Genomic DNA, 84,331 nt, shown 5'->3' with positions numbered 1-84,331 from the left:
CAACAAATTCAATTATTCGATCTGATTTGGTCGCAAGCTTCAGATATTCGGTAGTTACTTTTCCCAATCAAATTCATGCCCAAAATGTCCGTAACGAGCAGTTTCTTCGTAGATGGGACGTTTCAGGTTAAGGGCATTTATAATACCGTTTGGCGTTAGATCGTAACCTGTAATAGCTTCGTGCTCTCCATCAATAATAACCGTTGCTTCTAGCGGTTCAGCTACGCCAATCGCATAGGCTAAACGCGTAAATACTTCTTTAGCATTTCGTTTTTTCAAATAATCGACCGCGACTTTACGCGCCATATACGCCGCACTTCGGTCAACCTTGCTTGGGTCTTTGCCGCTAAACGCGCCACCGCCAAGTGAAATACGCGGACCGTAGCTATCTACTGCTAATTTACGTCCAGTTAATCCAGCATCAGCTTCAAATCCACCAATATTCCAGTCGCCGCTTGGATTAACATGAATACGCACGTCTTCGCTAACGGTATAATCCGCTAACCACTCGTCAACCGCCGCACGTAATTTATCCCCAGGAGCGTGCTGGAAACTTGCGACAACCCCGACAATCGTTTCTCCATCCGTTGTAATCTGCGTTTTACCATCATGTGGCCAGCGTTCGTATAAAAACTGGTTCAAGCGTCGCGACAAAACAACTTCAAATGGCAAAAGTTCGGACGTTTCGTTTGTAGCATAGCCAATCATAATTCCTTGGTCGCCTGCACCGCCCGTATCGACCCCTGCGGCTATCTCGGGACTCTGCGCGGCAATATGCTCAATCACTTCAACATTGCCCGCTAAACGCTTTACAATTGCGGATACGTCAACGTTTTTTGCTTTTGAGGTTACTTCGCCGGTCACGAAAATCTTACCGTGACCACCCGCGACATCCACCGCCACGCGCGCCTTGGGATCCTGGGCTAAATGCGCGTCCAAAATCGCGTCAGATATCTGATCAGCAATCTTGTCAGGATGTCCGGGCGACACGCTTTCGGCGGTTCGGTAAAATTTGGTTGTAGTTGCAGACATAAAAATACTCCTTTATCTGTCCTTATTGAGGCCCAGGAAAGGAGTATCATCTATAAAAGACGCATATCTTTCCTGAAATCTCAGGCTGGAATTGGCACCTTGTGCAATTGCACTGGTTGCCGGCGAGTCATAGGGCCAGTCCCTCGTCGCGCTCTTGATATTAGTTGAACTATTTTAGTGTAACATAATAAATATTATGCTGCATTTGCATGAAAGACAGGATTCGCTGCTATATCTGGCAGATTACTCGGCAAAATAGCTGCTACCCGTCCTAGGCTGACAATTATGTGTGGTGCTACTGTAGAATCAACCACTCCTAACTCCGTGCGTTCGTCTAAGACTACACTTGGGGTCAAGAATGATTCACTGTCTGAAAGAACAAGATTAAGCGCACGACTACCAAACTTATCTTCCGATTCAGCTATCATCTGCCACCCGTTCAGAGACGAAGCATGCTCCTCATGATCCAGTCTAAGAAACTGGTATTTTCTGCCTTTGCTATTTATAACCGACACAATATCACCAGCAGCGACATCACTTAAATCAAGTGTTTCGTATGACCCATCATCACGCGTATAAGTGCGGCCATTAATTTCGCGTCCATTTAAAATAATGCCACCCGTGCTTGCGAATTCTGCCATACCTATCCTTCGAGACCTTGGGATTTTCGCAGCATGACGTCATAGCCATCAGTTACTTGCTGGCTACGCGTAATGCCAAATTGCTCTAAAACGCCCCAAAGCTCATTGGTCACTTTATCGATATCCGCATCTTCGGCTGTTAGCTTTTCGGCCTCGACAAAATCACCCAGATCATTGACGCTATCAACGCAAATCTCGATTTCACCAATCTGCGCCTTTTGGCGTGTTTTTGTTGAGTCAGAATATGGCGTAAAACCAATGTGTTCAATAATTTTTGCAAGTTCTTGCTCATCAGCAATCTCTGTTTCATGTTCAATGCTATCTAGCTGACTCGTCACCGATTTTTTAAGCGTAAAGATTTGTTTAGTCGAGTCACCTTTGGTCTCCGTTCGGATGCGAAGCCAAGGCTTTGACTGGCCGTCTCCCCCAAATGCCCCTTCGATACCAAAAACCTGATCTCGCTGGGTAACGGCATCGCTAAGGGTAATATCCTGTTTCTTTAAAATACCTATGAGCGCGTTCTTACCCGCTACTCGCGCCTTGATCTCTATTTCTCTCATATGAATTCTTTTCGTCGTTCCCGGGCTTTGTTTGCCCATTCGTCGGCAAGTTCGTTACCTTCGTCATTATTGTGCCCGCGTACCCATGTAAGTGTCGCTTTGCTTTGTCGATATAGTGGGCAGACCTCCTGAACGATGTCGAGGTTTTTAATTTCGCCACCTTTCTTTTTCCAGTCATTTTTCTCCCAAGCCACTGACCATTTCGTAATAACGTTAATCCAAAATTCACTGTCAGTGAAGATTTGGCACTCTTCGCCGTCTGCGTCTTTTAGCGCTGAGACAATTGCTTTGCCTTCCATGCGGATATTGGTCGTATCACCCGCTTCACTACCTAAAATATGCGGCTGCAATTCTTTGATCACTGAAAAGCCACCGGGACCAGGGTTTGGGCTGGCGCTCCCGTCTGTGTAATATGTAATCATATGTTTCCTTTTATTTATCGATATTCAGGATTAGAAAAACCAAAGTGTTCGCCTTTTTTCCATTGATCAGGCAAATTGCCGTACGCTGGAATGCCGCCGTTATCTTTTAGCATCTGCGCCGTATGCATTAGATTATAGCTCATAAACGTCACGTTGCGGTTAGTAAAGTCGTTTTCAGGCCCGCCGGAATCCTTATCGAGGTAACTTGGCCCAGGCCCGACCTCTCCTATCCAACCCGCGTCAGCCTGTGGTGGAATAGTAAACCCAATATGTTGCAGGCTATACAGGACATTCATAGCACAGTGTTTCAGCCCGTCTTCGTTACCCGTAATAATACATCCGCCAGCTTTGCCGTAATTCGCCCATTGGCCTTTTTCGTTCGTTTCAGCAGAATTCGCATATAAGCGTTCAATGATTTTTTTAGTCTGGGAACTGTTGTCGCCTAGCCAGATTGGACCGGCAATCACCACGATATTCGCCGCTCGCACTTTTTTATAAATTTCAGGCCATTCATCAGTAGCCCAGCCATGTTCGCGCATATCAGGCTGAACGCCAGTTGCGATATCATGATCAATAGTGCGAATAACTTCAGTATTCACCCCATGTTTTTCCATTAGCAGCCGGCTTGCCTCTAATAACCCTTCTGTATTACTTACTTCGGGCGACTTTTTTAGCGTGCCGTTAAAAAATACCGCTTTAAGTCCACTAAAATTTGTATTCACCATAATTCCCCCTTATGACATAATCTCTATTCCACTATACGTCATTCGCGAAGACTATAAAAACCGTTAACGATCGGAGTCAGTACCAAGTTCGAGTAGCGTATCGATCGTTTCCTGGCGCGTCAGATGGTCGGTCTCGAGCTTGTTATTTTTGGCAATAATATGACCCTGTATCAGGCTCTTGATAAAGAGGGCGTCGCCTCGCCATAGGTAATTCACGTAAAAGTGGTCGACAGTACTCATAACACGGCTCGCGATGGTAATTGAACCGAATATTGGCCCCACCGCGCATGATACGTTCAATAAGTCTTCGATCTGAAAGCTGATAACGTTTGAGGTCCAGAAGAAATCGCGTTTTATAATGCTTATTTTTGTGCGGTCCACGATGACGCTGTCCGGGAACAGTGTCATAGGAAAAACCGTTCTGGTGCTTGCAAGCACTTGGTGGGATTTTTTCACCGCTTTCTTGAGCCGATCGGCATCATCCAACTCTTTTTGTTTTTTATCCCTTGCAAGCATTAGTTGTGGAATAGTACCAATCAGCCGTTCGGCTGACGGTAACGGTATGTCTTGGGTTAAGATATTGCGAACAGCCTGGGATGCGGTGGTTGCCCCACGGCCAAGTTTTTTACTTTTATCCACGAGCATTTCATAAGTTGAGGGGCGGACAGAGGGCACAGGGTCGGACGGAGTAGTATTTCGCCTTACTTCTTCGTCATCCATAGCGTGTCGTATCCTCCACTAGATACTTTCATTATACCTATTTAGCGTCAGTAAAACAATATGTAACGCTATTCCGTGACTTCTATACCATTCCAAAACGCCACGTAATCCGTGAAATCTTTCTTCACCCGCTCAATTGAACCGTCCATTGGCTCTGGAAAGTACCACGCGCCAAATTCATTTTTCTTACCATCCACGGTAACGTCGTAATAATAGGTATGCCCCCGCCAAGGACATTCAGTCCGGTGGTCACTATCTGAAAAATACTCCCTGCGTATACTTTCGGGCGGAAAATACCAGTTCCCTTCAATACGGATGAGATCTTCTTTAGGTGCTTCGGCGATGGTCGTGTTGTTCCAGATTGCTTTCATAAGCATAATTATACCTTAGCCTGTAAGAAATCCGGGACCGGGTCGCCGAATTTAATCTTGGCAATTCGCCCAACGGTGTCACCCGGATCGATATGAGGATACTGCGCCCGATAGGCGATCGTTACGCCTCCAAATACCGCGTCATTCCAATCAAAGCCTAGCTTTCCAGCGACATCTTTTAGTTCGGCTTCGCTCTCCCCTTCAATTTCAATATAGGGATTTAGCCATGGCCACTCGTCCAATACCACCTCTACAGCTCGGAGTTTCCAGGTCTCGCGTTTGGATTCTTGAAAGGAAATATGTGGTAAACCTGCAGCGCTTAGCAGCGCGACGGTATCTTTAAAATCACTGACGATAATCTCGATTTCTTTCGCCCCATCAACCGATAAAGAATCGAATTGCTTGTACGTTAGCGTAACTTTATCGCCCTCATCTCGAACGCGTACATACGATTTTTTCCGTAGCAGCTCTGGCGTTTCAATAGTCACCCTCTTCATCAAACGCATCGGCTGCTCGCATTCTCCACCAAGTTCTCGCAACTTTGCACGAACTTGATCAAAATCAACATTTAGGAATTTTACTTCAATTTCAGATTTCATATGTACCTCGTTTACGAATTATATTGTTCGAGTTTGATAACGTGCGTCTCTCCGTTTGGCTCAAGCTCTATTAGTTCACAGTTGCCAAAATGGAATTTTTTGAGTGTCTCTTCCCATCCCGTACCAGACACGGCTGCATATAACATCTTCCCGAGATCACCGTGGCAGACAACCAATGCTTTTCCAGCAGGTTGTTGCGTGCGTATTTCCTCTATGGCTTTTGATGCACGTACTATTAAATCTGGAAAAGTCTCGGCATCTTTGGGGTCGAGAAAGTAGGAAATCATCTCCGTCTTTAAGATGCGAGGGGCGCACATTTCTTCAATCTTATCGATGGGTTGGCCTGTCATAACACCAAAATCCCTTTCAATAAGTTCGTCTATGATGACTGGATCTTTTTTGATACCTAAAATTTCACTGACTATTTGTGCTGTTTCTAACGCGCGAGAAAGCGGAGAGCTATATATCGCATCAAACTTTAGTCCCGTAGCCAGTATCCCTTCACCTAACTCGCGTGCTTGTTGTCTGCCAATATCCGTCAGGGGTAAATCCCGATGCCCGTTCAAAATTCCGTTGGCATTGTCTTCGTTCTGGCCGTGTCGTGCTACAAATATCTCGGCTGTCGTTTTAAATCGTTCTGACATACTTCCCCAGCTTAGCTTTCTCTGTTACAATCTATTTAATATGATAGCACGACGAATTGCGGTAAGAGGTATTATCTTTAAAGATGGCAAATTACTTTGCCAGCAGTTGAAGCCAGGAAAAGATGGTAAAAGCCGTGACTTTTGGTGTACGCCAGGCGGCGGTCTTGATCCCAACGAAGGTTTGACAGATGGCCTGCGCCGCGAAATGACCGAAGAGACTGGCGTGATGCCCGATATAGGTAACCTTTTATTTATTCAACAGCTTATTGATGGCAGTGAAGAACACCTTGAGTTTTTCTTTCACATTAAAAATGCCGACGACTATACAGCCGTTGATCTTGCAAAGACAACTCATGGCGAATTAGAGATTGAGAATATGAACTTTATTGATCCGGCGAAGGAAAACGTTCTGCCTGCTTTTCTACAAACTATCGACATTAACGATGCTATCGAAAACCAAAAACCCGTCGAAATTATCAGCTATCTCTAGCGCTGTTGCTTGATCAAATTCCAGCCTATTGATCCAAGAGGTCGCCTACCGAAATTCGCTTCTGTTCAGTCGTATCACGTTCACGAACTGTAATCGTGTCATTTTCTAGCGTGTCAAAATCAATCACAACACAGTACGGCGTCCCGATTTCGTCTTGGCGACGGTAGCGTTTACCGATATTGCCGTTGTCGTCCCACATTACTTTTCCGTGTTTGGCTTTGAGCGCTTTATACACTTCACGGGCTTTTGCGACAAGTTCAGGCTTGTTTTTAAGGAGTGGTGAAACTGCATATTTTACAGGCGCCAGGTGTTCTGGAAGTTTCAGGAAGGTTCGCTTTTCACCGTTTACTTCGTCTTCGGTATAAGCAGCAGACAGAACTGCCATAAGTGCGCGCTCGACACCAAATGAAGGCTCAATCACGTGCGGAATGAGCTTTTCATTCGTCCCTTTGACGTTATATTCCATGCTTTTACCACTGTTGTCGTGAATATTTTTGAGATCAAAGTCAGTACGGTACGCTAGACCTAGCAATTCTTCACGGCCGATTGGAAAATCAAATTCAAAATCGATCGTTCGTTTTGAATAGTGAGCGCGATCTTCGTCTGGGACTTCTAGTTCGTGAACAGACTCGGTTGGCAGACCAAGTGCTTCGGTCCATTTCCACACTTGCTGACGCCAGTGTTCAAAAGATTCTTCCCATTTGGTTGGATCAACAAAGTACTCAATCTCCATTTGTTCAAACTCACGCGAACGGAAAATAAAGTCGCGAGGGCTAATTTCGTTACGAAAAGCCTTGCCTTGCTGCGCTAAGCCAAAGGGTAAATCAGGATAAAAGCTATCGAGCACATTCTTGTAGTTCGTGAATATTCCCTGTGCCGTTTCAGGACGAAGATAACTGACCGACTTCTCATCCACAACAGGTCCAACGTGCGTTTTAAACATCATGTTGAATGTACGGGATTCGCTCAGCGGGTTGCCATCAGGACTTTTGATACCATTTTCCTTAATCGCAGCGTCCATTTGCTCCATCGTCATGCCAGTCGGATCAATACCTTTGTCTTTGAGGATGTGGTCAGTACGGTAACGGCGTTTATTTAGCGTATCTTCGACTAAAGGGTCGACGAACGTATCAACATGACCACTCGCCTGCCATACTCTTTGGTTCATTAAAATCGCCGCATCAACGCCATACATGTCGTCGCGCTCGTCGACGAACATCGTCCACCAAAGATTCATAATATTGCGCTTTAGCGCTACGCCTAGTGGGCCGTAGTCCCAAGTACCGCTAAGTCCGCCATATACTTCAGAGCCTTGATAAATAAACCCGCGACGTTTCGCGAGTGAAACAATGTCTTCTAATTTCGTATCTTTTGCCATAATTATCTTTATTATAACAGATTGTAGACATTGCGAAACCATTTTTTTTATGATATAATATAAAAGATCCATTCGTCTATTCTCTTGGAGAAAAATATGTTGGATTCGCACTTGGAAAAAGGTGATGCACTACGGGAACAGGCTCTACGGTCTGCCCTAGAACGGCACGACGTACACGAGATCCCAGGCAAGCTCGAAGAGGTCCGGAAGCTACATGCCAACGACCCTGTGCGGCTTGTGAGGCTGCAAACGGTCACTGGCCGTGTGCAGTATGCCGAAGGCTCATATGACGAAGCAGTTCGAGCCTTCATTATGGCCGACTTCTACGTGCGTCTTTTGGCTAAGCCGCACCCTCGACTGGCAGTCCAAAACACGCTTTACTGGCTCAAGGCGTGCCTGATGCAGGCTGAAGATCTACCCATGATTGCCCGTCTCATCAGGGATCTCCGTGAAAGCAAGAATCATCTCACTCATGGAGAACGTTTCACAGTCGCCCTGTTGGAAGCGTTCGGTCGGCCGGGCTGTCGTCTGATCGACTGGCTGACCTACACCGACGGCAACCGATTCACGACGTGGATTGGCCGCATTGGCCCGACCCCATGATGGTCATCACCCTCCAACCCGCCCGCCCTGGTATCCCCAGGGCGGGTGTTCGACTTTTAGACACTTTAAATTGCAGCGTGTTGACGCGCCACCTGCAAACATTCAGGTAGAATTTGCTCTATCCCCCCAACTTGCGCTAAAGCCTGAATTGGCTTCACGCTCATTAGGCGCAAAAACTTAATATGGTCGGCAGTTAATTCGCCTCTCGTACTAGCGCGTAGACCTTTTTCACTGACATCATACATATAGGATTTATCGGCAGCTAGCGGCTGGCCATCGACGTCATTAAACAGACTCAGCTCATATCCAAGCAATCCCGCATACCTTAAGTAAAACCATGTCTGGATGAGCGGTCTTGGAATAGTTAAAACATCTAATGCCATCAAGACTTCACTTAGCACATCGTACCATTCCGGGCCATCTACCATTTCACTCGCACTGCTAGTTAATCTAACGGCTTCATAGCCAAATTGCATCGTGTCATAATCTTCTAGAATATGTCTGTAAAACTGGATTAAGCGTGCTGACGTTAGTATCCCTAATTCCCCCCTGCCCCGGGTAATAACGATGTCACTGACAGCAAATAGTTCGATTCCACCGGCAAGTTTGCTTTTTTCCCGACGAACGCCCCTGGCCATGACGCTTTTTTTGCCGTCAGGAGTTAGAAGCTGCAAAATCCGATCGGCTTCGCCATAATTTGTCCGGCGCAGCACAATTGCTCGTGTGCGCACCCCGCTCACGATAAGACCTTTTTAACTGCGGCCACCAAGTCCGTCGGTTTCATCGTTGTCTTGTCTAGCACGCGCGCCACGCCATAAGCCTCTAGGTCCTCTGCGGCAATATCGTCAGCACTATTCGTACATAGAATAATAGGGATAACCGCTAGGTCGCTATGAGATTGCAGTTCATGCAATAAGGTAAACGCATTTGGTCCTGATAAAAATACGTCTAAAATAATCGCGTCGGGACGTTTCGTATCGACGTTATCAATTGCGGCAAGCGCATGCGGAACATGCTCCGCTCGAAACCCTGCCTCGTGCAGTGTCCGGACGTGCTGTTCAGCCATCCATTCGTCATCTTCGACAACAAGGATCATAGGTGTTTTTGTCATAATAAACTCAACTGCGTCGATGCGTTTAAATCAACGTAGAACGTTGCACCGTCGCGATGCCTTGTCGCACCAATCTTTCCATGCATAGCTGCGGCAAATTGCCCCGCCACATATAACCCGAGCCCGCTACTGCCAGGCCGGGCGTGAAGTGTTTGCGCCCCAGTGCCGAGCTGCGCCTGTAATCGTTCCCAGATATCAACAGGTATCGCAGGGCCGTAATCGCGTACCGCTAGGCGTATTTTCGAACCATTTTCGCAGCTATTTGCCCGTAGCTCAACAGGGACGGTAGAATCAGCATAATGAAGCGCATTATCACCAAAACCGAGCATAATTCGCCGTAAAAGATCACGATTTGCCACAACTAGATGTGACCGGTGATGGCTCGCGACTCTAATTTCACGTCCCTTAGCTGCATATAGCGGTAACAGTTCGTGCACCACGTCTTCGCAAATTTGCTGGGGATTAAGCGGCTCGACATCAAACAAACTATCCTCTAAACGCGACGAACGTGACAGATCAGTCGTTAGTCGTAGCGCTCGTTCGCTCGTCAGGACTATCTGTCGTAGCATTCGCTGTTTGTCGATGTCACTCAGGCCATCGGCCTCAAGCGCAAGGGATAATTGACGAACTAGGGCGAGTGGCGCTTTTAGCTCGTGTGCTGCCGCAACAACAAAAGACAGGTCACCAAAAAGCGACCCGTCCTGTTTGATTTCACTCTCCCCTATGCGCCCCTTCATACTATATATAGTGTATCAGGTTTGGGGATTCAGTCCCAAGCGTTAGCCGTTAAATTTTATCGTTTTGATAATATTTTCAAAGTCAGGCTTGAATGTGTCAGCGTCAGTACGAAGGGTAATCGTTTTATCGCGAATCTTGTAGATCACGGCAGAGCCACGAATATTTTTAGTAAAGCTGCCGTCAATGCGCGTGCCATTTTGGCCATTCGCACTTGTTGCACTACTTTTTAGATCACCTTTTTTAACAAGAGCATCGTAAGACCCTACAACTTGACCATAGTCCCTCTCTTCGACCAACACACGAAGCGCATATTGCTGCGTAGCGCTTACGGGAGGCACGGTCACAGGATTAAGGTAGGCTTCGTAAGTTCCTTTGCCTTTCGTCACGTCCTGAGCGATATACGCGCTCCAGGTTTTTGGATATATAAATGTCAAACGTCCGTAGTCATCAGGTCCAACAAACTCCCGGTTGGGTTCTTTTTCACGTTCGGCGAATTTTGCTTCATCACTATCGGCTTGCTCTTTTTTAGCTTCGGCTACTGCAAGGTCGACCTTACCGTCAACATTTGTTTTTTGCTCGTTATAGTTTACATATGCCCAGATAGCCGCCGATCCCGCCCCTAGAACAAGAATTGTTAGCCCAATGATAGCGATAAGAGAACCGCTTACTCCACCAAATTCATTTTTATGTTTATATGTCGTCATGGCGTTATTATACTTGTGCTTCCGGGGTGTGTAAAGGGTCAAACCTATACAGGTAGTGCGCGCCTATTTTTTTAACCGGCGTTTGGTGCGGAACTTCAAATGCATAGCTAATAAACATCAGGGGCTTCCCTAGCCGTTTTGACTCACGAGCAACTTTATTTGCCATTTTCGTAATGTCTCTCGACTCGCCAAACGTGTACACGACCGTCGTCGCATTTGGTAGTTTTGCCGACCAAAAATCAGCCAGGTGAATTTTCACATTAGGCTGATTCCTGGAAAACCATCGTGAAATCAGCACCAAAAGAGGATTTAATTCGTATCCCACCGCACTCGCGCCCCTAATTGCCGCTTGCCGTAGCACAACACCATCGCCAGACCCAATATCGACGACCAGATCATGCTTGCCGATTGGATAAAGTTCATCAAAGGCCCGCTTAATATCCCCTTTCTTGCTAGGAACATACGGTGCGCCGCGAAAAACCACAAACCCAAATAGGATGACGATGGCAGCGACGAGCCAAAACCACCACATTACGACGCTTTATCGAACTTTTCTTTAACGGTTTGAATATTATTTTTAAGCGCTTGGAGATCGGTTTCAATTTCCGCTGCTAGTTTTTCTGCTTCCGTAAATTTTTCGAGCGCTAATTCAAGTTCAAAATCTTCGCCGTCAAACCACGCGACCAATTCGTTTAGTTTCGCTGTTTTTTCTGCAATCGTAGGATTATTTTTTGCTGACATGTTGGACCTCCGCTGTGATTAGTATATCTTTTTTTTCAATTTCGATGCTTTTACCTACTGCTATGTCGCCTCGGACCAGCGCGTACCCTCTAGCCAGTACCTTTTGGGGGTCGAATTCGCTAATGACCCGTCGTAGCTGGGCAAGCTGATCGCTACGCTGGTTAAGATGGCGTTCGATTAGGGTTAGTGCGTAGTCAAGATTGGCATAAAGTTCACCTTTTCGAGCCTCAATCGCCTGTTCGGTGCGAGGTAAGAGAGACTGGAGCTGGTTTCTGACGCGACGTATAATTTCAGACTTGTCCGGTACTAGTATTTGCGCGGCATTACTTGGTGTGGCCGCTCGAACGTCAGCAGCGAGATCAGCCAGGCTTTCATCAATTTCATGTCCAACACCGACAAGTGTCGGGATACGGCTAGCGGCAATTTCGCGTACCAGCAGTTCGTCGTTAAACGCGCTCAGATCATCCGCGCTACCACCTCCACGGATTAGCACTATGACTTCGGGTAGAATTTCGCGGGAATTAAAGTATTTTAGTGCGCGGATCATTTGATCGGGTGCGTCGCTTCCCTGTACTTGCACGTGCGCGACGTCAACGTCCAGCCCACCCCAACGGTCGCCTAAAATCTTTATAAAGTCAGCATACCCCGCCGCCTGGGTGCTACTGATAACCGCGACATGTTGGGGCAGTGCAGGTAGGAACCGCTTTCGTTCCGGCGCAAATAGCCCTTCTTTATCCAGTTTTGCGCGTAGTAGTTCGAAACTCTTTTTCAAACTCCCCTCGCCGCTTGGCCGGAGCGCTTTTACCGTCAGGCTGAATTTGCCCCACTGGGTCAGTTTTGGCGTTGCCGTCACGATCACTTTCATGCCGTCTTCGATTGGCACGCGTAGTTGCCATACGGTCATAAAGCAGCCGACGCTTCCACCAGCGTCTTTTATATCAAAGAAAACATATTTTCCCTGATTAACTTTAAAACTAGCTACTTCGCCCTCGACTTCAACACTCGGATACGCGTATTCGAGTGTTTGGTTCGTTAGCGCGATAAAGTCGCTAACGCTAAAGTGTAGGGGGTTTGCTTTTTCCATACTTGATAATCGCATGTTGATAAAATAGATATCCTAGCCCAATAGTCCCAAGCAGAACAAATACACGGGTTAGTACGATACCTGCAATTGCCGCACCCTGCGAAATACCTGCCAGCGCAAGGAACGCTACCATGAGCGCCTCATACGCGCCTGCGCCACCCGGCGTCACGACAAAGAATGCTGCCGATGTCGCCACTCCGTACGCGATCAAAATCGGCGCTGGGTTAACCGGCTCGCCCAGAGCCCAGAACGTAATCATAAATAGCGAGACATCAGCGAGCGTATAGACCACACCCCACATAAGCGGCTTGGCAAGAACCCGCTTATCCCGCATCAATGCATCATAGTCGTGCTGCAGTTCGGTGAAGAATACTTCGACTTTCTCATATATCAAAACGCTTTTTACGCGTCCGAATGTTACCTTTTTGACCAAGCGGTTAGCAGTCTTCGTAAGCCAACGTGCAAATACCACCATACGCCGATGGCTGCTTAGTAAAAACGCCCCTACGACTATTGCGCCTATCATAAGTCCCGCGAGGGCCGAGCTTACCAAAATAATCCATCGGTTGATATTGCCGTCAATCGTCACGACAATAACCGCTATGATTAACAGCGCGATAAATGCCACGAAGCCCATAGCGAAACGAACCATTTGTGCCATGATCGCGCGACCTGGCGACACCCCCAAGTGACCTAGCCGCCAGCCCATATATGAAATACCGCTCACGCCACCGCTTGGCAGAATATGGTTTACGAAGTTCATTTCAAGCGACATGCGAGCAAGTGCAAGCGGCGAGGCTTTTTCGATTGACTTCTTAGCTCGAAGATACGAAAACATCATTTCACCCGAAGCAAAATAGACCAGTAGCTGCCCCGGTATCAAAAGTAAAAGAATCCAAATATTGACTTGTTCCAAAAGCCGCCACGCATGAGCGAGTTCGTGACGTGCAAAAAAAATAATCACCCCGATGAGAATGAACGTCACAACACTCAACCATGCACGAAAAGACATAAGACTAGTATATACTACAAGTATGTATATTGCGATTTTGGGACGACAGCCAGCCCTCAGTATGGCTGAGCTTGAACATTTATATGGCGGCGAGAAAACCCGCTGGTTTTCTGATCAATCCGCGACTGTCGCAACTGACTCGCTTTCCGTCAGCCGTTTAGGCGGAACACAAAAAACCGGGCACGTTGTCATCGAACTAACGCATGCCGACTGGCGCGATGTGAGCACAAAAATTATTCAAACATATTCAAAGGAATGGGCAAGCTTTGACGGCAAGATTACGTTAGGGATTAGCGCGTACGGATTTGATGTGACGCCAGCAGAAGTGCAAAAAACAGGTATCGTCCTAAAACAAAAGCTCAAAAAGAGTGAAGGTGGCAGTCTACGCCTTATCCCTAACCCTGACGTCGCCCTAAACACCGCTACGTCACACCACAATAAACTAGGCTTATCCGCTAATAAAGTTGAGTTACTTGTCGTACGGGCACGTAACGGCCGTGTTCTTGTCGCCGAAAGCACAGGTGCTCAAAACATCACCGCCCTCGCCCTCCGCGATCAAGGCCGTCCTAAACGCGACGCATTCGTTGGTATGTTGCCACCAAAACTCGCGCAAATTATGATCAACCTTGCAGTTCCCGTATCCGAGGAGGCTGACCAACCACAAAAACGTGTTCTCGATCCATTCTGCGGCACGGGCGTCGTGTTGCAAGAAGCAGCTCTTACGGGCTACGCGGTCTACGGTACGGACCTAGCGGAAAAAATGATCGATTATTCACAGACAAACCTAAAATGGCTTGCCGATACGCACAATGTCCATATTGACGCTCAGCTTGAGGCTGGCGACGCGATGACTGCGAAATGGAAGCCGCCTATTGATGCGGTAGTATGTGAAGGCTACCTTGGCCAGCCCTTTAGCGCTCCGCCTTCTCCTAGCAAACGTGACGAGGTGCGTAAAAACTGTAACTACATTATGTCAGGCTTCTTAAAAAACATCGCGGGACAACTTGAGTCAGGTACGCCGCTTTGCGTTGCAATTCCAGCCTGGAAAGACACAAATGGTACATTTACTCACCTGCCTCTTATCGGTGATCTTGAAAAGCTCGGGTACACACGGTATGAGTTTAAAAATATTACCAACAACGACCTTCTTTACTACCGTGAAGACCAAGTCGTAGCGCGTGAATTACTTGTCCTTGTTAAGTCTTGACGAAATACCCCATTTCGCGTACAATAAAACAGATTGATTTTAGAAATTGTAAGGAGTTAGTCCATGTCACACGTTAAAGCAGGTGGTTCAAGTAAGAACATCCACAACAACGCCGGCCGTCGCCTAGGCGTTAAGCGCTTTGGTGGCCAAAAAGTTAGTACGGGTGAAATCCTCGTACGTCAAACAGGTAGCAGCAAAGTTGCTGGTCCTGGTACTTTCGTTAGCAAAAACTTCACCATTCACGCCGCAGTTGATGGCGTCGTGAAGTTCGCTAAGGTTAAAAAAGGCCACTTTACAGGTAAAACTGTTCCTCGTACGCAAGTTAGCGTTGAATAGGTTTATTCTCTAATAAAAATAAGACTGCTTTTTGCAGTCTTATTTTATATACTTTAGTTTTAGTCGCCCATATTAGTTTATGCGCCTTCCATGGAAGACCCCCTCCTATAGACTAGCTTTTCATCCCCAGATGAAATTTGACACGTTCGACAACGTCCCCAATAACAACTTGCGATTTAACAAGATAATCGTCAACGCCTAGCGCTTCGGCACGTTCTTTGTCTTTAGGCTGGCTAAGTGCAGTTAGCATAATCACGCGGATATTGGTCGTATCTGGCGTATTACGCAAGATATCTAACACGTCAAACCCGCTGATCTTTGGCATCATTGCATCAAGTAAAATAAGGTCAGGCTTAAATGCAACCGCAGCTGACAATGCGTCTTCCCCGTTATTTACCTCTTTAATTTCAAAGCCTTCTAGCTCTAGTCGCGATTTATAAACCGCTGCTAGCGCCGTATCATCTTCTACAAGTAAAATCTTTTTCTTTGCGTTGTCGTCCATAACTTCCTCCATAGTACTATAGTGTTGCCCAAAAGCACAAGCTCCTACTTCTCGAGGTAGGCTTTTGCCGCGTCAAGTTGCGGATCTTTACCTGTATTCGTATCAGCTAAGGACATCTCTACCTTTTGATTCGGCTGGATGCCCTCTTTGGTAATATTTTTACCATTCGGCGTATACCAACGCGCAACCGTTACCTTTAGTTTTGTCCCATTCGCAAGGTCAATCACCTTCTGGACAGTTCCCTTGCCAAACGTCTTTTCGCCAATAAGCGTTGCGGTTTTGTAATCCTGAAGCGCTCCTGCAACGATTTCGCTGGCACTCGCGCTTCCGCCGTTTACCAGAATAACCGTTGGAATGCCTGCTAGAATAGAGTCTCCGCCTGATTTAAGCTCTTCAACAACCTTATCGCCTGTCCGTTCGGATACGACCGTCTTGTTGTCCAGCCATAGGCCTGCAACGTCCTGCGCAGCCGTAACATAACCACCACCATTGTCACGAAGGTCCAGGATCACGCTTTTCACGTTCTGCTGCTTGAAGTTCTGAGCTGCCGTGCGAGCCAAACTGCTTGTCTCGCTGTCAAAACGGCTAATGTCCAGAATACCCACGCCATTCTGAATGCTTGCCTGCACGCTTGGATTCGTTACCGTCGCACGAGTAACCGTAAAGTTTTTCGCTTCAGTCCCCCGCTGTACGTCTATTTTAACCGTTGTCCCCACTTCACCCCTAATTTGTTCGGCTGTGCGATCGGACGGCCAATTCTTGGTAGATTGGTCATTAATACCTACAATTACATCACCCGCCTTTAGACCTATCTTTTCGGCAGGATTATCAGGGAGTACTCGAATAATTGTCGGCTGGTCACTACGGACACCGATTTCAGCACCAATTCCTCCGCCAATCTTGCCAGATAAATCATCGTCAAAGGCCTGGGCCTCTTTTGCGTCCATAAACACCGTGTATCGGTCACCTGCCGACGCCACTAGCCCGCGACTAGCACCATCAATCAGCGCGTTCATATCAAGTGAGCCGTCAAAATTCGCTTTTAGATCTTGGTACGTTTTTTGTACCGGAGCTAGATTCAGCGTTCCCGTTTCGACTTTAATGCCCAATAAAGGTGCCGCGACTGCGAAAAGTTCGTTACTACGAGTCCCCGCAACAAACCCAATCACCACGGTAATAGCGATCGTTAAAAAATAAAGATTCCGCGAAATACCATTCGAAGGCCGGTTTGACACCGCCATAGACTGCCCATTTTCTGCCACGTGCTTTTCCCCTATCTAGATTATAAAAACAACTCTTATGATTATAGCGTACCCAGCTTGGAGTACGCTATAGATTCTTGCTCTTTTAAATTTATTACTTGCTAAATCGAAGGAACTGAGTAGCGCTTGTAATCTGGAGATCCATCGTGCTATACCCTGGAACATCACCGTATACGGCAAAGTTATACTGGCTGACACGAACCCAGCCGTTGTGGTAGTTTTCTTCAACGATACCAACGTGTCCTACGCCCGGAACGGCCATGTACGCGACATCACCGTACTGCGCGTCTTGTGGATTGCCCACCACGCTACCGAAGTTACCGTTTGTCGCTGTAGAAATCCATTGGTTCGCGTTGCCTCGGCCGCCACCAAATGCCTTGTATGGAATGCGGTAGCCGTGATTTTCCAACCAGTCAGCCGTGTAGTGTACGCACTCACCCGTAAGGCCTAGTCCCCAAGGATCATCTACATATGAATCCATCCCGTATTGACAATAGTCATATCCACCGCCACAACGCGTATTACCAGACCAATTTCGGTAATTAATAGCATATCCTGTTGGGCTAGAGGTACTGCCTGGCCTAATCGCCGCAAAGGCAATCCGCTGCTGTTCACGTAGGTAAGCAACCTGGCTTTGACGGTCGCTTGAAAGTTTATTGTAGGCAGCTTCTTGACCTTGTGTAGCTGCGAGAACCGCTTGACGTTCCGACTCTTTGTCGGCAAGTGCTTTATGCTGCGCCTTTTGGTCTTCAAGTACGCGTGCTACTTCTATTTTTTGCGATTCTAGTTTCTTCTTTAAGACTTTGATCTCTTCAATGGTCTTAGATACTGTGTCGCGAATTGATGAGCGGTATGATTGTTTGTCGACGTAATCACCAATATTACTGCTGCTTGCAAGCATTTCAAGCGGTGAAATTTTATCATCAACGTATAGGCTGGCGATAGTGTCGCCTAATACTTCCCGGTTCTCAGCGATTTTTTGTTCATTATCGCTAATATCCCTTACGAGTTTATCGTATGTCGCTTGGCTTAAGTCGACACGTGCCTGGATTTGAGACATGTCATTAGTAATGCTCGCCAGTTCTGTCTGGAGCGACTTCGCTTGATTACTCAGCTTGTTTGCTTCGGCCTGATATTGGCCAATCTCACCCTGCAATGCGTTAATTTTATCCTGGTAAGGATCAGCCTTTGCAATTTGCGTCATTTGAAACGTGGTTGTGACCGCTAATATGAAGGCAGCCGCTACCAAGATAATCCTGGTAGTAACAGAGGTAGAAACTGGTGTGGTGGACCGATGTTTCATTAGTTTCGATAATAGCACAAGCACAATAAGCTGTCAATGCTCCTTATGTTAAATTTTTAGGTATTTTCGGGTTGCAAGGAGCGAGGAAATGACGCCGATTACCGCCCCTAGAAGCACCATAGCAAGTAGCACAAATGCGATGTAGGTTGTCATAAAGTCAATCGTAGGCTGTACGGCAACTTCGTAACTTAACAGTCCTTTTGCGGAACTATATAGAATTATTGCGCCAAAGATAGTGGCGAGGATAGCTGCAATGAACCCGTAAACAACCGCCTCTACAACAAATGGTCCGCGGATAAAGCTGCGGTCAGCACCGATCAATTTCATCATTTGGATTTCTTCTTTGCGGTTAAAGATCGCCATGCGAATCGTATTAAACACAATCATCGACGATATAAATACGAATACTATACTAGCGCCCAGCCCCACTTTCTCGGCGAAGCCTACCCAACGACCAATATTCTGGATAGCCGATCGACGCTCTCCCGCAAACGAAGGTTTATTACTTGGATCTTGGTTCTTCTTAAACGTGTCGCTTGTTTTTACGAAGGTATCGAGTTCCGACGTATTATTAATATCGGTCAAACTCACACGGAACGTTCCCGGGAATTTGTTCGTCGCTTCGTTCAGGGCGTCAAGCGCACTTGGTTCGGTTTTGTTTTTCTTGGCAAACTCTTCACGTGCTTCTTGCGGAGAAACATACCTGACATTCGTGACCGTACTTAGTTTACGCAGATCATCACCAATCTTTTGTACGTCTTTGTCAGATACGTCTGTTTTGACGTAAATTGACATGTCGACTTTACTACGGATCTCGCCCACCGTATCAAGAAGCACGTTTCTGGCAGCGACAGTCATAAAAATAACGAGGAGCGTAATCGTCATCACTGCCGTTGCGGCAATCGTTAGCCATGCGTTACGGCTAAAGTTATTAACACCGTAGCGGCACATTCGCATGAACGTAATCCACTGGCGGCGTTTGCGTTTTTGCTGTGCAAACGCTTTTGCATCTAGTTTTCGTTTACTCATTACTGCCTGTAACTCCCCTGTGCTTGGTCGCCCGTCACTTTACCGTGTTCAAGCGTCACGACCCGACGCTTTAATTTGTTCACAATTTCAACGTTATGAGTTGTTAGCAGCACTGTCGTGCCGTATTTATTAATCTTTTCAAGTAAACGTACGATATCCCAGCTGTGCTTTGGGTCGAGATTACCTGTTGGCTCGTCGGCAATAAGAATTTTTGGCTGGCGAACAACCGCACGCGCAATTGCCACGCGTTGACGTTCACCACCAGACAACTGGTGCGGGAAGTTTTTTTCTTTGCCAGTTAATCCTACAAGTTCAATCACTTTTGGCACCGTATTCTTAATTTCACGGTTGGTCATACCGGCAATTTCTAGCGCAAAGGCAATGTTTTCAAATACGTTACGCTGAGGTAGCAATTTAAAATCCTGGAAAACGACGCCAATTTTGCGACGCAGTAATGGAATATGTTTGTCTTTTAATGTGTCGTAATCAATACCGCCGACAACGATTTTACCGCTAGTTGGTTTTTCTTCGCGGGTTAGTAATTTAAGCAATGTTGATTTACCCGCACCACTCGTTCCGACGAGAATAACGAACTCGTTTGGCTCCACATGCAAACTCACCCGATTTATTGCAGGTTTAGTATCACGACCATATGTTTTGGTTACTCTGTCTAAAAGAATCATTCCTATACTTATTGTAGCATAAGCAGTGAGCCTGGCTACCCCTCCAAATGCGCTTCCAGATAGGCATTAATAAAACCGTCAATTTTGCCGCCGAGGACCGCAGTCGCGTCGCGTTCTTCGTATTTTGTACGAGTATCTTTGACCATCGTATAGGGATGTAAGACATAATTTCGGATCTGGCTTCCCCAATTAGCCGACTCGCCTGCCTGGAGGTCTGTAATATTTTCAACATGCTGCTCCATTTGAAGGGCTGCTAATTTTGAGCGCAAAATCTTAAGAGCTGTTTCTTTGTTTTGCAGCTGGCTGCGTTCGTTTTGAATTGCAACGACGATACCAGTTGGAATATGCGTCACGCGCACGGCACTATCGGTTGTATTTACCGATTGCCCCCCGTGTCCGCCTGCACGGTAGACGTCAATTTTTAGGTCTTTGTCGTTTAGAACGACCTCGTCTGGCGTATCGATCTGTGGCAGTACTTCGACAAGCGCGAAACTAGTTTGACGTAGGTTATCACTGTTGAACGGGCTTAGGCGTACTAACCGGTGTACTCCATTTTCGCTTCTGAGTGTTCCGTAGACATACGGTCCGGTAACTTCAATGACACTACTCTTAATCCCCGCCTCGTCAGCGGCCGAGCGTTCAACGATAGTTGTTGCGAAGTTATTTTTCTCGGCCCAACGTAAATACATGCGTTCTAGCATTTCGGTAAAATCTTGCGCGTCCGTGCCGCCTACTCCACTACTCAAACGGATAATGGCGCTATGGTCGTCGTACTCACCGTTAAATAACAGCACTTTTTTACGTGATTCAAATTCTTTTTCAAGCGCCGTTATCTGGCCTTCAAATTCAGCGGTCAGGCTATCATCGCCCAGCTCCATCAGTTCGGTCATATCGCTTGCCTGACTTTTGAGTGTTTGCCATGGTTCGACCATAGATTGAAGTGCGGCAAGTTGTTTGCTTTTATCAGTCGCGTAGGTTGGGTTATTCCAAATCTCAGATGACGCAAGCTCAGTCTCTAGCTCTTTGATCTGCTCCGCTTTTTCATCTATTTTTAGTTGCGTAAATGCTATATCTATAGATTTTGAGAGCTGCTGTAGGCGTTTTAGAAGTGGTTGCATTATAATGCCTCGACAGCTGCAATGAACTGGTCTCCGCGATCGCTATAACTTTTGAACATGCCGAAACTTGCGCATGCCGGACTAAGAATCACGACGTCACCTTCTTGTGATTGGTCGCGGGCAGCTTTTACGATTTGATTCATCGTCACACCAGACCCTAGATTGACCGTTGGCACATTCGTGAGTGAAAATTCCTGCTCAATTTTATTTGCCTCATCGCCAATTAAAATCGCGCATCGGACGTTATTACCATCCGCTGCTTTTGCAACTTCTTCGAACGTTGCGCCCTTGCTTGAGCCGCCTAAAATCACTACTTTTGGCTGCTCGAATGCTTTTATAGCTGCAACGGCACTACCTGGAGTAGTAGCAATACTGTCGTCGTAATACAGCCGTCCTTCGAGTTCACGAACGAATTTGAGACGATGATCTAAGCCATGAAAAGCACGAAGTCCACGCTCGACTGCATCACGATCAGCCCCAAATCCAGACATTGCCGCATTAATCGCAGCACATGCATTATCAATATTATGTTTTCCTGGAAGCTGCAAAGCATCAAGTGGGCATATGACACAATTATCCTCTACGAAATCACCCTCTTCAACATACACCGACATATCGTCAGTCGGGTCATTGTATGGATGAGCGTTCGGATATTCATTCATGTCAGCTATCTGACGTGAAAATTTGTTAGTTGGATGATAAAAACAAATATCTTTTGCTGTTTGATATCTGCGAATATTTGATTTTGCAGCAATATATTCCTCAAAGTCAGCGTGAATATCTAAATGGTCGGGCTCGATCATTAGTACGACAGCGACAGCAGGGCTTTTTTCAAGATCCCATAGCTGGAAACTACTTAATTCATATACGATAATATCTTCGGGCTTGACCTTATCAAGCACGTCAAGCGCTGGCACGCCAATGTTGCCAATTAAATGAACGGTCTGGTCGGCTTCTCGTAGAATATTCGCAATTAAACTACATGTTGTCCCTTTGCCCTTGCTTCCTGTGACACCGATGATCGTGCCTGAGCATTTAGCGAAAAACTCATTCGTTGCCGACCAAACTTTACCGTTCGTTTTGATCTTATCAGGTGCAAGGCTGGCTGTACGCACGACCAAATCAAAATCTGAAAGTTTTTCAAACGCGCTTTCACCCAAAATCGTTGGAACACCGCTCGGCAGATCGTCTATACTTTCGCGCTCATCAACAATCGTTACGTCGCCCTGACTAGCAAAATACGCGTAGTTGGACTTTCCCTCAAGTCCGTAGCCGGCAATCGCAATCTTCATATAGCTATTTTACCTCTTTTCAAACAGAGAGGCTAATTTGTCGTTAAGTTCTACCAGTTCGCTCTTTTCGCCGCTGCTGACACCGGCAAGTACCCACGCATCACTCGTAATGAATTCGCGTGCGGTATCGATAATACATTCTCGTGTTGTTTGCCGGATAGATTCAGGCACTTTCTCGTAATCTTTAACGACACCGTCAGCGAAATAACGGCCAATATAAAAGTTGCTGATTTGCGCTACTGTTTGCGCGCCCATTTGGTAACGGCCAAGTGCATAAGATTTTGCCGCTTCAAGTTCTTGTTCGGTAATTTTTCCGTCCATGACAAACTTCATCTCGCGAACGATAATATCGAATAACGCGTCGGCCGTATCGAGGTTCACTTGTCCCCCAAAGTCCCAACTGCTGTCGTGGAATCCTACGGACGTGTCCGAGAAGACACCGTATGCGAGACCTTTTTTACGTGCAGCACCATAAATTCTCGAGTGCATCGTTCCGGTCAAAATCTGATCAAGGCAGTTCATTGATTCGGCTTCTTCGTCGGTTAATTCACGTGGCATTGTCATCGAAAGGCCGAATGTCAGGTTAGAAGCTTCTTTGCGACGGATAAGCGTTGGGTTACCGCTTGTTAGATCGTCTTTTGGCACCGCAAAGCGTTCGCCTTTTGGTAATTCCCAATCTTCTAGCTGGCGTTTGATCTCACTCTTTCGTCCCTGTAATTTACCGGCAATGACAAAACACATATTTTCTGCCGTATGCGTGCGTTTATGATGTTCGCGGATATCAGATAATTTTACGTTTGGAATCGTCTGTAGGCGCTGCCAAAACGTATAGACATCTTCGCCAAGAAGCTGCTGAATTTTTGGCCATAGCACACGGTTATGATTATTAAGGTAGCCCGTAAGTTCGCTTTTAACATTGCCTTTCTCAGCTTCTAGTTCCTCTGCGTTAAATTTTGGCTGGCAGATTGCCACGCGTTGCAGCGCAAAAATACGTTCCCACTCAAAATCAGCACAGTCGGCAACATACACCATAGAAAGGTCACTCGTATAGGCATTGTGATACGCGCCGTTTTTCGTAAATTCGGCCTCGTATTCGTGTTCCGATTTGAACTGAGCGTTAGCCCCGAATGCCATATGCTCCATCACGTGAGCCGTTTCGTAGATGTCCTTGTTGCGAACATAGCGGTTTCCAGCACGGAACTGGAACTGAAAACTCATCACGGTTGCGCCTGGGATATCAATTAAAAGACCTCGTGCGCCATTGCTCAACTTCACTTCTTCAATACTGTGCTTCAAAACCCTCTCCTACTCGCCACTCTGATAAAAATACTACCGTCTATTGTGACACTTTTTTGAAGGGATTACTACCTCTTAACATGCCGGTTTAGATAAAATAAATATTGACATAATTAGTAACATATGATATATTTCACGTCAATGCAGCAATGCAGACTCATCATTCGAGAAGAAAGTGCAGGGTGTTCAACATGGCCTTCGTCTATTACAACGTTCCGCCCAGCCAGACGCCCCGAGTGGGCAGCATCCGGTGGGCACCTGTCCTCTGGTCGACGATCGCGGTAGTGGCGGTTGCCACCGCGCTGCTCGTCCGGTACTACCCGAACTAGCCCTTCGGCGCTCTACGATGAAAAACCCGGTTTCTCGCCGCGCAATTTGCGCCGAGAAACCGGGTTTTCAACTTTCAGAGTAACTTTTTATTTACGGTTTTTCTTACGGTTTTGACGCTGAGATTTCTTTTTCTTACGAGCGTCATTTTTTTGTTTGCTTACTTCAGCAGCTGTTTTAGCTTTTTTAGTACCGAAGTCTTTGTCGCGATTCTGTTCGCCGCCAGTAACTTCGTTAACGCCCCGCTCGATTGCATTAGCAGCAAGTCGGGTTAGTTCGGTTTCGTGCTCTTCGTCTTCTTCGGCAATGGCATCATGTTTATGGACATGCGTCACAGCACGAAGTACTTCGTCGCGAAGTGTCATTTGCAAACTATCAAATAGTTTCTGCGATTCAGAACGATATTCAACCAGAGGGTCACGCTGACCAACGCTGCGCCAGTGAATTCCCTCGCGAAGGTGCTGCATATTTTCAAGGTGCTGCATCCAGAGCGTGTCCAAAACCTGCAGGTAAATGTCACGTTCGACTTTACGAACAATATCTTCACCTAGTTCTTTTTCTTTACCTTTGTAAAATGTGGCTGCTTCTTTTTGTGCTAATTCAAATCGAAGCTTGTCTTTTTTCTCTTCACCGATTGCTTTGATTTTCTTGTCGCTAATTGGGAAAACAATCTCGAATTCTTCGACAAAATTCTTGTTATTTTTAGCTGGAACAGTTGTAAGTTCACGAAGCTTGTCATCCATCAAACGCTGGATTTCCGACTTGATATCTTGGCCTTCCAAGATCTTGCGGCGCATCATATAGACAACACGACGGTGTCGGTTGATCACGTTGTCGTACTGGACAACATTTTTACGCGTGTCGTAGTTGTAGCCTTCGATACGTTTTTGAGCTGATTCGAGCGTTTTTGAAACAGCTTTGTTTTGTATAGGCTGGTCTTCATCGACGCCTAAACGTTCCATTAGGCTAGCGATTCGCTCGCCTTGGAAAATACGCATCAGGTCATCTTCGGTCGATACGTAGAACTGCGTTTCACCAGGGTCACCCTGACGTCCGCCGCGTCCACGCAGCTGGTTGTCGATACGGCGGGATTCGTGTCGTTCTGACCCGATAACCACCAGACCGCCTAGTCCTACGACATCCTTGCCAAGCTTAATGTCGGTACCACGACCGGCAATGTTGGTTGCAAGTGTAATCGCGCCCTTTTCACCCGCTTTTTCAATAATCGCGGCTTCGCGTTCGTTATTTTTCGCGTTGAGGATTTCGTACGGAACTTTTTCTTTGTCTAACCAACTAGCAATCAGTTCGTTCTTTGAAATCGATGCCGAACCAACCAGAACTGGTCGTCCTACTTTGTGGTATTCCTTGATCGCGTCGGCAACAGCCTTCAGCTTGCCCTTTTCCGTTTTAAAGATCAGGTCTTCGTGGTCGATACGCTGAATTGGACGGTTCGATGGAATCTGAATGACATCCAAACTATAGATTTGCTGGAACTCTTCGGCTTCAGTAAACGCCGTACCTGTCATACCGGAAAGTTTTGCATATAGGCGGAAATAGTTCTGGAACGATACGGTTGCAAGCGTCATGCTTTCTTGCAACACTGGTACTTTTTCTTTGGCTTCGATTGCCTGGTGAAGTCCTTCGTTATAGCGACGTCCTTGCATCAAACGGCCGGTATGTTCGTCCACAATGACCACTTCACCATCGTTAGTTACGACATAATCTTTGTCACGCTTGAACAATGTTTGCGCGCGAAGTGCTTGGTCCATATGATAGACAGATCGTACATATTCTGGGGTGTATAAGTTTTTTACTCCGAGTAGTTTTTGCACTTTTTCGACGCCTTCGTCGGTCAGTGCAACGCTACGGCGCTTTTCGTCTAAAACGTAGTCATCCGGGACTAATTTCGCAGCAATCTTAGCGAATTGCAGATAACTTTCTGGGTTTTCAGCAGCAGGTGCGCTAATAATAAGCGGTGTCCTGGCTTCGTCAATCAAAATTGAGTCAACCTCGTCCACGATCGCAAAGTGAAGGTCGCGCTGGCGCAACAGGTCAACTTCGTTTGCCATGTTGTCGCGAAGGTAGTCAAACCCGAATTCATTGTTCGTACCGTAGGTAATATCAGCGGCGTAGGCTTCTTTACGAGTGACAGGACGCAGTTTACGCATACGCGGGTCATCGTGATCCTCGTTGTTGTAGTCCTTGTCGTAAAGAAAAGATGCGTCGTTGATAATAACACCCGTCGACATGCCCAGGAAGTCGAAGAGCTCTCCGTTCCAGCCAGCGTCACGTTGCGCTAGGTAATCGTTTACCGTGACTAAGTGCACGCCTTTTTCTTCAAGTGCATTCAGGTAGGTTGGAAGCGTTGCGACCAGCGTCTTACCTTCACCTGTTTTCATTTCAGCAACGTTGCCTTCATGAAGCGCCATACCACCAATAAGCTGCACGTCGAAATGACGCATGCCAAGTACGCGGTCGCTAGACTCACGAACCAATGCAAAAGCATCAGGTAATAGCTGGTCTAGCGTTTCACCTGCCGCTAACCGTTTTTTTAGTTCGGCCGTCTGCTTTTTGAGATCGGTCTTGCTCATCGCCTTGTATTTATCGGTGAGTGCATTAATCGCACCAACCTTTTTTTGCAACGCTTTTAATATCCGTGTTTGCGGATCACCAAAAATCTTCGTTAGTGCCTTCTGTCTTGTGACCATCGTTATAAACCCCTCACGTCTGAAATTTCTGTCAAATACTACCTTGTATTATACGCTGTTTGGGTTTGATATAAAAGTAGTTACAAGAGGTGTTTTCTGCTAGCTAATTACTTTCGCGGGCGTAACTTCGTTTAAAACGGCTCAACATCCCGCGGCGTCCAACATGAGGCACTGTTGCTTCTTTGTATTTATGTAATTGCGCGACAATTTTAGCCTCGACGATATCAATCGCCGCAAGTACATTGACTGTTGAATCTTTGGCGGTCAACATTTTATCTGGCACGTGTAGAATAACTTCAGCTTCGTATTTGTTGCCGTGGTCGCGGTTTACTTCGCGTAGTTTTACCTCTGCTGTTACGCTTTTTCTCGCGTGTTTGGGCAGATAACGATCGAGCCTGCCTATCTTTTTGGTGACGTATTTCTTTGTCGTACTGTCAAGGTCGAATTTGACACCAGTGATATCGATTGCTTCAATCATGCTACCCTCCTATAAGGTTAGGTCTTGTACAACTTATTATAGCGCGAATTAGATTATTGCGCGACCGCCCATGTACGGGCGAAGGACTTCTGGGACGGCTAATTTACCGTCATCCGTCTGGTTGTGTTCCATGATTGCTACAAGCGAACGAGCTAACGACACTGCCGTTCCATTGAGCGTATGCATCATCTCAACCTTGCCCTCCTTGCGACGAACACGAATATTTAAACTGCGCGCCTGAAAATCCGTACAGTTAGAACAGCTCGTCAGCTCGCGGAATGCTCCGTCTACGATTGACCAATACTCAAGGTCGTATTTCTTTGCGGCAGGCGCACCAAGGTCGCCACTTGCGATGTTAATAATATGGTACGGAACACCAAGTGTCTGCCAAAGCTCTTCTTCGATCGCAAGAATCCGTTCGTGCATTTCAGTACTTTGCTCGGGTGTCGTAAACGCATACATTTCAAGCTTATTAAACTGATGCACGCGGAAAAGACCGCGACTGTGTTTGCCGTATGTTCCCGCCTCTTTACGGTAGCAAGGACTCAGTCCCACATATAAAAGTGGTAATTTGTCTTCATCAATAATTTCATCGGCGTGGTATCCAGTTAAAGGCGCCTCGGACGTTCCAATGAGTGTCAGGTCCTCACCCTCGATAAAGTACTCATTGCTCTCAATGCTGCTTTTTGGAGCGAATCCAGCACCTTGTGCTATCTTTGAATTCACCATGTGGGGCACGGTCATAAAAGTAAAACCTTTTTTAGTAACAAAATCGAGTGCAAATTGCGTAATAGCGTTCTCTAAAAGCGCTAGATCACCTTTTAGATAATAGAACTTCGCACCAGCAACTTTTGCGCCGCGTTCAAAATCAACCCAGTCACGTGACACGGCATAATCTAAGTGATCAATCGCACCAGTTTCTTGCGCTCCCCATCTTTTAACCTCAACGCTGTCTTCTTCAGCACCGATAGGCACGTCAGAAAACATCATGTTTGGTAATTGGTCCAGGCGAGACATCAGCTCAGTCTCTGCTTCTTTTAGTTTTACTTCCAAGATAGCAAGCTCTTCGCGAAGGTTTTTCCCTTCGGCAATAAGTTCATCAGATGGTTTGCCACCCTTCATTTGAGAAGCGATTTCATTTCGTCTTTCACGCAGTTCATCTGCTTGTTTTTGCAGTTCACGCTTACTGGAATCCCACTTCAAAAGCTCGTCAACACTGACGTTATAGCCTTTATTTTTAGCATTGGTCTGCACTTCATCGGCGTGCTCACGGACAAAACGGATATCTAACATAGTCCTATTGTAACAAAAACCGCCCCTAAAGGCGGTAGTTTTTGCTGAGAAGTCCTTCTATTCCGTACGAAGAGCTTCAATCGGGTCAAGTTTAGCTGCTCGGCGAGCTGGTAGATAGCCCGCAGTAATCGCAATAATGATCAAAACAAGGATAAGCAAGGCAATTGGCAGTGGCTGAAATACCAATATATGGCTATCGTCTGCAAGACTAAGCTGCTTGGTAATCCAAGGGTTCAAAAGCGTACCGAGAATCACCGCTAGACCCGAGCCAAGAACACCACCCAGGAAGCCAATCCATGCTGCTTCATACCGGAACAGCCGGGCTATGTCACGTCGGCGCGTGCCTAAGGCTTTCATCAGGCCAATCTGCTGCGTACGTTCAAGCACACTGATGTACATGGTGTTGATAATCCCAAACACGCTCGCAAACAGCGCTAGGACACCAAAGCCGATGACGATGCCCTGTAGGATATTAACAATCGTAAATAGAAATGCCTGTAGGTCCTTTGCGGTTTGCGTAGGATAGCCTTCCTTTTCAAGTTGGGCTTTGACGTCCTCGGGTGTCTTGCCATCTTTCACAAGCGCCGATGCCGCCATGTATTTTTGGTAGCTGGCAGTACCCTTAGTCACGTATTCCGATAATTCACGGGCTTGGCCGTCTGAAACCATAAGCGCGCCACCGGTTACGAATGCTAGCGAAGATTGCTTGGCTAATGCCCGTACCGTATACGTTACGTCTTTAGTCTCGCCCTGTGCCAACTTTGCCAGGCCCGCAGGACCTTCCGTGGCAATAATCTGGTTTATTTCGGCTTCGGTCGGTTGAGCTGCCGGTTTTGCAACCGTTAACGTTACTTTTTTGCCGATTAGGGCTTCTTTACTTGCCGCGACTTTATTCTTAACTAGGATGTCGGCGAATGCCTCTGGCATAACAATATCACCGTCTCCGATCTGTGTCCCGAGAGCAGGCAAATTACCAGCAGCTGTCTCGCTACGGATTGTTGAATCGTACATTTGCACCAAACTTGTATACTTTTTCGCATCGCCTTCAACGCCAAAGTAGCGGATGGTTGGTTGGTAGGCCGGTTGTACGTCTTTAAGGTCAGGATTTTCACGAATCTTGTCGATATCTTTTTGGGTTAGCTGCTTGAACGTCTGCCCTTGCGTACTCGTTGTCAGATCAGGGTCGTACTCACGCAACGCACTCTGGCCGCTATCTTGACCAACGACAGCCTTATCTTTAACGATAAGCAGCGCTTGAGGATTAATATTTGATCCGATTAGCTTGTCGGCGTATTGACGCGAGCCTTCTCCGGCCGCAAGTGAAAGCGTCAACGTAAATGCGCCTACGGCAATCGCCATACTCGTAAGTAGCGTACGGACTTTGGCATGTCGCAAACTACGACCTGCGCGGCGGGCAATATCACTCGTTTTCATAACTGTACCTTTCTTGAAGTAACGTTCTTTAGATCAGCAGCGTGACCTTTTTTCTCAATAGATTGGACTTTCCCGTCTTTGATGTGGATTTTGATATCACATTTAGCTGCTAGTTCAGGGTCGTGCGTAACAATAATCAATGTCGTACCGTTTTGCTTATTGTAGTCAAAAAGCAGTTGTTCGATGATCGCGCCAGTCGTGCTATCAAGGTTACCAGTTGGTTCGTCAGCAAATAAAATCTGAGGATCGTTTACAATTGCGCGCGCAATTGCAAGACGCTGTTTTTGACCTCCGGAAAGATTCCGGGCACGGGATTTTTTCTTGTCAGTAAGCTCGACCGCGGCAAGCGCCTGGTCGACTTTAGCACGACGCTTACTTCTTGACAGGTTCGCAATCTCAAGTGGCAAGCTAACATTATCAAAACAACTTTCATTAGCCTGCACGAAAAACGACTGGAAAATAAAGCTCATTTTGGTGGCTCGGAATTTGTCGATCTGTTTGGTCTTTAGTTTTAAGATATCTTCACCGTCAACTATAATTTCACCTGTTTCTGGCCGGTCAAGCCCGCTCATAACATGCATCAATGTGGATTTGCCACTACCAGACCTACCAAGGATAGCAACACTTGCTCCATCTGGAATGGAAAGGCTTACATCATCTAGCGCCGTAAACAGATTCTGTTTCTTCCCATATGTTTTCGTAACGTTTTTAACTTCGATCATTTTTTTCTCCCTCTACTAATAATCTCATACATGTTAGATCAGCGGATTCTATTGCCTGGTTCGCACCATTAACGGCTAGGCTTCCCGTGCTCCATAGACTTAGATGTGACTGCATGCCGGATGGACACGAATTCGCATGTGTCACCTCGATGCTCTGCGTTGTTCCAAAGTTGACACTCACATCACTAGCAAGCTTCACCTTTGCGCGCATAACCGTTGCGTTATCGGCCGAGACAGTCGCGTTATCGTCAGTCGTAACTTGTAGATTCTCCACCGTTCCCTCGCCTATATTGAGAGTAGCATCTTTTTTTACATTTAGCTCAAGATTAGACTGACTAAGAGGACTGTAAATGACATAGGATTGCATAGCAGCCTCAACAGACTGTAATGCTGGACCGTAGATGGTAATTTTCTGCTGAGACCCATCACATCCTGGCCAGTAGCATAGGCGGCGAACATCATTTTTCTCAACACCAATAACAAGTTTCGTACCATCCATTTTGGCCGAAACCTTTGGTATGTTTACTCCTTTTTGCGTGACAACGCGCATCTCCGCACGAGGCTCGCCCGGCTCTACGATATATTGGACGTTAAAGCTTGATGCCGATACGGAAAGTGCCGTTGCGGCTTTGATATTACCTGGCAATGCAATATTTACCTGATGGGTATTTTCCTCGACTACCTGTCGCTGCACAGTCGCGCCGTATTGGCCCAGACCAATCGCAGTTCCAAACGATACAAGACCAAGAACAATAACGACAATCGTGCTGACCCATACCCTTCGGGTTATTTTTTGCGTGAATGCAGCATATGCGCCTAGCAAGAATAGGATTCCTAGCAAAAGTCCGCTAGCTGCCGCTAAGCTAGCAGCCGCAACCAAGAACCCAGACGCTTCCTGCTGCCAGGCGTCATCAATGAATGAACTTTGGATAAGGCTGACGACAATCGCCGCAACCAGAGTAAAGCATCCCGCTGCTATAAGCGCTGCAAAAATACCTAAAATAAAGGATACTACCCGACGGCCAGTTGGCACTGAGTCGGATTTTTCTTCACTTCCTTCATTCATCTCGCGGATAGAAGCAATAGTAACCGGGCGACCCGTCATCTGCAGTTTATCTGCTGCCGTTTTAGCTGGCGGCACGACGATCCATAGCACGATGTATACCAGTAACGCAGTTCCAAACGAAGCTAGTGCGACAACGATGAATAGTAGCCTCACCCACAATGGATTAATGCCAAAGAATGCGCCTATACCGCTCATCACTCCACCAAGTACGGCATTATCAACGTCTCGGAAAAGTTTTCGCGTATTGCTTCCTACTTGTTCACTATCATTTTGACCTATAGCCATATCACCATCACCCATGAAATCTTTTGGCTCGCCTAGCTGTTGTTTTAGCGCCTTGACGTCGTCAAGGCTAATCACCCCGTTTTTATTAACGCCCCGCTCTGTCAGAATTTCAGTGATGCGTATTTCAATGTCACCAATAATTTCGGCGTCGTCGCTGTATGCTTCGAGTGTTCGAAGATAGGCTTCTAATTCTTTTTTAGCCTCGATTTCAGCGTCGTAAGGCACTTTTGCAATGTGGATTCTAGTAATTTCTTTCATAATGTATCCTTATAGTTTCTTTAGTGTCGCATTTAGCGTCGCAATTTTTTTCGTTGTATGTTCCATAACTTCGTTGCCATATTCGGTGATCTTGTAATACTTTCTAGGTGGTCCTTGCTCAGACTCTTGCCATTCATGGGTCAGCAGACCATCTTTTTGCAAACGGCTAAGCAAGGGGTAAATTGTCCCCTCTACAACGACCAGTTCCGCATCACTAAGCCGGCGGATAATATCACTGGTGTACATTGGATTACCACTGCATACTTTTAGAACGCAATAAGCCAAGAAGCCTTTTCGCAGCTGCGTGGCAAGCTGTTCGGCATACGTTTCGCTAGATTGTTCTTGTTCTGTCATAGTTCTATGTTATACAAGGTACTGTTACGTGTCAAGTATTTTGTTATGTACATACGTTTTGATAGAAAGAGAGACTGGTTTTTACCAGCCTCCACCTCCGCCGCCGCCACCGCCTCCACCAGACGACCCTCCCCCGCTCGAACCACCAGATGATGAACTCGACGAAGAACTATATGATGAATTTTGACTACTAAAGCTACTAAGCGCCAAACTGAATACAACCGCGTTAAACGCGGTATTGCCCACGTACCAATCCGGCTGGCTACTACTCGTTTCGTAATACGCACCGAGTTGCTTAGCCCATTCTTTTTCAACGTTGAAGAGCACCGCATACGGAAGTACCCGTTCGTATAATGTAACGAGTTGTTTGGTGTCATTCTTATCAACTTTGACGCCAACTTTTTCCGCCCCTTCAGGACTCTGCAGCATCTTAATACGATCTTCCTCGGCAATGGTAACGTATTCTTTTAGACCCAATAAATAATCACGAAGCGTGACACCTTTTTCGGTGCGCGGCCACAATGTATAAGCAATACTAAAAGCAATGATCGCTGCAATGATAATAAGCGGCGAAAGCGTCACGACACCTAAAGCGATTGCAATAATACCAACCAATTTAAAATCTCGCGCTTCTTTTTCTGCCCGCTCAAACAATTCATATTTGCCGCGAACGTCTTTACGTAATGCTTTGCGACTGGCAGTTAATTTTTGGCTCATAGAGGAGTTGCTTTGCAGTTTCTTCATCTCGAATCGGCTACCGATTGCCATGCTTCCACCAAACAAATCACTTAAAAGGCGGAGCTCTTCTGTACGCAGATCACTCGTATCTTTTGCTATTTCCAACTCATATTCCGCAGGTTTAAATAGTGTTTTATCCTTGGTTTGATAAATCTTTAAGTAATGCCGGACTGCTAAATCAATAATTTGCGCGGTCATGTCGGATGTCACGTTACCCAGCACCTGGGCCGACGCTAGAACACTCGCCTCGTTCGGTGGTAGATACTCAGGGATAATCGTTCCGCGGCCTTTAGCGCGGTTCATAACCCGGTGACGCTTAATCAGCATCCAAATGATCGCCCCGATGGCAATAACCGAGCCCACAACCTGTACTGCGATCCAAATAATGAAAAGTATCACCAGTATCTTTTCGCCAAGCGTTTGTTGGTATCCGGCAAATGTATGAGGTTTAAATCCAACCGCGATTGTCATATTTTCAAAGGCACGCATATCAGTTGCCTCGGCAATAAAAATAGTACCGTCTTCTTGAGGAATTTTACTAATGGTACACTGGTCCGTACTGCCAACTGTCCCTTTATAGCATCTTTGGCTGTCCGTCAGTTGTCCGGCAAGTTTTGCGCTTACATGAAGTCCCATACTCACCTTACCCATTGGCTGTTGCCACTGAGTGCCGTTTACGTCCCAGTAAAACTCGTCGTCATTCGTATTACTAAAAAACCTTGTCACGTCGCGTTGGGTATAGGTAATGACATACGTATGAACTCCGTGAACATACATGCTGGCATCACCGATCCGTAACAAAAGGTTATCGTCTGCTGTCGTTTCGGAATATGATAATTTTTTGCCGCTGCCGTCAACAACGGACAGGACTTTCAAGCTCGTAGAGTGGCCGTCGTATTTCTTAGGAAAGGCTCGTTCTAAACCATGATTCTGGTCATACGTGGGAAAAACCGCTTTGATCGTTTCGGTAGTTTTGAGGCTAGAGTGTCCTTCCTTATCCTGATCAAGCGTATATTTAGCATCAAAACTTTCAATCGTAAAATTATTTACATTTTGAGCTGCCACATCCTTGCTACTATGTACCGCCCCTAGGGCGACTAACGTGATGGTAAGCAAACCAAAAAGTAGGCGTTTCATGTCTTTACTATAACAAAAAGCGCCCCAGATGGGACGCTTATTCTGCTTAAAGATATCTTATGCCTCGCGGCGTTCGACAATAATCGTGCATTCCGTAACAAGCGCAGCAATTGCACCGACAGCAGCCAGCACCGGTGCTAGTACAATCCCCACGACCCCAATGGTTAGCGGAACTTCAATCAGCGTTTTGTTCTCTTTATCCTTAATAATGATACGCCGAACATTTCCCTCGTTAACTAATTGCTTCACCTTTGCGAGGAGATCTTCGCCCTTAACCCTGAACTCTTCTTGTGTCTGCTTTTCATTACTCATACAACCAATTATAGCACCCGCGGACTACTTCTCTTTTTCTACCCAGGCAACGAATGTATCAATATAGCCCTGAAGATTCTTGCGCCATCTTTCGTCAGTTAAGATTCCGTTTTCATCAAATAATTCAGTAGCATTGGCTACATAAATTTCAGGCTGACCCATCTGTTTTGTTTCAAGAAACGCGAGGATATGGCGCATATCAGATTGTGCAATGGCCGTTCCGACAGGTCCGACCGACGCGCCGACAACTCCAACAGGTTTGCCTGCAAACGAATTCGTGCCCCATGGACGGCTTATCCAGTCGACTGCATTCTTTAAGACACCAGGCGTACTTCGGTTATATTCCGGAGTGACAAATAATACGCCGTCAGAGGCTTCGACTATATCTTTGCCTTCTTGGGCTGAGGCAGGATAATTAGAAGCTTCGACATCTTGGTTAAACAGTGGCAGATTAATATCTACATAAGTAAACTCCGTACCTTCGGGCGCTAATTCCTCAAGATTTTTTGCTAAGTATTTATTAATCGATTCTTTTCGTAAACTTCCCACAATTACAGCAATACGCGTCATAAACGCTCCTTTCATTTCAATTATTACTATACTTAGTATAGTAATTTTAGATATGAAATGCAAGAGGAATAATATACTTTATATAGTATTTTCTAGAGCTTTACGTCAGGATACGTTTCACGGGTCGTTGGGTCAATCTCGGTACGAAGCTGCGGGAATGGAACGCCTTCACGGGCGGTAATGCCCTCAAGAATCCAGAATAACCGTTCGGCATGGCCGTAACCACATGCTGGCGGCATGCCATATTCAAGCATTTCAACAAAATCAATATCTAGCATCATCGCTTCATCGTCGCCAGCATCACGTAGTTTTTGCTGGTCAACAAAGCGGTTTAACTGATCCACGGGATCATTCAATTCGCTATATGCCTTGCAGGCTTCCGTTCCGCCAAGAAGCAGGTTGAACTGCTCGGTCAGGCGCGGGTCTTTGTCCTGTAGTTTCGCAAGCGGTTGCAAGAACGCCGGTACATCAATCAAAAATGCAGGTCCATTTAATTCAACACGGATCTTTTTCCATAATTTATCGATACACCGTCCAAGGTTATCGCTTTTTTCGAGTTCTAGATTATTTTCTTTTAATTTAGCCTGGACTTCCTCAAGCGTCGTATTGAATACGTCGATGCCAAAACGTTCTTTGATGACACCGACAAAGCTAACACGCGGCCAATCTTCCCCGTCTTTACCAAGGTCAACGGTCATACCGTTTAATAGCGTAAACTGGCGTGTTCCCCATGTTTTATCGGCAATTGCCCTGACCATATCCTGAGTCAGTTTCATTCCATCTTCCCAGTCGGCATACGCCCAGTACCATTCCATCGCAACGTGTTCTGGTAAATGTTCGTCGCTGTAATTTTCATTCCTAAAACGCGGCCCAATATCGTAGACCTTTTCAAAACCAGCGCCAAGCAGCCGCTTTAATGGAAGCTCGTGGCTAATACGCAGATAAAAATCCTGGTCCAAAGCGTCCATGTGCGTCACGAACGGATTAGCATCCGCCCCGCCTGTCGTGTGTTCCAAAACGGGCACGTTAACTTCGACGAATCCTTGTTCATTTAGATAATCCCTAGTTGCTTGCCAAAATTTTGAACGGCGGACAAATCTTGCGCGTACATCGCTGTTTACGTTCATATCAACGTAACGGCGGCGGAGGCGCTCCTCTTTGTTTGTTAGTTCGGTTGGCATTGGACGAAGGCTTTTCGTAAGCAAACGAAGCGTTTTTACCGCAACGGATATTTCGCCTGTTTTGGTTTTAATCACTTCACCGGTTGCTTCAACAAAATCACCTGTATCAAGAAGTGGCAATTCTTTAATTCCCAGAATACCCTCAGCAGCGTTAAGTTCGGATACGTCACCGTCGCGAAGGAACAACTGCACCTGGCCGGTAAAATCCTTAATAACAATAAACGCAAGTTTGCCGAACTTACGCAGTCCAACAATCCGGCCAGCAACCGTGACGGTCTGGCCTTCGAGCTTATCAAAGCCAGATACAACATCAGTCGTATTGTGAGTACGATGAGATTCACTAGGGTACGGATTAATGCCTAGCGTTTTAAGCTCATCTAATTTTCGTAGCCGCTCATCACGGTAATCTTGGAGTGTTGCCATATCTGTTACAGTATATCGTATTCCCGCCAAAAAGTCTTTGCTGTTTGAAGACTTGTATTTGTATAGCACTTATGGTATAATGCAAGCAACATTTCAAGTAAACGACAGATTATGAAAAAAGATTTCTCACCCCTCTGGCCCTCACGGCAACCTAACAATTTCTCAGAACTGGGACGCACTCTAGCCGTTCCTTCTGTAATTGTGGCTCATGACCATCTCGTAGAATCTTTGAATACGTTCAAAGCTCATACCGGTCTTCCGCACACTCAACAAGAACAACTCGAGGCTGTCATCACAAAGGACGCACAAGACCTTGTGGTTCAAATTGTGCCTCCTCAAGTCGCAGAGGTACTTACACTAGAAAACCCCCGTCCAAGTGAACCAGTTGCGCCGACTCTCAATGATACATATCTACTCGCCAACGCATTAGACACAACGGGTGATCCAAAAGTTCATGATGCGCTTGGTTATATTCTCGAATGTGAACCACCTCTTTTCAGCGATATTTTAAAGATGGCGTATGATATGTCAGAGATCACCGGAGATCCTCTTATGGTTGAGCATCACCGTCTTATGGAGCTAGAAGCTTCTGAGATGGACTTATACATACAAAACTGGGCGCTTGCCCGATATGCCAAAAAACAGGCTGAGAAGCAAAAAACTAGCTAGTTAATTGAAACGATTTCGTAAGTAGTTGAACCCTTAGGGGTTGTGATGGTAGCCGTATCACCTACTTTTTTGCCCATAAGCGCAGCACCGATTGGAGATTCGTTGCTAATTTTGCCCTCAAGCGGGTCGGCTTCTACTGGACCAACGACACTGTAAATGACCGTCTTTTTGCCAGTTTTTAGTTCAACTTTGTTGCCTAAAGATACTTTTGAAGTCTTGCCGCCGCGAATTAATTCAGCGTTAAGCAGGATGTCTTCGATTTCGGCAATGCGGCTTTCAACGAGCCCTTGCTCTTCGCGAGCACTATCGTATTCGGCATTCTCAGAAAGATCGCCAAAATCACGTGCCTCAGCAATTTTGTCGGCAATGTCACCACGACGGCCTTTAAGCTCTTGTAGTTCGGCCTCAAGTTCGGTTTTGCCTTCATCTGTAATTTGGTATAATTTCTTCATAATGTTCCTTACGTCTTAAAAATGGTGTCTCTACAGACACATCGTACGCTACATATAGTGTACTATTTCTCGCAATGATTTGCAATCAGTTCAGTTTAGCAAGCAGCTCCTCTCGTGTCAATAGAGCGCTGACCCCTGTTGTTCTAGGGGTATACTCATATTGGTTAGATTCTATCAGCCGGTCACTGACAGTTACGCGGTGTGGAATGCCCATTAGCTCACTATCTGCGAATTTAGCGCCTGGACGCTCGTCACGGTCGTCGTAGATCACTTCAATACCCTTTTTGGTCAATTCTTCGTAAAGTTCGTTAGCGTGCTTTACGGCCTCTTCTCCGCCGATACGAACCAAGTATACTTTGGCAGGTGCAATATTCTCTGGCCAGACAATACCCTTGTCGTCGGCAAATTTTTCAACAACCACCCCCATTAGGCGAGTAATGCCAATTCCATACGATCCTAGATAGACAAATTGCTTCTTGCCTTCGCTATTCGTGAACGTAAAGTTAGTGTCTTTACTCTTTTGAATACCAAAATTAAAGATGTTGCCCACTTCGGCGCTTTTCACCTTTTCAAGGTCTTCGCGTTTGATGCCAAGCTCTTTTAGGCTTTCTTCGTTCAAAACTTCTTCGTTCACCGCAATATTCTTTTCGCGGTGTATGTAAATAACATCTTCACCCGCATCACATACCGTTTGGAATTCGTGGCTAAACTGCGTAAACGCGCCCCCGCTAGCAAAGGTGACATAGGTGTCATCTCCTAGTCCTAGGCGATCAAATACGCGGTTATACGCGTCTATCGTGTCAGCATAGAATTTATCGTGCTGAGTAGCGTCAATACTACATGAATACATGTCTTTCATGACGAATTCGCGGCCGCGCATAATACCGCTTTTGGCGCGAAGTTCATTACGCATTTTTGTCTGAAACTGGTACACATTGATTGGCAGATCCTTGTAGCTTTCAAGATATTGCTTCATCATCTCAATAATCGCTTCTTCGTGTGACCAGCCAAAGCCAACTTCGGTATCGTCTTTTAGCTTTGATTTAAACCACACATCGACAACTTCGTCATCCCAACGGCCGGTTTCCTCCCACGTTTCTTTCTTTTGCAGGCTGCTCATAATAAGCTCTTGCCCGCCAACAGAATTCATTTCTTCGCGAACGATCTGTTTAATATTTTCAAGCACTCGTAAACCAAGTGGCGTATAGGCATACACGCCAGCCATTACTTTATAGACAAAGCCCGCCCTGATAAGTAGCTGGGCATTTTTCGCCACCTCGTCGGCTGGCGCTGTTTTACTGGTTTTGGTGAAATTTTGGGATAATCGCATAATATGTCGCTCCTAGGATTACTGTTTAGATATAAATAACAATAAAAAAAATACTACCGGCCAAGCGGCATACGAGAAAAAACTGACGGAGTGATCTGTTTCATTACTTCATTATTGTATCTAATAACGCCGTATTTACAAAGAGGAAATAAAAGGCGACGCCATTTTTTAACATGTGAAGCAACATACCCGCCCAGATATTGCCTGTCACTTCCCGCAGGCTACATAGGACCAAGCTAAGTGCGAATACATCTACGCCCACATTCCACTGACCGTGAATCGCGCCAAATAACAGGCTCGTTCCAAGCGCGGCAACCCATACTGGCGCATGCTTTTTTAATTTTCCGTACAAATAGCCCCTGAAAAGAATCTCTTCGGCGACGGGCGCCACGACAACAAGCGTCACGAACGCAAGAATATATTCATATTGCTGATTAATCCCTTCAAACCCCGTTGTCTGCGTCTGGTCCGTATTAAACCCTGGGATAAGCCGTGTTGCTCCCAGGACGATCACGCTCGAAAGAATAAAGTACACGATAAATCCGGCCGGTGCCAGCAAAATGTCCATCCAGCTAGGAAGACGCGTTAATCCGACATCTTCTTTGGTTGTTGCACGTTTTTTTATCAACCACGGCACGCCAACGACAATGGCAAGGCTAAGAACATACACGACCGCTGCAAGAATAGTGTTAAGAACGACACCATTCATAGAGTCCAGACGTACGCCTGCAGTCTCCAGAACCCACAGGCCGCCCCCAAGAAGTAAATACGCGACAATAAATCCGGCTATTACCCACAAAAGAAGCCCTACGAAAATACCGGTGTTGTGAAGATGGGATTTGTTATTTGAAGAGTTTGCCAACATCAGCGACCGTCACCACTACGACTAGGAGCATTAGTACCATAAAACCAGTTCCCTGGATGCTTTCCTCACGTTCTTTCGTAAGCGGCTTTTTAAGCACGCGAAAGAGCGCTGTCACGAACCAACGGCCGCCATCAAGGGCTGGAATTGGAAGGACGTTCATAACTGCCAAAGTAAGTGAGATAAGTGCCGTCAAAAAGATTAGCTGGCTAAGCCCTGCCTGTTCTGCCGCAGGGAAAATAACCCCTAAAATCCCTATCGGACCAGCGACACTGTTGCCCGCCGCGTCCAGGCTTGTTTTAGCATGATCCCTTGTGGCGCTGTCCGGACTTAGCTGCAGAACTAATCCACTGACAAGATTAACCACCAGATCACCTAGTCCCTGTAACGTAACAAGCGTAAATTGGCCAGCGGTCACAACACCTACGATCGGCGCAGACCAGCTTGCCTGAATTTTTTGTTTTTGATCCGGCCCAACGCCTAGATAGCCTTGGTTCTTGTCGTTATCGGCCCGCAAAGCAGCACTCGTTGTCTGCTCCACTCCGTTCCGCGCATAAATAATTTCAACGGATTTACCTTTGTTCTGTTTTGTTTGTGCGATCAGACTTTGTGGGGTTGGTACTGGTTCGCCCGCAAAACGCACGATCTTGTCACCAACTTTTAGTCCTGCCTTGTCCGCAGGAGAATCTTTGGTAACGGTCGCCACTTGAACGGGCTGCTTGGTAAGCGTCGTATCGCTTGGAATACTAAACTGGTCTGGTAGCACTTTTGGCAAGCCCGTCCAGGCTAAAATCGTTAATAGTCCGGCTGCGACTAACCAGTTAATCGACACGCCCGCTAATAAAATTTTAGTCTTTACCCAAAAACTCGCCGCTCCATAATCGCCTTTTTGGTCGGCCGAATCATGCTCACCCTGTAATTTAACAAACCCGCCAAGCGGTAACCAGTTAATACTAAAAAGGACACCGTTCTTTAGCTTTTTTGCCCAAGCACGCGGTGGAAAACCAATGCCGAATTCCTCGACAACCACACCGTTGCGCTTTGCCACGATAGCATGGCCAAGTTCATGCACCACCACTAAAAGAACCAGCGTTAATAGTCCGATAATTATTCCAAAAACAAGTTCCATCTATCCTCCAATGCGCCTATCGCGGCGTGCGTATTCTTTTAGTATAGCGGTTACGTCTTCTTTTGTCATGTCTGGCCAAAGCTTTTCCAAGCTCATGAATTCACTGTACGCCGCGCGCCACAACATAAAGTTAGATAGCCGCTGTTCACCGCTTGTTCGTACGATCATATCTACGGGCGGAACTTCGGGAACATAAAGGTTTTCGCTTATCAATTCTGGAGTGATTCCGTCAAGTGCCACGCCCGACTGAACAATTTTTTTGCACGCGTCAGCAATTTCCTGTTGGCCGCCATAGTTAAAGCAAATAACGAGTGTGCCTTTGGTATTATTGGCAGTTCGGGCTTCGGCTTCATCAATCGCCTTTAATATCTTGTCACTCACCCTTTCGCGAGACCCCATGATTTTCAATTTGATGTTATTCTCTTCAAAAATATGCAAGTCCGACGTCAAAAGCTTCAACACCAGTCCCATCAGCTTACTGACTTCGTCCTGGCTGCGCTTCCAGTTTTCGGTACTAAAAATATAGGCAGACACGTATTCAATGCCGGCATCAAACGAAGCCTTAGCAACTTCCTGGATGGCGTTATAGCCTGCTAAATGACCTTCGTAGGTAGGGATACCATGCGTTTTGGCCCATCGCCGGTTACCGTCGACGATATAACCCACATGCTTAGGGAACGCGTCGGCCATTAGATCGTTAGGATATCCTTCTCTTTTGCCTTAAACGCTGCGTCGATCTTTTCCTGGTACTCTGCCATTAATTTGTCGAATTCCTTTTCAACACTTTTAACGTCATCTTCGCTAAGTTCCTTGGCATCTTTTTTACGCTTGGCGTCTTTTAGTCCGTCTTGGCGGATATTACGAAGCGCAATACGTGTTTCTTCTACCTTTTCACCAGTTTGTCTGACCAAAAGCTTACGGCGCTCTTCAGTAAGCGGCGGCACAGGCACACGGATAATTCGTCCATCATCGCTAGGATTAAACCCAAGTGACTGGTCAGCTCGAATGCTAGCTGCAATCGCCTGAATGTTACCTGGATCAAATGGAGTGATTTGTAGTAACTGGGGTTCAGGCGCGGTAATATTTGCTGCCTGGTTAAGCGGCATCTGCGTATCGTAAACCTCCACTTTAATGCCATCTAACATTCCAGGGTGCGCACGGCCGGTCCGGACTTTTTTAAGTTCATCTTCAAAATGGCTAAACGCCAACATCATTTTTTCTTCATAAGCGTCTGTATTAAACATATACCCTAATTTTAGCATGTTTTTGCGCCCGAGATGACGTATTTACTTGAGGCATAAAAATGAATCGACCCCGCCGCTTCCAGAACGAATCTGGCTGCGACGGGGTCTCTTCGTGAGCACTGGAGGTGCAGACTACGATGTCTACGACATCTTCATGAGGGCCGCTTGAACCGTTTCGACGACCAGAGCGCCCTCCGTCCCGATCATTCCCGTGACGAAAAGTTTCTTGCCGGGGACGATCCAAGCGTAGTTTGCATCGTCGTCATCACCGCACCGGATCCGGTACAGCTTGGCCGATTGACCACCGAGCTTCATGCTCACGGGCCCTTCGGTCTTCTCGCTTGTGCCCGCGATGCAGGGCTGAGCCTTCCACCACTTCACCGGATCCTTGCCCAGCTGCTTGCCTTCGGACGAGGACAGGTCGTAGAGGATGACGTGCGGGCACTTAGACGTGGCTGCCGTGCAGGAAGACATGTCAGCGTACTTCTTTACCCCCTCTGAGCCACCCATGTTTTCATCCCACATCTGCGGGCGAGGAATCGTGAACCTGCCGAACATCTCGACCGGCTGGTCACTGAGCGAGTCGAAGGATGGTATTGGGGCCACCAACTTCGACTTTTTCCTCTCTACTCCCGGAACTTCCGGGGTGGTGTTGACAGTTGGCGTGATTGCCGGAGCGGTAGCCACTGGGGCAGCATTCTGTGTCGGCGCGTTGTCGCGGTTCGACAGAAGAACACCTCCGCCAATAACTACTACGACAGCAATGCTGGCACCGATAATGGCAGGCGTGCGTTTTGCCATGACGGCAAACCTCATCTCTTAGTCGGGAACGTCTCCAATAGTGCTCTATCCGAAGATTAACTATATAATATCATATTTTATGTATTTTTTCAAGTGGCACACTAAAATTCCTGGTAAAAAGGCTATCTTCTTTTTACAAATTTCCTAGCGATCTATTCGTTCATGTTAAGTTCAATACACTCGGCTGGCGACAACGATGTTTTCACCTAGTTTTAAAGCTACCCTCGTGAACGTTTAGGCTAATAAGAATGAGAGCTGCGCCCGTAATAGTAGCCGCCGCCAATATCACCATGGCAGTCCAAAAGTCTGAAGTGACACAACGAAAGGCATCGAACAAGAAAGGCTTATAGACAGGCTCAGGCCCGACAAATAAAGAACATGTCCAGGAAGATAAGAAACGAGGGCTAAAATATGCCAAAAAAGGACCGAGTACGAATAGCATAACTCCAACCATGAGCAATATTTTATGTTGCGGGCTTTTTGACATGTTTTCAGTATAGCAAAACGCTTAAGCTAATAGGCACACCCCAAGTAACATTAAAACTACCCAGTATAAAACCGGGTAGTTTAATGAATCTCCGTAAACTCTACTCGTTCACGCCAAGTTCAATACGCTTGAACTGACGGACAACGATGTTTTCGCCTAGTTTTGCAATGTTTTCTTTAACAAAGTCAGAAACAGTCTGCTTTTCGTTCATGATGTACGTTTGTGACATCAATGTCTTTTCGGCAAAATGCTTTTTAACTTGGCCTTCAACGATTTTGTCGGCTAGTTCTGCAGGCTTGCCTTCGGCGATAACACGCTCTTTGGCTTCGTTACGAACACGTTCGATTTCTTCGGCTGGAATGTCAGCTTCCGAGACGTATTCAGGGTTCATTGCGGCAATTTGAAGCGCAATTTCGTGAGCCATAGCCTTGAAAGCGTCAAGACGGGCAACGAAATCGGTTTCGCAGTTTACTTCCACGATAACACCAATACGGCCGCTGTGAACGTAGCTGTCGATGATACCTTCGCGAGCTTCACGGTCGCCTTTTTTCTCGGCCTTTGTCAGGCCTTTTTTGCGCATAGCTTCGAGTGCTTTGTCAAAATCACCGTCAGCTTCTACAAGAGCACCTTTTGCGTCGGTTAGACCAACACCAGTTAGCTCTTTTAGCTTTTTAATGTCTTCAATCGAAATAGCCATTTTTATTTCTCCTCTTGTTTAACAGTTCCAGCACCTTCGACGGTCGCTTCGACAAAGTAGTTTAGAAGAATTTCCAAGCTCTTGATTGCGTCGTCGTTACCAGGTACGACATAGTCGATTAGGCTTGGGTCAGCGTTCGTGTCAACAACACCAACAACTGGCACGCCAAGTGTTTTTGCTTCTTTAACAGCGTTTGCGTCGGTAATAACGTCCAGGACGACAACTGCGCCAGGTTTGCCGTTTAGATCCTTGATACCGCTGTATTTTTCGTTAAGTTCATCGATTTCCTCTTGGAAACGCTGTACTTCAAGCTTGTTGTAGCGCTTTTCCAGGTCACCGCTAGCCATTCGCTTTTCAAGATCTTTTAGTTTCTTGATTTGCTGGGTAGTAGTTGCGACGTTTGTAAGCATTCCACCGATCCAGCGTTCAGTAACGTATGGCTGGTTAACGTTTTCAGCGGCTGCTTTTACGAGGTCTTTGGCTTGCTTTTTAGTACCAACAAACAAAACCTGTTTGCCAGATGCGGCTACTTTGGTAAGAAATGGCAAAGCCACGTCTAGACCTTCGACAGTTTTTGTCAGGTCAATAATGTGACTGTCCTGACGTTTGCTGTGAATGTATTTGGCCATTTTTGGATGCCAACGGCTCGTTTTGTGTCCGAAGTGGACGCCAGCTTCGAGCAAAGCTTTAATATCGACAGTTACTGCCATAATGTTTTGAACTCCTTGTTCCTCACCTGCGTCCCTGAAGGTTCAGGATAACGACGCGGGTTGTGTCATTAAAATTTATTACCTAGTTATTATACTTTAAACCCTTTAGCAGGTCAATAACCCTCTGGCGTACTTGCAACCGTAAGCGTATACTAAAAAACATTATGAAAGATCTTTTCCGCTCAATCGCAAGTCGTATCTCAATTTGGACAGGTACCGCAACAGTATTTTTAGGCGCGATTTTAATCGTTGCCGTATGGGCATCCACGGGACCTCTTTTCGATTTCTCTGACACATGGCAGCTGGTTATTAACACTGGTACGACGGTTATTACCTTCCTGATGGTATTCCTGATCCAAAACACCCAGAACCGGGACGGTAAAGCCGTACAGATTAAGTTGGATGAGCTTATCCGAGCGACCAAAGGTGCTCGCAACAGTTACGTGGGGCTAGAAGACCTAAGTGATGTCGACCTTGCCGAACTCGACAAGGAATTCAAGCTTTTATCGCAAAATCCCAGTACCGTTCACGCCATGAAACGGCTTCACGAAAAGATCGAGGCCGAACAGCACGCAAGACACCACTCTATAGCCGACGCAGGCGCTGCCGTCATGCACCTGCTTCACCACACCGAACCTGAACCCGTTCCCGTCCGTGATAGCCCAAACGACAAATAATCTTTTACAGATACAGCGTCTTTGACTTTTCACCTAAAAACGGTTACAATGGTTCAGATATGAAAAGCAGTATACACCCAACAACTTACCGCCCTGTCGTATTTAGCGACGATGTGGCCGGGTTTGCCTTTTTGACACAGTCAACCGCGCAAACAACTGACACTATTAAATGGGAAGATGGCAACGAATACCCACTCGTTAAAGTCCACATCTCATCAGCTTCTCACCCGTACTTTACAGGTGAAGAGAAAATTATCGACACCGAAGGCCGTGTTGACCGATTCAAGGCTAAATTTGCCGCTGCAGAAGCACGCAAAGAACAGCTTGCATCGAAAGCTAAAAAGGCTAGCGCCCAAAAAGCTAAAAAGACTAATACTGAAAAATAACGCAGTATGATAAAAGAGGTCGCACGGTTGCGACCTCTTTTTGTTACAATAAAAGTAATAACTTAGTGGAGATATCGTCATGAATCCTCAAGAACCGCAACAACAAAGCACTCAGCCACCAAACGAACCGCAATACGCGAAGACCGTTGTTGCCGAACCACTGAAGAAAAACCATAAAAAATTGGCACTCGCCCTGATTATTGGTCCGACTGCGCTATTTATTGCGGCTATTGTCATTAGTGCCCTCTCGAATCTGTTCTTTAGCGCACAGATCAACGAAGGAGAATTATTCGAACAGGTGCCCGTTGGTAAAACAATCCTGAACATCATTACGTTCCTTTTTGGTGCGGTTGCCATACTTACTTGGCTGCCCGGATTAATCATTGGAATCGTTCTTCTAGCAAAGCAATCTAAATAATATGCCGAAAATAAGCCTCAACATCAGCGACCTCACCGCAGAAAAAGCTAGTCTAGCTGATTTTTTGGCATCCCCTTCGGCATATAGCGACCCGGACTATAGCAAAAAGAATAAACGCTTCACCGAACTTGAAGCAATCCTAGAACAGGCAAACCTTCGTCAAACTCTCGAAAGCCAATTAGCCGAGGCTAAAGAACTTATGAATGGTGGTGACGAGCTGGCAGAGCTTGCCAAAATGGAAGTGTCCGAAACCGAAGAAAGACTCACCCAGTTAGAGGATGACCTATTTGTCATGCTTGCGCCAAAAGACCCGAATGACGACAAGAACGTTATTATCGAAATTCGTGCTGGTGCTGGTGGCGACGAAGCAAGCCTTTTTGCCGCTGAACTTTACCGCATGTACCTTCGCTACTGTGAAGCGCATAGTTTAAAAACCGAACTGCTATCAGAAAGCGCCAACGATACTGGCGGCTACAAAGAAGTTGTTTTCTCCGTTAAGGGTGATGCGCCCTACGCGCAGTTAAAATTTGAATCCGGTGTCCACCGCGTACAGCGTGTTCCCGCAACCGAATCACAGGGCCGTATTCACACCAGCACCGTTACTGTTGCCGTCCTGCCCGAAGCCGAAGAAACGGATATTGAAATTAACGCGGGTGACTTAAAAATCGATGTCTACCGCGCCGGCGGCCACGGAGGACAATCCGTTAACACAACCGACAGTGCGGTTCGTATTACTCACCTTCCGACTGGCCTTGTCGTGACTAACCAGGATGAAAAATCCCAAATTAAAAACAAAGACAAGGCCATGAGCGTGCTTCGCGCCCGTTTGCTACAACAAAAAATTGACGCTGAACAGTCTAAACTCGCCGCCGAACGCCGTAGCTTAATTGGATCGGGTGACCGCTCTGAAAAAATTCGCACGTACAACTTCCCCCAGGACCGTATCACTGACCACCGAATCGGTTACAGCCGAAGCGGTATTCCTCAGGCTATGAACGGCGCAATTGACGATATAATCGAACATCTACAGGCGTATGAACGTGAACTCGCAGCCAAAAACGCCTCTAATTAAAGAGTGGCTTGACCAAGCTACTATTAGGTTAGTTGGCGTGGGAATCGGAACTGCTAAATTAGACGCTGAAATAATTTTGGCGCATACGCTGCGCAAACCTCGAACGCATCTACATGCACACGACGAGGATCAACTGTCATCCCGCGAGTACGAAATTGCCGAGGCTCGCCTTGATTTGCGGCTTGATAGAACACCTATCGCTTATATCATTGGTCACAAAGAATTTTATGGGCGACCCTTCAAGGTGACTCCTGCCACGCTTATTCCACGGCCCGAATCTGAAGATATGATTACCCTGCTAAACGAAATTATGCCAAACACTCAAGCATTCTTGCCAAAATCCGGTAGACGATTGGTTGACGTTGGTACCGGGAGTGGTATTTTAGGAATCACCGCCAAACTTGAGCACCCTGAACTTGACGTTACCCTCCTCGACGTCAGCCGCCATGCCCTGAACATTGCTAAACAAAACGCGACATTGCTCCACGCTAACGTGCACATCGTACAAAGCGATCTTTTATCAAAATATTTCCTGTCAGCCGATATCATTTTGGCCAATCTTCCCTACGTTGATCCGTCATGGGAACGTTCACCCGAAACGAATCAGGAACCAGCCGAGGCACTTTTCGCAGAAGACAACGGCCTTCAACTGATTAAAAAGCTTATCGGTCAAACCTCTGATAAACTACAGGCAAACGGCTACCTTTTGCTTGAGGCCGATCCACGTCAGCATGAAGCAATCATCGCGTTCGCCCGAAAGTACGGCTTCTCAAAGAACGTTATCCGAGGATTTATCGTTAGCTTGCAGAAAACTTAGCTTTTGTATGCAGCGAGCGTGACTTTGACGTTTATTGTTTGGCCGCCACGTAGAACAGTCAGCTGGATAGTGTCACCAGGCGCATATTCCGCCACCAAGGTAGATATACTGCCACGATCACCTACTTCGATGTCTCCTACCTTGGTAATAATATCTTTGTCCTTAAGTCCGGCTTTTTCAGCTGGACTGCCCGCTACGACGGCAGTCGTACCACTACTCGAGAAAACGTATGCACCTTTTTTCACCGAAAGACTATACTGCTTGGCAACGTCCGCCGTAATAGGAATATAGCTCACTCCCAGGTAGGCACGTTCCACGCTTTTGCCAGCCAACACGCCCTTTAGTATGCCTTTTGTCGAGCTAATTGGAATCGCAAAACCAATCCCCTGCGCGTCCTCGATAATTGCGGTATTTATCCCAATCACCTGGCCCTGGAGATTAAGGAGCGGGCCTCCCGAGTTACCTGGGTTGATTGCCGCGTCAGTTTGAATAAGGTCGGTGAGGCTTTCGACTGTTTGTCCGGATTGCGCCGAAATTGGCCTTCCCGTACCGGAAATAATTCCACTTGTGACAGTATTTTGATATTGGCCAAGCGAGTTACCGATGGCAATTACTTTTTGACCGACCCGAATTGAGGTCGAGTCGCCGAGTTCAGCAACCGGCAGATCCTTCACGTCCGGAACTTTTAGAAAAGCGACGTCATTCAAAGGGTCAGTACCGAGTACTTTAACGTTATCGTAGCTTGTCCCGTCCGAAAGGACAACGCTTACCGTATTTGCCCCGTCGACAACGTGCTTATTCGTCAAAATATAGCCGTCTTTACCAACAATGATACCCGTACCCGCGCCCTCTTGCTCGGTCGTCCCGAACGTTGAAGCTCCTTGTGATTTTGTCAAAACGGATACAACGCTTGGCGATACCTTTGATACGACACTCGCAATGTCTTCTTCTTCCTGGGTAACCGTCTTGTTGCCGTCGTTCTGAGTCGTTTCGCGGTTAGTAATAGCGTTGTTATTCTTTAGGGTCTGCTCTATCTGATTAAAAAAGATCGCGATTACTATGACGATAACGATAATAACCGCAAAAATTGCAGCGGTAATAATTCGTGTGCGCCGAGATTTCACTGACGTAGCAGTAACGGTTTTTTCTGTAACTTCGTTCTCTGGTGTGTTGTCGTTTGTATCCATAAGCTTGTCTTAGATTATCTCCTTGGGCTTAGGCCCAGCTTAAAGTGATCCGATACCTAACGTATTAAAGAAAACAATAAGAATTAAGATGACGCTACCGGATAGCAATGCTGGTAGGATAATGTCGCCAGAACGAATAACGCCATTTTTTGCAAAGCTGCTATAGGCTCTTTCAGCCAGAAAGCTGATTGCCAGGGTAATCAATGCTGCCTGTGATAATTTCAGGTCACCGAATCCAGGAATAGTGTACGCGAACGTCCAGTGATACGTCAGCCATCCGATTTCAGCAACAACCAGTCCCCAAACCAAGCTATAAAAAGACCCATGCACTTCTTCGTGACTGCTAAGTACGTGACGCGCCGAAGCATATCCGAGCACCCACATCAGCACAACGACAACCGATGCAATCCAATCATATGAAACGGCCATGATCGCCGTAACGCCTAGGAAGGTTGCAGCTCCGGCTTGAACGGCGATAAAAATGCGTTTGGACCGAGGCTTGATGAATAAAAGCCACACAAGATACAATGCTGCTAGGGCAATCTGCGCGTATAGCGCGCCGCTTGCCGCGTATAGCAAAACGATCATGCTCACACTCACGATAATATCGACTAGATTTGCCTGGGCATGAGCGAGCCAATATCTAGGCCGGACGGCAAAAACGCGCCATTTACTCAAGAGGATGAGCGCAAAAGCTGGAATCGGTGATTCAATCGCGACTACTAACGCCAACACGCCAACGGCTAAGGCGACATTTAAGACAATATATATCAGCTCGCTAAACAGCGAACGCCGCTTTGATGACTTTAAAAACTCCATAATCTGTTTTTAATTATACCACTAACTTGTATTAATTTGCGGCGCGAGCTTTGCCGAATATAACCACGAAATTCGTGCCTTCGGCCACGGCCACCGGCGGAGCGGTCGTCTTGACCTTCACGCCAAAGACAGATGCTAGCTTGGCTTTCGTTGCGGTTTTGCCCGTACCAATTTGATACACCTCAACATCAGCGTACGTACCTTCCGGCGCATTATCCATTCCGCTTACGATAAATCCTTGGCTAGTAAGTTTTTCGGATTCGGTAGCGGCTACGCCCGCAACGCCAGAACCATTAAGCACAACAACGTTGGCTTCTTCCTGAGTGATTGGATCAGAGCTTAATTTCTTTTTAATAAGCGCGCGAATATCGTCGTACTGGTACATACCGAGAGCCGGCTGCGCATTTCCATTCATGACAGGAGGGTTATCACCATCCTCATCGATCAAGCTAATTGATTTGATATCTTGGTCTTTGATATCTTTTGCAAGCGACACGAGTGTCTGAACTTCACTCGCTTCAAAAGTTGTCCGTAGGTTATTGCCAAGCGCGTCAATGATACCTGATACTTTGCTAAGGTTCGTAAGAACGCCGGCACTCATGGCCTTTTCACGAATCGCTTTCACGATTTTTTGCTGGTTTTTCTCACGGTCAAAGTTTGACTGCTCAAACCCATAATTAAGTGCGTCCCCGCGAGCCTGCGCAAGGTAGAGCGCATGCTCGGCATCAAGATTAACTGGTCCATTAGGATAATCGATGAAGTGGCCAGCAGGAGGACAGCGTCGTAATTGTTCAGCACGACTTACTTTCCAGTCACCTACTCCACACTTCCAGTCAAAGTTAGCATCCATCTGTCCTCGTGGGTCACGGCTTTCAATCGTAACGGTAATTCCACCCAGCGCGGACACGAGTTCGCGCATCACCGTATAGTTCACGTTTACGCCGTACTGAATGTCCAGACCAAATATATCCCCGACAAATCCTGCGGTTTTCGTTAAAGCGGTTCTCGTTGCTTCGATATCATCCGTTCCACCGCCGACACAACTAAAGTAAACGTTTATTTTACCCCTGGAACCAGGCACGCACATCTCGCCGTATTGTACTTCGAGGTCACGTGGAACGCTGATCATGTAGGCGTTTTTGTTCTTTTGATCAATGCTGACGATCATGATCGAATCCGTTAGGTTGGCGCCTTGATGGCCAGGATCATCCTCGGATGTTCCTAAGACCAAGATATTGCTTCGCCCGTTAGCGTCTTGTTTAAGAGGCTGGTTTTGAACAAGCCCCAGCAGACTCCCCTTGAATACGTTTCCTCCGGCAGTAAGCGTTTTATATGCCAGCCAGCCACCAACACCGGCTATCGCAACGACGATCAAAATAATAATCCACTTGATAATACGGCGTTTTTTACTCGTCGCTCCTTTGACGCGGCGTTTTTTGCCGCGTCTTGTCTCGGTAGGTTCATCGATTCCACGAAGAGATTCGTCAATATCAGATTTGGCGATACCAAGCTGGCTGCGCTGAATAACAGTCGGCACTTCCCTGGGAGTCGCATCTACGGGCCGAAGACCAGTAGGTGGCGTTTCTGGCCTATTTTTATTAGAATGCTGGTCTCCCAGCTGGCTTCCTGATCGTCGCGGAATAAATCCGTCCATGGATGGTCTTCTATTTGTCATAAATACTCACTCTACTATAAACGATAAGCGCGTTTTTTTTAAGTGAAAAAACGTAACTAGTTTGCTTTCACCAAAATAAAAAACACTGTATAGTAAGAAGTCATGGAAGCAACTTTCTTACAACGACATCCTCACCTCAAAGATATTATCGGAATTGTCGTATTCATCATCTGTGTTCTTGTAGGAACGCTGCTCATCAATACGTTTATTTTTCGAAGTTTTAACGTGCTTGGTCCGAGCATGGAAAAAACACTCTATACAGGCGACCGTTTAATCATCAATCGCCTGCCTGTTACGTGGTCACAACTTCAAAATAAGGAATATATCCCTGGTCGGGGACAAGTTATCGTATTCAAAAACCCTCACTATAGTCCTGGGTCAGAAGACGAGTATATCGTAAAACGCGTGATTGCCTTTCCTGGCGAGCGCGTCACCGTCAAAAACGGCATCCTTACCGTATATAATAAAGAATTTCCTAATGGATTCCACCCAGATGACGCTAATCACGGCGAACCTGGCTCGCCCACTAGCGGCGACGTTGATACGACAGTAACTGCCGGCGCGTTGTTCGTATCAGGTGACCACCGTCAAGGTGACTATTCATTCGACTCGCGTAGTGGGCTAGGACTTATTCCTTACTACGACATTATTGGGCCTGTCGGCATACGTATCTACCCGTTCAACAAAATTCGAACGTTCTAGGTATTATTTATCAAGTAGCTTTTGGAGGCGTTGAAATTCGCTATCGCTCTTAAATCGGATAATGATTTGGCCGGCACCTTTGGCATTCGTCTTGACGCTGACATCAGTCCTTAGACGCTTCGTCAGCCGGTTAGTGTCATCTTCGTAAGGTACGTGCGTTACCTTTGGCTTCGACTCAATCGGGTTTTGGTTGTGCTTTTTCAATTGAACGATATACTGCTCGATCTTCCTTGCACTCCATTCTTCTTTGAGGATTTGAGGAAGAATACCCTCGATAATTTCAGGATCAATATTAACAAGCGGCCTCGCCTGACCTTCGCGGAGTCTCCCATCAGCAAGTGCCTGTTTGACCGACTCAGGCAAACGCAACAGACGCAGCGTATTACTAATAGTGCTGACTGATTTACCACCGACACGCGCGCCAATTTGATCAAGCGTTAAGTTGAACTGGTCGCGAAGTTTTAAGTATGCTGTCGCTGTTTCAAGTACGTTCAAATCACGGCGCTGCAAGTTTTCAATCAACGACAACTCTAATTTGTGCTGATTTGTCAGTGTTCGCACGAGCGCCGGGATTTTATCAAGTCCCGCCTTTTTAGCAGCCCTAAAACGGCGTTCGCCAGCAACAATTTGATACCCGCCACCTTGTGGTGTCACGACAATAGGCTGCACGATTCCGTGCTCTTTAATAGACGCGGCCAGCTCGTCTAGCGCCGTTTCGTCAAAATGCCGGCGCGGCTGGTCAGCATCAGCCGTAATCTCGGTTAATTTAATGTGGCGCAGATCACTTACCTGATCGTCCTGCGTTGATGTTGGGTCAAATGACTCGTCCAAAAGTTCCGTTGGAATTAACGAATCAAAACTACGGCCCAAACCTTTTTTAACGCTCATCTTGCTCCTCCGTTATTATTCACCGACACGCTCTAGCACCTCTTTCGTGACGGCCTTGTATGCCCGCGCGCCTTTAGAAAATTTGTCGTATGCGCCAACCGGCAGTCCATGGCTCGGCGCTTCGGCCAGTCGGATATTTCGCGGAATCGTATTTTTGAATACTTTGCCAGGGAAATGTTTTTTAATTTCTTCGTGAACCTGACCGCTAAGCGTCGTTCGGCCATCCACCATCGTGGGAAGCACTCCTAAAAGATCGAGTGTTGGATTCATATTTTTTCGTACTAATTTCATTGTTTCGAGTAGCTGGCCAAGTCCCTCAAGCGCGTAAAATTCCGCCTGTACCGGTAAAAGCACGTACCTTGCGGCAATTAGTCCATTCACCGTTAGCAAACTAAGGCTTGGCGGGCTATCAATAATCACAAAATCAAATTTTGGCGCGTTTTCAATCGCATTCCGTAACCTGGTAAAACGACGGCCAGCTTGGGCAAGTTCTACCTCGGTATTGGCCAGATGGGATGTCGCGGGAGCTAAGAACAGGTTTTTGTGATCAGTCTCGATAATGATCTCAGCCATGGTTTTCGTTTCAAGGATTACCTCAGTCATTGTCGCATCAAGTGACTGCTTATCAATGCCCAGGCCGCTTGTTGCATTTCCCTGGGGATCAAAATCGACTAAAAGCGTACGGTGGCCTTTTTTTGCAAGATAATAGGCAATATTAACGGCAGTCGTCGTTTTGCCTACACCACCCTTCTGATTGGTTACTGAAATGACTGTCGCCACGTGTCTATTTTCCCTCTTCTTCTTTACCCTATTGTAGCACGAGCGCCATCAAAAAACCTCGTATTTCTACGAGGTCTTAGGGGTTTATTTGATCGAAGTAATTTCGACTTTGCTGTACTTTTGGCGGTGTCCGCTCTCTTTGTGTACGCGCTTTTTAGATTTGTAGCGAATAATCCGTATTTTTTCGCCAGCGACTTTGTCGTCGACAACTTTGGCTTTTACGACCACACCTTTTACCGTTGGTGTGCCGACAGTGGTTTTATCACCATCAATAACCAACAGTGCATCAAGCGTGAGCTCTTTAGTGCCTTCTTGGAGGAGGTCCACCAGAAGGGTCTCTTTTTCGGCAACAACAAATTGTTTGCCACCGATCTTAACGACTGCTTTTGTCATATGATTCCTTTATTATTTATCAATCTTGCCCATTGTAACAGATACGAGCCTCTGTGTAAAGGCGCTAGATGTCGTTTAGGATAACTCTGTTCGCGTGTAGCCATCCGTCAGGACTGCCACAGTCTAAATATTCGCCCTCAGCCGTGCCGACGATGATTCGTTTACCACTAGCTACGTATGCGTTAATAGCATCGGTAATTTCAAACTCATTCCGTTGAGGATTGGCAGGAAGTATTTTAGCCAGTTCAAAAATCTCTTTATCAAATATATAAAAACTCGAGTTGTTGAGATTACTTGGCGCTTCTTCAAGGGAAGGCTTTTCAACGATACGTACAAAATTATCGTGGCTGTCTTTTTCGATTATTCCAAATTTCGGAATGGCTTCTTCTGGTACGGGATTTCCGATGAGACCCGCCGTCACGCCGTTTTTTTCGACTAAACGAATAAGGTCGGCAGCATTCGAGCCTCCGTCAGTACGGTGGAAAAACTGGTCGCCCATGACTACTAGGGCTGACTCGTCTTTACCGATAAACTCGCTCGCAACCCCAACCGGTACGCTCGTCCCATATCCGCCAGTACTCGGCTGGGTAATAAAATGGGTATTCACGCCCATCAGAGGCCCAGTAAGGGACAGTTTGTCTTGTTTACCTTGACGCTTGAGATAGTCGTCAAGTGGAATATTCGTCCGGTAGTAACTTTGAATTTGCGCGCTCTGCTCGCCAACCACAAAATAAATGTCTTTGATGCCGGCCGCCAGCACGTCTTGCACGATATAATCGATCACTGGACGGGTGCCGACAGGTAACATACATTTTTCGATTGCTTTGGTGATTGGAAGCATTCGCGATCCCCAACCAGCCACTGGAATAATTGCTTTTGTAATACTCATAGCCCCTAGTGTACCAGAACTTGGCCCTAACTTCACTTTCGCCCTAGATTTGGCCACCAGTGTATAAAAATACAATAATAAAGCACAGCGACAACATACCGCCCGCTTTTAATAATCCATGATGCCTGTACGACGACGCGCGAAGTTTTTTGGGGAGTTTTTTTCGGTACATATGGGCAATTAACGCTACTATCGCACCGATTAACAGTAGTAGAATCGACAGTAGTGATGTGAGGCTCAGCGCTTGGGCCGCTAGGTTCAGACGCTCCATCATGCTCATTTGTTGACCAACAGGAGTACTCGTCCCTACCGTAGAGGCCGTGCCCGGTATGCCCGCCAGAGACGGAGTGCCATACAACGCAACAGTCAATCTAACTTGCTTACCGCCGAGCGTTCCGTTAACCGTTGCGAATCCAGCCTCGGAATAATGCGCGTCAAGGATATTCGCTTGATGTTCGGGCGATGCCATCCACGCCGCCATTATCGCTTCTGGCGTGCGAAAATTCTTTGCAAGATTTTCACCCGCGTAGCTGTAACTATACCCAACCTGGTTAAACCATTTCCACGGCGTCGATCCGTCAGGTGCGATATGCGCCCAATATTGATGGGTTAACATATCCCGAGCCTTGAAAGCCGCGGCCCGAGATAGTTTATCGCTCATTACCAAAGGTTCGAGCTGGCGTTTTTCGCGTTCGTTATTTGTCACAGTGAGTAAAACGTCATCCGTTGTTGATGATGTAGACGCTGTCGCGTTCACCGTTGAAAAATTCAATGCTTGGACGGCGATGACAAAAACCAATATCCCAAGTATGCCGTAACGACGTATGAGATGAGGACGATACTGGTTTGTCCTGCAGGGAATAAAGGCCTGCTGCAGAAAATGATGGAGCGACCCCTTAGGTTGGCGAACGGAACTGTTTTTTTGTGTCGATTTCACTGTATTTTCAGTATATGAAATTATCTTGCAAAAAGCTAATGTTTATAGCTTAGATGGTTTCAACGGCATATTGGCGGCGATTAGCGAGTGTCCACGAAGTTATTCCCGCCATTAATGCCCCGATAATAATCCACCAGAACCATGCGATGCCAAATAATTTCCAGCCTTCGCTGCTTGGTGCCACCGCGGCAATCACATTCTGGTCCACCTTCGGATCTTCGGCCGTCTTTGCGCCAAGTACTGCCGTGTCAGCATTCGTATTAGCGCCTATAGCAGGAGGAACTTCTACCTGAGTAAGTGCCGGCGGAACAGCGAATGGGGCTGAAAGCCCGCTAGCCGCATCATTAACTTGCTGGACAATGGCAGGAGACGGAACAAACGGATTAACAGTTAGCGTCGTAATGGCGTCTGCCGCCTTTGCGTCACTTGGGTTTTCAGCTGCATCCTTTGCGACAACTGTCAGTTTGTGATCACCGACCTTATCAGTCGTTAAGTCATACGACCATGTTCCGTTGGTTATCACCACAGAACCCTCTGCATTGTCATCCATATACAAAGTCGCCCCTAATGCCGTCGGGTCAATCGTCCCTTTTACGGTGATCGTTTCACCGCCTACCATGCTCAGTGGACCGTTAATTGTTGCCGTGGGAGCCGTGTTGTCTATCGTGAAGGGTAACGACCAATAATTTGAATCCTCGCTGCTAATGCCGTCTGGGTGCTGTGTATCCCCTGCTTTATCTTCGGCTTTGGTTGACGTTTCAAGCTTTACGAAATACGTTCCCTCAGCGAGATTTTCCCAGTTTGAAGCGCCCGTGATGTCGCAGATGGCAAAATCTTTCAACTCCAGACTACACTGCGCCCGCGTCAAAGTCAGATCCCTCATCCAATGGCTATCAACATCGCCTGGTTTACCGGTAAATAAACTGAACGTCAGATCTTTAAACTGATTAAACTCGTCATCAACTTTAACGCGTACTGGGCTAATGCTAGAATTAAAAGCCCGTTTGTCAGTGGTTGGCGTGATATAACTTACTGCTGGAGCATTGAGTGCATAAACAACGGCTTCGCCAGATTCTTCACCATTACTTCCCTTGATAGGCATCCGATCTCCGTCAACGACCGCAACGCCTGAAATAGTATGCCTTCCAGGAGCAAGCTGCAAACGTAGATCAATTTTATTCGCGCCCGCAGGCAAAGCTGTCGATTGCGCATCCGGACTGTCACTATACGTCTGCACCTGCCCGTCATCAACGATAATTTCAAGCCGTGTCGTACCCGGGTAAAATGCGATTTCTGCCGCAGTGTCGTTATTATCAGTTGTGCTCGCATGAACATAATGAGGGCTGCTCAGGAATTGAGGAGGAGTTGAGGCGGCTTTCGCATTAAGCGCGCGTATTCCCATAAAAGTTGGAATGGCTACAAGTGCAAAAACGGCAACTAAAACGAATATAGCTTTAGCTCTCGTCACCCGTTTACTGTCTATGTATAAACCCATCCGCTCCTCTTCTCCACACCTCACATGTGGATCTAAGTTTGATCTAATTATAACACAGCATAAAAACGAGGACTACGTTCGGGCGCGATTTTGAAGCTCATCAATACGTCCATGACCGAGGCCATAGTAGTGAGCAATCTCGTGCCAAAGCGTTCGTTTGATTTGCTCGAATAGGCTTGCTTCGTCATACGAAACAGCTTGAATTGCATGTTTAAAAAGCGTAATTTTGTCCGGCAATACAAAAGAATATCCATTGCCACGCTGCGTCAGCGGAATACCTTCATATAAACCAAGTAATAGGTGTTGGTTATCAAGCTTCATCTTGATTGTCTGTTCCTCTGTAGGCTCGTCAGCCTGCACGATCGCTACGTTGTCTAACCCCTGAATATATTTTTGAGGCAGTTCATCCATAGCCTGACTAATCAGGCGGTCAAATTCTTCGTCAGAAAGTGTCATCATAATATTAGTATACTATACTTTGTATAGTATTATTCATCTTTGTTAGAATCAAACCAATCGGGATCTCCGTGAAGATCGTTTACGATGCTTCCCCAGCTCTCAGCTAGATTGTCACCGTCAATATCACTAATAAAGCCTTCCGCTTCTGGTTCTTGCTGCTCCTCGGCGATTTCTTCGCGAAGTCCCCCGCCTAACGGATCTGGTTGTGGTAATGAGATGTGGTGTAAGAATGACATATAGTTTTTTTGTTTTAATTAATTTGTATGTTCATTTAAGCATAAAAGGTTTAAAAAGTCAATAGTTCGTAATGGTTCAATACCCTTGCACCGTTACGGAGATATAGACAAATATAATATATTATTGTATTATAGCAATATTATCTATGGACGCAGAAGCTGTATCCTGGATAACGTGAAGCGGTCCTCCGTTTCATTTTCACTCATCATATCGCTGAGAGGCATCTTGTTGTCAAAAGGATATAGGTCTCGGTTATGGCCTCTGAAACTGGTGGTAGCTATAGTTTGTTTAGCCGTCGCCACAGTAGGCGTACTGGTTTTTCGTGAAAAACCAGCCAAACCTACTGTCCCTTATCTAGGGACTTCTACCCCGACCACCGGCGTTTCCTTGACGCCCCAACCCAAGTCCGAACCGACAAAGAAATACCCTGCCCTGCCCAAGATTACCCAGTCACCCGTGCTCCAGGTCTATATCCCAAACCAGAATGACAAACTGGTCGTCAGTAGCCCCGTCCACATGTTGGAAAAGTGCAGCGAAGGCATCAACCCACCGCTCACAGGACCCTACGTAGACGAGGTGTTCGCTTGTCCTGAAGTAGAAGAGCCGGGCACGAACGCGCCTAGCCTTACACTGCTCGCAGGACATTCGTCTGAGCACCAGGCTACTGCTTTCAACCCTTTGTATCGCCAGGGAACGGAACTGGTCGGAAAGGAGATATGGCTAAAGACAAAAGCGTCTAAAAGTCATTGGCTTGTGTACAAAGTGAAAACTACGTACACCCCGCTCAAGACAGATCTTCCAGGACTCAAGGAGGCTTGGGGCACAACGCGTGCCGAGACCGCCAATCGGCTTCTCTTGATCACCTGCCTTCAGAATGGAGATGGTACACCCTCTCGACACAACTTTGTTGCTGTAGCGCAGTTGGCCAGCGTACGATGAGTAAAACCCCCGAACGATACATAAACACGTATCCAGTAGGGGGATTACTTTTTTATACTAGATACTTGCAATTGTTAATAATGTGTGTTATTATATGCAAAGTCTGTGCAGCAAAGCGGTTTTCACCGCTTTTTGTATGCATGGCGTAGCTTAACGTAACAAACTCATTCTCTATACTAAACTGAAAACCGGAGGCATATATGCTGACCGTCCTTGTGCCTGCGCACAATGAGGGTACCAAGCAGAAAACCATCAAAGTCAGAGACCGTGTTCTGATCGATGGCTTTTACGAAAAAGCCATCGTTGAACAAGTCGTGACCATCGACCCCCCACTACTCGAGACTCTGAACAGTCTTCGATCTCAGTCCGTACAAGTCGACCGAATCGTCGTTATCGCAGACAACTGCACCGACGACACGGCCGGCATCGCCCTTGGACAGGGTGTCGAGGTCTTCACGACCATCGACAACCGGTTCAAAAAAGCCGGCGGACTAAACCAGTGGCTGGACGAGAACCTCTCGTCCCTCGCTCCGAACGACCAGGTCATGGTCATGGATGCTGACAGTGTCCTCGATCAAAACTTCGTCATGCACGCACAGAAATTCATCGCCGACGGCTACCATGCCGTGGGCGGGGTGTTCCTGGGCAAGCCCGGAGGCGGACTGGTCGGCATGTTGCAGCGAAACGAGTACGCTCGTTACGCCCGCGACGTCGAACGAAAAGATGGCAAGACGTTGGTTTTGACAGGTACGGCAACAATTTTTACTGTTGCCTGTCTCAACCACGTCATCGAAGGCCGAAAGTCCGGAAAGATCCCTGGAGGCATCGAAGGAAAAGCTCAGGTCTACGACACGAAAGCGTTGACCGAAGACAACGAGCTGACCTTCGCGCTTCTCCACCTGGGATACAAAATCATCGCTCCCGCCGAATGCGCGCTCAAGACTGAAGTCATGGAAACATGGGGCAGTCTGTGGCGTCAGCGTGACCGGTGGAAGCGTGGAGCCATCGAGAACAACGTCCACTACGGGATTACCCGTGTGACGGCCAAGTACTGGGGACTCCAGGTCTGGGGTTTTCTGGGAATTCTGGCGACCCTTGCCTATTTGGGTACCCTCGGGTATTCGGTAAGCGGAGGTAGCATGCACTTCCATACACTCTGGATTGGAGTGACGGTCGTGTATATCGTCGAACGATTCATCACCGTCCGCAAACGCGGATGGCGTCAGATGTGCATCTCGGCGATACTCGTCGTCGAGATGCCGTACGATCTGCTCCTGCAGGCCGTACATGTCAAGGCACTCTGTGCTGCGACGTTCCGTACTCAGCAAAACTGGTAGACAAACTAAGGAGAAGAACACATGCCGTACAACCCGACTCCCTTCAGCACCACCGCTTCGACCGGTATGGGTGCTGCAGGCGCCGGTAGTACCGGGCTCTTCATGGGAATGGACAACTGGCTCTTCATCGCGCTGGCGCTGTTCACTCTCGTGGGAGCCGTTCTGGCCGCAGGCCGCATTCTGCCGAAGTTCCACTTCGTCGGGCGTGTCTCGCCGAAGGCGCTCTTCAGCAAGAAGGGCCGCCGTCGACACTGAGACTGCTCTTCCGGCAGTGACGCCTCCGAGTTCGGAGGCGTCACTGCCGTGTGTTTTGTTATGTTTAGCTTGCCCCGACAAATTGTCGGGGCTTTTTCATATATGCTACTCGGAACTTTGCTATTTTGAGATCGACACCACTTCCTCTTTATCAACAATGTCTCGTAGACTGACTGATGCAAATGTCGGTTGATCTTTTTTACATAATGCAACAAAGACACCATAAACCCGCTCAACTGTATTGTCAGATTCTGCATGCCATTGAACGCCAAAACGATTTCCGTTTTGTATGGCCTCTACTACCCCGTCAGCCGTTCGGGCAGCGACTTCCCAGTCATTGGCAACTCGGTTAATTGCTTGGTGATGTCGAGGTGCAGAAGGAGTTGATTCTCCTGCTTTGTATCCTAAAAAATCACTACTAAATGTGACGAGATGATCATTTTCTGGTGTCTGTGACGCATGACTCTGCGCGTCAGGAACCTGAGATGGAATATCCTGATAAAGGCTGCCACCAAAATGTACATTCATGAGCTGCATACCGTAACAAATACCTAGAATAGGTGTTTCAGCCATGTCACACGCATCAATAAGTGCCAGCTCCCAGCTTGCACGCTCCATCGTCTCGACATCTATCATTGTTTCGTGGTGCTTTTCACCATAAAGCTCTGTCGGAATATCATAACCGCCACTTATCACGATACCGTCGCAAAGTTCGGCAGCTGCCTGCGGAGTCATATCAGGAGTAAGCAAAATCGGTATTCCACCAGCAGCTTTGATTGCCTGCGTATAGTCACGCCGAAGATAAAGATACTCGACACCGTGAAAATCGATAGTCCCATCAGGATTGGAACAGACAGAAATACCGATTATTGGTTGCTTTGCCATACTTATCCGCAGTATATCAAGCAAGCATAAGAAATACTATGGGGCTGATATAGTTTTAGCCACAAGAGTCGCCAATGCTGGGTGGGATTCTTTTTTGAAATGAATGCCATCGACACCAGGTTCGGCAACAGAGGCTGCGTCGATGAAAAAGCAGGCTTCCTCGTTGGCTACCTTTTGAATCTCACCTGCAAGATCCTGTGATTTCATCACTGCTTCGTGACTATAATTCTCCGCATAGAACATACTGAATAGTTCAGCCGTATCATCAATGAGAATTGGGCTGATCAAGATAATTCTTGGTATTTTGCCCTCTTTATCGACAGCAGTCTCGCGCACATCCCGCACAAGACCCCGTAGTGCTTCGGCGACATCCGTAGCGCTACGACCAAACGTAGTCTTAAGATCATTCGTGCCAAGCATTATGGCAACTATGCCAATCGGCCTATGGCTTTCAATACAGGGTATGAGATATGTTTTGCCATTCCGGCCTGGCTTTTTATAGTACTCTAAATCAGTCGTCCGGCTATTCAAGCCCTCTTCTATAACATAGTAATCATCACCCAATATATCCTGGAGCTTACCTGGCCAACGAACGTTTGACGGAAAACGCCCGCCTTTTTTTTCAGGTCGTTGGCCCCAGGTATTGGAGTCTCCGTAGCAGAGAACGGTTACCGCATCTGGATGCGTGTTCATGCTTTTTGCAAGCCTACAGTCAGCTCAACACCTTCAACTTTGGCGGTAGCCTCATACGACTTTTCACCAGTTTTGGTTAGATTATCAGCAAGTGTTTCAGATTTAATCGTATCCGCGTGTTCGTTAATTGCTGCTTGCAGGTCAGTATCATCAGTCTTAAGAACCAGGCTAATGTGATCGTCAATGTTTAGACCAGCAGCTTTACGGGCTGATTGTACATGACGAATTACTTCGCGCATCAGACCTTCACGTTTAAGTTCTGGCGTTAGTTTGGTATCAAGTGCTAGCTCTTTACCAACCCTGACTGCTTTAACGTTCAATTCATCCTTCAGAATATCTTCAAAGTTCACAAACTCGCCTAGGCGCGGAACAGTGACACTCGCAAGTGGTTGACGAACCTTTAGCTTATTCTGAGCGCGCAGACTGAGACCTTGGTTAACATAGTCGCGAACTTCTTCCATGTCTGTGACGACTAGTTCATTCACATGCCCAGCTGGAAGCCAATCTTTCAAATGAACGCTCTCGTCGCCTGTTAACTTTTGGTAGAGTTCGTCAGCAAGGAATGGCGTAAACGGCGCTAGGACATAGCTTAGACGAACTAACACGTAATGTAATGTGCGATAGGCCATGTCTTTGTCCGCATCATCCCCGCTCTTCCAGAAACGACGGCGTGAACGGCGAACATACCAGTTAGACGCATCTTCAATAAACGGTAAGATCGGTTTCATAGCATTTGGAATATCATATGCGTCCATATGCGTTTCAACTTCCGCAATTAGCTGATGCATCCGTGAAATAATCCATTGGTCCAGCGGATTCGTACAGTCTTCCAGCGGATCCGAAAGGTCATCTTTCCATTCCCAACCATCCACTTCGGCGTACATCGTAAAGAAATCGTACATATTCCAAACCATACTAAGTTTGCGTGCAACGTCACCCACTTCTTTATCTTGCAGCGCAAAATCTTCTCCGTTGAGAAGCGGGCTCTGCAAAAGCAAGAAACGCAGTGAGTCAGCCGAGAATTTGTCCATGAGCTCGTTCGGGTCGGTATAGTTACCATAGCTCTTGCTCATCTTACGACCGTCATTACCAGCCACATTACCGGTCACGATCACATTCTTAAAGCTATTCTCGCCAAACAGCGCGACGCTCATCGCGTGCATATAATAGAACCATGCTCGCACCTGGCCAATATATTCAACGATAAAATCACCGGGGAAATTCTCGTCAAATTTCTGCTTGTTCTCGAATGGATAGTGGAATTGGGCAAACGGCATACTCGCCGCTTCAAACCAACTATCCATCACTTTGTCGATGCGAGTGTATTTTTCTCCATCAATTTCAAACGTCACTTCGTCAATCCATGGACGATGGTAGTCTTCAAGTTCAACGCCTGAAAGTTCTTTGAGCTCCGCATAGCTTCCGATGACTTTCGTTTTGCCGCTTTCTGACTTCCAGACTGGCATGGCAGTCGCCCAAAAGCGGTCGCGGCTAATGTTCCAGTCTGGCGCCTGGAGAACAGTCTTTTCGAATCGGCCATGTTTGACATGCGCCGGAAACCAGTTAATCGGCTCGTTTTTCTCGAGCATTTTTTCACGCTGGCCATCGATATCCATAAACCAGCTCGGGTGCGCCCGGTACATAAGGCGCGTGCCGCAACGGTGACAATGTGGGTATGAGTGGCGGATGTAATCGATCTTCCAGACTGTTCCGCGCTCTTTTAATTCCTTGGCAATCGGCTTATTCGCCTCCCAAACATTCTGCCCTTTCCAGTCACTTTCAGTATAAAAACCATTTTGGTCAATCACGTGCACAACAGGTATTTTATGGACTTTTGCTAGTTCAAAATCTTCTTCACCATAGGCTGGAGCAAGATGGACAATACCAGTACCAGATTCTGTCGTAACATAATCAGCCGCCCAGACTTTATGCGCATTGATGCCACGATCTTCAAATAATGGATCATACGTTTTACCTACGAGCTCTTTGCCTTTTAGCGTACGAATAACTTTATAGTCCAACACGTTATGTTTTTCATCCGTAAGGACTTTACCGAGCAGTTCCGTTGCCAAAATAAAATGTTCGCCATCAAGTTCAACTTCCGTGTACTCAACTTTTGTGTTCACCGCAAGAGCGGTGTTGGCTGGAAGCGTCCACGGCGTCGTCGTCCAGGCAAGTACGCACGTGTCTTCACCAGTTAACTTGAACTTTACGTATACGCTTGGATCAGTCACGTCCTGGTAGGCACCGGCATCCATCGTCACTTCGGCTTTCGATAGCGGCGTGCCGTCAAGCGTACAGTACATCAGGACCTTCTCACCCTCAAAAATCTTGTCTTTTTCGTATAGCGTTTTAAACGCCCACCAAATCGACTCCATGTAATCCTTGTCCATGGTTTTGTAAGCACCCTTAAACTCTACCCAGCGTCCGATGCGGTCAACCACATCTTCCCACGCGCTACTTGTTTCAAGCATGTTTGCGCGTGTCGCAACGATATATTTCTCTAAACCATACTCAAGCACTTCTTGACGCGAATGAATGCCAAGCTTCTTTTCGGTGTAGCGTTCAGCAGGCAGGCCATGCGCATCCCAACCCCAAACACGTTCTACCCGTTTGCCTTTCATTGTTTGATACCGCGGTATGGCATCCTTAACGATCGAGCTAAGTAGCGTCCCGTGGTGTGGAATGCCAGAAATAAACGGAGGGCCGTCATAGAAAACATATGAATTATCAGCCGGTCGCATTTCGACTGACCGTTCAAACGTTTTATTTTTCTTCCACTGAACGACGAGGTCTTTTTCGTATTCTGCGGCTCGTCTGCGTGTGCCTGATTTGTATTTCATTGCTTATCTCCTTTTCGAATCATTGTGACAACTGGTATTACTTCGTGTACGGTGTGCTCGGAATGTTCTATTTCTTTGAAGTTATATTTACGGTAAAACGCTTTGGCGCGTTCATTATACGACGCAACCTCAAGCTCAAGCGATCTATGCGGGTCAGCCCAGGCAATAATCTCGTCCATAAGGTTTTGCGCGAGCCCTGCTCCATGATATTGCTTATCGACATATACCGCACCGACCCGTTGCGTTTTTTCGTCTCTATGGGGGTTAATAAAGCCTACGACTTTACCGCGTTCGTCTTCCGCAATGCGATAGATCATTGCCTTACCTTGCCCGGATTGGCGTATTTGCGCCCTTCGTGCTTCGAGTTTTTCAGGATCTTGCCATTTTCCAACCCGTTCCTTCACCCATTCCCGCGATACTCCTGCCGCATCATTTGGATACGTATCGAGCCACGATTGGTCATGCATAGCGACGATCGCTTCTACGTCAGCTTCGGTAGCATCTCGAATTGTAAGTTTCGCTTGCTTCATGACATCGCCTTTCTTAAAACAAAAAAATCCCTTTTTAGTCACTGGAATCCGCATGATGCGGACGGTACCATCCAGTTTCTAAAAAGAGATTCTTTCTAGCGCTTAGTTGTTCAATCTAACGGGTCGATGACCGTCGGGTTCTACGTCGCTTCATGCGATTTCTTCCCGCAACTTCGTGGGTGATAGCCACTTATCCAAAAGGATTGTCTGTATCTATATCCTAACGCACACGCTAATAATCTTCAAGGGGGCTATTGTTCAATTCAATTCTTTGTCGCGGAAGAGACTTGAATCAAGATCAACACAGCCTGCCTCCTTCAAGATAGTAGATACCATAGGGAGGCGACCCGATTCACCGAGTGGAAGTTCTGTCAGCCCGGCATATTTGAAAAGTAGCCCGATTGCATACTCTTCATCTTGATTTTGCGCCCTCTTAATCTCTTCCATTACGTCAATCCTAATATACTTGCTCAGCTCATCAAGGCTAAGAATAAAGCCGTCCCAAAAGTCACGTCTGTCTGTTTCACTTTCCGTACTACGTGGAACCAGTTCAGACATAGTATCTTAAGCGAATAATCCTTCGCCAAACTTTATAAAAACAATAGCGATCATAAGAACGACCCAGCCTGCAACGATTACTTTGTCGTAATCCTTCTTTAGCCATTCACTCACCTTTTGATGAGTTTTCCTGGATAGGTCAAAGTTATTTTCGCGGAGGTTATAGCGAAGAAGTGCTTCAAAAACGATTGTCGTCACAAAAGTCACGACTAAACACCAAGGACAAAGTACCTGAATGACAAATACGCTCTGGAAGAACAGCCAATACGCGAAAATCAGTCCTAGCCCATAGCCGATTTGCGCTGCTTGCATGAACTTTTTCGGAAACTTTACGCCGCATAGCCCCGCAATGGCCACGGCAATGACAACCGAGTAGCCCATTAGGCCAATTAGGCTATTAGGAAAGCCGAATACATGCGACTGCCATGTCTGCATAACGGTTGCGCAGTTTAGAACAAGATTAAAGCTACAGCTAAGAACCGCGTTGGGATTTTCAAGCAAATGAAATTTTTCAACCGTAAGCGTGAAAGCCGCAATTAAACCAGTAAGTCCAGCGGCAAGCATCGTTCCGAAAATCCATCTATTAGATCTTTCGACCGACTTTTTTTCACCGAACTTAAACATAGTAACTCACCTCGCTAATTGTCGGGAGCGGACGACCACGCCACAAATTCTGCATAACACCATCATCGCTAATTGCCACGACTGACGGGTATTCAACGATATCGTACGCACGGCAAAAATCAATTCCGTCAGGAGTTTCGGGGTCAATCGTTTCTAAGTCGTGCCCTGTTTGCCGCTTAAAATCCCGAAGATAATCAAGAACCTCCCTTGCGTAGTCGCTTTCATCTTTGTACACGATGACTGCCTTCATTTCAGGACCTCCTATTTTTTACGACGCTGCTGTAGAATCTCTTCAAACTCATCAAGGGTTTTAAAATCATGGTATACACTGGCGAAACGAACGTAGGCAACTTCGTTCCGAAGCGCAAGTTCGTCCAGTACCAAATCACCAATTTGACGTGATGTTACTTCGCTTTCGCCAAGTTCGTACAAAGCTTCTTCGACATTGTTAATGATTTCTTCAACTTCGACTTCGGATGAGAAAAACTTGCCCACCGAACGCTTAATGGCGGTGGAAAGTTTGTCGCGGTCAAATAGCTCACGGGTCGTGTCGCGTTTAATAACTGCGAGATTTGGACGCTCAATGCGTTCATAAGTCGTAAACCGGTGTTTGCCGTCAAGCGATTCGCGGCGGCGGCGAATCGTCACGCCATCAGCCGACTCTCGTGATTCGATCACGCGACTGTCACCGATTTTAAGTTTTGTACTCATGTTGTATTAGCCTACGATTCGTCTGATTTTTTGTTCTTTTTACGGCGGCGAAGGAATGCCGGAGTATCATCGTCATCTTCTTCAGCTGGAGTACTCCAGATGTCGTGTGTCGGCTCTTCCGCAAAGCTTGCTGCTGCTTCGCTATGGTCAAGATCCATATTGATTGCCTCGACCGCTTGGTCAACCGCGTGGGTGTCTTCTTTAGGTTCGACTCGCGTTGCGATACCAGATCCAGGCGTTTCAAGCTGCGCAGCTTGTTCGTGGAAGTAGGCACTGTCAAAACCAGTTGCGATAACCGTAATGATCAGTTCGTCTTCAAGTTCAGGTTTGAGCGTCGCGCCAAAGATAATGTTGGCATCAGGCGCAACAGCACTCGTAATAATCTCGGCCGCTTCTTGGATTTCACTCATGCTCATGTCGTAACCACCGGTTACGTTAAACAGAACGCCTTTGGCACCATCAATCGATACTTCGATCAGCGGTGATTCAATAGCTTGTTGGGCGGCTTGTGCCGCGCGGTCATCACCACTTGCGCGTCCGATACCCATTAATGCGGATCCGGCGTTACTCATAACGGCTTTTACGTCAGCAAAGTCGAGGTTAATCAGACCGTGTTCGGTAATAAGTTCAGAAATTCCCTGAACACCCTGACGAAGGACATCATCAGCAATCTTGAATGTTTCAAGAAGCGGCGTACGACGGTCAATGGTTTGCAATAAGCGGTCATTAGGGATGGTGATCAATGTATCAACCTGGCGTCCAAGCTGCGCAATCGCCCATTCAGCATTTTGTCGGCGTTTTTCACCTTCAAAACTAAATGGTTTTGTCGCAACGCCAACAACCAAAATACCAAGCTCACGTGCGATCTCGGCCACAACGTGACCCGCACCACTACCCGTACCACCACCGGCACCAATCGTGACGAATACCATGTCAGCACCCTGAAGCGCCTCTTTGATTTCTTCGCGAGATTCTTCTGCGGCAGCTTCACCGGTTGACGGATCAGCACCAGCACCCAGACCATTGGTCGTCGAATGCCCAAGGTGAAGCTTTAGATCAGCCCTTGAGTTATGGAGCGCCTGCGCATCGGTGTTCATGGCAATAAATTGCACGCCGGCTAGGCCCGCGTCTTTCATGCGATTGACAGCAGAGCCGCCCGCGCCACCGACGCCGACTACTTTGATACTGGCAAATGTTTGTATTTCACTTGGTTTCACTTCAGGCATCTGATGCACTCTCCCCGATATTCTATTCTTATCTAGTATAACATTGATTGTTTAAATTCAAATTCAGGCTTTAAATCTACCCAAAAACTTGGATATAACACCGCTGGCTTGCTTCAAAGTCGCTTTGCCGTTCATGCTATTTTTCTTGCCGGCTTGCGGCGTTTGGCCTCCGCCCGGTCCTGCATCAAGCAGCATGAGCCCAATAACCGAAGCAAACTGTGGTTCTTCGATATTTTCCGCCACGCCACCAAACCCAGACGGTTTGCCAATTCGAGCGGCTAACCCTAGTTTTTGTTTGGCATAGTCAGCAATACCCTTTAGCTTTGCCGTGCCTCCCGTTAGAACGACACCGCTAGGTAACTGGCCAGCCCGGCCAGCTTTTTTGAGTTCTTTGTGAACCGCGTCAAAAATCTCTTCCAAGCGGGCTTCGACAATCTCGTCAATATCGTTCGAGCTAAAACTAAATACTTCACTGTCGTGCTTAACGCTAATTCCCTCGGCTTCACTGCGTGGAGTTGCTACTGCATGTGCCAGTTTCACCTTTTCGGCGATTTCCGGATCCGTTTTTAACCCGATCGCGAGGTCATTCGTAATATTCGTGCCGCCAACCGGAATAACGGCAACGTATTGCAGGTCGCCTTCTTCGAATATCGCAACGCTTGTTGTTGCGCCGCCAAGATCAACGACGGCAACCCCATTTTCGATTTGTTGCTCATTCAAAACAGCCCTAGCGGCAGCAAGGACTGATGGCACGATTGCGTGCGGATGAACTTTAGCCATATCGGCTGATTTTTGCAGGTTCGCAAGGTGCGGTGTCAGTGCTGAAACAACATTAGCGGTAATTTCGAGCCGAGTTCCCGTCATCCCTAGCGGGTCTTTGATATTGTCTTGTCCGTCCAAACGATAGCTGTGCGGAACAACCTCTAGAATTTCACGGTTTGCAGGTACTTTGCCCAGAGTTGCAACTTCTTCAATACGATTTAGATCTTCGCCTACAATTTCATGGTCCATTGCTCCCACGGCAATCATGCCGTCGGCCTTCGTACTCAGAATATGAGCCCCGTTAATGCTGATTGTCGCCGCGTCAACCTGATAGCCGCTCATACGTTCAGCTTCGCCAAGCGCATCGTCAATCGCTTGTGCTGGGCCGGTAAGATTTGCTACCACGCCTTTTCGCATACCACTGTTTGGAGCCTGACCAACACCAACAATCGTCGGAGCGCCTGTCGTCGCATCAATATGACCAACCACGCAGCGAATAGTGGTCGTGCCAATATCAATACCGACAGCATATCGAGAAGTATCTTGCATGCGTATTAGTATAACGCTTATGACAAGTTTTGCCTAGCGTGTGATGTCTGTTAGCAAATTAGGAATTAGAACTTTCTATAGTCATCTTTACGTCGACGAGACGTACTATTTTCTCGTATCTCAGCTAGACCGAGGCGATATGCATCACGACGCAGCATGACTAAGTTATCCGCTGAACGAAATAGAAGTTTTCGAACCTTGTCTGCTCGTTGCCTTGCGGCTTCTTCAACGCCATACGCTTCCTTTTCATCGGCTGCATATTCTGCCGCGGCAGCGATCTTACGTTCACTTTTAACTTTTTCGCGTAGTGTTGCTTCATCACGAACATCGGCAAGCCCAACAGTGCCACTACTATCGCCTAGACTTTCACCTCTAGGCGTATGATGCATCGTTGCGAATGGCCCTAGTTTATCGACAATACGCTGCATATCGTCAGATAGCTCTATACCCTCTCCGTCATCGGGAAGTTTATAGATACCTTCAGAATGACCCGTGCCCCTAAAATGCGCACTCATACCAGACCACTCCGCGGGAATAGTTACGTCCATCACTTGTCCATCTATCAAAAGACGCCACGTAGACTCGGGCCCTTTACCTGGAAGTTGAACTGGGTGATTGGGGTGATTTTCTTTGCTCGGTGCAACAAGAATTAAACTACCCTCAGCGTCAAGATACGCAGAAGCCGCTTTAAAGCCCTCTTCCTGCCACTCTTCACTCAAGCTTTTACGGATTCCATCTAACTCTTCGAGAGTATTGGGAGCTTCGCCAGATCCAAAATATTCGACCAAACCCTCTATTTGCTCTTTAGGAGTAGGGAGATGCCCTTGTTGTTCGGTAGAGTTAGTCTCCTGCCCCTCCCCTTCTTGAACAGCAGTTATTCTGCTAAATTCTGTATCAAAATATTTTTGTGTCTTTGGTATTTCTGGCATAGTAAGTATACAATATCATACTTATGCTTAAAATACAAGCCGGCACACGGATGCTACACTAGTTACATGGAACTTGGCGTCTTTGATTCTGGTATTGGCGGAGAGGCTGTCGCCGCATCACTTCGCATAACTTTTCCAGATGCACAAATTACTGTCGTTAATGATCGGAAGAACGTTCCTTACGGTGATAAAACACCAGATCAAGTTATTTCGTTAACCGGTAACGCGATCCAGCCACTCCTAGAAGCATCTTGCGATGTTATTATTCTTGCCTGCAATACGGCAACCGCACTTGCGATCGAATCACTCCGAACAAAATACCCAGATCAAAAATTCATTGGCGTAGAACCTATGATTAAAACAGCGGCAAGTGTTACAAAAAACGACACTATTGCCGTCTGTGCCACCGCCGCAACTTTGGCTAGTGAGCGTTATCATAATTTAATTGCCAAATACGGATTCCACCTTACGATTCTAGAACCAGATTGTAGTACCTGGGCCTATATGATCGAAAATAATGCAGTTAACCACGAAGAGATAAAACGCGTCATTGAAGATATGTGTTTACGTGGTGCGGACGTAATCGTATTAGGATGCACCCACTACCACTGGATCAAAGAATTAATTCTTGAAATAGCAGACGGCCGAGCGAAAGTTATCGAACCATCAGACGCAATCGGCAGACGCGTTCAACAACTACTACAAAAGGAAGAAAAAATATCACATGCAATTAACTAAACGAAGCTTAAAAATTGGCAACCAGGAAATAGCTTGTGAATACGCTATTAAAAAACAAAATGTCGTTATATTACACGGCGCCGGAGCATCCAACCGAGCCCGCTACTACCCTTTTGCTGAGGAAATTCTCAAACACGATTACGGTGTCGTTTTATTTGATTTTACAGGCCACGGTGAAAGTTCTGGCGAGCTGAAAGATTCTTCGTTGAATAACCGCCAAGAACAGGCGCTTCAGGTTATAGAAAAACTCCTTCCGAAAAATAGTGATTTTATTCTTGTAGGCTTTAGTATGAGCGGCCAGACAGTATGTGATTTATTGCCACTATTTCCTAGACGTGTAAAAACAATCTTATTAGGCTGTCCAGCTATCTACACAAAAGATGCAGCGAATATCCAATTTAAAGACGACGGGTTTAGGACACTTATTCGGACAGATAGCAGTTGGAAAAATAGTACCGCTATTACAAATTTAGCCAAGTTTAGCGGAAAGACATTTATCGCATACGGAGATAGAGACGAAGTAATCCCCAAAGAAGTTATCACAACGCTACAAGCTACAGCAAAACATCTGACATATAGACACTACGATGCGTCACATGCACTCGCTGTCTGGCTTGGCGAAAACCCACGGGAATTAGAAAAATTAGTCAATGAAGTTACCGAGAAGAGCTAGGCAGATAGAGATACCTTTCAGCCTAGTAGGCTATGCAGTTGAAGCAGTTTTCAATTGCTCGGCCGCCGCTTGCAGATAATCTGCGCCGATAACTGGAAATTTATCGAATAATTCGTTCTGCAACCTAGGATGATCACTTACGACATTGTTAATATCTAGGGGTAGCATAGGGCCTCGCTATCTCTGCAATCAAGCATACGCATCGGTGACTCTCAGTTGTGCTCATAATAGTAGGTCATCTCCTTCTATAGTATTGTCAATATCTCAGCACCTGCTTGGGTGATGAGCACGGTGTGTTCAAAATGAGCCGAAAGGCTTCCATCGGCCGTTCGGATTGTCCATCCATCAGCATCGGTTTTAATGCGCTCTTTACCAAGTGTAGCCATAGGTTCGATAGCGATTGTATCTCCCGGTCTCAAAAGTACCCCCTTGCCTTTTTGTCCGTAGTTCGGAATTTCTGGCGGCATATGCATTTCAAACCCTACGCCATGACCAACAAGGTCACGAATAATACCAAGTTTTCCGTCCTTTAAAACTTTTTCTACGGCAGCACTAATGTCACCCGTATGAACAGGCCCTTTGATCGCATCAACCGCGGCATATAAGCTTCGCTCGGTTGCGTTCAATAGATGCTTTTTAACACCCGTAGGGGTTTCATCGACAACCATCGTAAAGGCCGCATCCGTTTTCATATCTTTATACGTAATGACCAGGTCGAAACTAACAATATCGCCCTTTTCAAGAACGTAGTCCGATGGCACCCCGTGAACGATCTCGTCGTTGATGCTAATACAGATCACCCCAGGGAAATTAACTTCGCTTGTTTTGTACGTCGCAATCGCACCGTGTTTTTTGATCCGTTCAGCCACCCAAGCGTCAATTTCTAGCCCGCTCATACCCGCGCTAACATGCGCCTTTAGATCAGCGTAAATGGTAGCAAGAATCTTGCCGCCTTCACGCATCGCCTGAATCTGCTCGTTAGACTTTGACGGTTGCATCGCTATTTACTTCTGCGTAAATCCGATCATGTACTTCACCCGCGGTGCCCGTACCGTCAAGATGGACGATCTTCACGCCGTCCTCGGCGAAACTTCCAAGCACTGGATACATCTTCTGCCGATAAATATTCATACGCCTTGCAATCGTCTCGGGTGTATCTTCCATGCGGCCACGCTTCTCAAGGCGCTTCATAAGCTCCCCTTCTGGCACTTCAAGCGCGACAACCAGGTCAATCTTCTCGCCGTTCTCTTCCATATAATCAGCAAGCCACTCGGCTTGCGCTTTGGTACGCGGGAATCCATCAACAATAATCTTTTCGTAGTTTTTCGCTTTCGCACCGCGAATCGCTTCGTCGAATACTTCATAGGTAAGTTCGTCGCTCACTAATTCACCGGACTTCAATACCTTGATTACTTCTGGATCTTTGCTCGTACGCAGCATCTCGCCTGTCGAAAGCCACTTCCATCCCTGACGGACAGCCAGCATCTGGCCTTGCACACTTTTACCGGCACCGGTCGGACCAAAAAATAAAATCACCCTGTCTTTTCCTCTACTGTGTTAGTTGTTCTTTAACAAGTTTCGCGACGGTCGCACCATCGGCGGTATTGCCAACTTTTGACTTCACGACGCCAATAACTTTACCCATGTCGCTCATGCCGTTAGCACCAAGTTGTTTGATTGCTGCTTCAATAATAGCTTTAACTTCTTCTTCGCCAAGTTGCGTAGGAAGGTAGATACTCAAAATTTCAGCCTCGCGGCGTTCATCGGCAGCCGATTCAGCCCGATCATTTTGTTCATAGAGTGTTGCGCTTTCGTTGCGCTTTTTGACCTCTTTTGCAACAATTTGTTCAATCTCGGCGTCTTCTAAGCCTTCGTCGCGCTTGCTTTTAGCGACTTCTTCGTTCAAAATTGCGGCCTTTAGACCCCGCAACGTTTCCGCGGCAAAACGATCGCCGCCCAAAAGAGCGGCTTTAAGATCGTCTTGAATGCGCTGCTTTAGCGCCATGAATTAACGAATCCCCAAACGGGCTTTGGCTAATTTTTCGCTTTTGCGTTCCTTGCGGATAATCGCTTTTGCACGACGTTCAGTCTTGCTTAGAGGTTTGCTGAATCGCATTGTTGCCTTTGCTTCAGCTAAAACACCGCTCTGCAAAACCTTACGGTTGAAACGACGAATAATATTTTCGTTCGCTTCGCGTTCATCTTTACGTGTTACTTGTACCATATGGGAGTATTGTAACAGAGAAGCAGTTTAGATGCAACAGCTATAGAGCTGCATCTTCAAGATGCAAAAGTCGCCCTTCCACGCTACGTCGTCCCTGCCATTCATTAATGGTCGGCTGAAACCAAACTGTTACTTGTTCACCCGGTTCGACAAAAAAATGTGCGGGAGCACTAAATGCCAGAAATTGCATTGTTTTTCCTTTACTATCGCGAAGATCCAATTTAACATGTTGGGCATCCGCACCCATTCGACGTTGGCGCGTCACGACAACATTTTCAGCTTTTAAAACAGGTTCGGGGTTACCGTTTCCAAACGGCTCTAAAAGTTCTAGCTGGGTTAGCAGATCTTCATGAACAAAGGTAAAATCATCTATTGCAACATCCGCTTTCGGCAGTAGCAGGCTTGGCTGATCGCGTAATTTTTGTGATTTATAGAATTCATTCACCCGCTTTCGAAAAGCGGCAATGTTTTCGGTTGGCATCGTTACGCCGGCCGCTAATTTATGGCCGCCGCCTTTGGTGATAATGTCATCGGACGCCCTAATCGCATCGGCGGCGCTAAAATCACCGTAGCTGCGAGCCGAACCTTTACTCTCGTCGCCCATTTCCTGTAAAACATAGGCTGGTTTTTTATATTTTTCTAAAAGTTTTGCCGCAACAATGCCAATAATGCCATGATTCCAGTCCGGGTGACTCACAACCAAAACCGGGTCGTTTTTGAATGTTTCCGCCTGGATAATTGCCGCTTTAAAAATCGCATCTTGGTCACTTCGCCTGGCAATATTCAGTGCGTCAAGTTGCTGCGCTTTTTCAAATGCTTCTATCTTATCGCTTGCCTGTAACATTTCAAGCGCATGCCTAGCGGTCTCTAGCCGTCCCGCCGCGTTCATACGCGGTCCAAGACCAAATCCAAGGCTTCGTGCATTAACTTTGTTCGGTTCAACTTTTGCAACTGCCATTAATGCTTTTAATCCCGGCCGGCGTGTCTGCGCCAAAACTTTCAAACCCCAATAAACATTGGTACGGTTTTCATCAACAAGCGTCACAACGTCACAGACAGTTCCAAGCGCCACCAAATCAAGCAGCCATTTTTCCTGTCCAACGGGTAGTCCTTCCAGTCTCGTCTGTAGCGCCTGAACTAGCTTAAACGCAACGCCCACTCCCGCTAAATCAATAAATGGATACGAGTGGTCGGTACGTTTTGGATTAATCGTCGCAACTGCTGGCGGTGGCGTATTGGCAACATTATGGTGATCAGTAACGATCACATCAACACCCAGCTCGTTCGCCCGTGTAATTTCTTTGTGGCTTAAACTACCGCAATCAACAGTAACAATGAGATTCGCTCCTGTCGCTGCGATTTTCTCCACCGCATCCACCGTCAGTCCATAACCTTCGACAAAGCGATTTGGGATAAATGCCTCGACATGTTTAAATCCAAAGCTCTTAAACGCATCAAGTAGAACCGTTGTTGCTGTCAGACCATCGATATCATAATCGCCATAAATAGTTATGTGTTCTTGCTTTTCAAAAGCGGCAACTAATCTATCGACCGCCGCTTGCATATCCGGCAGTAAAAACGGATCATGTTTTGTGTTGTAATCAGGCGACAAAAAAAGATCACGCGCCTGTTTGTCAGGTACGCGTGCTTTTAAAATTTCTTCAAATATATCCATTAAATATCGGCAGATTGGCGCTTGGGTCGACCAGCATGTTGCTGAGATTTAATGACGATGCTCTGTAGTTCTTTAAAGATCGGGAACTGTTTATTCGTAGAATAAATCTTGGTATTTCCCTGCTTTTCACTGGTTAAAAATCCAACCTTTTCAAGTCGTTTTAGTTCGCGTTGAATATTGCCTGGATCTTCTTTGATTAACTTTGCAAGTCCTCGAACATGCGTGTGAAAATCAGGATATTTGGCATATACAACCACTATTTTTCGGCGCACTCGAGATGTAATAAAAACGTCTAACATTATTTCCCTTATTTAACTTCAGTCTGGCTCATCCGTTGCTTTTTATTCTACACTTTTTGTGCATGGTTTGGCAAGCCTTGTTAACGCCAATTCAGTACAATTTGGTTGATTTTAGCGATCGTATCTTCGTGTGACGGGATGTCATTCTGCTCGTAATAATGGTCTGTTCCCATGAAGTTTTCCTTCACATCAAGTACGTGTAATTCATCTGCAATTATGTGCAGTTTGTCTACGGCTGGTACAGTCGCTACAGGTGTAGCAACAACAAGTTTCTGGATCCGAATTGGCTTTAAAAAATCCACAGCAACGTCAAGTGACGCCCCATTGTCTAAACCATCTGCAACTAAGATAACCACATGGTCTCTAAGCATGTCATGATCAATAATACCGCCGTCACCAAGCAGCCTATTAATTTTTTGAAACGCCTCACGCTTTTGCTCTTCTAGGTAACCGTGGAACTCACTCGCGTATTCTTCAACCTCACCAGCGCTGAACATGCCGTTATACGTAAATCCGCCGCTCTGTGAAACACCGCCAAAGCTCACACTCTCACCAGGGACAGGAATATCTTCAATCAGAAGCATTGTCAGTACGCAGTGAAGCGCTTCGGCAATCTGTTCGCCCACTTGAACCGCACCGTCGCTAAGTGCAACTACAACACAGTTTTCATATCGATATGTCGGAACAAGCCGCTCCGCCAAAATCTGACCCGCTTGGGCACGACTTTCAAAATACATACGTTTAGTTTATCAGTATAATGCTGACGTGACGAGCAAAAAGGATAATTTGCCCTTTTCCGAGTTAGGATTCATTAACGAAGTATAATAAGACGTATGTACTACTACGAGGTGGCGCCAAATCAAATCGTGCGCACTGAAAGCATGTCTTTTACCTATGCTTCAAAAACACCCCTCCCCATTGGACAATTGGTCATTATAGAGGTAGGTAAAAAACAACTCGTTGGCGTAATCTTTTCCGAAGTTGCAAAACCAAGCTATACAACCAAAGAGATAACTTCAATAATCGAAGGACAGCCGCTACCTCTCCCTATTCTTGAACTAGCTAAATGGCTCAGTAACTATTACACTTCGCATCTTGCGACCGTTTTACAAACACTACTTCCTCGCGGCCTACAAAAAACACGTCGGGCACGTCAAATTATTACAAAAGAAAGTTTACGAGATCGAACAAATATTGTGTTCACTGCGGAGCAAAAAGAAGCTATCGACGCGATAGAACAGATGACGCCCGGCACTGCGCTACTTCACGGTGTCACAGGTTCCGGGAAGACTCATGTCTATATTGAAACTGCCAAACGCGTTCTTGATCGTGGCCAGTCGGTCATTATTCTTGTCCCAGAAATCGCGCTGACTTCACAACTGGTTGATGAATTCTCGCATCACTTTAAAGATATCATTCTCACCCACTCTCGTCAGACCGAAGCAGAGCGTGATCTTGCCTGGAGAGAAGCTTTGAATAGTAAAGTACCCCGTGTTGTGGTGGGTCCTCGCTCTGCCCTTTTTATGCCCTTATCGAATATCGGACTTATCGTCATAGACGAAGCCCACGAACCAAGTTTTAAACAAGAACAATCTCCTCGTTATTCTGCCCTTCGAGCCGCAAGCATCCTCGCGCATGAACACAAAGCTAAAGTTATCCTTGGAAGTGCTACACCGGCCGTTTCTGATTACTACATCGCCCAGCAATCCAATCGTCCAATTATTCATATGACAAAACGAGCCAAAGACGGTAGTGTTCCTCCTACTATTACTCTGATCGACATGACAAAACGTACTGGGTTTAAACATCATCGCTTTTTATCCGACAAACTCATTACCGAACTTACGACGACTTTCGAAAGTGGTAATCAAGCACTTATTTTCCATAACCGTCGAGGTAGCGCCTCCTCGACGTTGTGTGAAAACTGTGGCTGGTCAGCTATCTGCCCACGGTGTTTTGTGCCCTACACGCTGCATGCCGATAAACATCAGCTCCTATGTCATATATGTGGATCGTCAGATAAAGTCCCGACGAGTTGTCCTGAGTGTCATTCCGCCGATATTATTCATAAAGGTATTGGTACCAAGTTAATAGAATCCGAACTTAAAAAATTATTTCCGAACAAAATAATTGTTCGATTTGATGGCGATAGCGAAACCGGCGAATCGGTCGAGGAACGGTACAAAGACTTATATAGCGGCGCAATAGATTTAATCATTGGTACACAGGTCATCGCAAAAGGACTCGACTTACCCAAGCTTCGAACGGTCGGCGTTATTCAGGCCGACTCTGGCCTTAGCCTGCCCGACTATGGAGCCGAGGAAAGAACCTTTCAACTACTCGCCCAGGTTATTGGACGCGTCGGACGATCGCATCATCCGACAAACGTTGTTGTTCAAAGCTATCAGCCCGGACACCCTGCCGTCATTGACGGCCTTGCCCAAGATTATGAACATTTTTATAAAACAACGCTCATCACCAGACAACGTGGTCACTTCCCGCCTTTTACTTACCTTTTAAAACTGACATGCGTTTATAAAACAGAAGCCGCCGCTATAAAAAATGCAAAAAAACTCGCTAATGAGCTAAAGACAAAAATGGGCTCACAAGTACAAATACTTGGACCAACCCCCGCCTTCTACGAACGAACCCGCGACACTTACCGGTGGCAATTGGTTGTTAAATCGCAAAAACGCTCGGCACTCATCGATCTTTTGAAACTTGTTCCGCCTACACACTGGCAAACTGAACTAGATCCAATTAGCCTACTATAAAAAGCTTCATTTCATCTGTTATACTTAAAGGAATGAAAAAAGAAGATATCATTGCTCTGCCAAACCCGCACCTCCATGAAAAATCCAGTAAAGTGCACGTCATTACCGACGACGTCGTCAAATTAGTACAAGACATGACAGATGCATCCCTAGACTGGGAAGATTCTCGCCCTCACGAAATCAGCGCAGCCCTTGCTGCTGTTCAGGTAGATATAATGGAACGAGTTGTGATTGTCCGAAGTGATTTTGACGACAAAAGCGCCCGCAACTTTACTGCTCTTATTAATCCCGAGATCGTCAAGCACGAAGGCGAAAAAATTTACGACTACGAAGGTTGCCTCAGTGTCAGTAATATCTATGGTAAAGTCCCGCGCAGCTCTAAAATCCGTGTTCGTGCAATGGACGTAGACGGCAACGAAGTTCGATTCAAAGCCGAAGGCTTCCTGGCCCGCGTCATCCAGCACGAAATTGACCACACAAACGGTGTCCTTTTTATCGATCATATTCGCGATAAAACAGATGCATTTTACACCCTCGACGAGAAAGGCGAACTTCAACCACTTAGCTATGATGAACACATCAAAAACAATCGTATTCTTTGGGACTGAGGATTTTAGCCTCACCGTTTTAACAGCTTTAATCGAAGCTGGCTATACTATTGGCGCTGTCGTTACTAAACCTGACAGTAAAAAAGGTCGTGGTCAGCAGCTGACAGCTCCTCCGGTTAAAGTCCTTGCTACTAGGCATAATATTCCGGTTTGGCAGCCTGAAAAGCTCGCTGATATCGCATCGGATATCAAGACTCTTGGCAATCCTGCCGGCGTTCTTGTTAGCTACGGCAAAATTATCCCTCAAAGCATCATCGATTTATTCACACCAGGTATTATCAACGTTCACCCATCACTTTTGCCAAAATATCGCGGCCCGACACCTATCGAATCGGCTATAAAAAATGGCGACGAAACAACTGGCGTATCCATTATGCAGCTCAGTGCCAAAATGGACGCCGGTCCTGTCTATGCCGCAAAACGATACCCGTTAAAAGGTACCGAAACTCAAATTAATCTGTATCGAGCCCTAGCGGTGGTTGGTTCAGACCTTTTACTCGAAACACTCCCTCGTATTTTAGATGAATCACTGCAACCAGAAACACAACAAGAAGAGGCAGCAACGTATTGTGCATTACTCACCAAAGATGACGCATGGATTGATCTGAAAAAATTAAGCGCAGCCAGGGCTGAACGCCGAGTCCGCGCATACCTTGTCTTTCCTAAAAGCAAACTAAAAGTTAATGATCTTGATATTATCGTCACGAAATCACATGTATCAGGCCAACAAAAAACACCGCTCGACATTGAGTGTCAGGACGGTGCTTTTCTTTCAATTGATGAGCTGGTCGCTCCAAGTGGACGTCGTATGACCGGCGAGGCATTTCTTCGTGGCTATCCCGCTTGATTGTTGCCTAAAATCGCATCGCGGCTTGCCATAATTTCTTGCTTTAGTTCATCTAAAACTGATTTTACGACATCGCGGTAATCAGGACGATTCATACCTAGCCATTTCAGTGATGCGTACTCAGAAAGCATAATGATCTCCGTTGTGCCTTCAGGTGCCGCAGAGCTGAGCTGTTGGTATGTTGGATCATTTAGGTAGTCAGGTGTATTAGCAGCAACCCATGCGCGAACTTTTTCTTCGTCGCGATCAACAAATGATTCAAATTCGCCCAGTTGAGCGTCGGTCAAGCCTTCTGATAATTTAGTTCCAACCCGCAATTCTAGCTGGCTGTAAATATGTTCTAAAAATGCCTTTTTTTGATCTTCTGGCATCTGGTCGAGGCCAAGATCTTTTAGAAATTCATCATCCAATTTAAACATTTGATTGTCTTACCCTTCTCGCGTATTATCGGTTCTTCTAGATTAATTTTAGCATATCCTGGGGTACGATGCGCCCTGTAAGATTAAGAGTTAGCCTTAGCTTCGGCTTCAGCAGCTTGGCGTGCTCGTTCTTGCTCTTTTAGGGTCTTCGTACCGTTTTTGCCTGTTTGCCATAAAAGATTGTTCCATACGCTTGTACCTAAGGTAGAAGCAGCACCCATTGCTCGGGCACGAGCAGATTCTTTTCGAGATTCTTTACGAGATTCTTTCGAACGGAAAGCTTCTCTAGCCGCACTAAATTTAGAGCGTAAATTCTTTGCAAGCTGGATGGTTTCAACAATTGGCTGTTCTACAAACTCATCTGTCCAGTCAAAGAAATCGTATTGTTCTTCGTTATCGTTTATCGTACCTTCCTTAGCCCATTCTTTAGGTGATTTTTGGACATATGCCTTTTTAAGAGTTTCAAGAAGTTGCTTAGCTCCTGGTGCAGTAGAAGCTGGCTGTGGTTCGTTATTTGAAGGTGTGGCGACTTGCGTAGGACTCAGCGCGTCGTTAAGGTGCTGAGCGATTTTAGCAGCCTCATCTTCATCGTAGTAATCAGAACTGTAGTATTCAGTCATAATATTGTCGTAGCCTGCAACAGCTTTATCGAATCGCTCTTGAAGCTTGGCCTTTTCAAGGCTATCTTCTTCTTGATGACGTTTCAAATCCAAATCACTTATAATGTCGACGAGCTTATTCAAGTCATCAACAGCAGTTTGAGCTTTAAGTTTCTCTTCTTCAACCAGAGCATCCGATTTTGCATCAGGTGACTTAGGAGTATCCTGAATGTCAACAGCTGGAATATTTTTGTAACGATCATTAAAATACTGCAGAACTTGCCCATCATAACCTTCTTCGCTAGAAAGCTTGCCATAAGTACTTAGTTTGTCGTTATAGTCTTTCTCAAGCTCAGCAAGCTCTTTAATCAACTCGGGGGTTTGGGATGTTCGTAATTGGTCACGCACTTCGGTAATATTATCAAGTAAATCATCAATAAAATGCGCTTGTGCATTTTCAGTAATGCTCTTAATAAGTTCATCTTCATCAATAGGAGCAATGTCTGGGTGAGACTCGGAGGGTTCTGGGGTATCATCATCGATAAGTTCGGCTGCGCTCGTTTTACGGTCCTCATTCCCTTGAGAATCAATGCTATCAGCAGACGTAGCTTCGGTGCTTTTAATCACTTCCTCGGGTGAAGCTGCTTCGCCCTTAAAGTGCGCCCAGGCGACATTATCAGCCTCTATATCAGCTCCAGGTTGTAATTTATACTCCCGGCTTGCCTTATAAAATTCACGTTCAACCTCTTTTCTTTGCGCTTCAAGAGATTTTCGGCGATCGTCAGTAAGAGCAAGATTTTTCAGCTCTTCAACGAGAATAGCATGTTGATTTGCGTGTGCGTACAAAACAGCTGCTTCGTTATTAATCCCTTTTGAAGACTTGTGAGAATCAGCTTGGTCTAAAACTTCAGATGTACTCTGTGATTCATTAACTTCTTGAGAATCAGGAAGAGTATCCTGCACACCCAGTAATGGACTATCGAGCTCGCTCGTCATATCTGCAAGCGCCTTTTGTACATCTTCGCTCGCAATAAGTGATGGGTCATTGTTATAATATCCAGTAATATCTGCAACATTTTTATAATGAGAGAAATCTCTTGCTGCTTCAGCCGCTACTGTTGAAGGGTCTATATCGGCAAATATATTCTCTTTTGGCGTCACTCTGTTAAGCTCAGTTTGCAAGAAATCAAGCTGAAGCTGAAAGTTATCAATTTGCTCTTTAAGTGCAAGAACCTCCGCTTTTGCTGCACTGATTGCTTCAGGGCTAGCAAGTGTTTCGTGAGAAGTAACGTTTCCTTCACCGGCGGCACGCGTAGATGCCTGATGAAATTCGGGTGATGATTCTTTTAACATGGTGGGTTCCCTTCTTGAAAGGAGTTATTGCTACTATTTGTTGTTTATTTATCTTAGTTCCACTGTACCATGGTTTTGATGTAAAGTCAAGTATAAGCGTTGGCATATTAATTGTCGATTAGCTACATTAAAACGCCCAATGTTAACATTGGGCGTTTTAAAAATAGCGAATTTCTATTT

97 protein-coding genes and 1 riboswitch are annotated in these 84,331 nt (G+C 46.5%); of the genes, 18 read left to right on the top strand and 79 right to left on the bottom strand.

Annotation, left to right across the window (positions count from 1 at the left end; translation table 11 throughout):
• Window positions 1-54: 54 nt before the first annotated feature.
• From VK497_05960 to VK497_05920, 9 genes are all read right to left on the bottom strand, one after another.
• Window positions 55-1,032, bottom strand: a complete 978-nt coding sequence (locus VK497_05960) for a methionine adenosyltransferase domain-containing protein (protein ID HMI09912.1) — start codon at window positions 1,030-1,032, stop codon at window positions 55-57.
• A gap of 60 nt (window positions 1,033-1,092) precedes the next feature.
• A riboswitch (SAM riboswitch) is annotated at window positions 1,093-1,196 on the bottom strand.
• A gap of 30 nt (window positions 1,197-1,226) precedes the next feature.
• A complete protein-coding gene (locus VK497_05955; GenBank protein ID HMI09911.1) occupies window positions 1,227-1,673 on the bottom strand; it encodes a hypothetical protein in 447 nt (148 codons plus the stop codon).
• 2 nt (window positions 1,674-1,675) lie between these two features.
• Window positions 1,676-2,233, bottom strand: coding sequence for a class IV adenylate cyclase (gene cyaB / locus VK497_05950; protein HMI09910.1), 558 nt, complete (start codon window positions 2,231-2,233; stop codon window positions 1,676-1,678).
• Window positions 2,230-2,655: a ribonuclease H gene (locus tag VK497_05945; GenBank protein HMI09909.1), complete on the bottom strand. Its 426-nt coding sequence runs from the start codon at window positions 2,653-2,655 to the stop codon at window positions 2,230-2,232. Before VK497_05945 ends, cyaB begins: the two co-directional genes overlap by 4 nt.
• 14 nt (window positions 2,656-2,669) lie before the next feature.
• Window positions 2,670-3,380: a flavodoxin family protein gene (locus VK497_05940; protein ID HMI09908.1), complete on the bottom strand. Its 711-nt coding sequence runs from the start codon at window positions 3,378-3,380 to the stop codon at window positions 2,670-2,672.
• Between the two features lie 63 nt (window positions 3,381-3,443).
• The gene (locus tag VK497_05935; GenBank protein ID HMI09907.1) at window positions 3,444-4,100 is read right to left on the bottom strand and encodes a hypothetical protein; all 657 of its coding nucleotides are present in this window, start codon (window positions 4,098-4,100) and stop codon (window positions 3,444-3,446) included.
• A gap of 68 nt (window positions 4,101-4,168) precedes the next feature.
• A complete protein-coding gene (locus VK497_05930; protein HMI09906.1) occupies window positions 4,169-4,471 on the bottom strand; it encodes a DUF427 domain-containing protein in 303 nt (100 codons plus the stop codon).
• A gap of 8 nt (window positions 4,472-4,479) precedes the next feature.
• Window positions 4,480-5,070 (bottom strand): class IV adenylate cyclase, encoded by a 591-nt coding sequence (locus VK497_05925; protein ID HMI09905.1) that lies wholly within the window; start codon window positions 5,068-5,070, stop codon window positions 4,480-4,482.
• 11 nt (window positions 5,071-5,081) lie between these two features.
• Window positions 5,082-5,714, bottom strand: a complete 633-nt coding sequence (locus VK497_05920; protein HMI09904.1) for a histidine phosphatase family protein — start codon at window positions 5,712-5,714, stop codon at window positions 5,082-5,084.
• A gap of 40 nt (window positions 5,715-5,754) precedes the next feature.
• Between VK497_05920 and VK497_05915 the strand changes: the two genes are divergently transcribed.
• The gene (locus tag VK497_05915; protein HMI09903.1) at window positions 5,755-6,204 is read left to right on the top strand and encodes an NUDIX domain-containing protein; all 450 of its coding nucleotides are present in this window, start codon (window positions 5,755-5,757) and stop codon (window positions 6,202-6,204) included.
• Window positions 6,205-6,229: 25 nt separating this feature from the next.
• On the opposite strand, the gene VK497_05910 is transcribed toward VK497_05915, so the two are convergent.
• The gene (locus VK497_05910; protein HMI09902.1) at window positions 6,230-7,582 is read right to left on the bottom strand and encodes a glycine--tRNA ligase; all 1,353 of its coding nucleotides are present in this window, start codon (window positions 7,580-7,582) and stop codon (window positions 6,230-6,232) included.
• Between the two features lie 96 nt (window positions 7,583-7,678).
• Between VK497_05910 and VK497_05905 the strand changes: the two genes are divergently transcribed.
• Window positions 7,679-8,185 (top strand): hypothetical protein, encoded by a 507-nt coding sequence (locus VK497_05905; GenBank protein ID HMI09901.1) that lies wholly within the window; start codon window positions 7,679-7,681, stop codon window positions 8,183-8,185.
• A gap of 65 nt (window positions 8,186-8,250) precedes the next feature.
• Here the strand turns inward: VK497_05905 and recO are convergent, their stop codons facing one another.
• Genes recO through VK497_05865 form a run of 8 tightly spaced genes read right to left on the bottom strand, consistent with a single transcriptional unit; the run spans window position 8,251 to window position 13,575 of the window.
• Window positions 8,251-8,925, bottom strand: coding sequence for a DNA repair protein RecO (gene recO, locus VK497_05900; protein ID HMI09900.1), 675 nt, complete (start codon window positions 8,923-8,925; stop codon window positions 8,251-8,253).
• Window positions 8,922-9,296 carry a response regulator gene (locus VK497_05895; GenBank protein HMI09899.1) on the bottom strand — a complete coding sequence of 125 codons (375 nt, stop codon included), beginning with the start codon at window positions 9,294-9,296 and terminating at the stop codon, window positions 8,922-8,924. The genes recO and VK497_05895 overlap by 4 nt, the downstream gene beginning before the upstream one ends.
• A complete protein-coding gene (locus VK497_05890; GenBank protein HMI09898.1) occupies window positions 9,293-10,033 on the bottom strand; it encodes a HAMP domain-containing sensor histidine kinase in 741 nt (246 codons plus the stop codon). Before VK497_05890 ends, VK497_05895 begins: the two co-directional genes overlap by 4 nt.
• 42 nt (window positions 10,034-10,075) lie before the next feature.
• Entirely contained in the window at window positions 10,076-10,738 is a 663-nt protein-coding gene (locus VK497_05885; GenBank protein ID HMI09897.1) for a hypothetical protein, read from the bottom strand.
• Window positions 10,739-10,745: 7 nt separating this feature from the next.
• A complete protein-coding gene (locus tag VK497_05880; GenBank protein HMI09896.1) occupies window positions 10,746-11,270 on the bottom strand; it encodes a hypothetical protein in 525 nt (174 codons plus the stop codon).
• Window positions 11,270-11,479, bottom strand: coding sequence for a hypothetical protein (locus tag VK497_05875; GenBank protein ID HMI09895.1), 210 nt, complete (start codon window positions 11,477-11,479; stop codon window positions 11,270-11,272). Before VK497_05875 ends, VK497_05880 begins: the two co-directional genes overlap by 1 nt.
• Window positions 11,463-12,578, bottom strand: a complete 1,116-nt coding sequence (gene xseA / locus VK497_05870) for an exodeoxyribonuclease VII large subunit (protein ID HMI09894.1) — start codon at window positions 12,576-12,578, stop codon at window positions 11,463-11,465. The genes VK497_05875 and xseA overlap by 17 nt, the downstream gene beginning before the upstream one ends.
• Window positions 12,535-13,575 (bottom strand): lysylphosphatidylglycerol synthase transmembrane domain-containing protein, encoded by a 1,041-nt coding sequence (locus VK497_05865; GenBank protein HMI09893.1) that lies wholly within the window; start codon window positions 13,573-13,575, stop codon window positions 12,535-12,537. The genes xseA and VK497_05865 overlap by 44 nt, the downstream gene beginning before the upstream one ends.
• Before the next feature lie 22 nt (window positions 13,576-13,597).
• On the opposite strand from VK497_05865, the gene VK497_05860 reads away from it, so the two are divergent.
• Both VK497_05860 and VK497_05855 read left to right on the top strand, forming a co-directional pair.
• A complete protein-coding gene (locus VK497_05860; protein HMI09892.1) occupies window positions 13,598-14,782 on the top strand; it encodes a methyltransferase domain-containing protein in 1,185 nt (394 codons plus the stop codon).
• Window positions 14,783-14,845: 63 nt separating this feature from the next.
• The gene (locus VK497_05855) at window positions 14,846-15,118 is read left to right on the top strand and encodes a 50S ribosomal protein L27 (GenBank protein ID HMI09891.1); all 273 of its coding nucleotides are present in this window, start codon (window positions 14,846-14,848) and stop codon (window positions 15,116-15,118) included.
• A gap of 112 nt (window positions 15,119-15,230) precedes the next feature.
• Here the strand turns inward: VK497_05855 and VK497_05850 are convergent, their stop codons facing one another.
• The 19 genes from VK497_05850 to VK497_05760 all read right to left on the bottom strand — a co-directional run bounded on the left by VK497_05850 (window position 15,231) and on the right by VK497_05760 (window position 36,889).
• Entirely contained in the window at window positions 15,231-15,620 is a 390-nt protein-coding gene (locus tag VK497_05850) for a response regulator (GenBank protein HMI09890.1), read from the bottom strand.
• A gap of 44 nt (window positions 15,621-15,664) precedes the next feature.
• The gene (locus tag VK497_05845) at window positions 15,665-16,882 is read right to left on the bottom strand and encodes a S41 family peptidase (protein ID HMI09889.1); all 1,218 of its coding nucleotides are present in this window, start codon (window positions 16,880-16,882) and stop codon (window positions 15,665-15,667) included.
• Window positions 16,883-16,976: 94 nt separating this feature from the next.
• Window positions 16,977-18,185, bottom strand: a complete 1,209-nt coding sequence (locus VK497_05840; GenBank protein ID HMI09888.1) for a CHAP domain-containing protein — start codon at window positions 18,183-18,185, stop codon at window positions 16,977-16,979.
• Window positions 18,186-18,233: 48 nt separating this feature from the next.
• The gene (locus tag VK497_05835; GenBank protein HMI09887.1) at window positions 18,234-19,214 is read right to left on the bottom strand and encodes a permease-like cell division protein FtsX; all 981 of its coding nucleotides are present in this window, start codon (window positions 19,212-19,214) and stop codon (window positions 18,234-18,236) included.
• On the bottom strand, window positions 19,214-19,897 hold the full coding sequence (gene ftsE / locus VK497_05830) for a cell division ATP-binding protein FtsE (protein HMI09886.1): 684 nt from the start codon (window positions 19,895-19,897) through the stop codon (window positions 19,214-19,216). The genes VK497_05835 and ftsE overlap by 1 nt, the downstream gene beginning before the upstream one ends.
• A gap of 35 nt (window positions 19,898-19,932) precedes the next feature.
• Window positions 19,933-21,015, bottom strand: coding sequence for a peptide chain release factor 2 (gene prfB / locus VK497_05825; protein ID HMI09885.1), 1,083 nt, complete (start codon window positions 21,013-21,015; stop codon window positions 19,933-19,935).
• Window positions 21,015-22,307, bottom strand: a complete 1,293-nt coding sequence (gene murD / locus VK497_05820) for a UDP-N-acetylmuramoyl-L-alanine--D-glutamate ligase (GenBank protein HMI09884.1) — start codon at window positions 22,305-22,307, stop codon at window positions 21,015-21,017. Before murD ends, prfB begins: the two co-directional genes overlap by 1 nt.
• 9 nt (window positions 22,308-22,316) lie before the next feature.
• Window positions 22,317-23,603 carry a pitrilysin family protein gene (locus VK497_05815; GenBank protein HMI09883.1) on the bottom strand — a complete coding sequence of 429 codons (1,287 nt, stop codon included), beginning with the start codon at window positions 23,601-23,603 and terminating at the stop codon, window positions 22,317-22,319.
• A gap of 416 nt (window positions 23,604-24,019) precedes the next feature.
• The gene (gene secA / locus VK497_05810; GenBank protein ID HMI09882.1) at window positions 24,020-26,638 is read right to left on the bottom strand and encodes a preprotein translocase subunit SecA; all 2,619 of its coding nucleotides are present in this window, start codon (window positions 26,636-26,638) and stop codon (window positions 24,020-24,022) included.
• 103 nt (window positions 26,639-26,741) lie between these two features.
• Window positions 26,742-27,116 (bottom strand): ribosome-associated translation inhibitor RaiA, encoded by a 375-nt coding sequence (raiA, locus tag VK497_05805; protein HMI09881.1) that lies wholly within the window; start codon window positions 27,114-27,116, stop codon window positions 26,742-26,744.
• A 48-nt stretch (window positions 27,117-27,164) separates the two neighbouring features.
• Window positions 27,165-28,409, bottom strand: a complete 1,245-nt coding sequence (serS, locus tag VK497_05800; GenBank protein ID HMI09880.1) for a serine--tRNA ligase — start codon at window positions 28,407-28,409, stop codon at window positions 27,165-27,167.
• Between the two features lie 57 nt (window positions 28,410-28,466).
• Complete coding sequence (locus VK497_05795; protein HMI09879.1) at window positions 28,467-29,843, bottom strand: ABC transporter permease; 1,377 nt, start codon at window positions 29,841-29,843, stop codon at window positions 28,467-28,469.
• Entirely contained in the window at window positions 29,840-30,565 is a 726-nt protein-coding gene (locus VK497_05790; protein ID HMI09878.1) for an ABC transporter ATP-binding protein, read from the bottom strand. The genes VK497_05795 and VK497_05790 overlap by 4 nt, the downstream gene beginning before the upstream one ends.
• Window positions 30,552-32,174 (bottom strand): PspC domain-containing protein, encoded by a 1,623-nt coding sequence (locus tag VK497_05785; protein ID HMI09877.1) that lies wholly within the window; start codon window positions 32,172-32,174, stop codon window positions 30,552-30,554. Before VK497_05785 ends, VK497_05790 begins: the two co-directional genes overlap by 14 nt.
• A 9-nt stretch (window positions 32,175-32,183) precedes the next feature.
• Window positions 32,184-32,528, bottom strand: a complete 345-nt coding sequence (locus VK497_05780) for a PadR family transcriptional regulator (GenBank protein ID HMI09876.1) — start codon at window positions 32,526-32,528, stop codon at window positions 32,184-32,186.
• Window positions 32,529-32,609: 81 nt separating this feature from the next.
• Entirely contained in the window at window positions 32,610-34,403 is a 1,794-nt protein-coding gene (locus VK497_05775) for a DUF2207 domain-containing protein (GenBank protein ID HMI09875.1), read from the bottom strand.
• A 57-nt stretch (window positions 34,404-34,460) separates the two neighbouring features.
• Complete coding sequence (locus VK497_05770) at window positions 34,461-34,715, bottom strand: DUF4342 domain-containing protein (GenBank protein ID HMI09874.1); 255 nt, start codon at window positions 34,713-34,715, stop codon at window positions 34,461-34,463.
• A 24-nt stretch (window positions 34,716-34,739) separates the two neighbouring features.
• Complete coding sequence (locus VK497_05765; protein HMI09873.1) at window positions 34,740-35,285, bottom strand: NADPH-dependent FMN reductase; 546 nt, start codon at window positions 35,283-35,285, stop codon at window positions 34,740-34,742.
• A 92-nt stretch (window positions 35,286-35,377) separates the two neighbouring features.
• Window positions 35,378-36,889: a lysine--tRNA ligase gene (locus VK497_05760; protein HMI09872.1), complete on the bottom strand. Its 1,512-nt coding sequence runs from the start codon at window positions 36,887-36,889 to the stop codon at window positions 35,378-35,380.
• Between the two features lie 111 nt (window positions 36,890-37,000).
• On the opposite strand from VK497_05760, the gene VK497_05755 reads away from it, so the two are divergent.
• A complete protein-coding gene (locus VK497_05755; GenBank protein HMI09871.1) occupies window positions 37,001-37,558 on the top strand; it encodes a hypothetical protein in 558 nt (185 codons plus the stop codon).
• Here the strand turns inward: VK497_05755 and greA are convergent.
• The 10 genes from greA to rpsB all read right to left on the bottom strand — a co-directional run bounded on the left by greA (window position 37,555) and on the right by rpsB (window position 45,270).
• Window positions 37,555-38,010 carry a transcription elongation factor GreA gene (gene greA / locus VK497_05750; protein ID HMI09870.1) on the bottom strand — a complete coding sequence of 152 codons (456 nt, stop codon included), beginning with the start codon at window positions 38,008-38,010 and terminating at the stop codon, window positions 37,555-37,557. The two genes, VK497_05755 and greA, sit on opposite strands and share 4 nt — an antisense overlap.
• A gap of 85 nt (window positions 38,011-38,095) precedes the next feature.
• Window positions 38,096-39,340, bottom strand: a complete 1,245-nt coding sequence (locus VK497_05745; protein HMI09869.1) for an aminoacyl--tRNA ligase-related protein — start codon at window positions 39,338-39,340, stop codon at window positions 38,096-38,098.
• A gap of 103 nt (window positions 39,341-39,443) precedes the next feature.
• Window positions 39,444-40,205, bottom strand: a complete 762-nt coding sequence (locus tag VK497_05740) for a type II CAAX endopeptidase family protein (GenBank protein ID HMI09868.1) — start codon at window positions 40,203-40,205, stop codon at window positions 39,444-39,446.
• Entirely contained in the window at window positions 40,183-41,331 is a 1,149-nt protein-coding gene (locus VK497_05735; GenBank protein ID HMI09867.1) for a M50 family metallopeptidase, read from the bottom strand. The genes VK497_05740 and VK497_05735 overlap by 23 nt, the downstream gene beginning before the upstream one ends.
• Complete coding sequence (gene uppS / locus VK497_05730; protein HMI09866.1) at window positions 41,332-42,021, bottom strand: polyprenyl diphosphate synthase; 690 nt, start codon at window positions 42,019-42,021, stop codon at window positions 41,332-41,334.
• The gene (frr, locus tag VK497_05725) at window positions 42,021-42,575 is read right to left on the bottom strand and encodes a ribosome recycling factor (protein ID HMI09865.1); all 555 of its coding nucleotides are present in this window, start codon (window positions 42,573-42,575) and stop codon (window positions 42,021-42,023) included. The genes uppS and frr overlap by 1 nt, the downstream gene beginning before the upstream one ends.
• A gap of 141 nt (window positions 42,576-42,716) precedes the next feature.
• Entirely contained in the window at window positions 42,717-43,376 is a 660-nt protein-coding gene (locus VK497_05720) for a hypothetical protein (GenBank protein ID HMI09864.1), read from the bottom strand.
• A gap of 202 nt (window positions 43,377-43,578) precedes the next feature.
• Window positions 43,579-43,863, bottom strand: coding sequence for a hypothetical protein (locus VK497_05715; GenBank protein ID HMI09863.1), 285 nt, complete (start codon window positions 43,861-43,863; stop codon window positions 43,579-43,581).
• A gap of 100 nt (window positions 43,864-43,963) precedes the next feature.
• Window positions 43,964-44,560, bottom strand: coding sequence for a translation elongation factor Ts (locus tag VK497_05710; protein HMI09862.1), 597 nt, complete (start codon window positions 44,558-44,560; stop codon window positions 43,964-43,966).
• 2 nt (window positions 44,561-44,562) lie between these two features.
• Window positions 44,563-45,270 (bottom strand): 30S ribosomal protein S2, encoded by a 708-nt coding sequence (gene rpsB, locus VK497_05705; GenBank protein ID HMI09861.1) that lies wholly within the window; start codon window positions 45,268-45,270, stop codon window positions 44,563-44,565.
• Window positions 45,271-45,434: 164 nt separating this feature from the next.
• On the opposite strand from rpsB, the gene VK497_05700 reads away from it, so the two are divergent.
• The 5 genes from VK497_05700 (at window position 45,435) to prmC (ending at window position 48,640) form a co-directional block, all read left to right on the top strand.
• Window positions 45,435-45,947, top strand: coding sequence for a low affinity iron permease family protein (locus VK497_05700; GenBank protein ID HMI09860.1), 513 nt, complete (start codon window positions 45,435-45,437; stop codon window positions 45,945-45,947).
• A 59-nt stretch (window positions 45,948-46,006) separates the two neighbouring features.
• On the top strand, window positions 46,007-46,333 hold the full coding sequence (locus VK497_05695; GenBank protein ID HMI09859.1) for a type B 50S ribosomal protein L31: 327 nt from the start codon (window positions 46,007-46,009) through the stop codon (window positions 46,331-46,333).
• Between the two features lie 79 nt (window positions 46,334-46,412).
• Window positions 46,413-46,751, top strand: coding sequence for a hypothetical protein (locus VK497_05690; GenBank protein HMI09858.1), 339 nt, complete (start codon window positions 46,413-46,415; stop codon window positions 46,749-46,751).
• 1 nt (window position 46,752) lies between these two features.
• Complete coding sequence (gene prfA, locus VK497_05685; GenBank protein HMI09857.1) at window positions 46,753-47,823, top strand: peptide chain release factor 1; 1,071 nt, start codon at window positions 46,753-46,755, stop codon at window positions 47,821-47,823.
• On the top strand, window positions 47,786-48,640 hold the full coding sequence (prmC, locus tag VK497_05680) for a peptide chain release factor N(5)-glutamine methyltransferase (protein ID HMI09856.1): 855 nt from the start codon (window positions 47,786-47,788) through the stop codon (window positions 48,638-48,640). Before prfA ends, prmC begins: the two co-directional genes overlap by 38 nt.
• Here the strand turns inward: prmC and VK497_05675 are convergent.
• The 3 genes from VK497_05675 to VK497_05665 are packed head-to-tail and all read right to left on the bottom strand — an operon-like array spanning window position 48,637 to window position 52,300.
• Window positions 48,637-49,827, bottom strand: a complete 1,191-nt coding sequence (locus tag VK497_05675) for a trypsin-like peptidase domain-containing protein (protein HMI09855.1) — start codon at window positions 49,825-49,827, stop codon at window positions 48,637-48,639. The genes prmC and VK497_05675 overlap by 4 nt on opposite strands.
• A gap of 39 nt (window positions 49,828-49,866) precedes the next feature.
• Window positions 49,867-50,646: a hypothetical protein gene (locus VK497_05670; protein HMI09854.1), complete on the bottom strand. Its 780-nt coding sequence runs from the start codon at window positions 50,644-50,646 to the stop codon at window positions 49,867-49,869.
• 31 nt (window positions 50,647-50,677) lie between these two features.
• Window positions 50,678-52,300 (bottom strand): LCP family protein, encoded by a 1,623-nt coding sequence (locus tag VK497_05665; GenBank protein HMI09853.1) that lies wholly within the window; start codon window positions 52,298-52,300, stop codon window positions 50,678-50,680.
• Window positions 52,301-52,423: 123 nt separating this feature from the next.
• Between VK497_05665 and lepB the strand changes: the two genes are divergently transcribed.
• Window positions 52,424-53,023, top strand: a complete 600-nt coding sequence (gene lepB, locus VK497_05660; GenBank protein HMI09852.1) for a signal peptidase I — start codon at window positions 52,424-52,426, stop codon at window positions 53,021-53,023.
• Between the two features lie 3 nt (window positions 53,024-53,026).
• Here the strand turns inward: lepB and VK497_05655 are convergent, their stop codons facing one another.
• From VK497_05655 to VK497_05620, 8 genes are all read right to left on the bottom strand, one after another.
• Window positions 53,027-53,911, bottom strand: a complete 885-nt coding sequence (locus VK497_05655; protein HMI09851.1) for a ParB/RepB/Spo0J family partition protein — start codon at window positions 53,909-53,911, stop codon at window positions 53,027-53,029.
• 15 nt (window positions 53,912-53,926) lie between these two features.
• A complete protein-coding gene (locus VK497_05650; protein HMI09850.1) occupies window positions 53,927-54,691 on the bottom strand; it encodes a ParA family protein in 765 nt (254 codons plus the stop codon).
• 84 nt (window positions 54,692-54,775) lie between these two features.
• The gene (gene rplU, locus VK497_05645) at window positions 54,776-55,084 is read right to left on the bottom strand and encodes a 50S ribosomal protein L21 (protein HMI09849.1); all 309 of its coding nucleotides are present in this window, start codon (window positions 55,082-55,084) and stop codon (window positions 54,776-54,778) included.
• Window positions 55,085-55,148: 64 nt separating this feature from the next.
• A complete protein-coding gene (locus tag VK497_05640; GenBank protein HMI09848.1) occupies window positions 55,149-55,973 on the bottom strand; it encodes a sugar phosphate nucleotidyltransferase in 825 nt (274 codons plus the stop codon).
• Window positions 55,974-56,016: 43 nt separating this feature from the next.
• A complete protein-coding gene (locus VK497_05635; protein ID HMI09847.1) occupies window positions 56,017-56,910 on the bottom strand; it encodes a CAP domain-containing protein in 894 nt (297 codons plus the stop codon).
• A gap of 49 nt (window positions 56,911-56,959) precedes the next feature.
• Entirely contained in the window at window positions 56,960-58,405 is a 1,446-nt protein-coding gene (locus tag VK497_05630; protein HMI09846.1) for a hypothetical protein, read from the bottom strand.
• A gap of 72 nt (window positions 58,406-58,477) precedes the next feature.
• Window positions 58,478-58,864 (bottom strand): metallopeptidase family protein, encoded by a 387-nt coding sequence (locus tag VK497_05625; GenBank protein HMI09845.1) that lies wholly within the window; start codon window positions 58,862-58,864, stop codon window positions 58,478-58,480.
• A 29-nt stretch (window positions 58,865-58,893) separates the two neighbouring features.
• Window positions 58,894-59,100: a hypothetical protein gene (locus VK497_05620; GenBank protein ID HMI09844.1), complete on the bottom strand. Its 207-nt coding sequence runs from the start codon at window positions 59,098-59,100 to the stop codon at window positions 58,894-58,896.
• A gap of 1,140 nt (window positions 59,101-60,240) precedes the next feature.
• Between VK497_05620 and VK497_05615 the strand changes: the two genes are divergently transcribed.
• Both VK497_05615 and VK497_05610 read left to right on the top strand, forming a co-directional pair.
• The gene (locus VK497_05615; protein HMI09843.1) at window positions 60,241-61,377 is read left to right on the top strand and encodes a glycosyltransferase family 2 protein; all 1,137 of its coding nucleotides are present in this window, start codon (window positions 60,241-60,243) and stop codon (window positions 61,375-61,377) included.
• 21 nt (window positions 61,378-61,398) lie between these two features.
• A complete protein-coding gene (locus VK497_05610) occupies window positions 61,399-61,632 on the top strand; it encodes a hypothetical protein (GenBank protein ID HMI09842.1) in 234 nt (77 codons plus the stop codon).
• A gap of 120 nt (window positions 61,633-61,752) precedes the next feature.
• Here VK497_05610 and VK497_05605 read toward each other — a convergent pair whose 3' ends face one another.
• From VK497_05605 to VK497_05555, 11 genes are all read right to left on the bottom strand, one after another.
• Window positions 61,753-62,517, bottom strand: a complete 765-nt coding sequence (locus VK497_05605) for a gamma-glutamyl-gamma-aminobutyrate hydrolase family protein (GenBank protein ID HMI09841.1) — start codon at window positions 62,515-62,517, stop codon at window positions 61,753-61,755.
• A gap of 36 nt (window positions 62,518-62,553) precedes the next feature.
• On the bottom strand, window positions 62,554-63,210 hold the full coding sequence (locus VK497_05600; GenBank protein ID HMI09840.1) for an SGNH/GDSL hydrolase family protein: 657 nt from the start codon (window positions 63,208-63,210) through the stop codon (window positions 62,554-62,556).
• Window positions 63,207-66,053, bottom strand: coding sequence for an isoleucine--tRNA ligase (gene ileS / locus VK497_05595; protein HMI09839.1), 2,847 nt, complete (start codon window positions 66,051-66,053; stop codon window positions 63,207-63,209). The genes VK497_05600 and ileS overlap by 4 nt, the downstream gene beginning before the upstream one ends.
• Complete coding sequence (locus tag VK497_05590) at window positions 66,050-66,583, bottom strand: GNAT family N-acetyltransferase (GenBank protein HMI09838.1); 534 nt, start codon at window positions 66,581-66,583, stop codon at window positions 66,050-66,052. The genes ileS and VK497_05590 overlap by 4 nt, the downstream gene beginning before the upstream one ends.
• Before the next feature lie 258 nt (window positions 66,584-66,841).
• Window positions 66,842-67,141, bottom strand: coding sequence for a hypothetical protein (locus tag VK497_05585; protein HMI09837.1), 300 nt, complete (start codon window positions 67,139-67,141; stop codon window positions 66,842-66,844).
• Window positions 67,142-67,147: 6 nt separating this feature from the next.
• Window positions 67,148-67,765 (bottom strand): vitamin K epoxide reductase family protein, encoded by a 618-nt coding sequence (locus tag VK497_05580; GenBank protein HMI09836.1) that lies wholly within the window; start codon window positions 67,763-67,765, stop codon window positions 67,148-67,150.
• Window positions 67,758-68,015 (bottom strand): hypothetical protein, encoded by a 258-nt coding sequence (locus tag VK497_05575; GenBank protein ID HMI09835.1) that lies wholly within the window; start codon window positions 68,013-68,015, stop codon window positions 67,758-67,760. Before VK497_05575 ends, VK497_05580 begins: the two co-directional genes overlap by 8 nt.
• Window positions 68,016-68,026: 11 nt before the next feature.
• Window positions 68,027-68,476 carry a transcriptional regulator NrdR gene (gene nrdR / locus VK497_05570; GenBank protein HMI09834.1) on the bottom strand — a complete coding sequence of 150 codons (450 nt, stop codon included), beginning with the start codon at window positions 68,474-68,476 and terminating at the stop codon, window positions 68,027-68,029.
• A gap of 11 nt (window positions 68,477-68,487) precedes the next feature.
• Window positions 68,488-69,702, bottom strand: coding sequence for a cell division protein FtsZ (gene ftsZ / locus VK497_05565; GenBank protein HMI09833.1), 1,215 nt, complete (start codon window positions 69,700-69,702; stop codon window positions 68,488-68,490).
• A gap of 63 nt (window positions 69,703-69,765) precedes the next feature.
• Window positions 69,766-71,013: a cell division protein FtsA gene (gene ftsA / locus VK497_05560; protein HMI09832.1), complete on the bottom strand. Its 1,248-nt coding sequence runs from the start codon at window positions 71,011-71,013 to the stop codon at window positions 69,766-69,768.
• Between the two features lie 65 nt (window positions 71,014-71,078).
• On the bottom strand, window positions 71,079-71,942 hold the full coding sequence (locus VK497_05555) for a hypothetical protein (protein ID HMI09831.1): 864 nt from the start codon (window positions 71,940-71,942) through the stop codon (window positions 71,079-71,081).
• 66 nt (window positions 71,943-72,008) lie between these two features.
• Between VK497_05555 and murI the strand changes: the two genes are divergently transcribed.
• Together murI and VK497_05545 are read left to right on the top strand one after the other, a co-directional pair.
• Complete coding sequence (gene murI, locus VK497_05550; protein ID HMI09830.1) at window positions 72,009-72,680, top strand: glutamate racemase; 672 nt, start codon at window positions 72,009-72,011, stop codon at window positions 72,678-72,680.
• Entirely contained in the window at window positions 72,667-73,353 is a 687-nt protein-coding gene (locus VK497_05545; protein ID HMI09829.1) for an alpha/beta hydrolase family protein, read from the top strand. Before murI ends, VK497_05545 begins: the two co-directional genes overlap by 14 nt.
• A 30-nt stretch (window positions 73,354-73,383) precedes the next feature.
• Here VK497_05545 and VK497_05540 read toward each other — a convergent pair whose 3' ends face one another.
• The 8 genes from VK497_05540 to VK497_05505 form a co-directional block, all read right to left on the bottom strand.
• The gene (locus VK497_05540; GenBank protein ID HMI09828.1) at window positions 73,384-73,521 is read right to left on the bottom strand and encodes a hypothetical protein; all 138 of its coding nucleotides are present in this window, start codon (window positions 73,519-73,521) and stop codon (window positions 73,384-73,386) included.
• A gap of 77 nt (window positions 73,522-73,598) precedes the next feature.
• Window positions 73,599-74,351 carry a type I methionyl aminopeptidase gene (gene map / locus VK497_05535; GenBank protein HMI09827.1) on the bottom strand — a complete coding sequence of 251 codons (753 nt, stop codon included), beginning with the start codon at window positions 74,349-74,351 and terminating at the stop codon, window positions 73,599-73,601.
• Entirely contained in the window at window positions 74,332-74,889 is a 558-nt protein-coding gene (locus VK497_05530) for a nucleoside monophosphate kinase (protein HMI09826.1), read from the bottom strand. Before VK497_05530 ends, map begins: the two co-directional genes overlap by 20 nt.
• A gap of 13 nt (window positions 74,890-74,902) precedes the next feature.
• Window positions 74,903-75,358 (bottom strand): GatB/YqeY domain-containing protein, encoded by a 456-nt coding sequence (locus tag VK497_05525; protein ID HMI09825.1) that lies wholly within the window; start codon window positions 75,356-75,358, stop codon window positions 74,903-74,905.
• Window positions 75,359-75,361: 3 nt separating this feature from the next.
• Window positions 75,362-75,577: a 30S ribosomal protein S21 gene (locus VK497_05520; GenBank protein ID HMI09824.1), complete on the bottom strand. Its 216-nt coding sequence runs from the start codon at window positions 75,575-75,577 to the stop codon at window positions 75,362-75,364.
• A gap of 40 nt (window positions 75,578-75,617) precedes the next feature.
• Window positions 75,618-77,252: a single-stranded-DNA-specific exonuclease RecJ gene (gene recJ / locus VK497_05515; protein ID HMI09823.1), complete on the bottom strand. Its 1,635-nt coding sequence runs from the start codon at window positions 77,250-77,252 to the stop codon at window positions 75,618-75,620.
• Complete coding sequence (locus tag VK497_05510) at window positions 77,252-77,551, bottom strand: winged helix-turn-helix domain-containing protein (protein HMI09822.1); 300 nt, start codon at window positions 77,549-77,551, stop codon at window positions 77,252-77,254. The genes recJ and VK497_05510 overlap by 1 nt, the downstream gene beginning before the upstream one ends.
• Window positions 77,552-77,631: 80 nt before the next feature.
• Window positions 77,632-78,288 carry a hypothetical protein gene (locus tag VK497_05505; protein HMI09821.1) on the bottom strand — a complete coding sequence of 219 codons (657 nt, stop codon included), beginning with the start codon at window positions 78,286-78,288 and terminating at the stop codon, window positions 77,632-77,634.
• Window positions 78,289-78,384: 96 nt separating this feature from the next.
• Here VK497_05505 and priA point away from each other — a divergent pair, with 96 nt between their 5' ends.
• Genes priA through fmt form a run of 3 tightly spaced genes read left to right on the top strand, consistent with a single transcriptional unit; the run spans window position 78,385 to window position 81,780 of the window.
• On the top strand, window positions 78,385-80,325 hold the full coding sequence (gene priA, locus VK497_05500) for a primosomal protein N' (protein HMI09820.1): 1,941 nt from the start codon (window positions 78,385-78,387) through the stop codon (window positions 80,323-80,325).
• Window positions 80,326-80,357: 32 nt separating this feature from the next.
• Entirely contained in the window at window positions 80,358-80,933 is a 576-nt protein-coding gene (gene def, locus VK497_05495; protein ID HMI09819.1) for a peptide deformylase, read from the top strand.
• Window positions 80,893-81,780, top strand: coding sequence for a methionyl-tRNA formyltransferase (gene fmt, locus VK497_05490; protein ID HMI09818.1), 888 nt, complete (start codon window positions 80,893-80,895; stop codon window positions 81,778-81,780). Before def ends, fmt begins: the two co-directional genes overlap by 41 nt.
• Here fmt and VK497_05485 read toward each other — a convergent pair.
• Both VK497_05485 and VK497_05480 read right to left on the bottom strand, forming a co-directional pair.
• A complete protein-coding gene (locus VK497_05485) occupies window positions 81,768-82,199 on the bottom strand; it encodes a DUF5663 domain-containing protein (protein ID HMI09817.1) in 432 nt (143 codons plus the stop codon). The two genes, fmt and VK497_05485, sit on opposite strands and share 13 nt — an antisense overlap.
• Before the next feature lie 83 nt (window positions 82,200-82,282).
• Window positions 82,283-84,151 (bottom strand): hypothetical protein, encoded by a 1,869-nt coding sequence (locus VK497_05480; GenBank protein HMI09816.1) that lies wholly within the window; start codon window positions 84,149-84,151, stop codon window positions 82,283-82,285.
• Window positions 84,152-84,331: the final 180 nt, after the last annotated feature.

The organism is Candidatus Saccharimonadales bacterium, assembly GCA_035317825.1.
Lineage (GTDB): Bacteria > Patescibacteriota > Saccharimonadia > Saccharimonadales > Saccharimonadaceae > DATHGB01.
Note: the sequence above shows the minus strand (reverse complement) of the source record. Positions and strands in the feature narration are given on the sequence as shown.

Coding starts and splice junctions, on each gene's coding strand:
- VK497_05520 (HMI09824.1), bottom strand. CDS start 75,577: ATGGTACAAGTAACACGTAAAGATGAACGCGAAGCGAACGAAAATATT.
- VK497_05675 (HMI09855.1), bottom strand. CDS start 49,827: ATGGATACAAACGACAACACACCAGAGAACGAAGTTACAGAAAAAACC.
- VK497_05795 (HMI09879.1), bottom strand. CDS start 29,843: ATGAAAACGAGTGATATTGCCCGCCGCGCAGGTCGTAGTTTGCGACAT.
- murI (HMI09830.1), top strand. CDS start 72,009: ATGGAACTTGGCGTCTTTGATTCTGGTATTGGCGGAGAGGCTGTCGCC.
- greA (HMI09870.1), bottom strand. CDS start 38,010: ATGAAGAAATTATACCAAATTACAGATGAAGGCAAAACCGAACTTGAG.
- secA (HMI09882.1), bottom strand. CDS start 26,638: ATGGTCACAAGACAGAAGGCACTAACGAAGATTTTTGGTGATCCGCAA.
- def (HMI09819.1), top strand. CDS start 80,358: ATGAAAAAAGAAGATATCATTGCTCTGCCAAACCCGCACCTCCATGAA.
- ileS (HMI09839.1), bottom strand. CDS start 66,053: ATGAAATACAAATCAGGCACACGCAGACGAGCCGCAGAATACGAAAAA.
- VK497_05525 (HMI09825.1), bottom strand. CDS start 75,358: ATGGCGCTAAAGCAGCGCATTCAAGACGATCTTAAAGCCGCTCTTTTG.
- lepB (HMI09852.1), top strand. CDS start 52,424: ATGGAAGCAACTTTCTTACAACGACATCCTCACCTCAAAGATATTATC.
- VK497_05860 (HMI09892.1), top strand. CDS start 13,598: ATGTATATTGCGATTTTGGGACGACAGCCAGCCCTCAGTATGGCTGAG.
- VK497_05665 (HMI09853.1), bottom strand. CDS start 52,300: ATGGACGGATTTATTCCGCGACGATCAGGAAGCCAGCTGGGAGACCAG.
- prmC (HMI09856.1), top strand. CDS start 47,786: ATGAACGTGAACTCGCAGCCAAAAACGCCTCTAATTAAAGAGTGGCTT.
- xseA (HMI09894.1), bottom strand. CDS start 12,578: ATGCGATTATCAAGTATGGAAAAAGCAAACCCCCTACACTTTAGCGTT.
- VK497_05775 (HMI09875.1), bottom strand. CDS start 34,403: ATGAAACGCCTACTTTTTGGTTTGCTTACCATCACGTTAGTCGCCCTA.
- VK497_05620 (HMI09844.1), bottom strand. CDS start 59,100: ATGTCATTCTTACACCACATCTCATTACCACAACCAGATCCGTTAGGC.
- VK497_05760 (HMI09872.1), bottom strand. CDS start 36,889: ATGGCAACACTCCAAGATTACCGTGATGAGCGGCTACGAAAATTAGAT.
- VK497_05785 (HMI09877.1), bottom strand. CDS start 32,174: ATGAAAGAAATTACTAGAATCCACATTGCAAAAGTGCCTTACGACGCT.
- VK497_05585 (HMI09837.1), bottom strand. CDS start 67,141: ATGTCTGAACTGGTTCCACGTAGTACGGAAAGTGAAACAGACAGACGT.
- VK497_05880 (HMI09896.1), bottom strand. CDS start 11,270: ATGTGGTGGTTTTGGCTCGTCGCTGCCATCGTCATCCTATTTGGGTTT.
- frr (HMI09865.1), bottom strand. CDS start 42,575: ATGTTTAATACAGACGCTTATGAAGAAAAAATGATGTTGGCGTTTAGC.
- VK497_05690 (HMI09858.1), top strand. CDS start 46,413: ATGAATCCTCAAGAACCGCAACAACAAAGCACTCAGCCACCAAACGAA.
- VK497_05935 (HMI09907.1), bottom strand. CDS start 4,100: ATGGATGACGAAGAAGTAAGGCGAAATACTACTCCGTCCGACCCTGTG.
- VK497_05850 (HMI09890.1), bottom strand. CDS start 15,620: ATGGACGACAACGCAAAGAAAAAGATTTTACTTGTAGAAGATGATACG.
- VK497_05755 (HMI09871.1), top strand. CDS start 37,001: ATGAAAAAAGATTTCTCACCCCTCTGGCCCTCACGGCAACCTAACAAT.
- fmt (HMI09818.1), top strand. CDS start 80,893: ATGATGAACACATCAAAAACAATCGTATTCTTTGGGACTGAGGATTTT.
- VK497_05865 (HMI09893.1), bottom strand. CDS start 13,575: ATGTCTTTTCGTGCATGGTTGAGTGTTGTGACGTTCATTCTCATCGGG.
- VK497_05770 (HMI09874.1), bottom strand. CDS start 34,715: ATGAGTAATGAAAAGCAGACACAAGAAGAGTTCAGGGTTAAGGGCGAA.
- VK497_05540 (HMI09828.1), bottom strand. CDS start 73,521: ATGCTACCCCTAGATATTAACAATGTCGTAAGTGATCATCCTAGGTTG.
- VK497_05545 (HMI09829.1), top strand. CDS start 72,667: ATGCAATTAACTAAACGAAGCTTAAAAATTGGCAACCAGGAAATAGCT.
- rpsB (HMI09861.1), bottom strand. CDS start 45,270: ATGGCAGTAACTGTCGATATTAAAGCTTTGCTCGAAGCTGGCGTCCAC.
- rplU (HMI09849.1), bottom strand. CDS start 55,084: ATGACAAAAGCAGTCGTTAAGATCGGTGGCAAACAATTTGTTGTTGCC.
- ftsE (HMI09886.1), bottom strand. CDS start 19,897: ATGATTCTTTTAGACAGAGTAACCAAAACATATGGTCGTGATACTAAA.
- uppS (HMI09866.1), bottom strand. CDS start 42,021: ATGGCCGACGCGTTCCCTAAGCATGTGGGTTATATCGTCGACGGTAAC.
- VK497_05875 (HMI09895.1), bottom strand. CDS start 11,479: ATGTCAGCAAAAAATAATCCTACGATTGCAGAAAAAACAGCGAAACTA.
- VK497_05895 (HMI09899.1), bottom strand. CDS start 9,296: ATGACAAAAACACCTATGATCCTTGTTGTCGAAGATGACGAATGGATG.
- VK497_05780 (HMI09876.1), bottom strand. CDS start 32,528: ATGACAGAACAAGAACAATCTAGCGAAACGTATGCCGAACAGCTTGCC.
- map (HMI09827.1), bottom strand. CDS start 74,351: ATGCAACCGTCAAAGTCTAACGAGCAGATTCAGGCGATGCGTGAAGGC.
- prfA (HMI09857.1), top strand. CDS start 46,753: ATGCCGAAAATAAGCCTCAACATCAGCGACCTCACCGCAGAAAAAGCT.
- VK497_05555 (HMI09831.1), bottom strand. CDS start 71,942: ATGCCAGAAATACCAAAGACACAAAAATATTTTGATACAGAATTTAGC.
- prfB (HMI09885.1), bottom strand. CDS start 21,015: ATGCAACCACTTCTAAAACGCCTACAGCAGCTCTCAAAATCTATAGAT.
- VK497_05765 (HMI09873.1), bottom strand. CDS start 35,285: ATGACGCGTATTGCTGTAATTGTGGGAAGTTTACGAAAAGAATCGATT.
- VK497_05840 (HMI09888.1), bottom strand. CDS start 18,185: ATGAAACATCGGTCCACCACACCAGTTTCTACCTCTGTTACTACCAGG.
- VK497_05505 (HMI09821.1), bottom strand. CDS start 78,288: ATGTATTTTGAAAGTCGTGCCCAAGCGGGTCAGATTTTGGCGGAGCGG.
- VK497_05610 (HMI09842.1), top strand. CDS start 61,399: ATGCCGTACAACCCGACTCCCTTCAGCACCACCGCTTCGACCGGTATG.
- VK497_05915 (HMI09903.1), top strand. CDS start 5,755: ATGATAGCACGACGAATTGCGGTAAGAGGTATTATCTTTAAAGATGGC.
- VK497_05480 (HMI09816.1), bottom strand. CDS start 84,151: ATGTTAAAAGAATCATCACCCGAATTTCATCAGGCATCTACGCGTGCC.
- VK497_05510 (HMI09822.1), bottom strand. CDS start 77,551: ATGTTAGACGTTTTTATTACATCTCGAGTGCGCCGAAAAATAGTGGTT.
- VK497_05710 (HMI09862.1), bottom strand. CDS start 44,560: ATGGCTATTTCGATTGAAGACATTAAAAAGCTAAAAGAGCTAACTGGT.
- VK497_05590 (HMI09838.1), bottom strand. CDS start 66,583: ATGAAGCAAGCGAAACTTACAATTCGAGATGCTACCGAAGCTGACGTA.
- VK497_05615 (HMI09843.1), top strand. CDS start 60,241: ATGCTGACCGTCCTTGTGCCTGCGCACAATGAGGGTACCAAGCAGAAA.
- VK497_05625 (HMI09845.1), bottom strand. CDS start 58,864: ATGATGACACTTTCTGACGAAGAATTTGACCGCCTGATTAGTCAGGCT.
- VK497_05940 (HMI09908.1), bottom strand. CDS start 3,380: ATGGTGAATACAAATTTTAGTGGACTTAAAGCGGTATTTTTTAACGGC.
- VK497_05890 (HMI09898.1), bottom strand. CDS start 10,033: ATGAAGGGGCGCATAGGGGAGAGTGAAATCAAACAGGACGGGTCGCTT.
- VK497_05925 (HMI09905.1), bottom strand. CDS start 5,070: ATGAAATCTGAAATTGAAGTAAAATTCCTAAATGTTGATTTTGATCAA.
- VK497_05575 (HMI09835.1), bottom strand. CDS start 68,015: ATGAAGGCAGTCATCGTGTACAAAGATGAAAGCGACTACGCAAGGGAG.
- VK497_05835 (HMI09887.1), bottom strand. CDS start 19,214: ATGAGTAAACGAAAACTAGATGCAAAAGCGTTTGCACAGCAAAAACGC.
- VK497_05885 (HMI09897.1), bottom strand. CDS start 10,738: ATGACGACATATAAACATAAAAATGAATTTGGTGGAGTAAGCGGTTCT.
- VK497_05670 (HMI09854.1), bottom strand. CDS start 50,646: ATGGAGTTTTTAAAGTCATCAAAGCGGCGTTCGCTGTTTAGCGAGCTG.
- VK497_05855 (HMI09891.1), top strand. CDS start 14,846: ATGTCACACGTTAAAGCAGGTGGTTCAAGTAAGAACATCCACAACAAC.
- VK497_05905 (HMI09901.1), top strand. CDS start 7,679: ATGTTGGATTCGCACTTGGAAAAAGGTGATGCACTACGGGAACAGGCT.
- VK497_05945 (HMI09909.1), bottom strand. CDS start 2,655: ATGATTACATATTACACAGACGGGAGCGCCAGCCCAAACCCTGGTCCC.
- VK497_05740 (HMI09868.1), bottom strand. CDS start 40,205: ATGTTGGCAAACTCTTCAAATAACAAATCCCATCTTCACAACACCGGT.
- VK497_05630 (HMI09846.1), bottom strand. CDS start 58,405: ATGGGTTTATACATAGACAGTAAACGGGTGACGAGAGCTAAAGCTATA.
- VK497_05605 (HMI09841.1), bottom strand. CDS start 62,517: ATGGCAAAGCAACCAATAATCGGTATTTCTGTCTGTTCCAATCCTGAT.
- VK497_05700 (HMI09860.1), top strand. CDS start 45,435: ATGAAAGATCTTTTCCGCTCAATCGCAAGTCGTATCTCAATTTGGACA.
- murD (HMI09884.1), bottom strand. CDS start 22,307: ATGAAGATTGCGATTGCCGGCTACGGACTTGAGGGAAAGTCCAACTAC.
- priA (HMI09820.1), top strand. CDS start 78,385: ATGTACTACTACGAGGTGGCGCCAAATCAAATCGTGCGCACTGAAAGC.
- VK497_05955 (HMI09911.1), bottom strand. CDS start 1,673: ATGGCAGAATTCGCAAGCACGGGTGGCATTATTTTAAATGGACGCGAA.
- VK497_05695 (HMI09859.1), top strand. CDS start 46,007: ATGAAAAGCAGTATACACCCAACAACTTACCGCCCTGTCGTATTTAGC.
- raiA (HMI09881.1), bottom strand. CDS start 27,116: ATGATTGAAGCAATCGATATCACTGGTGTCAAATTCGACCTTGACAGT.
- serS (HMI09880.1), bottom strand. CDS start 28,409: ATGTTAGATATCCGTTTTGTCCGTGAGCACGCCGATGAAGTGCAGACC.
- cyaB (HMI09910.1), bottom strand. CDS start 2,233: ATGAGAGAAATAGAGATCAAGGCGCGAGTAGCGGGTAAGAACGCGCTC.
- recJ (HMI09823.1), bottom strand. CDS start 77,252: ATGGATATATTTGAAGAAATTTTAAAAGCACGCGTACCTGACAAACAG.
- ftsZ (HMI09833.1), bottom strand. CDS start 69,702: ATGCCTGAAGTGAAACCAAGTGAAATACAAACATTTGCCAGTATCAAA.
- VK497_05960 (HMI09912.1), bottom strand. CDS start 1,032: ATGTCTGCAACTACAACCAAATTTTACCGAACCGCCGAAAGCGTGTCG.
- ftsA (HMI09832.1), bottom strand. CDS start 71,013: ATGCAAGATACTTCTCGATATGCTGTCGGTATTGATATTGGCACGACC.
- VK497_05600 (HMI09840.1), bottom strand. CDS start 63,210: ATGAACACGCATCCAGATGCGGTAACCGTTCTCTGCTACGGAGACTCC.
- VK497_05580 (HMI09836.1), bottom strand. CDS start 67,765: ATGTTTAAGTTCGGTGAAAAAAAGTCGGTCGAAAGATCTAATAGATGG.
- VK497_05920 (HMI09904.1), bottom strand. CDS start 5,714: ATGTCAGAACGATTTAAAACGACAGCCGAGATATTTGTAGCACGACAC.
- VK497_05745 (HMI09869.1), bottom strand. CDS start 39,340: ATGCGATTATCCCAAAATTTCACCAAAACCAGTAAAACAGCGCCAGCC.
- VK497_05735 (HMI09867.1), bottom strand. CDS start 41,331: ATGGAACTTGTTTTTGGAATAATTATCGGACTATTAACGCTGGTTCTT.
- VK497_05790 (HMI09878.1), bottom strand. CDS start 30,565: ATGATCGAAGTTAAAAACGTTACGAAAACATATGGGAAGAAACAGAAT.
- VK497_05655 (HMI09851.1), bottom strand. CDS start 53,911: ATGAGCGTTAAAAAAGGTTTGGGCCGTAGTTTTGATTCGTTAATTCCA.
- nrdR (HMI09834.1), bottom strand. CDS start 68,476: ATGAGTACAAAACTTAAAATCGGTGACAGTCGCGTGATCGAATCACGA.
- VK497_05930 (HMI09906.1), bottom strand. CDS start 4,471: ATGAAAGCAATCTGGAACAACACGACCATCGCCGAAGCACCTAAAGAA.
- VK497_05715 (HMI09863.1), bottom strand. CDS start 43,863: ATGTCAAAAAGCCCGCAACATAAAATATTGCTCATGGTTGGAGTTATG.
- VK497_05640 (HMI09848.1), bottom strand. CDS start 55,973: ATGAGTATTACAAAAGCAATTATTCCAGTGGCTGGTTGGGGATCGCGA.
- VK497_05720 (HMI09864.1), bottom strand. CDS start 43,376: ATGGCAAAACGCACGCCTGCCATTATCGGTGCCAGCATTGCTGTCGTA.
- VK497_05910 (HMI09902.1), bottom strand. CDS start 7,582: ATGGCAAAAGATACGAAATTAGAAGACATTGTTTCACTCGCGAAACGT.
- VK497_05485 (HMI09817.1), bottom strand. CDS start 82,199: ATGTTTAAATTGGATGATGAATTTCTAAAAGATCTTGGCCTCGACCAG.